At 59.1% G+C, this 112264-nt stretch carries 111 protein-coding genes, 2 tRNA genes and 1 pseudogene (1 of these 114 running past the window's edge); 60 read left to right on the forward strand and 54 right to left on the reverse strand.

Going from position 1 to position 112264, the window contains the following annotated elements; genetic code table 11:
* Positions 1–341 precede the first annotated feature (341 nt).
* From AAIH70_RS17235 to mepA, 6 genes are all read right to left on the reverse strand, one after another.
* Entirely contained in the window at positions 342–977 is a 636-nt protein-coding gene (locus AAIH70_RS17235; RefSeq protein WP_132276134.1) for a 2,3-bisphosphoglycerate-dependent phosphoglycerate mutase, read from the reverse strand.
* Positions 978–1014: 37 nt separating this feature from the next.
* The gene (gene dapB / locus AAIH70_RS17240; protein WP_132276136.1) at positions 1015–1851 is read right to left on the reverse strand and encodes a 4-hydroxy-tetrahydrodipicolinate reductase; all 837 of its coding nucleotides are present in this window, start codon (positions 1849–1851) and stop codon (positions 1015–1017) included.
* Between the two features lie 25 nt (positions 1852–1876).
* Positions 1877–3676, reverse strand: coding sequence for an ABC transporter ATP-binding protein (locus AAIH70_RS17245; RefSeq protein ID WP_132276138.1), 1800 nt, complete (start codon positions 3674–3676; stop codon positions 1877–1879).
* A 164-nt stretch (positions 3677–3840) separates the two neighbouring features.
* Complete coding sequence (locus tag AAIH70_RS17250; protein ID WP_132276140.1) at positions 3841–4863, reverse strand: glucokinase; 1023 nt, start codon at positions 4861–4863, stop codon at positions 3841–3843.
* Between the two features lie 8 nt (positions 4864–4871).
* The gene (locus tag AAIH70_RS17255; protein ID WP_132276142.1) at positions 4872–5252 is read right to left on the reverse strand and encodes a methylglyoxal synthase; all 381 of its coding nucleotides are present in this window, start codon (positions 5250–5252) and stop codon (positions 4872–4874) included.
* 125 nt (positions 5253–5377) lie between these two features.
* The gene (gene mepA / locus AAIH70_RS17260; RefSeq protein WP_132276144.1) at positions 5378–6418 is read right to left on the reverse strand and encodes a penicillin-insensitive murein endopeptidase; all 1041 of its coding nucleotides are present in this window, start codon (positions 6416–6418) and stop codon (positions 5378–5380) included.
* A 185-nt stretch (positions 6419–6603) separates the two neighbouring features.
* Between mepA and AAIH70_RS17265 the strand changes: the two genes are divergently transcribed.
* The 8 genes from AAIH70_RS17265 to pncB all read left to right on the forward strand — a co-directional run bounded on the left by AAIH70_RS17265 (position 6604) and on the right by pncB (position 15116).
* Complete coding sequence (locus AAIH70_RS17265) at positions 6604–8451, forward strand: extracellular solute-binding protein (protein WP_132276146.1); 1848 nt, start codon at positions 6604–6606, stop codon at positions 8449–8451.
* 130 nt (positions 8452–8581) lie between these two features.
* Positions 8582–9661 carry a microcin C ABC transporter permease YejB gene (locus AAIH70_RS17270; RefSeq protein WP_132276148.1) on the forward strand — a complete coding sequence of 360 codons (1080 nt, stop codon included), beginning with the start codon at positions 8582–8584 and terminating at the stop codon, positions 9659–9661.
* Positions 9661–10809, forward strand: coding sequence for an ABC transporter permease (locus AAIH70_RS17275; protein ID WP_430034991.1), 1149 nt, complete (start codon positions 9661–9663; stop codon positions 10807–10809). Before AAIH70_RS17270 ends, AAIH70_RS17275 begins: the two co-directional genes overlap by 1 nt.
* Before the next feature lie 64 nt (positions 10810–10873).
* Positions 10874–11134 carry a hypothetical protein gene (locus tag AAIH70_RS17280; protein ID WP_132276152.1) on the forward strand — a complete coding sequence of 87 codons (261 nt, stop codon included), beginning with the start codon at positions 10874–10876 and terminating at the stop codon, positions 11132–11134.
* A complete protein-coding gene (locus tag AAIH70_RS17285) occupies positions 11134–11607 on the forward strand; it encodes a type II toxin-antitoxin system VapC family toxin (RefSeq protein ID WP_132276154.1) in 474 nt (157 codons plus the stop codon). The genes AAIH70_RS17280 and AAIH70_RS17285 overlap by 1 nt, the downstream gene beginning before the upstream one ends.
* Positions 11604–13232, forward strand: a complete 1629-nt coding sequence (locus tag AAIH70_RS17290; protein WP_132276156.1) for an ABC transporter ATP-binding protein — start codon at positions 11604–11606, stop codon at positions 13230–13232. The genes AAIH70_RS17285 and AAIH70_RS17290 overlap by 4 nt, the downstream gene beginning before the upstream one ends.
* Positions 13233–13337: 105 nt before the next feature.
* On the forward strand, positions 13338–13640 hold the full coding sequence (locus AAIH70_RS17295; RefSeq protein WP_348639724.1) for a hypothetical protein: 303 nt from the start codon (positions 13338–13340) through the stop codon (positions 13638–13640).
* Between the two features lie 171 nt (positions 13641–13811).
* Positions 13812–15116, forward strand: coding sequence for a nicotinate phosphoribosyltransferase (gene pncB, locus AAIH70_RS17300; RefSeq protein ID WP_132276158.1), 1305 nt, complete (start codon positions 13812–13814; stop codon positions 15114–15116).
* A gap of 69 nt (positions 15117–15185) precedes the next feature.
* On the opposite strand, the gene AAIH70_RS17305 is transcribed toward pncB, so the two are convergent.
* Positions 15186–15581: a DUF1236 domain-containing protein gene (locus tag AAIH70_RS17305; protein WP_132276160.1), complete on the reverse strand. Its 396-nt coding sequence runs from the start codon at positions 15579–15581 to the stop codon at positions 15186–15188.
* Between the two features lie 263 nt (positions 15582–15844).
* Between AAIH70_RS17305 and AAIH70_RS17310 the strand changes: the two genes are divergently transcribed.
* Together AAIH70_RS17310 and AAIH70_RS17315 are read left to right on the forward strand one after the other, a co-directional pair.
* Positions 15845–16948: a PfkB family carbohydrate kinase gene (locus AAIH70_RS17310; protein ID WP_132276162.1), complete on the forward strand. Its 1104-nt coding sequence runs from the start codon at positions 15845–15847 to the stop codon at positions 16946–16948.
* Between the two features lie 11 nt (positions 16949–16959).
* Complete coding sequence (locus AAIH70_RS17315) at positions 16960–17886, forward strand: pseudouridine-5'-phosphate glycosidase (protein WP_132276164.1); 927 nt, start codon at positions 16960–16962, stop codon at positions 17884–17886.
* A 61-nt stretch (positions 17887–17947) separates the two neighbouring features.
* On the opposite strand, the gene AAIH70_RS17320 is transcribed toward AAIH70_RS17315, so the two are convergent.
* Entirely contained in the window at positions 17948–18886 is a 939-nt protein-coding gene (locus tag AAIH70_RS17320) for a nucleoside hydrolase (protein WP_132276166.1), read from the reverse strand.
* A gap of 204 nt (positions 18887–19090) precedes the next feature.
* Here AAIH70_RS17320 and AAIH70_RS17325 point away from each other — a divergent pair, with 204 nt between their 5' ends.
* Positions 19091–20086: an MDR family oxidoreductase gene (locus tag AAIH70_RS17325; RefSeq protein ID WP_132276168.1), complete on the forward strand. Its 996-nt coding sequence runs from the start codon at positions 19091–19093 to the stop codon at positions 20084–20086.
* A gap of 10 nt (positions 20087–20096) precedes the next feature.
* On the opposite strand, the gene AAIH70_RS17330 is transcribed toward AAIH70_RS17325, so the two are convergent.
* Together AAIH70_RS17330 and AAIH70_RS17335 are read right to left on the reverse strand one after the other, a co-directional pair.
* A complete protein-coding gene (locus tag AAIH70_RS17330; protein ID WP_132276170.1) occupies positions 20097–20336 on the reverse strand; it encodes a KTSC domain-containing protein in 240 nt (79 codons plus the stop codon).
* A 111-nt stretch (positions 20337–20447) separates the two neighbouring features.
* On the reverse strand, positions 20448–20768 hold the full coding sequence (locus tag AAIH70_RS17335; protein WP_132276172.1) for a hypothetical protein: 321 nt from the start codon (positions 20766–20768) through the stop codon (positions 20448–20450).
* Positions 20769–21026: 258 nt separating this feature from the next.
* Between AAIH70_RS17335 and AAIH70_RS17340 the strand changes: the two genes are divergently transcribed.
* On the forward strand, positions 21027–21230 hold the full coding sequence (locus AAIH70_RS17340; protein ID WP_132276174.1) for a hypothetical protein: 204 nt from the start codon (positions 21027–21029) through the stop codon (positions 21228–21230).
* A 72-nt stretch (positions 21231–21302) separates the two neighbouring features.
* The gene (locus AAIH70_RS17345; RefSeq protein WP_132276176.1) at positions 21303–21821 is read left to right on the forward strand and encodes a Dps family protein; all 519 of its coding nucleotides are present in this window, start codon (positions 21303–21305) and stop codon (positions 21819–21821) included.
* 364 nt (positions 21822–22185) lie between these two features.
* On the opposite strand, the gene AAIH70_RS17350 is transcribed toward AAIH70_RS17345, so the two are convergent.
* The gene (locus tag AAIH70_RS17350; protein ID WP_132276178.1) at positions 22186–22383 is read right to left on the reverse strand and encodes a hypothetical protein; all 198 of its coding nucleotides are present in this window, start codon (positions 22381–22383) and stop codon (positions 22186–22188) included.
* A gap of 380 nt (positions 22384–22763) precedes the next feature.
* Here AAIH70_RS17350 and AAIH70_RS17355 point away from each other — a divergent pair, with 380 nt between their 5' ends.
* On the forward strand, positions 22764–23159 hold the full coding sequence (locus AAIH70_RS17355; RefSeq protein ID WP_165932054.1) for a response regulator: 396 nt from the start codon (positions 22764–22766) through the stop codon (positions 23157–23159).
* Positions 23160–23168: 9 nt separating this feature from the next.
* Here the strand turns inward: AAIH70_RS17355 and glgB are convergent, their stop codons facing one another.
* The 4 genes from glgB to AAIH70_RS17375 all read right to left on the reverse strand — a co-directional run bounded on the left by glgB (position 23169) and on the right by AAIH70_RS17375 (position 32297).
* The gene (gene glgB, locus AAIH70_RS17360; protein WP_132276182.1) at positions 23169–25376 is read right to left on the reverse strand and encodes a 1,4-alpha-glucan branching protein GlgB; all 2208 of its coding nucleotides are present in this window, start codon (positions 25374–25376) and stop codon (positions 23169–23171) included.
* Positions 25373–28681 carry a maltose alpha-D-glucosyltransferase gene (gene treS / locus AAIH70_RS17365; protein ID WP_132276813.1) on the reverse strand — a complete coding sequence of 1103 codons (3309 nt, stop codon included), beginning with the start codon at positions 28679–28681 and terminating at the stop codon, positions 25373–25375. Before treS ends, glgB begins: the two co-directional genes overlap by 4 nt.
* 53 nt (positions 28682–28734) lie before the next feature.
* Positions 28735–31977, reverse strand: a complete 3243-nt coding sequence (locus tag AAIH70_RS17370) for an alpha-1,4-glucan--maltose-1-phosphate maltosyltransferase (protein ID WP_132276184.1) — start codon at positions 31975–31977, stop codon at positions 28735–28737.
* 98 nt (positions 31978–32075) lie between these two features.
* Positions 32076–32297 carry a DUF982 domain-containing protein gene (locus AAIH70_RS17375; RefSeq protein WP_132276186.1) on the reverse strand — a complete coding sequence of 74 codons (222 nt, stop codon included), beginning with the start codon at positions 32295–32297 and terminating at the stop codon, positions 32076–32078.
* Positions 32298–32540: 243 nt separating this feature from the next.
* Between AAIH70_RS17375 and AAIH70_RS17380 the strand changes: the two genes are divergently transcribed.
* The gene (locus AAIH70_RS17380; protein ID WP_132276188.1) at positions 32541–32795 is read left to right on the forward strand and encodes a DUF6074 family protein; all 255 of its coding nucleotides are present in this window, start codon (positions 32541–32543) and stop codon (positions 32793–32795) included.
* 181 nt (positions 32796–32976) lie between these two features.
* The gene (locus AAIH70_RS17385) at positions 32977–33237 is read left to right on the forward strand and encodes a hypothetical protein (RefSeq protein ID WP_132276190.1); all 261 of its coding nucleotides are present in this window, start codon (positions 32977–32979) and stop codon (positions 33235–33237) included.
* 105 nt (positions 33238–33342) lie between these two features.
* On the opposite strand, the gene AAIH70_RS17390 is transcribed toward AAIH70_RS17385, so the two are convergent.
* A tRNA-Ser gene (locus AAIH70_RS17390) sits at positions 33343–33432 on the reverse strand.
* 183 nt (positions 33433–33615) lie between these two features.
* Between AAIH70_RS17390 and AAIH70_RS17395 the strand changes: the two genes are divergently transcribed.
* The 9 genes from AAIH70_RS17395 (at position 33616) to deoA (ending at position 42281) form a co-directional block, all read left to right on the forward strand.
* A complete protein-coding gene (locus AAIH70_RS17395; protein ID WP_132276192.1) occupies positions 33616–33933 on the forward strand; it encodes a hypothetical protein in 318 nt (105 codons plus the stop codon).
* A gap of 225 nt (positions 33934–34158) precedes the next feature.
* Entirely contained in the window at positions 34159–35151 is a 993-nt protein-coding gene (locus AAIH70_RS17400; RefSeq protein WP_132276194.1) for a BMP family lipoprotein, read from the forward strand.
* A gap of 85 nt (positions 35152–35236) precedes the next feature.
* Complete coding sequence (locus tag AAIH70_RS17405; RefSeq protein ID WP_165932055.1) at positions 35237–36748, forward strand: ABC transporter ATP-binding protein; 1512 nt, start codon at positions 35237–35239, stop codon at positions 36746–36748.
* Between the two features lie 7 nt (positions 36749–36755).
* The gene (locus tag AAIH70_RS17410) at positions 36756–37874 is read left to right on the forward strand and encodes an ABC transporter permease (RefSeq protein WP_132276198.1); all 1119 of its coding nucleotides are present in this window, start codon (positions 36756–36758) and stop codon (positions 37872–37874) included.
* Positions 37875–37878: 4 nt separating this feature from the next.
* Positions 37879–38850 (forward strand): ABC transporter permease, encoded by a 972-nt coding sequence (locus AAIH70_RS17415; RefSeq protein ID WP_132276200.1) that lies wholly within the window; start codon positions 37879–37881, stop codon positions 38848–38850.
* Between the two features lies 1 nt (position 38851).
* Entirely contained in the window at positions 38852–39244 is a 393-nt protein-coding gene (locus tag AAIH70_RS17420) for a cytidine deaminase (RefSeq protein WP_132276202.1), read from the forward strand.
* A gap of 13 nt (positions 39245–39257) precedes the next feature.
* Positions 39258–40055, forward strand: a complete 798-nt coding sequence (locus AAIH70_RS17425; protein WP_132276204.1) for a purine-nucleoside phosphorylase — start codon at positions 39258–39260, stop codon at positions 40053–40055.
* Between the two features lie 138 nt (positions 40056–40193).
* Positions 40194–40964, forward strand: a complete 771-nt coding sequence (gene deoC, locus AAIH70_RS17430; protein ID WP_430035132.1) for a deoxyribose-phosphate aldolase — start codon at positions 40194–40196, stop codon at positions 40962–40964.
* A 6-nt stretch (positions 40965–40970) separates the two neighbouring features.
* Positions 40971–42281, forward strand: coding sequence for a thymidine phosphorylase (gene deoA / locus AAIH70_RS17435; protein ID WP_132276208.1), 1311 nt, complete (start codon positions 40971–40973; stop codon positions 42279–42281).
* Here the strand turns inward: deoA and AAIH70_RS17440 are convergent, their stop codons facing one another.
* From AAIH70_RS17440 to AAIH70_RS17470, 7 genes are all read right to left on the reverse strand, one after another.
* Positions 42282–42800, reverse strand: coding sequence for a TIGR02281 family clan AA aspartic protease (locus AAIH70_RS17440; RefSeq protein WP_430035001.1), 519 nt, complete (start codon positions 42798–42800; stop codon positions 42282–42284).
* A 120-nt stretch (positions 42801–42920) separates the two neighbouring features.
* Positions 42921–43550 carry a uracil phosphoribosyltransferase gene (gene upp / locus AAIH70_RS17445; protein ID WP_132276212.1) on the reverse strand — a complete coding sequence of 210 codons (630 nt, stop codon included), beginning with the start codon at positions 43548–43550 and terminating at the stop codon, positions 42921–42923.
* 66 nt (positions 43551–43616) lie between these two features.
* A complete protein-coding gene (locus AAIH70_RS17450) occupies positions 43617–44639 on the reverse strand; it encodes an adenosine deaminase (protein WP_132276214.1) in 1023 nt (340 codons plus the stop codon).
* Positions 44639–45859 (reverse strand): phosphopentomutase, encoded by a 1221-nt coding sequence (locus AAIH70_RS17455; protein ID WP_132276216.1) that lies wholly within the window; start codon positions 45857–45859, stop codon positions 44639–44641. The genes AAIH70_RS17450 and AAIH70_RS17455 overlap by 1 nt, the downstream gene beginning before the upstream one ends.
* A 124-nt stretch (positions 45860–45983) precedes the next feature.
* Positions 45984–46643 (reverse strand): TadE/TadG family type IV pilus assembly protein, encoded by a 660-nt coding sequence (locus AAIH70_RS17460; RefSeq protein WP_430035003.1) that lies wholly within the window; start codon positions 46641–46643, stop codon positions 45984–45986.
* Positions 46640–47266 carry a TadE/TadG family type IV pilus assembly protein gene (locus tag AAIH70_RS17465; protein WP_132276817.1) on the reverse strand — a complete coding sequence of 209 codons (627 nt, stop codon included), beginning with the start codon at positions 47264–47266 and terminating at the stop codon, positions 46640–46642. The genes AAIH70_RS17460 and AAIH70_RS17465 overlap by 4 nt, the downstream gene beginning before the upstream one ends.
* A gap of 208 nt (positions 47267–47474) precedes the next feature.
* The gene (locus AAIH70_RS17470) at positions 47475–47879 is read right to left on the reverse strand and encodes a pilus assembly protein N-terminal domain-containing protein (RefSeq protein WP_132276218.1); all 405 of its coding nucleotides are present in this window, start codon (positions 47877–47879) and stop codon (positions 47475–47477) included.
* A 395-nt stretch (positions 47880–48274) separates the two neighbouring features.
* On the opposite strand from AAIH70_RS17470, the gene AAIH70_RS17475 reads away from it, so the two are divergent.
* The 9 genes from AAIH70_RS17475 (at position 48275) to AAIH70_RS17515 (ending at position 57059) form a co-directional block, all read left to right on the forward strand.
* Positions 48275–48460, forward strand: coding sequence for a Flp family type IVb pilin (locus AAIH70_RS17475; protein WP_132276220.1), 186 nt, complete (start codon positions 48275–48277; stop codon positions 48458–48460).
* Between the two features lie 117 nt (positions 48461–48577).
* Complete coding sequence (locus tag AAIH70_RS17480) at positions 48578–49102, forward strand: A24 family peptidase (RefSeq protein WP_132276222.1); 525 nt, start codon at positions 48578–48580, stop codon at positions 49100–49102.
* A 118-nt stretch (positions 49103–49220) separates the two neighbouring features.
* Entirely contained in the window at positions 49221–50009 is a 789-nt protein-coding gene (cpaB, locus tag AAIH70_RS17485) for a Flp pilus assembly protein CpaB (RefSeq protein WP_132276224.1), read from the forward strand.
* Positions 50006–51481, forward strand: coding sequence for a type II and III secretion system protein family protein (locus AAIH70_RS17490; protein WP_132276226.1), 1476 nt, complete (start codon positions 50006–50008; stop codon positions 51479–51481). Before cpaB ends, AAIH70_RS17490 begins: the two co-directional genes overlap by 4 nt.
* 59 nt (positions 51482–51540) lie before the next feature.
* Positions 51541–52230 carry a CpaD family pilus assembly protein gene (locus AAIH70_RS17495; protein WP_132276228.1) on the forward strand — a complete coding sequence of 230 codons (690 nt, stop codon included), beginning with the start codon at positions 51541–51543 and terminating at the stop codon, positions 52228–52230.
* Positions 52231–52261: 31 nt separating this feature from the next.
* Positions 52262–53548: an AAA family ATPase gene (locus tag AAIH70_RS17500; protein WP_430035008.1), complete on the forward strand. Its 1287-nt coding sequence runs from the start codon at positions 52262–52264 to the stop codon at positions 53546–53548.
* Positions 53549–53580: 32 nt separating this feature from the next.
* On the forward strand, positions 53581–55059 hold the full coding sequence (locus AAIH70_RS17505) for a CpaF family protein (RefSeq protein WP_132276230.1): 1479 nt from the start codon (positions 53581–53583) through the stop codon (positions 55057–55059).
* 1 nt (position 55060) lies between these two features.
* Entirely contained in the window at positions 55061–56074 is a 1014-nt protein-coding gene (locus AAIH70_RS17510; RefSeq protein WP_132276232.1) for a type II secretion system F family protein, read from the forward strand.
* 10 nt (positions 56075–56084) lie between these two features.
* Positions 56085–57059 carry a type II secretion system F family protein gene (locus AAIH70_RS17515; protein ID WP_132276234.1) on the forward strand — a complete coding sequence of 325 codons (975 nt, stop codon included), beginning with the start codon at positions 56085–56087 and terminating at the stop codon, positions 57057–57059.
* Positions 57060–57169: 110 nt separating this feature from the next.
* On the opposite strand, the gene AAIH70_RS17520 is transcribed toward AAIH70_RS17515, so the two are convergent.
* On the reverse strand, positions 57170–58018 hold the full coding sequence (locus tag AAIH70_RS17520; RefSeq protein ID WP_132276236.1) for a tetratricopeptide repeat protein: 849 nt from the start codon (positions 58016–58018) through the stop codon (positions 57170–57172).
* Positions 58019–58145: 127 nt separating this feature from the next.
* Here AAIH70_RS17520 and AAIH70_RS17525 point away from each other — a divergent pair, with 127 nt between their 5' ends.
* From AAIH70_RS17525 to AAIH70_RS17540, 4 genes are all read left to right on the forward strand, one after another.
* Positions 58146–59543, forward strand: a complete 1398-nt coding sequence (locus tag AAIH70_RS17525) for a leucyl aminopeptidase family protein (protein ID WP_132276238.1) — start codon at positions 58146–58148, stop codon at positions 59541–59543.
* A gap of 93 nt (positions 59544–59636) precedes the next feature.
* Positions 59637–59987, forward strand: coding sequence for a MarR family transcriptional regulator (locus AAIH70_RS17530; protein ID WP_132276240.1), 351 nt, complete (start codon positions 59637–59639; stop codon positions 59985–59987).
* A gap of 18 nt (positions 59988–60005) precedes the next feature.
* Positions 60006–60854 (forward strand): NlpC/P60 family protein, encoded by an 849-nt coding sequence (locus AAIH70_RS17535; RefSeq protein WP_132276242.1) that lies wholly within the window; start codon positions 60006–60008, stop codon positions 60852–60854.
* A 101-nt stretch (positions 60855–60955) separates the two neighbouring features.
* Positions 60956–61306: a hypothetical protein gene (locus AAIH70_RS17540; RefSeq protein WP_132276244.1), complete on the forward strand. Its 351-nt coding sequence runs from the start codon at positions 60956–60958 to the stop codon at positions 61304–61306.
* A gap of 253 nt (positions 61307–61559) precedes the next feature.
* Here AAIH70_RS17540 and AAIH70_RS17545 read toward each other — a convergent pair.
* From AAIH70_RS17545 to xseA, 3 genes are all read right to left on the reverse strand, one after another.
* A tRNA-Leu gene (locus tag AAIH70_RS17545) sits at positions 61560–61646 on the reverse strand.
* Between the two features lie 89 nt (positions 61647–61735).
* Complete coding sequence (locus AAIH70_RS17550; protein ID WP_132276246.1) at positions 61736–62092, reverse strand: SelT/SelW/SelH family protein; 357 nt, start codon at positions 62090–62092, stop codon at positions 61736–61738.
* 27 nt (positions 62093–62119) lie between these two features.
* On the reverse strand, positions 62120–63733 hold the full coding sequence (xseA, locus tag AAIH70_RS17555; protein WP_132276248.1) for an exodeoxyribonuclease VII large subunit: 1614 nt from the start codon (positions 63731–63733) through the stop codon (positions 62120–62122).
* 248 nt (positions 63734–63981) lie between these two features.
* Here xseA and AAIH70_RS17560 point away from each other — a divergent pair, with 248 nt between their 5' ends.
* Entirely contained in the window at positions 63982–64209 is a 228-nt protein-coding gene (locus AAIH70_RS17560) for a hypothetical protein (protein ID WP_132276250.1), read from the forward strand.
* A gap of 101 nt (positions 64210–64310) precedes the next feature.
* Here the strand turns inward: AAIH70_RS17560 and AAIH70_RS17565 are convergent, their stop codons facing one another.
* Positions 64311–66137 (reverse strand): hypothetical protein, encoded by a 1827-nt coding sequence (locus AAIH70_RS17565; protein WP_245519223.1) that lies wholly within the window; start codon positions 66135–66137, stop codon positions 64311–64313.
* Positions 66138–66266: 129 nt separating this feature from the next.
* Here AAIH70_RS17565 and AAIH70_RS17570 point away from each other — a divergent pair, with 129 nt between their 5' ends.
* Positions 66267–67304, forward strand: a complete 1038-nt coding sequence (locus AAIH70_RS17570) for a glycosyltransferase (RefSeq protein WP_132276252.1) — start codon at positions 66267–66269, stop codon at positions 67302–67304.
* Positions 67301–67681, forward strand: a complete 381-nt coding sequence (locus AAIH70_RS17575) for a GtrA family protein (RefSeq protein WP_132276254.1) — start codon at positions 67301–67303, stop codon at positions 67679–67681. The genes AAIH70_RS17570 and AAIH70_RS17575 overlap by 4 nt, the downstream gene beginning before the upstream one ends.
* Before the next feature lie 7 nt (positions 67682–67688).
* Here AAIH70_RS17575 and AAIH70_RS17580 read toward each other — a convergent pair whose 3' ends face one another.
* Positions 67689–68675, reverse strand: coding sequence for a Gfo/Idh/MocA family protein (locus AAIH70_RS17580; RefSeq protein ID WP_132276256.1), 987 nt, complete (start codon positions 68673–68675; stop codon positions 67689–67691).
* 181 nt (positions 68676–68856) lie between these two features.
* Here AAIH70_RS17580 and AAIH70_RS17585 point away from each other — a divergent pair, with 181 nt between their 5' ends.
* The 3 genes from AAIH70_RS17585 (at position 68857) to AAIH70_RS17595 (ending at position 71942) form a co-directional block, all read left to right on the forward strand.
* Positions 68857–69801 carry an aldo/keto reductase gene (locus tag AAIH70_RS17585; RefSeq protein WP_132276258.1) on the forward strand — a complete coding sequence of 315 codons (945 nt, stop codon included), beginning with the start codon at positions 68857–68859 and terminating at the stop codon, positions 69799–69801.
* 120 nt (positions 69802–69921) lie between these two features.
* The gene (locus tag AAIH70_RS17590) at positions 69922–70881 is read left to right on the forward strand and encodes an aldo/keto reductase (RefSeq protein WP_132276260.1); all 960 of its coding nucleotides are present in this window, start codon (positions 69922–69924) and stop codon (positions 70879–70881) included.
* A 62-nt stretch (positions 70882–70943) separates the two neighbouring features.
* Positions 70944–71942, forward strand: a complete 999-nt coding sequence (locus AAIH70_RS17595) for an aldo/keto reductase (protein WP_132276262.1) — start codon at positions 70944–70946, stop codon at positions 71940–71942.
* Here the strand turns inward: AAIH70_RS17595 and AAIH70_RS17600 are convergent.
* Positions 71943–72560, reverse strand: a pseudogene (locus AAIH70_RS17600) (hypothetical protein). It abuts the gene before it with no gap.
* A 110-nt stretch (positions 72561–72670) separates the two neighbouring features.
* The gene (locus AAIH70_RS17605; protein WP_132276264.1) at positions 72671–73804 is read right to left on the reverse strand and encodes a TRAP transporter substrate-binding protein; all 1134 of its coding nucleotides are present in this window, start codon (positions 73802–73804) and stop codon (positions 72671–72673) included.
* 217 nt (positions 73805–74021) lie between these two features.
* On the opposite strand from AAIH70_RS17605, the gene mbfA reads away from it, so the two are divergent.
* The gene (gene mbfA / locus AAIH70_RS17610; protein WP_132276266.1) at positions 74022–75005 is read left to right on the forward strand and encodes an iron exporter MbfA; all 984 of its coding nucleotides are present in this window, start codon (positions 74022–74024) and stop codon (positions 75003–75005) included.
* A gap of 192 nt (positions 75006–75197) precedes the next feature.
* Here mbfA and AAIH70_RS17615 read toward each other — a convergent pair whose 3' ends face one another.
* Together AAIH70_RS17615 and AAIH70_RS17620 are read right to left on the reverse strand one after the other, a co-directional pair.
* Positions 75198–75812 (reverse strand): transglutaminase-like cysteine peptidase, encoded by a 615-nt coding sequence (locus AAIH70_RS17615; protein ID WP_165932056.1) that lies wholly within the window; start codon positions 75810–75812, stop codon positions 75198–75200.
* Between the two features lie 132 nt (positions 75813–75944).
* On the reverse strand, positions 75945–76745 hold the full coding sequence (locus tag AAIH70_RS17620) for an alpha/beta hydrolase (RefSeq protein ID WP_132276268.1): 801 nt from the start codon (positions 76743–76745) through the stop codon (positions 75945–75947).
* 211 nt (positions 76746–76956) lie between these two features.
* Here AAIH70_RS17620 and infC point away from each other — a divergent pair, with 211 nt between their 5' ends.
* The 6 genes from infC (at position 76957) to pheT (ending at position 82856) form a co-directional block, all read left to right on the forward strand.
* On the forward strand, positions 76957–77493 hold the full coding sequence (gene infC, locus AAIH70_RS17625; RefSeq protein WP_245519237.1) for a translation initiation factor IF-3: 537 nt from the start codon (positions 76957–76959) through the stop codon (positions 77491–77493).
* A gap of 211 nt (positions 77494–77704) precedes the next feature.
* Positions 77705–77908 (forward strand): 50S ribosomal protein L35, encoded by a 204-nt coding sequence (gene rpmI, locus AAIH70_RS17630; protein ID WP_046793986.1) that lies wholly within the window; start codon positions 77705–77707, stop codon positions 77906–77908.
* 40 nt (positions 77909–77948) lie between these two features.
* Entirely contained in the window at positions 77949–78353 is a 405-nt protein-coding gene (gene rplT / locus AAIH70_RS17635) for a 50S ribosomal protein L20 (protein WP_132276270.1), read from the forward strand.
* Positions 78354–78460: 107 nt separating this feature from the next.
* Entirely contained in the window at positions 78461–79285 is an 825-nt protein-coding gene (locus AAIH70_RS17640) for a serine/threonine protein phosphatase (RefSeq protein ID WP_245519224.1), read from the forward strand.
* A gap of 22 nt (positions 79286–79307) precedes the next feature.
* The gene (pheS, locus tag AAIH70_RS17645; RefSeq protein ID WP_132276272.1) at positions 79308–80390 is read left to right on the forward strand and encodes a phenylalanine--tRNA ligase subunit alpha; all 1083 of its coding nucleotides are present in this window, start codon (positions 79308–79310) and stop codon (positions 80388–80390) included.
* 30 nt (positions 80391–80420) lie between these two features.
* On the forward strand, positions 80421–82856 hold the full coding sequence (pheT, locus tag AAIH70_RS17650) for a phenylalanine--tRNA ligase subunit beta (RefSeq protein ID WP_132276274.1): 2436 nt from the start codon (positions 80421–80423) through the stop codon (positions 82854–82856).
* Between the two features lie 92 nt (positions 82857–82948).
* Here pheT and AAIH70_RS17655 read toward each other — a convergent pair whose 3' ends face one another.
* Positions 82949–83530: a J domain-containing protein gene (locus AAIH70_RS17655; RefSeq protein ID WP_132276276.1), complete on the reverse strand. Its 582-nt coding sequence runs from the start codon at positions 83528–83530 to the stop codon at positions 82949–82951.
* A 538-nt stretch (positions 83531–84068) separates the two neighbouring features.
* Here AAIH70_RS17655 and AAIH70_RS17660 point away from each other — a divergent pair.
* From AAIH70_RS17660 to AAIH70_RS17670, 3 genes are all read left to right on the forward strand, one after another.
* Entirely contained in the window at positions 84069–84686 is a 618-nt protein-coding gene (locus tag AAIH70_RS17660) for a TetR/AcrR family transcriptional regulator (RefSeq protein WP_245519225.1), read from the forward strand.
* A 29-nt stretch (positions 84687–84715) separates the two neighbouring features.
* Positions 84716–85954, forward strand: a complete 1239-nt coding sequence (locus AAIH70_RS17665) for an MFS transporter (protein WP_132276280.1) — start codon at positions 84716–84718, stop codon at positions 85952–85954.
* Between the two features lie 132 nt (positions 85955–86086).
* On the forward strand, positions 86087–87154 hold the full coding sequence (locus tag AAIH70_RS17670) for an alpha/beta hydrolase family protein (protein WP_132276282.1): 1068 nt from the start codon (positions 86087–86089) through the stop codon (positions 87152–87154).
* 29 nt (positions 87155–87183) lie between these two features.
* Here AAIH70_RS17670 and AAIH70_RS17675 read toward each other — a convergent pair whose 3' ends face one another.
* Positions 87184–87702, reverse strand: a complete 519-nt coding sequence (locus AAIH70_RS17675; protein WP_132276284.1) for a GNAT family N-acetyltransferase — start codon at positions 87700–87702, stop codon at positions 87184–87186.
* 27 nt (positions 87703–87729) lie between these two features.
* Entirely contained in the window at positions 87730–88305 is a 576-nt protein-coding gene (locus AAIH70_RS17680; RefSeq protein ID WP_132276286.1) for a helix-turn-helix domain-containing protein, read from the reverse strand.
* 248 nt (positions 88306–88553) lie between these two features.
* On the opposite strand from AAIH70_RS17680, the gene AAIH70_RS17685 reads away from it, so the two are divergent.
* Together AAIH70_RS17685 and lepA are read left to right on the forward strand one after the other, a co-directional pair.
* The gene (locus AAIH70_RS17685; protein ID WP_132276288.1) at positions 88554–89825 is read left to right on the forward strand and encodes an MFS transporter; all 1272 of its coding nucleotides are present in this window, start codon (positions 88554–88556) and stop codon (positions 89823–89825) included.
* 82 nt (positions 89826–89907) lie between these two features.
* The gene (gene lepA, locus AAIH70_RS17690) at positions 89908–91731 is read left to right on the forward strand and encodes a translation elongation factor 4 (protein ID WP_132276290.1); all 1824 of its coding nucleotides are present in this window, start codon (positions 89908–89910) and stop codon (positions 91729–91731) included.
* A 34-nt stretch (positions 91732–91765) separates the two neighbouring features.
* Here lepA and AAIH70_RS17695 read toward each other — a convergent pair whose 3' ends face one another.
* Positions 91766–92659 carry a DMT family transporter gene (locus AAIH70_RS17695; RefSeq protein ID WP_207908274.1) on the reverse strand — a complete coding sequence of 298 codons (894 nt, stop codon included), beginning with the start codon at positions 92657–92659 and terminating at the stop codon, positions 91766–91768.
* Between the two features lie 87 nt (positions 92660–92746).
* A complete protein-coding gene (locus tag AAIH70_RS17700; protein WP_132276292.1) occupies positions 92747–93772 on the reverse strand; it encodes a lactonase family protein in 1026 nt (341 codons plus the stop codon).
* A 171-nt stretch (positions 93773–93943) separates the two neighbouring features.
* On the opposite strand from AAIH70_RS17700, the gene AAIH70_RS17705 reads away from it, so the two are divergent.
* A complete protein-coding gene (locus AAIH70_RS17705; RefSeq protein ID WP_132276294.1) occupies positions 93944–94318 on the forward strand; it encodes a YegP family protein in 375 nt (124 codons plus the stop codon).
* Between the two features lie 201 nt (positions 94319–94519).
* Positions 94520–97687: a PAS domain S-box protein gene (locus AAIH70_RS17710; RefSeq protein WP_430035023.1), complete on the forward strand. Its 3168-nt coding sequence runs from the start codon at positions 94520–94522 to the stop codon at positions 97685–97687.
* A 133-nt stretch (positions 97688–97820) separates the two neighbouring features.
* Here AAIH70_RS17710 and AAIH70_RS17715 read toward each other — a convergent pair whose 3' ends face one another.
* Positions 97821–98954, reverse strand: coding sequence for a glycoside hydrolase family 25 protein (locus AAIH70_RS17715; protein ID WP_132276298.1), 1134 nt, complete (start codon positions 98952–98954; stop codon positions 97821–97823).
* A gap of 279 nt (positions 98955–99233) precedes the next feature.
* On the opposite strand from AAIH70_RS17715, the gene AAIH70_RS17720 reads away from it, so the two are divergent.
* A complete protein-coding gene (locus tag AAIH70_RS17720; RefSeq protein ID WP_245519226.1) occupies positions 99234–100523 on the forward strand; it encodes a sugar MFS transporter in 1290 nt (429 codons plus the stop codon).
* A gap of 84 nt (positions 100524–100607) precedes the next feature.
* Here the strand turns inward: AAIH70_RS17720 and AAIH70_RS17725 are convergent, their stop codons facing one another.
* The 3 genes from AAIH70_RS17725 to AAIH70_RS17735 all read right to left on the reverse strand — a co-directional run bounded on the left by AAIH70_RS17725 (position 100608) and on the right by AAIH70_RS17735 (position 102769).
* Positions 100608–101858 (reverse strand): aminopeptidase, encoded by a 1251-nt coding sequence (locus AAIH70_RS17725; protein WP_132276300.1) that lies wholly within the window; start codon positions 101856–101858, stop codon positions 100608–100610.
* Between the two features lie 66 nt (positions 101859–101924).
* Positions 101925–102401, reverse strand: coding sequence for a Cys-tRNA(Pro) deacylase (ybaK, locus tag AAIH70_RS17730; protein WP_132276302.1), 477 nt, complete (start codon positions 102399–102401; stop codon positions 101925–101927).
* A 14-nt stretch (positions 102402–102415) separates the two neighbouring features.
* Positions 102416–102769 carry an ArsC family reductase gene (locus AAIH70_RS17735; RefSeq protein WP_132276304.1) on the reverse strand — a complete coding sequence of 118 codons (354 nt, stop codon included), beginning with the start codon at positions 102767–102769 and terminating at the stop codon, positions 102416–102418.
* Positions 102770–102946: 177 nt separating this feature from the next.
* Here AAIH70_RS17735 and AAIH70_RS17740 point away from each other — a divergent pair, with 177 nt between their 5' ends.
* Positions 102947–103117, forward strand: coding sequence for a hypothetical protein (locus tag AAIH70_RS17740; RefSeq protein WP_165932058.1), 171 nt, complete (start codon positions 102947–102949; stop codon positions 103115–103117).
* A 202-nt stretch (positions 103118–103319) separates the two neighbouring features.
* On the opposite strand, the gene AAIH70_RS17745 is transcribed toward AAIH70_RS17740, so the two are convergent.
* From AAIH70_RS17745 to AAIH70_RS17800, 12 genes are all read right to left on the reverse strand, one after another.
* The gene (locus AAIH70_RS17745; protein WP_132276306.1) at positions 103320–103910 is read right to left on the reverse strand and encodes a YqaA family protein; all 591 of its coding nucleotides are present in this window, start codon (positions 103908–103910) and stop codon (positions 103320–103322) included.
* A gap of 151 nt (positions 103911–104061) precedes the next feature.
* Positions 104062–105078 (reverse strand): ABC transporter substrate-binding protein, encoded by a 1017-nt coding sequence (locus AAIH70_RS17750; protein ID WP_132276308.1) that lies wholly within the window; start codon positions 105076–105078, stop codon positions 104062–104064.
* A gap of 31 nt (positions 105079–105109) precedes the next feature.
* The gene (locus AAIH70_RS17755; protein ID WP_132276310.1) at positions 105110–105901 is read right to left on the reverse strand and encodes an ABC transporter ATP-binding protein; all 792 of its coding nucleotides are present in this window, start codon (positions 105899–105901) and stop codon (positions 105110–105112) included.
* Complete coding sequence (locus AAIH70_RS17760) at positions 105898–106716, reverse strand: ABC transporter permease (RefSeq protein ID WP_132276312.1); 819 nt, start codon at positions 106714–106716, stop codon at positions 105898–105900. The genes AAIH70_RS17755 and AAIH70_RS17760 overlap by 4 nt, the downstream gene beginning before the upstream one ends.
* Positions 106717–106758: 42 nt before the next feature.
* On the reverse strand, positions 106759–107367 hold the full coding sequence (locus AAIH70_RS17765) for a YkoF family thiamine/hydroxymethylpyrimidine-binding protein (protein ID WP_132276314.1): 609 nt from the start codon (positions 107365–107367) through the stop codon (positions 106759–106761).
* A 176-nt stretch (positions 107368–107543) separates the two neighbouring features.
* Positions 107544–107933, reverse strand: a complete 390-nt coding sequence (locus AAIH70_RS17770) for a type II toxin-antitoxin system VapC family toxin (protein WP_430035028.1) — start codon at positions 107931–107933, stop codon at positions 107544–107546.
* A complete protein-coding gene (locus AAIH70_RS17775; protein ID WP_132276318.1) occupies positions 107930–108226 on the reverse strand; it encodes an AbrB/MazE/SpoVT family DNA-binding domain-containing protein in 297 nt (98 codons plus the stop codon). The genes AAIH70_RS17770 and AAIH70_RS17775 overlap by 4 nt, the downstream gene beginning before the upstream one ends.
* Before the next feature lie 121 nt (positions 108227–108347).
* The gene (gene guaA / locus AAIH70_RS17780) at positions 108348–109925 is read right to left on the reverse strand and encodes a glutamine-hydrolyzing GMP synthase (protein ID WP_132276320.1); all 1578 of its coding nucleotides are present in this window, start codon (positions 109923–109925) and stop codon (positions 108348–108350) included.
* A gap of 83 nt (positions 109926–110008) precedes the next feature.
* Entirely contained in the window at positions 110009–110662 is a 654-nt protein-coding gene (locus tag AAIH70_RS17785; protein ID WP_245519227.1) for a 5'-methylthioadenosine/S-adenosylhomocysteine nucleosidase, read from the reverse strand.
* Positions 110659–111108, reverse strand: a complete 450-nt coding sequence (locus tag AAIH70_RS17790) for a PaaI family thioesterase (RefSeq protein WP_132276322.1) — start codon at positions 111106–111108, stop codon at positions 110659–110661. The genes AAIH70_RS17785 and AAIH70_RS17790 overlap by 4 nt, the downstream gene beginning before the upstream one ends.
* An 80-nt stretch (positions 111109–111188) precedes the next feature.
* On the reverse strand, positions 111189–111644 hold the full coding sequence (locus AAIH70_RS17795; protein WP_430035031.1) for a TspO/MBR family protein: 456 nt from the start codon (positions 111642–111644) through the stop codon (positions 111189–111191).
* Positions 111645–111681: 37 nt separating this feature from the next.
* Positions 111682–112264, reverse strand: the 3' portion of a protein-coding gene (locus tag AAIH70_RS17800; protein WP_132276326.1) for a DUF1513 domain-containing protein. It continues 503 nt past the right edge of the window; 583 of the gene's 1086 nt are visible here — the last part of the coding sequence; its start codon lies off the right edge, out of view; the stop codon is at positions 111682–111684.

A 112264-nucleotide genomic window follows, 5' to 3' on the forward strand; every position in this document is an offset into this window, starting at 1 on the left:
TCATGTCCTTAAATTCGGTGTTCGACCAGGGATATAGGCCGTTGTCGCCGCGTTGTCGCGGTACCTTTTCACAGCCTCGTGACAAACCCGCGGCACGGTCGATGAAACCTTTTCGACCCTTCGTACGTTTCCACAACGCAATAAGGAGACAGTACAATGGAAGAAGCAAGCATCATGATCGGCACCGTCATGGCAGTCTTTGCGGCCAGCGGCGTATTGTCGGCCTATTGGTATTCCCGTCACCAGGATTGATTGCCGATCTTTTTGGGAACATGTAATTTGAACAGGAAGGGCCGCGTCATCGACGCGGCCCTTCCTGCATTTCAATGCTTGCCGTTGGCTCAGTGCGCGCCGGACATATCGCCCAGAACCGCCTTGGAAGCGACGGTGGAATCGGCGTTGACCGTGTAGACGATCGGCACGCCGGTCGCGAGGTTGACGTCGAGGATCTGCTCCTTCGTCAGGCGGTCGAGAACCATGATCAGCGACCGCAGCGAATTGCCGTGGGCGGCTACCAGAACCTTCTCGCCTTTGAGAACGCGTGGCAAAATTTCCGTCAGGTAATAGGGCCAGACGCGGGCGCCGGTGTCACGCAGGCTTTCGCCACCCGGCGGCGGCACGTCGTAGGAACGGCGCCAGATATGGACCTGTTCCTCGCCCCACTTGGCGCGGGCATCGTCCTTGTTAAGGCCGGAGAGGTCGCCGTAATCGCGTTCGTTGAGCGCCTGGTTGCGGATCGTTTCGAGGCCGGACTGGCCAAGCTTTTCGAGCACGATCTTCAGCGTGTTCTGGGCGCGCTTCAGGTCGGAAGTGAAGGCGATGTCGAACTTAATGCCGGTTTCAGCCAGGGCCTTGCCACCGGCTTCGGCTTCCTCGATGCCAAGCGGGGTCAGGTCCGGATCGCGCCAGCCGGTGAACAGGTTCTTGAGATTCCAGTCGCTCTGCCCGTGGCGAACGAGGACGAGTGTACCGCTCATGTAGTGATTACCTCCAGTATGTGCCGATATTTATTTGTCAGTTCGAAAGCCCAAGCACGTCGAGCATGGAATAGAAACCCGGTTTCTTGTCGCGGGCCCAAAGTGCCGCAGCAACGCCGCCGCGCGCAAATATGCTTCGGTCTCTGGCGGTGTGCGACAGCGTCAGCATTTCTCCCTCGCCGGCGAAAAGGACCGAATGATCGCCAACGATGGAGCCGCCGCGCAGCGTCGCAAAGCCGATCTTGCCGGCTTCGCGCGCGCCGGTATGGCCATCGCGTACCCGTACCGAATTGCTGGCCAATGCGATGTCGCGGCCACGCGCGGCAAACTCGCCGAGCAGGAGGGCGGCGCCGGAAGGCGCATCAACCTTGTGCTTGTGGTGCATTTCAACGATTTCGATGTCCCAGCCGGCTGGTGGCAGGGCTTTCGCGGCCTGCTCCACGAGCACACCAAGAAGATTAACGCCGAGGCTGGTATTGGCGGATTTCACGACGCGCGCATGACGGCCGGCGGCAACGATCTTTTCGTTGTCGGCTTCGGAGCAACCCGTCGTGCCGACCACATGTACGATACGTGCCTGGGCGGCAAGACCGGCATATTCGACCGAGGTTGCCGGTGTGGTGAAATCCAGAACGCCATCGGCATGCAGGAAGGCCTGCAGCGGGTCGGTCGTCAGGGCAACGCCGAGAAAGCCGACGCCGGCGAGTTCGCCGGCATCCTTGCCGATGAACGGCGAGCCTTCGCGTCCGATGGCCGCGTGCAGGCGCACGCCTTCGGTTTCCTGAATGATGCGGATCAGCGATTGCCCCATTCTGCCGGCTGCACCCACGACCACGAGCTTCATGTCGGTTTCGGTCTTGGACGTTGCAGGCATTCAGGCAGGCTCCGTATTGATGCGGTCAGTCTTCGGTCGCAGGCGCTTCCACCGGAGCGCCCTGCAGATTGTTGAGGCGAGCGTAGAGGCCGTCAGGGCGCTTAGCAAGCTCCTCGTGCGAGCCCTGCTCGATCACATGGCCCTCGTTCATCACCACGATCTTGTCCGCCTTGACGACGGTCGAGAGGCGATGTGCGACGACGACCACGGTGCGGCCCTTCATGGCGACATCGAGTGCCTTCTGCACGGCAGCTTCCGACTCGTTGTCGAGGGCGGAGGTCGCTTCGTCGAGCAGCAGGATCGGTGCATTGCGAACAAGCGCGCGGGCAATCGACAGACGCTGGCGCTGCCCACCCGAAAGCGTGATGCCGTTTTCGCCGACCGGGGTGTCGTAACCCTTGGGTTGGGCGAGGATGAAGTCGTGCGCATGGGCAAGACGAGACGCTTCCTCGATCTCCGCATCGGTCGCTTCGGGGCGGCCATAGCGGATATTGTCGCGGATCGAGCCTTCGAAAAGATAAGGCTGCTGCGAAACATAGGCGAGCTGGCGGCGCAGCGAGGATTTGGTAACCGTTGAAATATCCTGTCCGTCGATCAGGATTGCCCCCTCGGTCGGGTCATAGAAGCGTGGGACAAGTGCAATGATCGTCGACTTGCCGGCGCCGGACGGGCCAACCAGAGCGGTGGTCTTTCCACCCTCGGCAACGATATCGACACCTTTGAGGATGGCTGCACCTTCGCCATAGGCAAAGCCGACGCCCTTCAATTCGATGCGGGCCTCGGTGACCACGAGATCAGCTGCATCCGGCACTTCGCGTTGCTGCGGCTGCAGGTCGAGCAGGGCGTAGATCATGCGAGCGTTGACGACGGCGCGTTCGATCTGCACCTGCAGCTTGGCGAGACGCCGGGCCGGATCGTAGGCCATCAGCAGGGCGGTGACGAAGGAGAAGAAGGCGCCAGGCGGTACGTTGTCGTAGATCGAGCGGAAAGCGGCATAGGCGAGAACGCTGGCAATCGCCAAGCCCGCGAAGGATTCCGTCAGCGGCGAGGTGCGCTCGGACAGGCGGGCGATGCGGTTCGAGCGCTTTTCTGCCGTCTCGATGATGCTTGCCACCTTGTTGTCGAGCTGCTGCTCCATCGTGAAGGCTTTTACGATCGCAATGCCCTGTATGGTTTCCTGCATGGCGCCCAGCACGTGGCTGTTGACCTCAATGGATTCCTTGGTGGCGGTGCGCAGCCGGCGCGACACGTAACGCAGCGCATAAATCAGCGGCGGTGCGACGGCAAAAACGATCAGCGACAACACCCAGTCCTTGCTGATCATGACGCCGATCAAGGCAATAAGCGTCAGGAAATCGCGGGCGGTCGAGGTAACCGTCAGGTTCAGGACATCGCGAATACCGGTGACGTTCTGGCTGATCTGGGCGGCCAGATGCGAGGAGCGTGCTTCACTGAAATAACCGACCGACAGGCTCATGAGGTGGGTGTAGAGGCGACGCTGGTATCGCGCGACAATGTTATTGCCGATCTTGGCCAGCGTAACCGCTTCGCCATAACTGGCAAAACCGCGCAGCACAAAGACGCCGAAGATGGCGCTGCAGATCAGGATGACGAGATCGGCGCGCTTGTTGGCAAAAGCCTCGTTGACGACGGCTTCCATGATCCATGCCGTGAAGGCGGTGCTGCCGGCAACCAGGATCAGACAGGTGATGGCAAAGGCGTAACCGCCAATATGGTCGCGGCCATTCTCGGCGATGACACGCTTCAGCGTGCCGGCGACAGTTGAGGAACTGACCTCGGATTTTCTGTTCTTGTGCGCTTTCAACAAGCCTTCCAATCACCAAAACTCTGACGCAAAAACGCCCTTGTCGGACGCGCGTCTTAACCAGTTGGTAGCGTTTTGGCTAGCCGAGCCAATAGATTCGGAGGCCTTGTTGCATTTGTGCAGGCCGGTCGGGCACAAAACAGAGTGCCCGACAGTGCCTGATATTATCGTTGCCAGCGGCGCTCGTCCATCGATACGCCATAGGCTGAAGGCCTGCGGGCAAAGCTCGCAAGGCCAGCCAGGGCTGCCTGCGGGTGGGTAACCACGAAGGTCGGGATGGTGGCGAGCAGTTCGGTGTGCGGCGCTTTGTCCTCGAAAGCGGCGCGGAATTCCGGTTTCCGCAGTGCCGCGATGATCTTTTGTGAAATGCCACCGGCCAGATAAACGCCGCCGCGCGCCATGAAGATCAACGCCATGTCGCCCGCAACGCGACCGAGATATGTACAGAACAGAGAAAGCGTTTCCACTGCCTGCGCATTGGAGCCGTCCAGGCCCGCGGCGGTAACGTCGGCGGGATCTTGTAACGCAGCTTCGATACCATCAGCCTTGCAGATCGCCTGATAGATGTTGACAACGCCGCGCCCACTGAGAATTTCTTCGGCCGACACGCGGCCTTCGATGCGCTTTAGGTGCGGGAAGATCGCAAAGTCGCGGTCCGAGCGCGGTCCGACATCGACATGGCCGCCTTCGCCGGGAACCGGGAACCACATGTCGCGGGCATGCAGCAGACCGGCAACGCCAAGACCTGTGCCGGGGCCAAGCACGACGCGTGACGCCACATGCGGTTCGCCTTCGGCCCCGAGTGTTTCGCGATTTTCCGGGCCGAGTTCGGAAGCGGCAAGCGCCTGTGCCTCGAAATCGTTGACGACGAGAACATCATCGAAGCCGAGATCGGAAATCATCTTTTTAGGGCGCACCACCCAGTCGCAATTGGTGAGATCAATCTCATCGCCATCGATCGGGCCGGCAACAGCCAGAATGGCCGACCGGGGTTTTACATCGCTGCCATCCAGCACGACCTTTTGAATGGCATCATCGATCGTATCGTAATCGGCCGTCTTCACGCTGACGAACGGCGTCGCTTCCGCTGTCGCATCGGCAAGGACGGAAAAGCGGGCATTGGTGCCGCCGATGTCGCCGAGGAGAATGGGAAAGGGGAGTGCGTCGGTCTTCATGCTGTCGGCCATAAGAAACGTCAGTCCTTCTGGAAATCGATAAATTTTTCGGCGGTCGCGCGGTTAAGCGCCATCGGGATGTCATAGACGGTCGCAAGCCGGGTCAGCGCCTTGACGTCGACATCATGGGGAAGCGCTGACAGCGGATCGATAAAGAAGATCAGCATGCTGACTTCGCCGGTCGCGATCATCGCGCCGATTTGCTGGTCACCGCCAAGCGGGCCGCTTTTCAGGCGGGTAACATCGAGGTTTGGAGCGGCATCCTGTACCCGGCCACCGGTCGTTCCGGTGGCCACGATCCTGAATCGCGCCAGCGATTCCTGATGGCTGCTGGCGAAATCCGCCATGTCGTCCTTTTTCAGGTCATGCGCGATCAGCGCAATGCATTGTCTGTCCGACATGGTGTCTCCTCGCCCGGGAATTTATAGGGCTTTTGCCTGCGATTTCCATAGCGCTTTCCGAGCTTTGGAAAGACGTCACAGATTTCTAGACTGGAGATCAGCTTCTTGCCAACAGGCTTCGTCGCCTAGTTGGCGGGGCGAGCGCGTGGCAGGGGTACGTCGGCCGGGGGCGCATTGACGATTGCGGCCGCACCACCATCCGGCTGGACTGCCGAGGGGCGGGGTGCGACGCGCGTATTGCCACTCGTGACCGCGGCAATCGCCGGGTCTGCAGGTGCGGAAAGCACGGCAGCGCAGGCCTTAGGCAGGTCCGACAGCATCACCTGGCGCGGCTTGACCGGTTTTTCGCTCGGATCCTTCTTCGGTTTGGCCCAGGGCTCCGGGGTGAACCACCATGCGAGCGATTTGTCGCAGCCGTCTCCGGCCGGTACCGATGTCTGCGGCCGGCAGTTCGCATCACCGGTCGGGCAGCGCATGCGGATGTGAAAGTGCTCGTCGTGACCGTATATCGGCCTGACCTTGCCCAGCAGCGAACGGCTGCCGGTCCAGGTCTCGCACAGCTTCTTCTTGATGGCGGGGTTGACGAAAATCCGCTCCACATCCGGATAGCTTGCCGCCTGCATGACCAGCTTGGCATGGGTAAACGTCCAGCGTCGTTGATCGACGGTCAGGAACTTGCTCTTGTCGAGCATCGAGGTGAAAGGCAGGGTTTCGCGCTCTGCCGCCGTCATGTGACGTTCCGGCATCGGCGTGAACCAGATGTCGGCATCGAGCCCGATCTGGTGAGAGGCATGACCGGTCAGCATCGGCCCGCCGCGTGGCTGCGAAATGTCGCCGATCAGGATGCCCGATCCCCATCCGAGACGTGCCGCATCCATGGAAAAGCGCTGCAGCAAAGCCACCAGTTGCGGCTGGCCCCAGCGGCGGTTGCGCGAAAGGCGCATGGCCTGCCATGTCGGTCCATCCTCAGGCATGGCGACAGCGCCCATCTGGCAGCCCTTGGCATAGGAGCCGATCGGGGTGGATGCCCCATCGGAGGGAAGTGCAACATTGCCGAACAGCTGTTTTGCAGGTGTTCCCTCCTGAGCGGTGACAGGCTCCGCAAGCGCTGCGCCTATCATTACTGCCGCCGTCAGAGCCCAAACACTCCGGGAAATCGCTGTCATGGTCATCCGTCGCAAATCACTCAGTTGATTTGGTTTTACCGTGAAACCGGATTTTGGTGAAATGGAGATGCAAGATGCCTGAATTTATCTCGGCGATAATACGCTTGTGAGGGGAGCGCTCCTGTTTTTCGCCCTGTTTTGCCCTATGCTTCGCTGCAACAGAGCAATGTAAGCAGAGGTTTCGAATGGCTTGGTCCCGGCAAAAGACAGGTTTGGCAATCGCGATAATGGCGGCGGTCGTGGCGGTGTCGGGTGTGCAGGCGCAGGATTCGGGGCAAGGGGCGAAATGGCGGCATGGCATGGCTGTCATCGGCGATCTGGAATTGCCCGCCGATTTCAAGCAACTTCCTTATGTCGATCTGGACGCCCCGAAGGCCGGCCAGTTGCGGCTGGCGGCGGAAGGCACATTCGACAATCTCAATCTGGTGATTGACCGCGGTTCGCCCGTTCTTGGCCTCGGCATGATCTATGATACGCTGATGAAGCGTTCGGAAAACGAGGTTTTTGGAACATACGGGCTTCTGGCCGAGGCTGTGTCCTATCCGGACGACATGTCATCGGCGACCTTTCGCCTGAGAACCGAGGCGAAATGGGCGGATGGCAAGCCGGTGACGCCGGACGACGTGATCTTCAGCATGGAAAAGCTCAAGGAATTGAGCGCCATGTATTCTGGCTATTATCGTCATGTCGCAAGCGTTGAAAAAACAGGTGATCGCGACGTCACTTTCCGTTTCGACGAAAAGGATAACAAGGAGCTGCCGTCGATCGTCGGCGATTTTCCGATCCTGCCCAAACACTTCTGGGAAGGACAGGATACGCAGGGCAAACAGCGCGATATTTCCAAGACGACACTCGATGCCGTCATGGGATCCGGCCCCTACAAGGTTGCCGCCATCCAGCCCGGAGCCTCGATCCGTTATGAACTCCGCGATGACTACTGGGGCAAGGACCTGCCGATCAATCTCGGCCAGAACAATTTTCGTACGATCAGCTACACCTACTTCGCCGATGCCGATGTGGAGTTCGAAGCGTTTAGGGCCGGCACGATCGATTACCGTCAGGAAAACAGCTCAAGCCGCTGGGCAACCCGCTACGATTTCGATGCCGTCAAAGATGGGCGGGTTAAACGCGAAGCACTGACCAATCCGTTCAAGGCGACCGGCGTGATGCAGGCAATGGCGCTGAACACAAGGCGGGAAATCTTCAAGGATGCCCGCGTTCGGGAAGCGCTCAACTATGCCTTCGATTTCGAGGATATGAACCGCAGCCTCGCTTATGGTGGACTAAAGCGCGTCGACAGTTTCTTCTGGGGGACCGAACTGGCGTCCTCGGGTCTGCCGCAGGGGCGCGAGCTCGAATTGCTGCTGGAACTGAAGGATAAGGTTCCGCCACGTGTTTTCGATACGCCCTATACCAATCCGGTCGGCGGTGATCCGGCAAAGGTGCGCGATAACCTGCGCAAAGCGGTCGGTCTGTTCAAGGAAGCGGGCTGGGAGCTGAAAGGCAATCGCATGGTCAATTCCAAGACCGGCCAGCCGATGAGTTTTGAAATTCTGCTGAACAGCGCTTCGATGGAGCGGTCGGTCAACCCGTTCGTTGCCAGCTTGAAAAAGATCGGTATCGACGCTCGCATCCGCACTGTCGATGGTTCGCAATATATCAACCGTACCCGCAGTTTCGACTATGATGTCATATGGTCGGTCTGGGCGCAGACAATGAATCCGGGCAACGAGCAGGTGGAATACTGGGGCTCGCAATCGGCCGAGCGGCAGGGGTCAAGAAACTATGTTGGGATTGCCGATCCGGCTGTCGATGCCTTGATCCGCAAGATCATTTTTGCTCCCAATCGTGACGAACAGGTCGCCGCAATCAAGGCGATGGACCGTGTTTTGCTCGCCAATCATTATGTCATGCCGCTGTTTTATGCGGGTGAGGCCAAGGTGGCTTACTGGAACCGCATCACGCATCCAGCCACCCTGCCTGAATATGGGATCGGTTTCCCCGACATCTGGTCGGAAAAGCAGACAAAGTGAACCGCCGCCGCCGGGGCTTGCTTCCCGCAAGCCCAACTGGTCCAAATGGCCCGATGATTCGCATGTACACCGCAATGCCGTGTTCACCAAAGTCTGGTGAAATGCACACAACGACGATCAGGGAGCGCTGATGGGCGCCTATATTTTCCGCCGCCTGCTTTTGATGATCCCGACGCTGATCGGCATCATGGCGGTCTCCTTCATCGTCATCCAGTTCGCACCCGGAGGTCCGGTCGAGCAGGTTATCGCGCAATTGCAGGGTTCGGATGCCGGCGATCGTCTCTCCGGCGGTGGCAACGATCTTGCCACGCAGGGCGGCGACGAAGGCCAGTATCGCGGCGCGCAGGGGCTTGATCCGGAATTCATCAAGAAGCTCGAGCAGCAGTTCGGTTTCGACAAGCCGCCGCTGACGCGTTTCCTCGACATGATGTGGAACTATGCGCGTTTCGATTTCGGCGAAAGTTTCTTCCGCAACACGCCCGTCATCGATCTCATCCTCGACAAGCTGCCGGTATCGCTGTCTCTGGGCGTCTGGATTCTGTTGTTTTCCTATATCATTTCCATCCCGCTCGGCATCCGCAAGGCCGTCACGGACGGATCGGCCTTCGACGTCTGGACCTCCGGCATCATCATCATCGGTTACGCGGTGCCCAGTTTTCTGTTCGGCATCCTGCTGATCGTCCTGTTTGCCGGCGGGTCGTTTTTCGACTGGTTCCCTTTGCGCGGCCTCGTATCCGACAATTTCGATGACCTGTCCTGGTGGGAAAAGATCATCGATTATTTCTGGCACCTGACATTGCCGCTGATCGCCTTGTCCTTGTCGGCATTCGCCACCACGACGCTGCTGACCAAAAATTCGTTCATCGACGAGATCAAGAAACAGTATGTGACGACGGCCCGCGCCAAGGGGCTGAACGAACGGCAGGTTCTGTATGGCCACGTTTTCCGCAATGCGATGCTGATCGTCATCGCCGGTTTTCCGGGTGCCTTCATCTCGGCTTTCTTCACCGGATCGCTTCTGATCGAGAACATCTTTTCGCTCGATGGCCTTGGCCGTCTCGGTTATCTCGCCATCATCAACCGCGATTACCCGATCGTGTTCGGCACGCTCTACATCTTCTCGCTGATGGGGCTGATCATCAGCCTCGTCTCCGACCTTATCTATACCTGGATTGACCCGCGTATCGATTTCGAGCGGAGGGACGTCTGATGGCCGACGCGTCCGTGACGACCGCTGCCGCACAGGCTTCCACACCGCCAAAAGGTTTCTGGTCACCCACCAGCCTGCGCCGCTGGCAGAATTTTCGCGCCAATGGCCGCGGTTTCTGGTCCTTCTGGATTTTTCTGGTGCTGTTCTTTGCCAGCCTGATGGCGGAATTCATCGCCAATGACCGGCCGATCATCGCCTCCTACAAGGGCGAGATCCTTTATCCGGTGCTGGTGGATTACCCGGAGGAAAAGTTCGGCGGCTTCCTGGCGACGACGGATTATCGCTCGGAGTTCATCACCCAGGAGATCGAAGCCAATGGCTGGATGATCTGGCCGCCGATCCGCTACTCCTACCAGACGGTCAATTCGCAGATTCCGCATTCGGCGCCGACCGAACCTTTCTGGCTGATGGACAAGGCAGATCGCTGCAGCGCCTATCCTCAAAAGGATGCCGATCCGAATTGTTCTTTCGGCAATCTCAACTGGCTTGGCACCGATGATCAGGCGCGCGATGTCGCCGCGAGGCTGATCTACGGGTTCCGTATTTCCGTGCTGTTCGGCCTGGCTCTGACCGCCGCCTCGGCTGTCATCGGCGTTCTGGCCGGTGCCGTGCAGGGCTATTTCGGTGGCTGGACCGATCTTCTGATGCAGCGTTTCATCGAGATCTGGTCGGCCATGCCGGTCTTCTACATCCTCTTGATCATCGCCGCGATCCTGCCGCCCGGCTTCTTCATCCTGCTCGGCATCATGCTTCTGTTTTCCTGGGTGAGTTTCGTCGGCGTGGTGCGTGCGGAATTTTTGCGCGCCCGCAATTTCGAATATGTGCGGGCAGCGCGTGCGCTCGGCGTCGGCAACTGGACGATCATGCATCGGCACCTTTTGCCGAATGCGATGGTGGCGACCCTTACCTTCCTGCCCTTCATCCTGTCCGGCTCGATCGCGACTCTGACCTCGCTCGATTTTCTCGGCGTCGGCATGCCGCCTGGCTCGCCGTCGCTCGGTGAAATGATCGCGCAGGGCAAGAACAACCTGCAGGCACCCTGGTTGGGGCTGACGGCGTTCATGACCATGTCGGTGATGATGTCGCTGCTGATTTTTGTCGGCGAGGCGGTGCGCGATGCCTTTGATCCGCGAAAGGCGTTCCGGTGAGCAGGGTTCGTCAAATGATCGGATCTGCGCTAACATGCCGGCAGAAATCACGGGGCAAGAAGCCATGAACAGGATCGTTCGAGAGCATTACCCGGTTGCCAATCTTCCCGAAGACTTGCGGGAAGGGCTGGATGCGGACGCCATGGTGCGCGTGGTGGTGGAGGTTGCGCCTGCACGGTTCGACGATATTTTGTCGAATAAGCCGCTCAAGCCGGAAGACATTATGGAAATCCGCCGCCGGTTATTTGCGGATGGCCGCCCGTCCGTGTCTGCCGAAGAAGCGGTTGCCCGTATTCGCGAGCTGCGCGACGAATGGGATTATTGATGGGTGGCGTAGGGCGCATCTATCTGGACACGAACCTCTTCATCACTGCGTTTGAAACGCAGAGTGGTGTGGTGGGAAAGGTTGCTTTGCTGCTGGGCGGTCCCGTTCATAAACCACAGCGATTCGTGACGAGTGAACTCACCTTGGCTGAATTGCTCGTATTGCCATATCGCAATGCGGACGCAGCATTGATCGATCTCTACGACAAACTGCTTTCCAACAGCCCTTGGCTCGATGTTCGGCAGGTGTACCGGGATATTATGCCGGGTGCCGCGCGGCTGCGAGCCGCAAACCTTGGCCTCAAACTCCCCGATGCCATTCATCTGGCCACCGCTGTCGATGCTGGTTGCACGTACTTCCTGACCTATGACCTTGGTATCGCGAAAGTGAAATTGCCATCGGACAGCACCTTGACGATCTTGCGTCCTGACGAAGCCACGCTCACCTCCCTTCTTGAAAGCCTTGCCGAATGACTGCACCGCTTCTCTCCGTAAAAGACCTGTCGGTGGCCTTCCATCAGGGCGGCAAGACCTCGCTGGCTGTCGATCGTGTCTCCTTCGATATCGCACCGGGTGAGGTGATGGCGCTTGTCGGTGAATCCGGCTCCGGCAAGTCGGTCACCGCCAATTCGGTTCTGCGGCTACTGCCTTATCCGGCGGCAAGCCACCCGTCCGGTGAAATCCTGTTCGACGGCAAGGACATGCTGAAGGCGAGCGATGGCGCGCTGCGAAAAGTGCGTGGTGACGACATCACCATGATCTTTCAGGAGCCGATGACCTCGCTCAATCCGCTGCATTCGATCGAGCGGCAGATCGGCGAAATTCTCGCCCTGCATCAGGGCATGAATGTTGCCTCGGCGCGTGTCCGTACGCTTGAGCTTCTGAACGAAGTTGGAATTCGCGAGCCGGAAAAACGCTTGAAAGCCTTTCCGCATGAGCTGTCGGGTGGCCAACGTCAGCGTGTGATGATCGCAATGGCGCTTGCCAACCGGCCAAAACTGCTGATCGCCGACGAGCCGACGACGGCGCTCGATGTCACCGTGCAAGCACAGATTCTTGAGCTGTTGAGCCGGTTGAAGGTCGATTACGGCATGTCGATCCTGTTCATCACCCATGATCTCGGGATTGTCCGCAAATTTGCAGACCGTGTCTGCGTGATGACCAAAGGCAAGATCGTCGAAGCGGGGACTGTCGAAGAGGTCTTCGAGGCGCCCAAGCACGAATATACCCGTCATCTTCTGGCATCGGAGCCGAGAGGCGAACCGCCATCGACCGATGCAAGCCGGCCTGTGGTGATCGAAGGCAAGGACGTCAAAGTCTGGTTTCCGGTCAAGGCCGGTTTCTTCCGCAAGGTGGTCGATCATGTGAAAGCGGTCGATGGTGTCGACCTGACGCTGAGGGCCGGCGAGACGCTTGGCGTCGTCGGCGAATCGGGTTCGGGCAAGACGACCCTAGGGCTTGCTCTTGCGCGGTTGATTTCCTCCAAGGGTCGTATCAGCTTTATCGGCAACCAGATCGACGGTCTGTCTTTCAAGGGCATGTTGCCTTATCGAGACCGGCTGCAGGTTGTGTTTCAGGATCCTTACGGCTCGCTCAGCCCACGCATGTCGGTGGGTGACATCATCGCCGAAGGCCTCAAAGTGCATGAAAAATCACTGTCATCGGCACAGCGTGATCAGCGCGTCGCTGCAGCGCTGGATGAAGTCGGTCTCGATCCGGCGACACGCTGGCGTTACCCGCACGAATTTTCCGGTGGCCAGCGCCAGCGTATCGCCATTGCCCGCGCCATGGTCCTCAAACCGCGTTTCGTCATGCTCGACGAGCCGACATCGGCGCTCGACATGACGGTGCAGGCGCAGGTGGTCGATCTGTTGCGCGACCTGCAGCAGAAGCACCAGCTGGCCTATCTGTTCATCAGCCACGACCTGAAAGTGGTGAAGGCGCTGGCCAACGAGATGATCGTCATGCGGCTCGGCAAGGTGATGGAATCAGGCCCCTCAGAACAGATTTTTCGCGCACCGCAGAATGAATATACGCGGGCACTGATGGCCGCCGCCTTCAAGATCGAGACGGCCGAAATCGGTGCGATCAGCCAGTAATCGCCGGTTCGGCCAGCGTGTCGTGCAGGAACATTCGCCGGCAATGCTGGTTCTTCTCCCATGAATGTCGCCGTTTTCCGGCGGCAGACCCAGAAGGAGGAGACGATGAACAGCCGTTTCGATCCCAAGGATGCACGACCGATCGATACCCTTCCGCCACGCTTTGGCACGCGTGACACGGTGAAGGAGATAGAGCAGCCTCTGACCACGACGGATGCCCGACAGGGCGCCAGGGGCACGCCGGTGCTGAAGGTGCTGCTTGCCGGCATCGTGCTGGCGCTGCTGGCCTGGGGTGGCGCCGAATGGTGGGGTGCGCAAACTGCTCCGCCGGCGGAACAGACGGCAACGCCGCCCGCTGGCCCCATGGAACCTGCCACTCCGGATGCAACGCCGTCCAGCACGCCGTAAAGCTTTTAGCTTCAATACAGATGCAGGACGCATCAATCGATTTGATGGTCCTGCATCTGGACTTTGCCGACTGTTTTGCCGATAAATTGCGCTTCGGGCGTGAAAACACGCTCTTACCTTAGGCAGGCAAGGGCGTTTCTCCTGATTTCAGGACACGCCGCAGGGGCAGGCATGACCAAGACCGATATCGCAACCCGGGTCTATAACCACGCCTTCAAGCTCGATCCCATCATACGCAGTCTGATCGATACCGATTTCTACAAGCTGCTGATGCTGCAGATGATCTGGAAACTGTATCCGCAGACGGATGCGACGTTTTCCCTCATCAACCGGACAACGCGTGTGCGGTTGGCGGATGAGATCGATGAGGGTGAGTTGCGCGACCAGCTGGATTATGCCCGGTCACTGCGTCTCTCCAAGAAGGAAATGATCTGGCTGGCGGGTAACACGTTCTATGGCCGCAAGCAGATCTTTGAACCGGAGTTTCTGACCTGGCTCGCCGCCTATCAGCTGCCGGAATACGAATTGTCGAAGCGCGATGGCCAATATGAACTGACGTTTCATGGCCGCTGGGTTGATACGACCATGTGGGAAATTCCCGCACTTGCGATCATCAACGAGCTGCGCTCGCGTGCTGCCATGCGCTCGCTCGGCTATTTCACCCTCGATGTCATCTATGCCCGTGCAAAGGCAAAAATGTGGGAAAAGGTGGAGCGCCTGCGTGAACTGCCAGGCCTGCGCATCTCCGATTTCGGCACCCGCCGCCGTCACAGTTTTTTATGGCAACGCTGGTGCGTCGAGGCGCTCAAGGAAGGCATAGGTCCGGGCTTTACCGGCACCAGCAACGTTCTGCTCGCTATGGATTCCGATCTCGAGGCTGTGGGTACCAATGCGCATGAATTGCCGATGGTGATGGCAGCGCTGGCGGATAGCGACGACGAACTGCGGACCGCCCCCTATAATATCATGAAGGACTGGAACCGGCTTTACGGCGGCAATCTGCTGATCGCGCTGCCCGACGCTTTCGGCACAGCCGCTTTCCTGCGCGATGCGCCGGAATGGGTGGCCGACTGGACCGGTTTCCGCCCCGACAGCGCGCCACCGATTGAGGGTGGTGAAAAGATAATTCAGTGGTGGCAGAAAATGGGGCGCGATCCGCGCCAGAAGCTGCTGATCTTCTCCGATGGTCTTGATGTCGATGCGATCATCGACACCTATCGTCATTTCGAAGGCCGCGTGCGCATGAGTTTTGGCTGGGGCACCAACCTCACCAATGATTTCATGGGCTGCGCACCGATAGCACTCGATGGTCTTAATCCGATCTCAGTGGTCTGCAAGGTCAGCGATGCGAATGGAAGGTCGGCGGTAAAGCTGTCCGACAATCCGCATAAGGCGACCGGTGATCCTTCGGAAATACAGCGTTACCTGAAAATTTTTGGTCAGGAAGACCGGGTTGAGCAGGCGGTTCTCGTCTGACACCTTTATTCACGACACCAGAAAGGCCCTGTGCAGTGCTGCACAGGGCCTTTCTGTTTGAACCATTTGTTACTGCACGACCTGAACGACCGTATGCGTACGGGGATCGACGATCACGCGCTGTTCGTTGACGATGGCATAACCATACCGTTCATTGCTCGGGACAGGCGCCAATATGACAGTCTCAGGGATGCGTTTGCCGACAACGACCTCCTGCTGCACCATCACAGGCGCCGGAGCAGGCTGCTGCTGCACATAGGTGACGACTTCCTGCGGCGGCGGGTCAATGGCTGTGCCGATAATCGCACCGGCAACGCCGCCGACCGCTGCACCAACAGGACCGCCGACGATGGCGCCAGTGACTGCGCCGCCTGCCGCACCGCTGGCGGTGCCTTCCTGGGCATAGGCGGCGGTGGCAAACACGGTGGCCAGAGCGGCCGCAGACGTCATGATGATCTTACGCATTGGTCTTCTCCTTTGGGTCTACCAATGGCGAAAGAACACGCCCGACGATTTTCCGTTCCGATTTTGCGATAACGAATGGTGAAGATTTGAAAAGATGGACCATCAGGAATGCCGTCAATTTCGGCACTAAGTTTCTGTTTCTACGAAATTAAAGATCTTTTCATACGGCATCACGTTTGAAGACCTTACACTCTGGAAATAAACACTTGTTTATTTTACAATCAGAAGTTATTTGATCCATAGGTTTTCGAGGAAGCACGCATATGGACGAACTTGCACCGCAGGAAGCGGCGGTTTTGGCGCTCATCAAAGCCAATCCGTTTGTTGGCCAGCAGGAAGTGGCGGATCAGATGGGTCTGGCCCGCTCCACCGTTGCAGCCCATATCGTCCAGCTTGTTCAGAAAGGCCACATTCTCGGTCGCGGTTATGTTCTGGCCAGCGGCCAGCGAGCCATATGCGTCGGTGGTGCCGTGCTCGACCGCAAATACAATGCCCGCGCGCCGCTGGTGATGGAAACCTCCAACCCCGTCGATAGCGGTCGTTCCTTTGGTGGTGTCGCCCGCAACGTCGCCGAAAATCTGGCGCGGCTGGGCACCGCCACCGGCTTCGTTTCCATGGTCGGTGATGATGAAACAGGCCGTGCTATCCTCCATGACTTGCAGGCTTGCGACATCGATATCAGCCAGGTCGTTCTGACAACCGAGCGGCCGACGGCGGAATATGCGGCGATCCTGGATCCTGCTGGCGATCTCGTGCTCGGCATTTCCGACATGAGCATTTTCGATCTCATCCAGCCGGCACAGATCGAAAAGGCCTGGCCGCATCTGGCCGCCGCCAGCTGGGTTTTTGCCGATTGCAACCTGCCGGCCGAAACGCTGTCTTTCCTGATCTCCAAGCGTCGCGATGCTCGTTTTCGCCTGGCGATCGATGCCGTCTCGACGCCGAAAGCCGCGCGCCTGCCGCGCGATCTGACGGGCATCGACCTGATCTTCATGAATATAGACGAGGCCAATGCCGTGCTGCGGCTCGACGAGGTGATCATCGATGCCGGTGAGGCTGCCTTGGCATTGCAGGCAGCCGGCGCCTCGGAAGCGGTCGTCACCATGGGAGCACGTGGTATCGCAGTCGCAGGTCGTGAGGGCCTGAAACTCTTTGCCGCAGTTGAAGCTCACCCGGTCGATATGACCGGTGCCGGCGACGCCATGATTGCCGGCACGCTGCATCGCCTGCTGCAGGGCGATGATCTTTATAATGCCGCCCGTACCGGCGCGCTTCTCGGAACACTCACCACGGAAAGCCCGGCCAGCGTTCATGCCGACCTGTCGGAACGCTTTCTCGCCGCCAACATGCATCGCCTCGATCGCTGAAAGGAATTTTCATGTCCCTCATCAAACCAAAGCTCAGCCAGGAAGTGGCCGATACGCTGGCATCCGGCGGTCCGGTCGTGGCGCTGGAATCCACCATCATCACCCATGGCATGCCGTTTCCGGACAACCTCGCAACCGCGTTCGGCGTTGAACAGGTGATCCGCGAAAACGGTGCGGTGCCGGCCACCATTGCCGTTGTCGATGGCGAGCTGCGCGTTGGTCTGGAGCCGGATGAACTGGAGGCGCTGGCCAAGGCTGAAGGTGTCGTCAAGGCATCGGGCCGTGACCTTGCCGTTGCCATGGTGCGTGGCCAGTCCGCCGGCACCACGGTTTCGGCCACCATGCTGATGGCCGATCTTGCCGGCATCGATATCTTTGCGACCGGCGGCGTCGGTGGCGTACATCGCGGTGCTGAACAGACGTTCGATATCTCCGCCGACCTGACCGAGCTTGGTCGCACGAAAACGGCCGTCGTTTGCGCCGGTGTGAAATCCATTCTCGATATCGCCAAGACGCTCGAATATCTGGAAACCCAGCGCGTGCCGGTCATCGCTTACGGCACGGAAGAGTTTCCGGCCTTCTTCACCCGCCAGAGCGGTTTCAAGGCGGATCACCGCCTCGATACGCCGGAAGAGATCGCCCACGCGATGTTTCTGCACCATCAGCTCGGCACCGGAACTGGTCTTCTGATCGCCAACCCGATCCCGGAAGCAGCGGCGCTGACGCATGATTTCATCGATGGCACGATTGCCGACGCCGTGAAGGAAGCCGATCAGCGCGGTATCGGCCGCAAGGAACTGACGCCCTTCCTGCTGGCCCGTATCAATGAACTTTCGGGCGGCGAAAGCCTGAAGGCAAACATCCAGCTGGTGGGCAACAATGCGGCACTGGCCGCCCGTATGGCGGTTGCCTATGCGCCATTGAAGGCCGGTCGCTGATCATTGGGCATCAAGGCATAAGGAAAGGGCCGCGCGATGCGGCCCTTTGCATTTCAAACATTCAACGCAGTGTCGAAATCCGCTCGGTCAGCAGCGCAAAAAAGCCATCGGCATCGACGCTGCCCATGAACAGCGCATTTTTCGGCCGCTTGGTCACGCCCCACCAGTCGGCAACGGTCATGCCCTTGGTCAGTTCGGATGCCGTTTCGACTTCGACATTGCACTGGCGGCCTGCATAAAGCTCCGGCTTCAGCAGGTAGGCGATGACGTTCGGGTCATGCAGCGGCCCGCCTTCGCTGCCATATTTCTCCACGTCGAAACGCTCGAAATATTCCAGCCAGCCGGCAACGGCTTCACCAACCGGCGTGCCGAAATCGCGGAAGGCGGCCACACGCGGCTTGGTGGTCAGCACCTTGTGGGTGACATCGAGCGGGATGATGACGACGGGCGCGCCGCAGCCGAACACGATCTTGGCAGCCTTCGGATCGACATAGATATTGAATTCGGCAGCCGGCGTGATGTTGCCGCCTTCGAACAGGCCGCCGCCCATGGACACGATGCGGCGGATGCGCCCGGCAATCTCGGGCGCTCTGGTCAGCGCGGTACCGAGATTGGTGAGAGGTCCCAACGTGCAGATCGTGACGGTGCCTTCCGGCTCCGCCTTCAACGTGTCGATGATGAAATCGACACCATGCTTTTCCTGCAAAGGCATGGTAGGATCGGGCAGGGTGGCGCCGTCGATGCCGGTCCAGCCATGCACATATTCGGCGGTGACCAGCGCACCTTCCATCGGCTTGTCGCAGCCGGCAAACACCTTGATGTCGCGGCGGCCGGCCAGTTCGCAGATCTTGCGGATGTTCTTTTCCGTCAGCGTCAGCGGCACATTGCCGGCGGCAGCGGTAATGCCGAGGATCTCCAGTTCCGGGCTGGCAAGTGCCAGCAGGATCGCCAGGGCATCGTCCTGGCCGGGATCGGTATCGATGATGATTTTTTCCGCCAAGGGACACTCCTCCAAAGCATGTGAAATGAAACGTTTCTCTGGGCTACGCGAAGCCACGGGCCGGCGCAAGTCTGCGATGTCGGACTTGCGCAAGCGCAAATTGCGACTTTAAGTCATGGCTGCGAAGAGAGCGGGCCATATATGCTTGATGGTGAAAGTCGTGATGCCATGTTCCCGCATCGCCAGCACAGGAAAGAGCGAAAAATGAGCGAAACCTTTACCGCCATGGTCATCGATACGCTTGACGGCAAGCCGAAAGGCGCATTCCGCCAGATGACGATTGCCGATCTTCCGGACCACGATGTGCTGGTCGAAGTCGCCTATTCGACGCTCAACTACAAGGATGGCCTCGCCGTGTCCGGCAAGGGCAGGATCGCCAGGCGCACACCACTGGTCGGTGGTATCGATCTTTGCGGCACGGTGGTGGAATCGCGTAGCCCCGAATGGAAGGCCGGCGATCGGGTCATGGTCAACGGCTGGGGCCTGTCGGAGACCGAGTTTGGCGGTTATGCGCGTTTCGCCAGACTGAAGCCGGAATGGCTGGTCCGCCTGCCCGACGTCTTTTCTGAGGCACAGGCCATGGCCATCGGCACGGCTGGCTATACCGCAGCCCTCTGCGTCGATGCGCTTGAAAAATGGGGCGTAATCAAGCCGGGTGAGGGTGAGGTTCTGGTCACGGGTGCGGCCGGTGGCGTCGGTTCGGTCGCCATCGCGCTGCTGGCTGCTGCGGGCTACACCGTAACGGCTTCCACCGGCCGTCCGGAAACCCATGATTACCTGCGCTCGCTCGGTGCCAGCGCCTTCATCGATCGTGCAGTGCTGCAGGAAAAAGGTGGGCCGCTGCAGAAGGAGCGTTGGACGGGTGGGGTCGATTCCGTCGGCTCCACGACGCTGGTCAACGCTCTCTCCCAGACCGTTCGTGGTGGTGCGATCGCCGCTTGCGGTCTTGCCGGCGGAGCGGACCTGCCGGGTACGGTCATTCCGCATATCCTGCGTTCGGTGGCGCTGATCGGCGTCGATTCGGTCATGGCGCCACAGAGCCAGCGTCAATCCGCATGGGCGCGTCTGGCGCGCGATCTCGATCGCACCAAACTCGACAGCATCACCCAGATGCAGCCGATGTCGAAACTGCCGGAACTGGCGCAAGATATCCTGGCCGGAAAGATTCGCGGCCGCGTTGTCATCGACGTCTCGAAGTAATCTTCTTCGCTCAGGCGGTGCGGGCGCTTTGCGAAGCGGCCGTGCCGTCGCGGCGCGGAAATACCTTGCGGATGTAAGTCATGTAGTAGCTGCCGGGGGACGTGGCGGTCAGAAGACCGCTGACGGTTTTGGTCGGCACTTGCGCCAATTCGCGCACGACGCCATCCTGAAACGTCACATCGAGATGTTGGCGATCGGGATCATAGGCGATTTCGGCGATCAGGCGGGATGAAACAGCAATCCGGTGCATGGCAGCCTCCTTGTTCTTCGGAGACAAGATGCCGGCCTTCAGTAAAATCAGTCCTCAGACAATCAGTCGCATTTGAGCGAAACCGTACAAAACCGGGACGACGGCCCGGCGTCAGAAGCGGGTGCGTGTGCCGTCGCTGGTGATCATGTGGAATTTCGAGCCGTCGGTCTTGATGTCGGCGCAGGCCGCTTGCTTGTTCTCGAACCGGATGCAGATCTTGCCGGTCGAGATCTTGTAGCCGCGCTTTGAGCCCTTGCGGTAGGTATAGCCGCTTTTGTCGGTGGTTGTTTCCTGAGAGGATTCATTCAGATGCGCGCGAATTTCCGCAGCGGTCGCATTACGAATACGGCCCTTGGTTTCTGCCGAAAGTGCCGGGGTCGCGCAGGCGATGAATGAGGCGAGTGTGGCCAGGTTCCGCAAGGTTCGGTGCATGGGTCTTCCTCGTTTCGATCGCCTGCAAAATACTAGGCCGGCCCGTCCGGTCAATGCGTTTGTCGTGCCCTTGCATCGTAGAGGTCGGTTTCGTCCTAATTTGGGTCCGATTGTTCAAGACGTGCCGTGGCTGACAAATATGCTGTGCCTCCCTGCAACGTGATCACCACGCAGCTTCGGCATCTTGTCGATCACGCGCGGCGATCCACATAAACGGTATGGCCTTGAGTTTGCACCTTGTAGCGAGGGAGAGCGTCGATGAATGCCAGGAATGATCTCGAAGACGGGTTGCGTGACGGCAAGGAAACCCTTCCCGAACCGCTCGATCTGCCGTTGTCGAAATCGCCGGTCCAGCCGCCCGTCCACCCGCATGGCCCTCACAAGACCGAAGCGGATATCGACGAAAGCCTGGAGGAAAGTTTTCCGGCCAGCGATCCGCCCGCCTCCGGCTACTCGAACTGAACGCCATGCAAAATCCTCCCCGGCCGGCAGGGCATCTGCGCCTGCGGACCAAACCCGAATGGATGATATCTTATGGACAACACGATCAAATCCCGCCGCGAAGCACCGTTGAGGACGCCGAGCGGCATTGCCGATGACGGCGTGCGCGATATTTCCGCGGGCATCACAAAGCTGCTTGCCGATGTTTTTGCAATTTATCTGAAGACCAAGAATTTCCATTGGCACATGTCGGGCGCCAATTTCCGCGATTACCATCTGCTTCTTGACGAGCATGGCGACCAGTTGTTTGCGATGACCGATCCGCTCGCCGAACGCGCCCGCAAGATCGGCGGTGGCACTTTGCGGTCGATCGGCGAGATTTCGCGTCTGCAACGTATTTCGGACAATGATGCGGACTTCGTGCATCCGCATGAAATGCTGGCCGAACTGCGGGATGACAACAGCTCTCTTGTCGCCAGCATGCGTGAGCTTCACGATGTCTGCGACGAGTACAACGATGTCGCCACCGCAAGCCTTCTGGAAAACTGGATCGATGAAAGCGAACGCCGCGTCTGGTTCCTGTTCGAAATCACCCGCAATACCAATCGCTGAGGCTGAACACAGAGCCGTCCTCTCCGGAGGGCGGCTTTTTGCTGCCCGCCCGGCATTCCGGCATGTAACAGCGTACCACAATACGCGTTTGAGCGGTCACGTTCTGCATGACCGTGATTACAGCTGTAGTCTTCCTATTATCATTTTTCTGGAGATTTTTCCCGTGAGTGTAGCAGGACTGGCCACGTCAGGTGCCGTCATCTGCAGGCGCGGCGCTTTACGATCCGTGCCGGCCCTGGCATTCAGCGGCCCATTTCGGTGAAAGCGTTCGCGCCGCCCCGCAATATCTCCGCGGCCAGCCGAGGCAATTCAAAACGTTGTTCGAATAAACGATGAATTTGAGAAGCCGGGCGTTGACCCGGCTTTAGTCTTCCGGCGCCGTCTGTCGACGCGACAGAAGAAAATCGCGATATTTTTCTCTGAGATCAGCGATGTCGATATCACCGGCAATCCAGCGCTCAACCCAGTTCACGAACAGCGGGTCATTTTCGATGGTCTGGCCGCTTTCTCGGGCTTTATCAAAGATGCGTTCAACAAGCGCCCGCCGGGCTTCAGGTGTCATGGGGCGGTGGCTCCTTGCGGCATGATCGGCATTTCGGTCCGACGAAGTTTGCGAATCGTCAGACGTATGTTGCGACTTCTAATCATATTTAGGTGCGGCGAGCACGGGTTGAAACATTCCGAAACGGAATAAACGCTAAGCCGTGCGAGCGGCGAAGCCGCTGAAATCTGCCAATCATGAATTCCCCCGATGCAAAGCAAAAAGGTAAACGATAGGCAATCGCGTTTTGTTCCTTGGCCGAAAAGAAAAATTCCGATGCGAGACATTCTATCGGTAGAAATGTCAGCTATCTGCCGGGCGCTTCCATTTGTCCGGCAAACGCTCTATTGCCGGCCCGCGCTTCGAACCTATCTTCGTTGCGAGCATGGAGGACCAAGGCCTTGGAATATCGTTTTCTGATCGTTGAAGACAGCTTGCTGGTCGCGATGGATATCGAGGATGCCGTGCATCGCAGCGGACATAAGGTCGTCGGCATCGCGCCGGACATGAAGGTGGCGCTGAACTACAGCCGTGACACCGATATCGCTTTTGTCGACGTACGCCTTGCCGATGGCGAGACGGGGCCGGAAATTGCCCGAACACTGGCCAATTCCGGTATCGTGGTGATCATGGTTACCGGCAATCCCGGCGTCGTCGTGCAGGGCGTTCCCGGTGTGGTCGGCGTTATGGCAAAGCCGCTGACCGATCAGGCCTCCCGAGACCTGATCCAGTTCGCTGTCGACCGCAAGAGCGGCCGTACTGGCACGCCGCCGGCGCGACTAAAGCTTTTTGCCTGAATGCCCGCCTCAGCTTGCTGACCATTTCAGATAGATCGTAGACAGCGGCGGCAGCGTGAGCGCGATGGACTGGGCGCGCCCGTGTGACGTTTCCTGATCTGTCCAAGCTTCGAGATTGCCGAGGTCGGACCCGCCATAAACGGCGGCATCCGTATTAAGCACTTCTGCCCAGCGGCCCTCCATCGGTACGCCGATCCGATAGCCATGGCGTGGCAGCGGTGTCAGGTTGGACACTGCCAGCACGATGGATGCGCCGTCACGCGATTTGCGCAGCATGGCGAGCACGGAGCTTTCCGCATCGTCAGACACCGCCCATTCAAAACCGGCAGGATCGAGATCGCCGAACTGCAATGCCGGTTCGGCCGAATAAAGCCGGTTGAGATCGCCGATCAGCCGCTGCATGCCGGCATGGTCTGGTCGGTCGAGCAGATCCCAGACTACCGAACCGTCGTGGTTCCATTCGCTTTCCTGAGCGATCTCGCATCCCATGAACAGCAGTTTTTTGCCGGGATGCGCCCACATGAACCCGAAATAGGCGCGCAGATTGGCAAGCTTCTGCCAATGATCACCCGGCATCTTGCCGAAAAGCGAACCTTTGCCATGCACCACTTCATCATGCGAAAGCGGCAGCATGAAGCGCTCCGAATAGGCGTAGATCATGCCGAAGGTGAGCATGCCGTGGTGGTATTTGCGGTAGACCGGATCGTCCTTCATGTAATGCAGCGTGTCGTGCATCCAGCCCATGTTCCATTTGAAATCGAAACCCAGGCCGCCTTCTTCCGGTGACTTGGTCACATCCGGCCATGCGGTTGATTCTTCCGCCACGGTGAAAGCATGCGGGCAACGTTCGTGGATGATGCTGTTGAGGTGTTTGAAGAACTCGACCGCCTCCCAGTTCTCACGCCCGCCATACTGGTTGGGGATCCATTCGCCCTCGTTGCGGCTGTAATCGCGGTAGAGCATCGAGGCGACGGCATCGACGCGCAGGGCATCGATATGGAAATGTTCCAGCCATTCCAGCGCCGAGGCGATGAGAAAACCTTTCACCTCGTTGCGACCGAGATTGTAGATCAGCGTATTCCAGTCCTTGTGAAAACCTTCGCGCGGGTCTTCGTGTTCGTAGAGCGCAGTACCGTCAAAACGCGCCAGCCCCCAGGCATCGGTGGGGAAATGCGCCGGCACCCAGTCGAGGATCACGCCAATGCCGGATGCATGGCAGCGATCGATGAAGTAGGCAAAATCCTCCGGTGTGCCGTAACGTCCGGTCGGGGCAAACAGGCCAAGCGGCTGGTAACCCCAAGAGCCGCCAAACGGATGCTCCATGATCGGCAACATCTCGATATGGGTAAAGCCGAGGCTTTTGACGTAAGGCACCAGCCGCTGGCTGAGTTCCACCCAATCGAGCGAGCGATTGCCTTCTTCGGCGATCCGCAGCCATGAGCCCAGATGCACTTCATAAACCGACATCGCACCTTCGCCGGCGCGGGCATCGTGGCGGCTCATCCACTCCTGATCCGTCCATGGGAAGGGACGTGACGAGGAGACGACGGAAGCGGTCGAAGGGGCTGCTTCAGAGGCGCGTGCAACGGGGTCTGCCTTCTGGGCCAGCACAGTGCCATGCGCATCGATGATTTCGAACTTGTAGCGCTCGCCCTGCGTCAGGCGTGGCACGAACAATTCCCAGACGCCGGCCTGCGGGCGTTGCCGCATCGGGTGGCGGCGGCCGTCCCAGGCATTGAAATCGCCGACCACCGAAACGCGTCTTGCATTTGGTGCCCAAACGGCGAAACGCACGCCGGCTGTCCCATCGATTTCCATCGGGATGGCACCGAGCGTGCGGCCGAGATCGTAATGCGTGCCTTGCGCAATCAGGTGCAGGTCGAGATCGCCCAGCAGCGGGCCGAAACAATATGGATCTTCGGTTTCCTGCACCGCATCCGGCCACTGGATGCGCAGGAGATAAGGTGCCGTCGAGCCGACCACGCCGGCAAACAGGCCACCGGCATGAATGTTGTCGAGACTGGCGAGGATGCGGCCGCTATCGCGCTCTATCACTTCCACCGAGACCGCGCCGGGCAACAGCGCCCGCACCACGGTCAGTTCGCCATACTGGTGACGGCCGAGAATGGAAAACGGATCACCATGTCGACCATCGACGAGAGCGTTCAGACCCTCCGTAACAGTGCCGATGATCAGGTCGGTACGCTCATATCTCATCGGGTCTTCTCCGCGCGGGATGTTGTGAGGAGCCGGTTGGCGATGGCCGAAAATCCGGCCAGCGGCAGCGGCAGCCAATGCGGCCGGCTGCGAACTTCGTAAGCGATTTCGTATGCTGCCTTTTCCAACAGGAAGAGGTCGAGGATCTTTTCACGCTGCGTCTGCGGCATGCGTAATTCGTTCGACCCATCCACTGCCGTCAGATAGGCACGCATGAAGGCGGGTTCCGCCATCTCCATGAACCGGCCGATCAGCTCGCCATGGCGGGCATCATCCACTTCGCTGACGATCTCGCGGTCGAGATCAGCCGATGCACCGAGATAGCTCAGCGATCGCAGGAAACCGGCAACATCGCGCAACGGGTTGCTCTTGGCGCGACGTTCCTCGAGGTCGCGGGTCGGTTCGCCCTCGAAGTCGATGATGTAAGCATCGCTTTCGGCGACCAGTATCTGGCCGAGATGGAAATCGCCGTGATTGCGGGTCATCAGCGTGCCGTCAATCGCTTCCGCCAGTTCGCCGGTCAGCTTCAGCAATTCCTTGCGGCGTTTGGACAGATCGGAGACTTCGATCGCAATCTCGCTCTCGAAATCGTCCAGGCCGGCCTCAAGAATGTCGAGACTGTCGCTGATCTGCTTGATTGTGGCGTCGCGCCAGCGGGCCATGTCCTTTTTGCTGGCGGTCACCGGCTTGAAGTCTCCATCATCGGTGGGCTGGGCCAGCGCCACATGCAACTCGCCGAGACGTTTGCCCACGGTCGCAACAAAATCGACCAGCGGCTGGAACTGCTCATCGGCGCCTTCGCCATCAAGCCCGGTCACCACGACCTGATCGATAACACGGCGCAGATTGGAGAGCATCCAGTTCCAGGCATCGCCCTGATTGCGGATTGCGCTCTGAACGATGATCAGCGTGAAGCGGTTGCCTTCCGGGTCGATACGCGCCACTTCACCCAGCAATTGCGCCGTATTGGCGTAACCGACATTGGTGAGATAACGCGTCATCTCCACTTCCGGGTGGATGCCCGGAAAGACATGGCGGATCAGTTTCAGCATGGCGAGATCGCCAAGGATCAGAGAACTGTTCGATTGTTCCGCCGAAAGCCAGTGGATCGGCAGGTCTTCTGCAAATGTCATGCTGTCGAGCTTGTCGGTACCGACAAATTCCAGGGTTCCGGTGCGGCCGGATATGGTTGCACGCTCACACAGGCCGCGGATCACGCCACGCCCCAGACCTTCTGCGGCAAAACCGTCGGTCAGGAAACCAACCCGGCGACCCTGTCGGATGCGGGCAAGCGCCAACTGATGCGCCAAAGCCGAGGGTTGGGCATCATCCCAGGCAACGGCAAGCGGCAGGAGGTAGGTATCCTTTTTGCCGTTCAGATCCACTTCCAGCTCGCCGAGCACGATATTGTCGGCATAGGCAACCGGTGTTGCCGTTACCAGTTGCGCGGAATTCAGGACCGCGCCCTTGGCACCGAACCAGCGGCGTTTGCCGAGATAGGACGGCAGAACGTCCTTCGACAGCGTGCCGGCTAGTCGCGGGGAATCGATCAGTTCCTGCAGGTCACGGCGCACCACCATGGTGACCATGTCCTGCATCTGCTCCGGCGGCTGCGTGCGCCAGACCGGCCCATCGGATTCCGGCGCCAGCTGGAACCAGAAGAAACCGTAGGGCTGCAATGTCAGCAGATAGGTCAGCTGGCCGATCGGTGGGAAGGGCGACATGCCGGACAGTTCGATCGGCACTCGGCCGTTAAATTCCGCAAGGTCGAGTTCCACAGCCTGTGGCAGCCGAGAAAGGTTGAAGACGCAGAGGATCGTCTCGCCCTGATATTCGCGCAGATAAGCGAGGATCTTTCGGTTGCCCGGCGATAGAAAGCGCTGTGAACCACGCCCAAATGCCGGGTGCTTGTTGCGCAAGGCCAGCATGCGTCGCGTCCAGTTCAGAAGCGAATGCGCGTCCGCCCCCTGCGCTTCAACATTCAGTGCCTCGTAACCGTAAAGCGGGTCCATGATCGGCGGCAGGACCAGCCTGGCCGGGTCGGCCTTGGAAAACCCGCCATTGCGGTCGGGCGACCATTGCATCGGCGTGCGCACGCCATCGCGGTCGCCAAGATAGATATTGTCGCCCATGCCGATCTCGTCGCCGTAATAGAGAACAGGCGTGCCAGGCATGGACAGAAGCAACCCGTTCATCAGCTCGACGCGGCGGCGGTCTCGCTCCATCAGCGGTGCCAAGCGTCGGCGAATGCCGAGATTGATGCGGGCGCGACGATCGGCGGCATAAGTGTTCCAGAGGTAGTCGCGCTCCTCGTCGGTCACCATTTCCAGCGTCAGTTCGTCGTGGTTTCTGAGAAAGATCGCCCATTGGCAGTTTTCCGGAATTTCCGGTGTCTGCCGCATGATGTCGGTGATCGGAAACCGGTCTTCCTTGGCAATCGCCATATACATGCGCGGCATCAGCGGAAAGTGGAACGCCATGTTGCATTCGTCGCCATCGCCAAAATAGTCGCGCGTATCCTCTGGCCACTGGTTAGCCTCAGCCAGCAGCATTTTGCCGGGATGGCTTTCGTCGAGTGCGGCACGGATGCGCTTCAGGATATCGTGGGTTTCCGGCAGGTTCTCGTTGTTGGTGCCTTCCCGCTCGATCAGGTAGGGAATGGCATCGAGCCGGAAACCGTCTATGCCGGTTTCCAGCCAGAACCGCATGATCACCAGCAGTTCCTTCATCACTTCCGGGTTGTCGAAATTGAGATCCGGCTGATGGGAATAGAAGCGGTGCCAGTAATAGGCGCCCGCAACCGGGTCCCATGTCCAGTTGGATTTTTCCGTATCGATGAAAATGATCCGGGTTTCCGGAAATTTCTGGTCGCTGTCGGACCACACGTAAAAATCACGCTCCGGCGAACCGGCCGGCGCATTGCGGGCACGCTGGAACCAGGGATGCTGGTCGGATGTGTGGTTGATGACCAGCTCGATGATCACCTTGATGCCACGCTCATGGGCGGCATCCACAAAGCTGCGAAAATCCTCCATCGTGCCGTAGTCGGGGCTGACACTGCTGTAATCGGCAATGTCGTAACCGTCGTCGCGGCGCGGCGAGGGGAAGAAGGGCAGGAGCCAGATCGCCGTCACACCGAGCGAGGCGATATGGTCGAGCTTTTCATGCAGGCCGGGAAAATCGCCGATGCCATCACCATTGCCATCAAAGAAGGATTTGATGTGCAGCTGGTAGATGACGGCGTCCTTGTACCACAAGGGATCCGACGACACGGCTTCGGCTTCCGGCTGTGTTTCGTTTTTCATTTTCGCCTGCGTGCGTGAGATATCCATTGTTTTTCTCCTCCCATCGTCCCGGTCTATCGCACCCGCCAGATGGCGAATGGGCGGTCAGGTTCCAGACGGATGTGCTGCCATTTGCCGGTCCAGCCAAAAGACTGGCCGGTGATCAGATCTTCCATGTCGAGCGTGCCGTGGTCCGGCCGAGAAAACGTCCAGAGCGGGATCTCGATATCGGCTTCCTGCGCGTGGTGCGGATCGAGGCTGATGGCCACCAGCACGACATTTTCATGCCCCTGGCTCGATTTTTCGAAGAACAGGATGTTGTCGTTATGGGCGCCTAAAAGCTGCAGGCCGAGATGTGAATGCAGCGCCGGATTTTCGCGGCGTATTCGATTTAGCAGCGTGATCTCGGGTTTGATATTGCCGGGGCGGTCATAATCCCAGGCGCGGATCTCGTATTTCTCCGAATCCGCATATTCCTTGCGCTTGGCATCCGGTCGGCCTTCGCACAGCTCGAAACCGTTATAGACGCCCCAGAGGCCGGACAGCGTTGCCGCAAGCGCTGCGCGGATCAGATAGGCCGGACGCGGCGCGTTCTGCAGAAAATCCGGGTTGATGTCGTGGGTGTTGACGAAGAAATGCGGACGGAAGAAATCCCTGGGCGCTTCCGTGGTGATCTCGCGCATGTATTCTTCGAGTTCCCACTTGGCGTTACGCCAGGTGAAATAGGTGTAGGATTGCGAGAAGCCGACCTTGGCCAGCCGGTACATCACTTTCGGCTTGGTGAAGGCTTCCGAGAGGAAGACGACATCCGGGTGGCGTGAACGGATATCGGCGATCAGCCATTCCCAGAACGGAAACGGTTTGGTGTGCGGGTTGTCTACGCGAAACAGTTTGACGCCGTGATCGACCCATGTCTGCACCACGTCGCGCAGTTCCGTCCAAAGAGACGGCACGGCTTCGCCGGCGTAGAAATCGACGTTGACGATGTCCTCGTATTTCTTCGGCGGGTTTTCGGCGTAACGGATCGTGCCGTCCGGCCGCCAGTCGAACCAGCCGGGATGGTCTGTCAGCCATGGATGATCGGGAGAAGCCTGAATGGCGAGGTCGAGCGCCAGTTCCAACCCATGCTCTGCCGCCGCATCCACCAGCCGGTCAAAGTCATCGAACGTGCCGAGCTGCGGATGGATGGCATCATGGCCGCCGTCTGCCGAGCCGATCGCATAAGGGCTGCCGGGATCATCCGGGCCGGGTGTCAGCGTGTTGTTCTTGCCCTTGCGGTTGGTCGAGCCGATCGGGTGGATCGGTGGGAAATAGAGAACGTCAAAGCCCATGGCGCGGATCGCCGGCAAACGGGCGATCACGTCATCGAACGTACCGTGACGGTTCGGATCGCCGCTCTGCGAGCGCGGAAAAATCTGGTACCAGCTAGCAAAGGCGGCGGCGGTGCGCTCGGCATCAACCGGGATGATTTTTGAGCGAACACGATGCGGTTTCTGGTCGGCTTCCGCCATCAATTCCGCGGTGCCGGGGTCGAGCAGGGTCTTGATGCGCTGTTCGTCCTGTTCTTCCGTCAGACGGTCGAACAAGACTTTCAGCTCTGTTTTCAAATCACCGGAGGCATTGTCGAAAGCGTCGAGCACCAGATTGATGCCCTCCTGGATTTCCAGCCGCAGATCCAGCCGGGCCTCGTGCTTCTTGGTGAACTCATAGCGAAAGATCTGGAACGGATTGCGCCAGGCCTCGATCGCATATTCGTGCCGGCCCATGCGCTTGAGTGGAAATTCGGCGCGCCAGCGATCGTTCAGCACCAGCGCCATCGGCACTTCGTTCCACTCGTTACTATCGGCGGTGCGCCACAGCAGCGCCGCAGATAGCGGGTCATGGCCATCCCCAAACACATCGGCCTCGACGATCACCGTTTCGCCGACCACGCGTTTGACCACGAAACGCCCGTCATCGACGGAAGGTGTGACCTTCTCGATTGCCAGCCGAGGCGACAAGGCGGCTTTTGCCACCGGCTCCACCGCTGCCGTCGGGATGATGGGATCGGAAACGCGGCCTTCGAAAATTCGAAGCTCGCCGGGCAGAAGCCTGAGGTCGTCGGTCAACGTTTCACCACGATCGGAGACGTCCGTCAGCGGCAGAAATGCGGAGGCTGCCTCGTTGATGGCATGCAAAGGAGGCGTCGCACTGCGGCGCAGATCGCGGTTGAAGAGGATCACGCGAACGCTGTCGGAGATGCGCAGATCGCCGCGGTCGCCTCGGACGATGGCTGCTGCCGGAGAATGGCTGCTGGCAATCAATCCAATCGGCTGTCGTTCGAAATCATCTGCGCTCGCCACTGCGTCATTTGCCGCGCGGATCGAGCCGGAAAGATCGAATGTCGGGCGATCGCGCAGGATGCGCAGGCCGCCGCCAGTGCCATGGGTCGGGTCGAGTGGCGTGACTGCGCCATATTCGAAACCCATCGGCACCATCAGTCCACCGCCGAGGGAAGCTGCCAATTTCAACGCACGTTCGGCACGGCGTTCCAATATTTCGGCGCTTTCGGTGCCATGCGCCACACGCTTGGAAAAGGGAGCTTCGGGAAAGGCGATCTCGCGACCGATGCCGCTTTGCGCCTCGTGTTCCTCTGCAAACCAGCCCTCCTGAAGGTTCCACCATGCCAGCGAAGAGAAGCTCCCATCGAACCCAACGTCAGTGAGCGCACGGCGTGTCTCGAAGGCTGTTCCCGGCGTCCAGGCCATAAAACGCAGATTTGCCTTGGCGCGTTTTACACTCGAGATCACCGACCGCCAGGCATCCGGCGACAAGGTTTCCAACTCCAGGCAGCGAAAACCGGAAAGCCCCAGTTCACTCAAGTGGATAAGCCGCTTTTGCCAGCCGGAAACAAAGCTATCGTCACCGCCGGCAATGGTCAGCCTTCGAGTTCCGCGAAGAAAAGGCGATTGGCGTGGATCGGTTGCAGACGTCTCCGCCCGTTCGGCATCCCGCGGCCGCCCCGGCACTATGTCCATCATCAGCGACAAGCCGTTGTCGCGTGCTGCACGGGCCAGCTTTCCGATCGCATCATCGATGCCATCTCCGAGATCCAGTTGGCGGTCGACGCGCTCATAATCATCGGTAACGAAGACGCTTGCGCCTTCTGCGCGGCGAAACAGCGGTGCCGTCAGAACACTGTCGAAACCGAGGGAGCGGGCATGTTCGAAAACCTCACGCCATGCTGAAATGCCCCGCAGGAGCAGGGGGTGCACGTAATAGATACGCGCGGGCTTCAGATCCGGCGCGGTTTCGGTGAAACGGGAATAGACGTTCATGGCAAATCCTGACGTGTCTACGGTGTTGGCGTAGCGCGTCGATCCCACGAGGACCGTCGCTTATCGGCATGCGAAATCGTCCTAGAGGGCATTGCCCATCAATGCAGATGCGCTTCCTCCAGCGCTTCGGCAAACAGCGTTTTGGCGTCCTCCGGATCGGCACGCTCATCGAGCGCTGCCAGACAGGCATGCCGGGCATCGACGAAACGTGGACCCTTTTGCCGCGGCCAATCATGATCGAGGAAGGACAAGGCCTCGAACGGGCCGGATATCTGCACGATGCCAACGGTAACCGCGCTGTTCCAGACAGGTTTCTGCATGGCATTCCTCCTCCAAAACAGAAAATTGGTGTTCCCGAGACAACCGCCTTGGGGCGCAGGTCAGGGGTTCACCAAACTTCACGTTGCAGGTCTAACGAGCGTCGACGTGATTTGTTTCCCGCGAAATTCGTTAAAATTGTCGCGATCGAGGCAGGCGAGGGCTGCTGTTCAATATTTGTGAAGGACTCGCGTCGATGCTGGCGGAAGTTCCTGGGCGATTCGCCCGCGTTGAGTGGAGACCGCATGACCCTCGTTCAATTTCCCGCCGACCGCCGTATGGCCGATATCCGCCGTTGCAGCGAAACCCTGACAGATCTGCATGGGGAGGAAGCCAACCGCTTCTGGCGTCAGGAAATGGCGGGCTTTGCCGCTCGTCTGAAAGCACAGGGTGTAACGGATGCGGAAATCTCGCATCAGGCGGCACTGTTCATGAATGCCGTACAGATGGAATTGCAGGCTGCTTTCGCGGAACAGGAAGAGGCTGGTGCTTGGGGTTGATGCCCGTTCTGCCGCTGGCTTTTTCGCTTCAGTAACATAAGGCCAACGGTGATTTTCCCGACGACCGCCCGTGCCGAACGCGGGCGGACAGCGCATAAAGTGCCGCTTTTGAATTGTTAACTTTTAACAATTAGCGTAAATAATCATTAAATTACGACCAATCGCCTGTCTGGAGCGACACATGCGTGATCTCAGCAGAGCAAAGCCCGCATCTCAGCCTGATGCCGATGGCACAAGGGCCGAGGATGATCGGCAACTGACGGATCTGCTTCTCCGCAACAAGGTCAGCATCAGACCGACGCCTGCCGAATCGGTTGGTGCAAAAAGCACGCAGCCGCTGGTGTCACGTATCGTGACCTGGCTCATTTTGTGTGTAGCCCTGCCGGTTTTCCTGCTGGCCTATTTTTCCTCACGCACCGACGAAGACGATTTTTACGCCTGAACGATAGCTTTTCGAAAGCCGACGGGAAGATTGGTCACCCTTGCGCACGCGTCTGTCGTTGACTGCGATGAGGCATGACGGAGCGGAATAATTCTGGAAAGGGGATGGCGGACAGGGTGGGATTCGAACCCACGGTACGCTTTCACGCACACACGCGTTCCAGGCGTGCGCCTTAAACCACTCGGCCACCTGTCCTTAAGAAAGGGCTGCTGGGGATGTCTCCGAAGCAGCGGTCGGCGCGATATATACCAATGATTTTTTTAGGATCAACCGAAATCTGACGGTTGGATGACGCTTTGTAAAACTCATGTCCGTTGCCAAGCCGCCAGCCGCCCGTTACGCTAGGATTTGCACAGTTTCTCAATCGCTTCGGCCGCCATGTCTCTTGTCTTTCATTTTCTCAGTCTGATCGCTTTGGCGGCCGCAATCGGCTCGGGCACGCTGGATTCCATCCAGTCGGTGGCAACGTCGTCGGTGGCACTGGCAAGTCTGGGGGATTTGTGGATCGCCGTCAGTCCCGGAACACTGGTTGCGGCGGAAGATGCGGTCGAGCGTTATATTCATCCAGAAGCCTGGCAGCAGGGCGCATCCTTCCTGCTGGCGCAGCCGGCATGTGCGGTTTTTCTGGTCCTGGCCCTGATCCTGTGGATCATCGGCTATCGGCGCCCGAAGCCGTTCGGGCGTTTTGCTGCCTGAGGCGGCAGGCCGGCAGATTTTTTGCGCGATATTGCTGCTGATTAAAAAACGTGTGTCAGATTTTGACCAGTTGAAAAATTTTCCGTGAAATTTCGCTGCGGGCATGCAAGGATAAGTCGCCGCAAGCCCAAAGAAAGGCACCGGTGCCGCAGAATGTTCGCCAGATTTTTCGGCCGGACTTGCGGGGGGAACCAAAAAGTCAAATTTAAGAAAACAGGGCGCACGATGACGAAAACCCTTCTCACCCTTATTGCGACGGCCATGCTGTCGAGCACTGCTCTTGCTGCCGAGATCAAGCCGGCTCTGGTTTACGGCACGGGCGGCAAGTTCGACAAATCCTTCAATGAAGCTGCCTATGCCGGCGCTGAAATGTACAAGAAGGAAACCGGCACCGAATATCGCGATTTCGAACCGACCAGCGATACGCAGGGCGAGCAGGCGATCCGCAACTTCGCCAGCAAGGGTTTTAGTCCGGTCGTCGCCGTCTCCTTCGCCTGGACATCGGCCATGGAAAAGGTTGCCGCCGAATACCCTGACACCAAGTTCGTGATCGTCGATTCCGTCGTTGATCTGCCGAACGTTCGCTCGGTCGTTTATAACGAAGCCGAAGGCTCCTACCTCGTTGGCCTGCTGGCGGGCATGGCTTCCAAGACCGGCAAGGTCGGTTTCGTTGGCGGCATGGATATTCCGCTGATCCGCAAGTTCGGCTGCGGTTACGCCCAGGGCGCCAAGTCGGTGAAGTCCGACATGCAGGTCTTCCAGAACATGGTCGGCACGACCGGTGCCGCATGGAATGACCCGGTTCGCGCCGGCGAACTCACCAAGAACCAGATCGACCAGGGCGCCGACGTTGTCTACGCGGCAGCCGGTGCATCCGGTCTCGGCGTTCTGCAGACGGCTGCCGACAACAAGAAGCTGTCGATCGGCGTCGATTCGAACCAGAACCACGTTCATCCCGGCTCTGTCCTGACCTCGATGGTCAAGCGCGTCGATCTTGCCGTTTACAACGCCTACAAGGATCTGGCCGCCGACAAGTTCACGCCCGGCGTTCAGGCGAACGGCATCAAGGACGGTGGCGTCGTTTACGCGGTCGACGACAACAACAAGGCGCTGATCACGCCCGAAATGAAGGCTGCTGCCGACAAGGCGACTGCCGACATCATTGCCGGCACCGTCAAGGTGCACGACTACATGACGGACAACAAGTGCCCGCTCTAATCTGATTGATGGGGCGCATGGCGGAGACGTCATGCGCCCAAATCGTATCCCGAATTTGCCAAGAATTCGCAAGGAGAGGCTGCGTTTGACCCCGCACCCCGCGATCGAACTGGCGGGCATCGACAAGAGTTTCGGTGCTGTACACGCCAACAAGAATATCAACCTGACCGTCGCCAAGGGCTCGATCCACGGCATTATCGGCGAAAACGGGGCCGGCAAGTCGACCCTGATGTCGATCCTCTACGGTTTTTATCAGGCCGACCGCGGCGAGATCCGCATCGACGGCAAGCCGGTGACGATCCGCGACAGCCAGACGGCCATCTCTTCCGGCATTGGCATGGTGCATCAGCATTTCATGCTGGTGGAAAATTTCACCGTGCTGGAAAACGTCATGCTTGGCGCCGAAGGCGGTCAATTGCTGGCCAAGGGTGTTGCCGGTGCGCGCAAGGAATTGAAGCGTCTGGAGACCGAATACGGGCTCGACGTCGATCCTGATGCCGTCATCGAGGAACTGCCGGTCGGCAAGCAGCAGCGTGTCGAAATTCTGAAGGCGCTCTATCGTGGCGCCGAAATCCTCATTCTCGACGAGCCGACCGGCGTGTTGACGCCGGCCGAGGCCGATCACCTGTTCCGCATCCTCAAGGTGCTGCGCGACCAGGGCAAGACCATCCTGCTCATCACCCACAAGCTGCGCGAGATCATGGCGATCACCGACGAGGTATCGGTCATGCGTCGCGGTGAAATGGTCGCCACCCGCAAGACGGCGGAAACCACCGTCGAGGAACTGGCCGAGCTGATGGTAGGCCGTCGTGTTCTGCTGCGCGTCGAAAAGGGCGAAGCCCAGCCCGGCAAAGTGCTGCTGTCGGTGAAAAACCTGACGGTCAAGGACAGCCGCGGCGTCACCATGGTCGACGACGTGTCATTCGATGTCCGTGAGGGCGAAATTCTTGGGATCGCCGGTGTGGCAGGCAATGGCCAGTCGGAACTGCTGGAAGCGATTGCCGGCATCCGCAAGCCAACCTCCGGTGAAATCCTCATCGATGGCCAGCCGGTTGCCGGCCTCGATCCGGCCCGTCTGCGTCAGATCGGTCTCGCGCATATCCCGGAAGATCGCCACCATATGGGTCTCGTCCTCAAGTTCGAGGAATACGAGAACTCGGTGCTCGGTTATCACCGCGAGCCGCGTTACGGCCGTGGCGCGCTTCTCGATCTCGATGCCATCCGCAAGGATGCCGAGGAAAAGATCGCCAAATATGATATCCGCCCGCCGAACCCGCGGCTGAAGACCGCCAATTTTTCCGGTGGTAACCAGCAGAAGATCGTCGTTGCCCGTGAAATCGAGCGCGATCCTAAAATGCTGATCATCGGCCAGCCGACCCGTGGCGTCGATATCGGCGCCATCGAATTTATTCATCGCCGTATCGTCGAGATGCGCGATGCGCAAAAGGCCGTGCTGCTGGTATCGGTCGAACTCGACGAAATCAGGTCCCTGTCGGATCGCATCATCGTGATGTTCGCCGGCAAGGTGGTTGGTGAAAAGACGCCGGATGCCGGCGAGCAGGCGCTTGGCCTGATGATGGCCGGCATCGCGGCATGAGGAACCTATGAGTACAGCGTCCGTCCCGCTCCCAAACTGGATCACCTACGGCGTTCTGCCGCTGCTGAACCTGCTGCTCGCTTTTTTCATTTCCGGCCTTGTCGTCTGGTCGATCGGCGAAAACCCGTTTCAGGCGCTCAGGCTGCTGATCGAAGGTGCGCTTGGGCGTGGTGAAGCGATCGGCTTCACCCTGTTCTATACGACGAGCTTCATCTTCACCGGCCTGTCCGTCGCTGTCGCTTTCCATGCCGGTCTGTTCAACATCGGCTCGGAAGGTCAGGCCTATGTCGGCGGTCTTGGTGCTGCCCTCGTGGCGCTGGCGCTCGATCATTACGTGCCGTGGTATGTGACGATGCCGTTCGCGGTCATTGGCGCTGCCCTGTTCGGTGCCGGCTGGGCCTTCATTCCGGCATGGCTGCAGGCCAAACGCGGCAGCCACGTGGTCATCACCACCATCATGTTCAATTTCATTGCCGCTGCGCTGATGGTTTACCTGCTGGTCAACGTCTTCATCGTGCCGGGCAAGATGGCGCCGGAAACCCGCACCTTTCTCCCCGGCGGACAGTTGCCGAAGCTGGACTGGCTGATGGCCTTGTTCGGCATGAAGCTCGGTCCGGCACCTTTCAATGTTTCCTTCATCATCGCGCTGGTGATGTGTTTCCTCGTCTGGTTGCTGATCTGGCGCAGCAAGCTGGGATATGAGATGCGCACGCTCGGCATCTCGCCGTCGGCGGCCGTTTATGCTGGTATTCCCTATTCGCGCACGGTCATCATCGCCATGCTGATTTCGGGTGGTCTTGCCGGCATGATGGCGCTCAATCCGGTCATGGGGGCGTCTGCCCGCCTGCAGGTGGAGTTCGTGGCCGGTGCCGGTTTCGTCGGCATCGCCGTGTCACTGATGGGTCGCAGCCATCCGCTCGGCATCATCTTTTCGGCCCTGCTGTTCGGCATTCTCTATCAGGGCGGCGCCGATCTCTCATTTGAAATGCCCAATATCACCCGTGAAATGATTGTCGTCATTCAGGGTCTCGTCATCCTGTTTGCCGGCGCGCTCGAATATATGCTCCGCCCGGCCATGGTGCGGATCTACCAGCAGTTTGCGGGCCAGAAATCGGGGGGGAAGTGAACCCATGGATTATTTCGACATCTTTGTCAGCATCCTCGGATCCACCATTCGTCTGTCGATCCCGCTGATCTTTACCGCACTTGCCGGTCTGTTTTCAGAACGTGCAGGCATTTTCGATATCGGTCTTGAAGGCAAGATGCTGGCTGCCGCCTTCGCGGCCGCCTGTCTCGCCTATCTCAGCGGCAGTGCCTGGATTGGTCTGCTCGGTGGTATCGGCATTTCGATCGTCTTTTCGCTCATCCACGGTTTTGCCTCGATCACCAATCGTGGCAACCAGATCGTCTCCGGCGTGGCGCTGAATTTCATCGCCGCGGGTCTGACCATCGTGCTCGGCCAGGCATGGTTCAGTCAGGGCGGCCGTACGCCCGGCCTCACGGGCGACGCGCGTTTCGCGCCGATCATCCTGCCGGGCGTGGATTTCATGCGAGAAGTACCGGTTATCGGGCCGCTTTATGCCAACGTCATCTCCGGCAACAACATTCTCACCTATCTGGCATTTGCCGCGGTGCCCTTGTCCTGGTGGATCCTTTATCGCACCCGTTTCGGCCTGCGCCTTCGTGCTGTTGGTGAAAACCCGGCGGCTGTCGATACGGCCGGTATCTCCGTTGCATGGCTTCGCTACCGCGCACTTCTGGTCACCGGCGTTCTCGGCGGCTTTGCCGGCGCCTATCTGGCGATCGCCCAATCGGCAGCCTTCATCAACAACATGTCCGCCGGCAAGGGCTATATCGCGCTTGCCGCGCTGATTTTCGCCAAGTGGAAGCCGGTGCCGGTGATGTTTGCCTGCCTTCTGTTCGGTTTTCTCGATGCGGTTGCAAACTTCATGCAGGGCAAGTCTATCCCGATGATCGGCGAGGTGCCTGTGCAGATCTTTCAGGCGCTGCCCTATGTTCTCACCTGCATTCTGCTGGCCGGTTTCATCGGCATCGCCCATCCGCCCAAGGCCGGTGGCGTGCCTTATGTGAAGGAGCGTTGATATGGCGCATGATCTGTTCGAAGCCGCCCGCGAAGCCATGGGCCGCGCTTACGCGCCCTATTCGAAATTCCCCGTTGGTGCGGCCATCCGCACCGATGACGGAAAGATCTTTGTCGGCGCGAATATCGAGAATCTGTCCTTTCCCCAAGGCTGGTGTGCGGAGCCGACAGCAATCGGCGCGATGATCATGGGCGGCGGAAGCCGCATCAGCGAGATCGCCGTGATTGCCGAAAAGCTGGCGCTTTGCCCGCCCTGCGGTGGTTGCCGTCAGAAGATCGCCGAGTTTGCCGGTCCGGAGACCCGCGTCTATCTCTGCGACGAGCAGGGCGTGCAGAAGACCATGACGATGGAGGAGCTTCTGCCTTTCTCCTTCAAGACCGACATTCTCGGTTAAGCAGGAGCAGGGCATGACGGCAGTCATCGATCTTCTCGTTGAACGGCTTGATGGTCTCGTGCCACGGCACGCCATCGTGCTTGGTTCGGGGCTTGGCCCCATCGTCAACGAGGTCACCGATCCGGTTCGCATCCCTTATGCGGAGCTGGAAGGTTTCCCGAAGGGTGGCGTGAGCGGCCATGCGGGTGAACTTGTGGCCGGTTATCTCGGCCGCGAACCGGTCATCATGCTGTCCGGCCGCACCCATTATTACGAACACGGCGATGCCAACGCCATGCGTGCGCCGATCGAAATCCTTGCCGGTCTTGGCGTGCAGTCGCTGATCCTCACCAATTCGGCAGGCTCGGTGCGCGAGGACATGCCGCCCGGTTCGGTCATGCAGATCACCGACCACATCAACTATTCCGGCATGAACCCGCTGATCGGCGAGGCAAGCGATCGGCGTTTTGTCGGGCTGACCAATGCCTATGACGCGGAACTGGCAACGGCCATGCGCAACGCTGCGATCCGCAGCGGTGTGCAATTGTTTTCCGGTGTCTACATGTGGTTTTCCGGGCCGAGCTTTGAAACACCGGCGGAAATCCGTATGGCGCGTGTTCTGGGCGCGGATGCTGTCGGCATGTCGACGGTGCCGGAAGTCATTCTGGCCCGTTATTTCGGCCTCAAGGTTGCCGCTGCTTCGGTCGTTACCAATTTTGCGGCCGGCATGACCGGTGCCGAGCTCAGCCATGACGAAACCAAGGATATGGCCCCGATCGGCGGTGCAAGGCTGGCGACGATCCTGTCGGAGATGTTTCGCCAGCCGGATTGATGATCCGGATAGTTTATTGATTTCAAATGCTTGATCCGAGATTTCTGCTGCGTCGCCACGGCCGGGTTGCCAGTTGCTGATTGGATGGTAAATATGACGTCCAAGCAGATTTCCGCCCTCAAACTCCGGAGTTTTCCCATGGAGCTGATGAGCCCACGCGAGGCGGCGTCTTTTGCCCTTTCGCTTCTCGACCTGACCAACCTGCGTGACGATTGCGATAATGCCGCTATCGAAAACCTGTGCCTGCGCGCGCAAACGCCTTATGGCCATAGCGCTGCCATCTGCATCTGGCCGCGTTTCGTCGCCCATGCCCGTGGTATTCTGGGCGAGGGCCATGCCGTGCGCATCGCCACCGTGGTGAACTTTCCATCCGGCGATCTGCCGGTAACCGAAGTCGTCAAGGAAACCGAACAGGCCGTGGCCGATGGCGCGGATGAGATCGATCTGGTCATTCCGTATCGCGCTTTCATCGCTGGCGATGAAACGGCCGTCACCACCATGGTTTCTGCGGTACGCGCCGCCTCCCCGAATTCTTGCCTGAAGGTCATTATCGAAACCGGTGAGTTGAAGGATCGCGCGCTGATCCGACGCGCTTCGGAACTGGCCATCGAAGCCGGTGCGGATTTCATCAAGACATCGACCGGCAAGGTCGCCGTGAATGCCACGCTTGAGGCGGCCGACATCATGCTGCAGGTCATCCGTGATTCCAAAAAACGTGTCGGTTTCAAGCCGGCTGGCGGTGTCGGCACGGTTGCCGATGCCGATCTTTACCTGCGTTCTGCTGAAACCATCATGGGCGCGAACTGGATCATGCCATCCACTTTCCGCTTCGGCGCCTCCAGCCTGCTGGACGACATTCTGGCGGTCCTGTCCGGCAATAGCACTGCTCGCGCATCCGGTGGTTACTGATCAGCCATGATCCCGCAGGAAGTCATCCGCCGCAAACGGGATGGTGAGGCGCTGTCAGGCGACGAGATCGCCGCGTTCATCCGTGCCATGAGCGAGGAGCGTATCTCCGAAGGTCAGGTGGCTGCCTTCGCCATGGCGGTCTATTTCCGCGGCATGACGCGGGAAGAGACCATTGCGATGACCCTTGCCATGCGTGACAGCGGCGATGTGCTTTCCTGGCATGATATCACCCGCCCGATCGCCGACAAGCACTCGACCGGCGGCGTCGGCGACAATGTTTCGCTGATGCTGGCGCCCATCGTTGCTGCTTGCGGCCTGGCCGTGCCGATGATTTCCGGCCGTGGCCTTGGCCATACGGGCGGCACGCTCGACAAGCTGGAAGCGATCCCCGGCTACAACATCATGCCCGACGAAGCGCTGTTTCGCCGGACGGTGGATCAAGTCGGCTGCGCCATCATCGGCCAGACATCGGATCTGGCACCGGCCGACCGGCGCCTTTATGCCATTCGCGACGTCACCGCCACGGTCGAATCCGTTCCGCTGATCACCGCCTCGATCCTGTCGAAGAAGCTCGCGGCAGGTCTTCAGACGCTGGTGATGGACGTAAAGGTCGGCAACGGCGCCTTCATGAGCAACCTGGCAGATGCCGAAATTCTGGCACGCTCGCTGGTGGATGTTGCCAATGGCGCGGGCGTGAAAACGTTGGCGCTGATCACCGACATGAACCAGCCTCTCGCCGATGCTGCCGGAAACGCGCTGGAAATCGTCAACTGCATCGATTTTCTGGCGGGCGCCAAGGCTGGGTCACGGCTGGAAACGGTCGTGCTGGCCTTTGCGGCGGAAATGCTGGTCCAGGCCGGTGTTACAAAAAGCCTCTCCGAAGGTCTGCAAACTGCGCGATCTGCGCTTGCAAGCGGCAATGCTGCGGAAACCTTTGGCCGCATGGTACATGCGCTGGGCGGCCCGGTGGATTTTGTAGAGCAGCCGCGAAAATATCTCACTGCTGCACCTGTGACGGTCGCCGTGCCTGCTCCGCGTGACGGTTATCTCGCCGCCTGCGAAACGCGCGCCCTCGGTATGGCGGTTGTGGAACTGGGGGGAGGGCGCCGCCGTGCATCCGATGCCATCGATCACCGTGTCGGTCTCGATGGTTTTCTGCCCCTTGGCACCAAGGTCACAAAAGGTGAACCGATCGCGGTCGTGCATGCCGCGACTGAAGATGAGGCCGCGCGTGTTGTCGCCGATGTAACGCGGCTCTTTACCATCACCGATGACGCGCCAGCCATAACACCGCCAGTGCTCACCCGGATCGACTGATCACTGCACCAGCGTCAGGCTGCCATTCTGGACCTGATAGGATCGGAGCTTGGTCAGAAAACTCATGCCGACCAGCGTGCCGCTCAATGCCTTGTCGCGCAATACCATTGCTTCCACGTTTCGCACGCGAACCGTGCCGATCTCGACGCGATCGATCATGATGCGCGCCGCCTCGGTCATGCCGTTGGCGGTGCTTGCCTTGTAGCGAAAATCGAGTCCGTTTGCCGTGAAGCCGAGCTGGCGCGCAGTGCTTTCATTGACAGCGATTGTCGAGGCACCGGTATCGACAAGCCCTTCGATGGATTTGCCGTTCATCTGGAAGTTACCGAGAAAATGACCGCGTCCATCCGCCTTCAGGTTGACGCGACCCTGAGGCAGTGCGGCTTTCTGAACCTTGGGCTGTGTGACCTTTTGCTCGGCTGGCGTGCTCGGAGATTGCTGCGACGGACTGAAAAAACGCGGAACCTGCGTTGCAGCCACAATGGCGACGGAAGCGAAAATGGCGGTGCGCAGCAGCATGTTTATCTCTGGAGCGATTAAATCCAGTCGTCACCATAGCGCGGAAAACAATAAAAAAGCGGCCCCCGAAAAGATCCGGAAGCCGCCAATCTTGGAATGCGGTTAAGAAACGCTGACCGCTTATTTGGTGCCGTACATACGGTCGCCGGCATCGCCGAGACCCGGTACGATATAGCCCTTTTCATTGAGATGGCTGTCGATCGATGCCGTGTAGATCTTCACGTCCGGATGCGCTTCCTGAAAGTTCCTGATGCCTTCAGGTGCGGCCAGTAGGCAGAGGAAGCGGATGTTCGTGGCACCGCGTTCCTTGAGTTTCTGGATCGCGGCAATTGCCGAATTGCCGGTGGCCAGCATCGGATCAACGACGATCATCAGACGTTCGTCCAGACCATCAGGCGCCTTGAAATAATACTCGACCGGCTGCAGCGTGTCGTGGTCGCGATAAAGACCGATATGTGAGACGCGCGCCGAGGGAACGAGTTCGAGCATGCCTTCGAGCAGGCCATTGCCGGCGCGCAGGATCGAAACGAAGACCAGTTTCTTGCCTTCGACGATCGGCGCCTGCATCTCTGTGATCGGCGTCTCGATGGTCTCGAGCGTCAGTTCCAGATCGCGGGTGACCTCGTAACACAGAAGCATGGAAATTTCGCGCAGCAACCGGCGGAAACCGGCCGTTGAAGTGTCCTTCTTGCGCATGATGGTGAGCTTGTGCTGGACGAGCGGATGGTCAATGACGGAGACGCCGTTCATGGGAATGCCTTCCGGGGATGTTGGTGTTTGCCCCTTTTGTCATGGACGGCGCGTGAATCCAAGCGTTCAGGCGTCTTTCACAGCTGCTTTCGCACCGCTTTGCACATATGCGTCGAAACGATCCAGCAGCACCTTGCGCGTATCGTCATCAATGAACGCGGCTTCCAGCGCAGTGCGCGTCATCACGTCGATATCCTCGCGTTCAAAACCCATTTCATCGGCGGCAATCCGGTATTCCCTGGCCAGCGACGTTGCGAAGAATGGCGGGTCGTCGGAGTTGAGGCACACTCGTACGCCGGCTTCTTTCAGGCGACGCAGAGGATGCGCCTGGAAATCGGGATAGATGTTAAGGGCGATATTCGATCCGGGGCAGACTTCCAGCACGATACCGGTTTCCGCCAATCGTTCCACCAGTGCCGCATCCTCGATGGCGCGAACCCCATGGCCGATCCGCGACGGCTTGATGATATCGAGCGCATCGGTAACGCTGAAGGCGCCGCAGACCTCGCCGGCATGGATGGTCAACCCAAATCCGGCATCACGGGCGATATCGAAGGCGCGGGCATAATCCGCGACCCGGCCCATTCGTTCCTCGCCTGCCATGTTGAAGCCGGTCACCAACGGGTTCTTGGCGCGCGCCGCATATTCGGCAGCGCCGATCACCCGGTCGACACCAAAATGGCGCTCACCGGTGACGATGATGCGCGCTTCAATACCCGTCTTTTCCTTCGCGGCAAAAATACCGTCGCAGATGCCGGCGAGATAGGCGTCGGCACCAAGACCGATGCGATCGCCGTGATCCGGTGAAACGATCAGCTCGCTATAGATGGTGTTGTGAGCGGCGAGTTCCGTCAGGTAGGTTTCCGTCAAAAGCGCGTAGTCGGCTTTGGTGCGGAAAAGCGAGGCAACGGCATCATAGCAGACGATGAACTCGGAAAAATCCGACCAGACATAGGATCCATCGCGCAGGATCTTGCTGACGTCGATCCCGTATTTCTGCGCCTGCCGCAGCGCCAGTTCAGGCGGCGTCGCACCTTCGATGTGGCAATGGATTTCGGCTTTCAGCATGCGTGCAGTGTCAATTGGCATTACAAGAAGCTCCGTCCGTGTTTTCCGGCTGCAATGCCCAGATGGGCAGCAATCGTTTCGCCGATATCGGCATAGGTGCTGCGGATACCGATATCGCGGGCACGGATGCCGGGGCCGAGCGCCATGACCGGCACCCGCTCGCGGGTGTGGTCTGTGCCGCGCCATGTCGGGTCGCAGCCGTGGTCGGCAGTCATGATCAGAAGATCACCCGGCTTCATTTTGGCGTGGACTTCCGGCAGGCGACGGTCGAACTCCTCCAAAGCCGCTGCATAACCGGCAACGTCACGGCGGTGCCCGTAAAGCATGTCGAAATCGACGAAATTGGTGAAGACGAGATCGCCGTCTTTCGCCTGATCGATCGCTTCCAGCGTCCTGTCCATCAGCGCCGTATTGCCATTGGCCTTGATCACCTGGCTCACGCCGCGATGCGCAAAGATGTCGCCGATCTTGCCAACGGCCAGAACCTTTCGTTCAGCGGCGATCAGGCGATCGAGCAATGTATCCTCCGGTGGCGGCACTGAAAAATCACGGCGATTGCCGGTACGCTCGAATGTCGATGGTGTTTCGCCAACGAATGGCCTTGCGATGACGCGGCCGATATTGAGCGGATCGACCAGCTTGCGCACGATCCTGCTCAGGTCCAGCAGCCGTTCCAGTCCAAAGTATTTTTCGTGCGCGGCGATCTGAAACACGGAATCGGTAGAGGTGTAGAAGATCGGTTTTCCAGAGCGGATATGCTCTTCGCCATGCTTCTGGATGATGTCGGTACCCGATGCATGGCAGTTGCCGAGAATGCCCGACAGCTTTGCCTCTTCGCAGAGCGCCTCGATCAGGTCTTCCGGAAAGGCATCGCCTTCGCCCGGAAAATAACCCCAGTCGAATTTGACAGGTGTGCCGGCAATTTCCCAGTGGCCAGATGGTGTGTCCTTGCCGCGTGACACTTCGTTGGCGGCACCATGCAGGCCAAAAACACGTTCGGGCACCGCCATGCCGGCCGGAAATTCGCCACTGGCTGCTTTGGCGATATGCAGCAGCCCGAGTGACGACATGTTGGGAAGTTTCAGCGGGCCTTCTCTCAGGCCGGCCCGATCGCCGGCTCCGGTCGCACAAAACTGCGCTATATGGCCGAGCGTATTGGAACCGTCGTCATTGTATTTTGCGGCATCCCTTGCGCCGCCAACGCCAAAGGAATCCAGAACGAAAAGGAAAGCACGCGCCAATCGATCCTCCGGCAGTTGTAGCGCCGGGTGCCTTCTTCGGCTGCCCGGTATGATCGTCGCTACATACAGCCTGACATGCAGGTTGGCAAAGGCGTGGGTGCGTGCCTTTAGCTTCAGTCCAGAATCAGCAATCGCTGCAGGTGATCTTGTCGCCTGTTCTCTGCTGGTAGAAAATCTCGCGGTTCATCGAGATTGCCCGGTTTTCTGGCGAGAAGGAGGTCGGCAGGAAAAGCATCAGCGGGTATGATGCCACCAACTCGGTTCGCACCAGAAAAGTTTCGGCAATCCGCATTTCCTTCGGCACGGTAACAGCAGAGCCGACTGCATAAGGTGCAGTTCCTGTCCGCTGCCACGACCATAAAGTCTTGGCATTGCCACTGGTGTCGATCTGCACGCCGGTGATCCTGATGTTCAGCGGATTTTTTGCGGTCGTGCTCAGACCATCGACGTCGTAGGGCGCGAAAATGCTTTTTGCGGCATTGGTCATCGTGGCGAGAAACGCCTTGTTGACGCTAGACTGCTGCGCCACCAGATCGCCCACCGTGCCAGTCGCTCTTGTCGCGCGCTTGGCGAAGCTGAAGCCGATCGTCAGTTCGAAGCAGCTGAAATAGGCGGCGAGCAAAATTGGTGCGAGAATGGCAAATTCGACACCACCGACCCCACGTCGGTCATTAAGATAGGCCCGAAAGCCAAGAAAAATGCCGCGCGAGTGATCTTCCGGCCTCTTTGAAGCAGAAAGCTTGGCGTCGTCACGTTCAACTGCTTCCGGCAAGGCGTCGCTCACGGGTAATCCTCGTTCTGGAATGTTGCAGTGGCGACAATCAGAAAGTCGCCGGTGCCGTCGGAAGATCGCACACTTGTCAGCATCGGGCGGACCAGATCGGTCAGAACAGGCCAGCGATAATAGGCACGCAGCATGTTGATGCTCTTGGCGCCACCAGGCGAATATCCAAAATCGGTAGTCTTCAGGTCTGCATATTGCGCAGAGGACTGCCGCGGTACCGCCGTAGGAATATCGGCAAAACTGCTGAATGATCGAAGATCAAGATAAAGCCGCTTCGGGGTAGCAATCTCTTCCGCTGAGCAGGACACCATGATCGAAATCTCGTCGCAAAATGCAGTTCGAAACGTTGTTTTGAAAACGGGATCGTTGGCGGTAGCGGATTTGATTTCGCCAGTCCTGACCTTTCTCGCCATCACCTCCACGCCATTTGAGATAACCTGCTCACCGATGAAGGCGATAAAGGTTTCCAGAATGGCGAAGACTATAAGGAAATAGGGGATGGCCAGAATTGCGAATTCGATCGCGGCGGCACCGTCTTGCGACCGTGCAAAACGACGCAACACCGGTCTTCTCGATTGGGCCTTGTCAGGACCTGGTTTTTCAGCGTTACGATCTGTGCACATGTCCATACGCAAAACATCATTCGGATGCGCGTGATGGTAAGGTTCTTGTGTTGAGATTTGGTTGCGGGTTTATGCACAGTTTAAACAATGTGTGCCGGCCTGAATCGCCACTGCAATTGACGCATTAGAGGACCGCGCGACCCGCAAAAATTGATAGCGCCAAAATGAGACATTCTAAAACCCGAATGTCCTATCTATCTTCTTTTGATCAGGGCTGGGCGCTATCCGCCTTGAGGTCTGCATGTTGTTCGCAATTGGGCGTGCACGAAAGAATAGAACGCTCTGTCTGGCGGAACACACGAACCGTGTTTCCCTCATCGATGGATACAAGAATACGTTCGTCGGCGATTGCATTGCCTTCCTTGTCGAGCAGGACAAGATTGGTGGTGCCGTAGCTGTGACCTGTCAGCACGATTGTCATTGGATCGGCGACGGTGGCGTCGGCTACTTTTGAATTTCCGACAATCACTTTAGCCACCGGCCTGTCGAGTTTCAGCACGCGGGCATGATTCATATGGACGCGCAAAAGGTCGCCTTCGTCGTCGGCGTGAACAATGGCTGTCGAAGACAGGGACAAGGCAATGGATAAAATAAGGGTAGTGATGTGCGACATGTTCCAAACCGCCTTTACGCGTGCGAGTTGGCGCAAGCATGATCCGGAATGGTGAATGGCCGGTTAATCCAGTGCCATATGAGGAACTATAGTATCACCGGATGCTTTATACAGGTGATTTTGACCCTGCTGCACTTACATGCAGTATTTCTGAAATAAAGGCTTTGATCGAAGACGCTGATTTTGAACAAATATAGAATGTCATAAATCGTGTGGTTGTTTCTGCTTTTTATTTGCCTGTTGTTTACCAAGCCGTTGGCATTCAAGAATTAATTCTCTGGTAACCGATTTCGTTAAGCGGATTGAAATCGGCATTCGCTAGGTTCTGCTCATCCGAACAGCGGACAACAGTTGTCGGTAGTGCTGAAGAACAACGTAGAATTTAGGAGAGAAGAATGTCGAAGATTTTTGCTCGTTTCATGAAGGACGAATCTGGTGCGACCGCCATCGAGTATGGCCTGATCGCAGCCCTGATTTCCGTCGCCCTGATCGCCGGCGCAACCACCCTCGGTGGCGTTCTGAACAACACGTTTGTCAACATCTCGACCAAGATGAACACAGCGTCCGGCACCTACAAGTAAGCCGTCGGCTTACACCTTTCAGGTGACATTGCCGCGGAGCCGCCTTATCGGGGCGGCTCCGTGCGTTTTAAGGATGCTGTTTGAATACCGGCATTCCGAGCTGATTTAGGAGGTTGCATGGCAGGCATAGCTGTTTCGTACCTGGTCCTCTGTATTCTGCCCGCCGGCTTGGCTCTTGCCGCGATCAGCGATCTTACGAGAATGACTATACCCAATGCTATTCCAGCGGTGATTCTGCTGTCATTTTTTATTTTTGCGCCGCTTGTCGGCCTCGAGTTGTCGGATATCGGCATGGGGATTGTCGCCGGTATTGTGGTGTTTGTAGTCTGCTTCTCGCTTTTTGCCGCCAATGTTATGGGCGGCGGCGATGCCAAATTGCTCACCGCCGTGGCATGTTGGTATGGCTTCAATCAACAGCTTTTGGTTTTTCTTGTTGCAACCGCTTTCCTTGGCGGCATCCTTACGATTGCCATCTTGATGATTCGCGCGCATTCGAACACCGTTCTGGCCATGGGGGTCGCGCTTCCACAGTCCTTGACGACGGCCAGCAAGATTCCTTACGGTATTGCGATCGCGGTAGCTGGTTTCATGACCTGCGAGTATGCACCTATCGTTGCAATGGCGATGCGCGCAGCCGGTTAACTTCAGTTTTACTTCGGAAACCGGACGTTAACCGAAATTGTAAGTCCCTTATTAACCATAATTATACCATTGGCGGCCATTCTCCCGAAAGACTTAAGTAGTCCTTCAGGAAGCCGCCATGAAACCCGCCCGTATAATCATCCTCACAGTTGCCGTTGTCGCGGCCGGATTGGCCGGCCTGCTGGCTATGCAAATGGGCGGTAGCACCGTTCAGGAAATCGTCCGCCAGGCGCCGACTGTCAACGTGCTCGTTTCGGCCGCCAATCTTCCGGTGGGCAGCAGGCTCAATGATGAAGCGCTGCGGTGGGTTGGATGGCCGGAGAGCGGTATCGTCCAGGGGCTGATTACGGATCGCGAACGTCCTCAAGCCATCAGTGAGCTGAACGGCGCCGTCGTTCGCCTGCCTTTGTTCGAAGGCGAACCGGTTCGCCCGGAAAAGGTGGCTGACTCCTCAAGCCGCATCATGTCCTCGCTCCTTCCCGCCGGCAAGCGTGCAGTCGCAACAGAAATCTCGGTCGCGACTGGCGCTGGTGGTTTCGTGCTTCCAAATGACCGGGTCGACGTGATCATGGTGCGCAAGGGGGACGACGGCACTTTCCGCACCGAGGACATCCTCAGCAATATCCGCGTTCTGGCCATCGACCAGCAGATTCAGGAAAATGAAGATGGTTCCAAGGCTGTGATCGGCACGACCGCGACGCTGGAACTCACGCCTGATCAAACCAAGGTCATTATCGTTGCCCAGCAGATGGCCAGCCGGCTGTCCCTTGTTCTGCGCTCTGTTGCCGATGCCCAGGAGCCGGACACGACTGTTCCGGATTATCTTCTCGCCGGTGGCGACAAGAGCCAGGTTCAGATCATCAAATCCGGACAGATCGTGACAGGTGCGCAGGCGGTACAACAATGAACAGGAACGCTCAGGTGGTTAGCTTCAAGAACAAACTCCGCACATCGGCTGCTGCGGGCCTGTCATTCTGCATCGCTTTTTCAGGTTTTCCGATCGGCGACGGCTTTCTGGACTTGGGCCCCGTTGCGGTTCAGGCCGCACAGGAAAGCATTGTTCGCATCAGCGAGGCCGGTACAGGCGTCCGCCGCCGTCTAAAGATTGGTCTCAACAAGGCCATCGTCGTGGATCTGCCGAGTGATGCCCATGACATCCTGGTTGCCGATCCGTCGATCGCCGACGCGGTTACCCGTACGTCGCGCCGCATCTATCTTTTTGGCAAAACCGTCGGCCAGACCAACATTTTCATCTTCGGCCCGAAAGGGGAGGAGGTCGTAAGCCTTGATCTGGAGATCGAACGCGATATCGCCGGTCTCGAACAGAACCTGCGCCGGTTCCTGCCGGATTCCAACATCAAGGTCGAGATCATCTCGGACAACATCGTCCTGAGCGGCAACGTTCGCACACCACAGGATTCGGCCAAGGCGGAACAGCTGGCCAAGATCTTCCTCAAGGGCGGCGAGGCCACGAGTCGCAAAGACGTGTCGGGCGATGAGGGCCGGCAGACGTCGCAGATTCAGAACATGATCGCTGTCGAAGGCGAAGATCAGGTGATGTTGAAGATCACCGTTGCCGAAATCCGACGTGAAGTAGTGAAGCAGCTCGGTTTTGACAATGCCTTCGCGCGTAGTGCTTCTGCATCCGGTTCAAACTTAAATGTTCTTCAAGCAATAACTGACGTAGGAGGGATTGAGGCGACCGCCGGCGGCAATATCGGCAAGTTCAGTATAGGGATGGTTCTGAGTGCGCTGGAGCAAGCAAACGCTATCAGAACCTTGGCAGAGCCAACACTTACGGCGATTTCGGGGCAGTCTGCTACGTTTAATTCCGGAGGTGAAATTCTTTATAGCACCGTAGGCCCCGATGGTGTCACGACGGTAACGCCTTACAAATACGGCATTGGACTTGCCTTCACGCCGACCGTCTTGTCATCCGGCCGTATCAGTTTGCGTATTCAGACCAGTGTTTCCGAGCCGCTGGAAGGCACGACAGGCGGAGCGGAATATCGCAAGCGCGACGCCGAAACGGTTGTTGAATTGCCATCGGGTGGATCCATGACGCTTGCCGGCCTGATCCGAGATGATTCCCAGCAAACTATGAGCGGTACGCCGGGTGCGTCCAAGATCCCGCTGCTGGGCGCCGCTTTTCGCAAAAAGACGTCGGACCGCAGAGAAACCGAACTGGTCATCATCGCGACGCCCTATCTGGTTCGTCCGGTTGCCCGCAACGATCTTTCCCGTCCGGATGACAACTTCAATCCGGCAAGCGATGCGGCAAGCGTTTTCCTCGGCCACGTGAACAAGATTTACGGCCGGCGTGAGAGTGCCGCGCCGAGTGAGCCGTATCACGGCAATGTCGGGTTTATCTACAAATGACGGCGAACCTCTTCACATCCATCATCCCGGCAGGCAGCCGACAAGAAAGATGCCGATCCATGACCAAGGCCAGAACACTCGCCCCCACAGCTTTCGCAGGCCGTCTTCCTGTCGTTGCCGCCGTGATCGGCCTGGCGGCGCTCGTCTCCGGCTGCGCCGACCGTGTTGTCACGGGGTCGATCCCGGATGATTACCGCACGCGGCATCCGATTGTTGTCGCCGAAGGTCAGAAGTCCATCGACATTCCCGTTGCCATGGGCGACCAGGGGCTGACGCGCGGACAAAGCGAAGTCATCGCCGGTTTCATTGATGAGTATCGGCGAGCCTCCACCGGCATCATCCAGATTCAGACGCCCAGAGGCTCGATCAATGACGGTGCGGCCGCATCGGCAGTCGGCGACGTCCGACGCCTGATGGTGCGCTTGGGTGTGCCGAAAAACAAGATATTGCATGTGACGTTTGCGGCAGGTCCTGGGGAACCTGCACCACTTCGGCTGACGTTTAACGCGGTCACGGCACAGACCAGTCCCTGCGGGGAGTGGCCAGCGGACATGACGCTGAACACGACCCAGAACGACAATTACTATAATTTTGGTTGCGCCAGCCAGCGCAACCTCGCCGCTCAGATCGCCAATCCGCATGATCTTCTCGGTCCGCGTCGCATGACGCCGCCGGACGCAGAACAGCGGGGCAAGGTCATGGAAAATTACCGCGGCGCTTACACGAAGCTTAGGGACATGGACAACTGATGAGGACGAGCGTCACGAGGGAGACCAAATCATGATCGGGTCCGTGGAATATCGCGTCAATCCTTCTTCCTCGCAGGCGGAAGACGACATCACGCGCGAATCTGAGCTGGAAAACATGCGGCCGCTGCCGCGCATTTCCGTACATGTCTTTTGTGAAAGCGATGGCCTGCACCGTGTCATGGAGCGCCTTGCCAATGACCGTCGCATGGCGAAGGTCAACCTGCGCATCACCAGTGGCAGCGTTGATGCAGCCGCGCAGATGTTTTCCTCCACCTCGACGCCCAACCTGATCATTCTGGAAACCCAGGCCGAGCCGCGCAACCTGCTGGCGGAACTGGCTCCGCTGGCTCAGGTCTGCGATCCGTCGACCCGTGTCATCCTGATCGGACGTTATAATGACATCGGCCTTTACCGGGATCTGATCCGCAACGGCATTTCCGAATACATGGTCGCGCCGGTCTCCATGGCGGATCTGCTCAGTGCCGTTTCGACGATCTTCGTCGATCCCGACGCTGAACCGCTGGGCAAATCGGTTGCCTTCATCGGTGCCAAGGGTGGGTCCGGCTCTTCGACCATTGCCCATAACTGCGCTTTCGGCATTTCGTCGCTTTTTTCGACCGAAACGATCCTCGCTGACCTCGATCTCGCTTATGGCACAGCCAATATCGACTTCGATCAGGACCCGGCCCAGGGTATTGCCGAGGCCGTGTTCGCGCCTGAGCGGCTGGACGAAGTGTTTCTCGATCGCCTGTTGACGAAATGCTCGCAGCACCTGTCGCTGCTGTCTGCCCCGTCTTTGCTTGATCGCGCCTATGATTTTGATGGCGGCGCCTTCCGCCCGATCATGGAAGTTCTGCAGCGCACGGCTCCCGTGGCCGTTCTCGACGTGCCGCATGCATGGTCTGAATGGACACGCTCGGTGCTTGCCGAAGTCGATGAGGTCGTCATCACGGCCGTGCCGGATCTCGCCAATCTGCGCAACACCAAGAACTTGCTGGATGCGCTGAAAAAGTTGCGGCCCAACGACCGTCCTCCGCATCTCGTCCTCAATCAGGTGGGCATGGTCAAGCGTCCGGAAATCGCGCCGGCGGATTTCGTGGAGCCGCTGGAAATGCAGCCGATCGCCATCATCCCGTTCGATGCCCAGCTGTTCGGCAATGCCGCCAATAGTGGTCGCATGATCGCGGAGGTCGATCCGAAATCGGCGGCAGCGGAAACCTTTTCGCAGATCTCGCACATCGTCACCGGACGGGCGGCAGTAAAACGCGCCAAGAAGGCCGGCCTCGGCAATGTGCTTGGCCGCTTCCGTCGCGGTTGATCTGTAACACGTCGTAAAGACTGGATCGTAGAATGTTTGGAAAACGCGGAAACGAAGGATTTGGCAAGGCGGGCATCAGCCCGCCTCCGGTTGCGCCGCCGCCAGTGCCGGAGCCGGCAGCCGTGCGCCCCAGCGTTCCCGAAGTTCTGGCCGAAGCCCCGTCTCCGACGATGACACGTCAGGCGAATACACCGCCACCGGCGGCTGCCCGCAAGCGGCCTACCCGGACAGAGGGCTATTACGACACCAAGAGCCAGGTCTTTTCCGCTCTTATCGATACGATCGACCTGTCGCAGCTGGCCAAGCTCGATGGTGAAAGCGCGCGCGAAGAAATCCGCGACATCGTCAACGACATCATCACCATCAAGAATTTCGCGATGTCGATCTCCGAGCAGGAAGAACTGCTCGAGGATATCTGCAACGACGTTCTCGGTTACGGCCCGCTCGAACCGCTTCTGGCACGAGACGACATTGCCGACATTATGGTCAACGGTTCCGGCCAGACTTTTATCGAAGTCGGCGGCAAGACGATCGAATCCGAGATCCGTTTCCGCGACAACCAGCAGCTTCTATCGATCTGCCAGCGTATCGTCAGCCAGGTCGGCCGTCGTGTCGATGAAAGTTCGCCAATCTGCGACGCCCGTCTGCCGGATGGTTCGCGTGTCAACGTCATCGCTCCGCCGCTCGCAATCGACGGTCCTGCGCTCACCATCCGTAAGTTCAAGAAGGACAAGCTCAAGCTCGATCAGCTGGTGAAATTCGGTTCGATCAGCCCGGAAGGCGCCACCGTCCTGCAGATCATCGGACGCGTCCGCTGCAATGTCGTCATTTCCGGCGGTACCGGCTCGGGCAAGACCACGCTTCTGAACTGCCTGACCGGCTTTATCGATACCGACGAACGCGTCATCACCTGCGAGGATACGGCTGAACTTCAGCTGCAGCAGCCGCATGTGGTGCGCCTCGAAACGCGCCCGCCAAATATCGAAGGCGAAGGCGAGGTCACGATGCGTGACCTCGTCAAGAACTGCCTGCGTATGCGCCCCGAACGCATCATCGTCGGTGAAGTGCGCGGACCGGAGGTTTTTGACCTTCTGCAGGCGATGAACACTGGTCACGATGGTTCGATGGGCACGATCCACGCCAACACCCCGCGCGAATGCCTCAGCCGTATGGAATCGATGATCGCCATGGGTGGTTTCACTCTGCCGGCCAAGACCGTGCGCGAAATCATTGCCGGCTCCATCGACGTGATTGTTCAGGCAGCGCGTCTGCGCGACGGTTCGCGCCGCATCACCCACATCACCGAAGTCATCGGCATGGAAGGTGATGTCATCATCACCCAGGATCTGATGCGCTACGAGATCGAAGGCGAAGATGCCAATGGTCGACTGGTCGGCCGGCATAAGTCGACCGGTATCGTCAAACCGCATTTCTGGGATCGTGCCCGCTATTTCAACGAGGATCGTCGTCTGGCAGCAGCGCTGGACGAGATGGAAAAGAAGTCGGCTTGATATGTTCGGTCTGGACCCCATTACGCTTGGTGTAATTCTTCTTGCTTCCATATCGGCAGGCGCCGTGGCTTACGGCGTTCTTTTCGGCCGTCTCGAAACAGAGAAAAAAACGGAAAGCCGTTTCAATCGCGTCAAGTCGGCTGAAACGGATATGGGCCGTGCCAAAGCCGCGCGCGATCGCGTGCAGGAAATGTCCAAGCGCCGCAAATCGGTGCAGGATTCGCTGAAAGAGCTGGAAAAGAAGCAACAGGAAGACTCCCGCCAGAAGGCCGACAAGAGCGTCAAGGGCAGGCTGGCGCAGTCGGGCGTGTCGCTCAGCCTTGGCGCGTTCTACATGATCAGCGTCGGCCTGGGGCTGTTCCTGACGCTGGCTCTCTTCGTTTTCGGCCTGCCTATCTATGCCGCACTCGGTGGTGGTTTCGTCGCCGGCGTCGGCCTGCCGCGCTGGGTGATAGGCTTCATTGTCAAACGCCGCCAGAACAAGTTCCTCGAAGAATTTCCCAATGCGCTCGATGTCATGGTTCGCTCCATCAAGTCGGGTCTACCACTCAATGATGCGATGCGACTGATCGCCAGCGATGGCCAGGAGCCAGTGAAGGGTGAGTTTCGCCGTGTCATCGAATCGCAGCAGGTGGGCTTGAGCATTCCCGAGGCCTGTACCCGCATGACGCAGACCATGCCGCTGTCCGAAGTCAACTTCTTCGCCATCGTTATCGCGCTGCAGAGCCAGGCCGGCGGCAATCTTTCCGAAGCCATCGGCAATCTGTCCAAAGTGCTGCGCGAACGTCGCAAGATGAAGGCCAAGGTCAGTGCCCTGTCGATGGAAGCAAAGGCATCCGCCGTCATCATCGGCGCATTGCCTTTTATCGTTGCAACGCTCGTTTCTCTTACATCACCGGCTTACATGGCGATCCTGTTCACCGATCCACGTGGCCATCTGATCATGCTCGGTTCCGGCATCTGGATGTCGATCGGCATTTTCGTCATGCGCAACATGATCAACTTCGACATATAGGGACGCGGTAATGGAACTTGCTAAAACCCTGACCGACCCGATGACCCTGATCGCGTTGCTGGTCGCCGTGGCGGTGTTTGCAACCTTCTATTCTCTCGCCGCACCCTATCTGGAGGGCGACAATCTCAACAAGCGCATGAAGGCGGTGTCGACGGAGCGGGAAATGATCCGCGCCCGGGAGCGCTCGCGCATGGCAAACGAGCAGTCGCGCGGCAGTCTGAGGTCGCAAAGCAATCAGCCGGTGCAGCAGATCGTTGAGCGTTTCAACCTTCGCAAGGCGCTGGTGGACGAAAATACCGTCAATCGTCTGCGCGCTGCAGGTCTGCGCACGCAAAACGCTCTGAACATGTTTTTGCTGGCGCGCTTCCTGCTGCCATTCGTATTTCTGGCACTTGCTGTGGTCTACATTTTCGTGCTCGGCAATATGGCGGATTACATCTTTCAGGCCAGGCTGGTAACAGCTCTGTTCGTCGGCGCCATCGGTTTCTACGTTCCCAACATCTACATCAAGAACAGGATCGGCAAGCGGCAGCACTCGATCAAGCGCGCCTGGCCCGATGCGCTCGACCTGATGCTGATCTGCGTGGAGTCCGGTATCTCCATCGAAGCGGCGATGCGTCGTGTTTCCGAGGAAATGGCAACCCAGTCGCCGGAACTGGCAGAGGAAATGGTTCTGACCACCGCGGAACTCTCCTTTCTGCCGGATCGTCGCGTGGCACTCGAAAACCTCGGCATCCGCACCCAGCTCGATATCGTCAAGGCCGTCACCACGGCGCTGATCCAAGCAGAACGTTACGGCACGCCGTTGTCGCAGGCATTGCGTGTTCTGGCGCAGGAAGGTCGTGATGAGCGCATGAACGCTGCCGAAAAGAAGGCAGCGGCTCTGCCGCCGAAACTGACCGTACCGATGATCCTGTTCTTCCTGCCCGTACTGATCGCCGTCATTCTCGGCCCGGCCATGATGCAGGTCTCCGACCGCTTCTGACGGTTGTGGCGAAAGCCTCGATCAAAGCGCTTAGAACGAAAAACGCCGGCCCGTGTGATGACGGAGCCGGCGTTTTTTGTCTTCAAGCAGAAAGGGAAGAGGGGAGGGGATCAGTTCGTCCGCAGCTTCGGCTTGCCATCCTTGTCGGCAAGCTTCGCCCAGGAATTTTGCTGCGAAAGCATGGAGCGCAGATAGGCGACATTGGCGTCCGCCTGGCTTTGCGAAAGCTCCTTGCGGGCAATGTCTTCGGCCTCGGAAAAACGGCCCTGAAGGCCAACCACCAGTGACAGGTTTTGCCGCACGCGGCTATCGGCAGTCGGCTGGCCGGAAGCGTCGCGCAGATAGCTTTCCGCCTTTTTCAGATCGCCGGACAGCACATAGGACATGCCGATATTGGAAACCACGCTCGGTTCGTTCGGCTGTGTGGCAAGTGCCTGCTGATATTTTGCCCGTGCTTCTTCCGAGCGGCCCAGCTGATCCAGTACCGCACCTTCGGCGGAGTAAAGACGCCAGTCGGGGCGGTCGGGCGTCTGGGCGCGGGCAAGCGTGCTGAGCGCCTGTTCCAGCTGGCCGGCGGCTGCCTGCGCCTTGCCGTAGGCGGCGAGTACGTCGCGGTCGGATGGGTGCGCGATGACAACCTGCTGCATCACCGCCAGAGACTGGGTGTTCTTGCCGGTCATGCGCAGGATATTGGCGTAGTTCAGGCCGGTATTGCGGTCCTTCGGGGTCTTTTCATACGCCGCGCCGATACGCTGTTCGGCGCTCGCCAGCTGCGTTGCATTCATGCCGTCGAAGGATTCGGAGCGCGCCGTGCTCTGGCTGGAGATCGAACCCGTTGTCAGACGATCCGCGTTGCGACCGGTGCTGTTGCAGCCGGCAACGGACAGCATGACGAGAACCAGCGCGGCCGTGTGGGCAAGGCGGCGCTTGTGGTCGGAAACGAAAAGGCAAGCAGGCATGGCGATGATCTCTCGACGAACCGGCGCCCCTGCGACTGAAAGGGTTACAAACATGGGTGGCGCAATCTTGCCTCAAGCAATAATCTGTTAACCCTAACAGACCGTTAAACTTCATTCGAAGGCTGCCATGTCCCCCTATCAATTTGTCGATCGCCCCTCTCCCTTCACCGCAAAATCCGCCACGTCCCGCCCCGTTTATGCGGTCACACCGGCTGATTTGGACACCGGCGTGCTACCGGCAGACGTGAGCGGGTGGGCAAAGGCGGCGGGGTTCAAGGCCGAATCAGGCGCATTGCTTCTGGTGCCCGGCGCATCGGGCGAATTGGCCTCGGCGCTGTTCGGCCTTGGCAGCGAGCCTGCCGATGCACCGTTTGCCGCCGGCAAGCTTGGCCGCTCGTTGCCGGCGGGGCAGTGGCACATCGAATCGACCGCTCTTACGGCAGAAAAGCTCGCCCTTGGCTTCGGCCTTGGAACTTACGCGTTCACGCGCTATCTGAAGGACAAGCCGCAGGAGGCAAAGCTTGTAGTTTCGGAGGATGCCGATGCGGCGGATCTCGACCGCCAGCTTGCCGCAGTCTTCCTTGCTCGCGACCTTATCAACACGCCGACCAACGACATGGGGCCGGAAAATCTGGAAGCGGCCTTCCGCGCGCTCGCAAAACATTATGGTGCCGAAGTCTCGTCCATTATCGGTGAAGATTTGCTCACCCAAAACTTTCCGCTGATCCACACCGTCGGTCGCGCCAGCGCGCAGGCGCCGCGTCTGCTGGACATGCGCTGGGGCCGCAAGGGTGCCAAAACCATCACGCTGGTCGGCAAGGGCGTCTGCTTCGATACGGGTGGCCTCGATATCAAGCCGGCCGCTTCCATGCTGCTGATGAAGAAGGATATGGGCGGTGCGGCCAATGTTCTGGCGCTGGCGCTGATGATCATGGATGCCGGCCTCGACGTCGATCTGCGCGTGCTGGTGCCGGCGGTCGAAAATTCGATCTCCGCCAACGCTTTCCGCCCGAGCGATATCTATCGCAGCCGCAAGGGTATCACCGTGCAGATCGACAATACCGATGCCGAAGGGCGTCTGGTTCTGGCCGATGCGCTGGCCTATGCCGATGAGGATGCTCCCGACCTGATGATCGACATGGCGACGCTGACGGGGGCGGCCCGTGTGGCGCTCGGCCCTGATCTGCCGCCGTTCTTCACCGATGATGAAGCGTTGGCTTCTGCACTCTATGCTGCAAGCGATAAGGCCGATGACCCGATGTGGCGCCTGCCGCTCTTCAAGGGCTACGAGAAGGATATCCGCTCGCGCGCCGCCGAAATCACCAATGCGCCGGGTGGCGGCATGGCGGGTGCCATCACCGCCGCGCTCTTCCTCAAGCATTTTGTCTCCAATGCCAAAAGCTGGGTGCATTTCGATATCTACGGCTGGTGCCCGGCTGAGCGTCCGCATGCGCCGATTGGCGGTGAGGCACAGGCCATTCGCGCCTTGTACACGCACATTCGTGAAATCGCCGCAAAGGCCTGATCGAGGAGGATTGGCGATAAACCATATGAACGGGCGCGCTCTTGCGCCCGTTTTCATTTGCGCGGAAAATGGTGTCCTTAAGTTGGAGTAGGCATGCCTGTAGAAATGACGGCCAGTGAGGCGCTGGGCCTGTGGCAGAAGGTGACGCTCGAACAGGTGCGCCGCGACGAGCCGGACCTGACGCTGCGTCAACTGTCGATCCTGCTGCATGTCTACATGGTGCCGCCACCGCATACCGTGCGCGGACTTGCGGCAACGCTCAGCGTTACCAAGCCGGTCATCACCCGCGCGCTCGATACGATGGGGGCGATGGCATTGATCGACCGGGTCCGCGACGAGCGCGATCGCCGCAATGTCGTCATCAAGCGCACGCTGGCCGGTGCACTCTATCTTGAAAAATTCGGCGATCTCGTCATCGACGAGGGCCGCAAGCTCACTCCCTGATTTGACCCCTGAGGCAGCATGACCAACACCCTCGATCGTCGTCTCCACGCATTCCGTCCCGACCTCGCCGATGAAGCCCTGCGGGGCCAAGTGGAGGCGCAACGTTTCACGGCTGGCGAACCCGCGCAGGTTACCGTGCCGGTAGCGGCGTTACGTCCCGCGCCCGATCTTGCCCGCGGCATTGATACAGAGCTTCTGATCGGTGAAACGGTGCGGGTTTTCGATCGTGCCGATGGTTGGGCCTGGGTTCAGGCGGACGAGGATGGTTATGTCGGATATCTTCCCGAAGCCCACATCGGCCCGGTTGATGAGGCGACCCATCTTGTCGTCGTGCCGCGCAGTTTCATCTATCCCGAGCCGGAACTGCGCAAGCCGCATGTCGGCGTGCTGTCCATGGGCAGCCGTATCAAGATCGTCGGCGAGGCGGAAACCCGCGGCAACCACTATCACGTCGTGGACAATGGTACGGCGGTCATGTCCGGCCATGTCCGCCCGGTCTCGGAGGTTCTGGAGGATTACGTGTCCGTTGCCACGCGTTTCATCGAGACACCTTATCTCTGGGGCGGCCGTTCCGGCATAGGTATCGACTGCTCCGGCCTCACCCAGCTTGCTCTTATGATGATCGGCCAAAAGTTTCCGCGTGATACCGATATGCAGGCCAAGGTGGGAACCGAGATTACGCGCGAGGAACTGCGTCGCGGCGATCTGGTTTTCTGGAAAGGCCATGTTGGTATCATGGAGGATGTGGAAACGCTTCTGCATGCCAATGGCCACACGATGACGGTGGCGCGCGAAAATCTCGAGGCGGCGGTCAAGCGGATCGGCTGGCTTTATGAACAGCCCACCGGTTATCGGCGGATCCTCTGATCGTTCGCGCTCGAGGCGCAGAGATCACGCGAACGTGGCGGCCGTGCTATGGCATCGGCCGCAATGCATCCTTATCTGTAGGGGCGGATACGGAGACTGATATGTTCAAAGGTGCCTGGATATTGCCGCTTGTGATGGTGCTGGTTCTTTTGCCGGCGCTTGCCCTCGCGCAGGATCGCGCTCCCACGTTCAAGGATCTGCCGGGCGTCGTGCCGGAGCAGAGCCGGGTAACGGCGGATAATGGTGATGCCGACGGCAACAATACCCGGTGCGAGTCGGGCATCGGTTACGTGCGCAATTATCGTGGCTGGCGTAACGACACCTTCGGTCGTGATTTTCCGACCCAGGTCTATCGCTGCGAAAGCAACGGCTTCACCTATACCGGTACAGACCTGCCGCCGAACCGGCCTTGGGTGCCGGGCATCAACCCGCATTTCCTGCCTGAAAACTGATTGTTTTGGATGAGCCGCGAGCCGTCAAAAATTAGAGCTGCGTAGGCGTCCACCGCGCCAGTTGGCTATGTCCTGTGCTGCAATTTTCCCAGGAATCCAAAGGATCCTAGGCGAGGGAAAATTCGGTAATTTTCAGGAGGAATGTAAGTCAGAGAGTTGCATGAAACTTCATGCGAAGCTGACCAAAACGCTTGTTTGCGTCTCGCATAGTCACCGGCCAATTGGCCGATAACTCTCTGATCTTAAATAGGAATGGTGCCCAGAAGAGGACTCGAACCTCCACACCCTTTCGGGTACCAGCACCTGAAGCTGGCGCGTCTACCAATTCCGCCATCTGGGCAACGAGGAGCGATGTACGGGGGCAGGCGGGGGAAGTCAACAGCGTTTTTGAACTTTCTGTGTCAGTCGCAAAAAAATTTGTGCGATGCGTCAGCCAGGGTTTTGAGAAGGCTCTTTTGGCTCCGGGTTTTCCCCATTTGCGGCCCGGTCGGTGTGGCCAAGATCGCGGTCCGGCCAGATCCTGTCCCGCAAGCGCTGCTTCAGTTCTTTTGGTCCGGGAAAGCCGCCGTCGCGCTTTCGTTCCCAGATCAGTTCGTCATTGCAGCGAATCTCGAAATTGCCGCCGGTGCCGGGAATGAGCGCCACTTCGCCGATATCCTGCCCAAAGGTTTGCAGCAGCTCCTGCGCCATCCAGCCGGCGCGCAGCAGCCAGTTGCACTGGGTGCAGTAGAGAATGGTGATGCGCGGGCGGGTGAGGGCGGTTTGGGTGTTTGTCGTGTCAGGCATGTCGAAACTCCTCGCCGACGGCGTCGATCAGAACAGGCTGCCCTGCTTGGGGGGCGTGGATGCTTTCTCGTCGGACGCTGCAGGCCTGGGGGCATGACGTTTTTTCGGCGCGGCCGCGCTCGCATCCACTGGCCCATCCTCGCCGGTCACGGCGGCAATACGGCCATCGGCAAATTCAACCGAAATCGCCTGTCCGGAGGAAATGCCAGCAGCGCGCGTCAGCGGTGCGTCGTCGTCGCCGCGGATCACCGCATAACCACGTTTCAGCACGTTCTTGTAGGATAGCGATTGCAGCACGCGGTCCTGCGCGGCAATCGAAGAATGCCGGCGCGCCATGGCGTGGCTGACGGCAGAATCGGCGCGCTGTGAAAGTGTCGTCACCCGCTGGCCTTCGCGCTGCAGCTGGCCGTTCAGGCGTGCGGGCAGGGATGCCAGCGATGCGGATGCTTTCGCTATGCGGCCATGTTCCTTCAGCAGTCGCCTTTCCAGCGTATTGTCAGCTCGCAAGACCTGTTCGGCGATATGGCGGCGCTGCGTTGCGATGCGGTTGGTCAGAATATCCAGCCGCAGTCCGGCGCTTGCCTGCTCGAATGTGCGGCGCTTGGCGATCGCGGTGCGTTCCAGCCCGCGCCCAAGTCCCGAAGCGGCTTCGTCGAAGCGACGGCGCGGCAGCGCCAGCAACTGGTCGAGTGAAGGCAGCGCTCGCATCAGCGAGCGCAGGAACTGGCGGCGATTGTCCATCTGGCGCGAGGCACTGCCGCGCAGCCGTGCAGCAAGGCCCGCCAACTGCGCTTCGAGATCAGCCTTGACCGGTACGGCCATTTCGGCAGCCCCTGTCGGCGTCGGTGCGCGCATGTCGGCGGCGTAATCGATCAGCGTCCAGTCGGTCTCGTGGCCGACGGCCGAAATCAGCGGAATACCGCTTTCGGCTGCCGCACGCACCACGGCCTCGTCGTTGAAACTCCACAGATCCTCCAGGCTGCCACCACCGCGCGCCACGATCAGCACGTCCGGGCGCAGTATCGGGCCACCGGGTTCGATCGCATTGAAACCGCGGATGGCGTTCGCCACCTCGTCGCCGGAGCCTTCGCCCTGCACCTTCACCGGCCAGACGATCACATGCACCGGAAAACGATCGGTGATGCGGTGGAGAATGTCGCGGATGACGGCGCCGGTCGGCGAGGTCACGACGCCGATCACCTGCGGCATGTAGGGCAGGGGGCGTTTGCGCGCCTGATCGAACAGTCCCTCGGCGCCGAGCTTGCGCTTGCGCTCCTCCAAAAGCGCCATCAGCGCGCCGGCGCCGGCCGGTTCCATTGCCTCGATAACGATCTGGTATTTGGACGAGCCGGGAAAAGTGGTGATCTTGCCGGTGGCGATCACTTCCATGCCCTCTTCGGGACGGAACTTTATCCGCGAAAACGAACCTTTCCAGATCACCGCATCGATACGCGCCCGGTCGTCCTTCAAGGAGAAATAGGCGTGGCCGGAAGAATGTGGGCCGCGATAGCCGGAAATTTCGCCGCGCACTCGCACATGGTCGAAAGCCGTCTCCACTGTCCGCTTGATGGAGCCGGACAGTTCGGAGACCGAAAACTCGGTCAGGTTGGAAGGCGAATCGGTTGCGGACATTCTGTTCATGCCGCGAAATTAGTGGGTTTTTAGCGCAAATCAAATCACCGGGCGATGACAGGGCGCAGTATTGGCCAGATGCATAGGGCCAAGTTTATGCCTGCGGGATGTGGATTGCTTCGAAATTGAAACATGCCGTTCAGCAACGGTTAAACCTAGTTTCAATCGACGAGAAATCGGATGGTGTCTCGGTAATCTTTCTTAGCAAGTTCGCCCTAGGCTTGCAGGCATAAAAAGAAAGTAACAGGAGATTATCAGTGCTGTTTCTTACCGCTGTCACTCTGGGCCTCACTGCCGCGATGCTGCGATCGGCCTTCTCCATAGCGCTCGTTGCTGTGCTCATCATTGGCGCATTTGGCGCTGCCGCGTTGACCGGGCCTGTGTCCTTCATTGATCTCGCCGTGGTTCTCGGCGGCTACAATATCGGCATTTTTGGCCTTGTTGCCGGCATGCTGGTGTTTTCCCGCCGCACCGCGGAAGCCTGATCGCCGCAACCCTCCGCTATCGAGGGGACGGGCTTGATTGTCGTCCAAACAAAAAAAGACCCGAAAACCGTCCGCGGTTTTCGGGTCTTTTTGTTTGTTGATCATTGACCGTTGAAGCGGAAGAACTTGAAGCCGTTCGGATCAGGAGATGGCAGCGGTTCGAGATATGCCGGCACATTGCCACCCGCCAGCGCCGCATAAAGGCCGTCCGGTTTCATGGCGATGAGGTTTTCTGTCTGCGGGTCGTTCTTGCAGAAGGCCAGATAGGATGCACCGGCACCGCGGAAAAATGCTTCGGCTTCGGAAGGCGTGGCCAAGCCGATATGCAGTTCTGTCAGCATGCCGCCCTGATTGCGGTGATAGGGAGCGGCGATCGCCCGGTGATGGGTAAAGCGCAGGATTTCCGCACCGCTGTTGGAAGGCGAGACGACAAGACCCGGAGGCAGAGCTGCCAGTGCCTGCCATTCGGCTGGGCTACCGCATTCGCCAAGCTCCGCGCTCGGTGTTCCGGATTTCGAAACGGCGGTGAGATCGAACGAATTGCGCACGCCCTCCTGCGCCACGATGCCGAAAAATCCCCAGATGACCGGCACGGATGCCAGCACCCCGAGAATATAGGCAAGGCCGGTATTCATGTTTTCCGGTTCCTTGGCCGCGTGCTGCCTCAGCCCGGTAATCACCACTGCCAGCGGCAGGATGCTCAATGCATTGGCGAAGAAGGAGGAACGCAGCTGGATCAGCGCCACGCCCCAGGCGGTGGCGATCAGCGCCAGCATGATCAGGTGAAACTCGGTTCGTTCACCACGGATGATCTCGAAACCGCAGACAGCGAGGGCGAACAGGCCGACGGCATAAAAATAGCCGACCATGTAGGGTTCCTTGCGCATCTCGCCGAAAATGGACTGTGCTTCGGTAACGCTGTTCAGCCAAAGCTTGACGAGCATCGGGTCAAGATTGGCGAGCGGGCTGCCGAGGCATTCCGGTGCGATCAGCTTTGTTGCAAGAAGAACCACGATACCGAGCACCAGCATTGCGCCGAACCGTAATCCCACACCGCTGCGGGCCGGCAGCAGGCTGCAAAGGAAGAGCCCGGCACCGCCGAGCGCAGTCGGCGCCTGGAAACCGAGGGAAAGGTTGTCGCAGGTCACCGTCGAATAAAGCTGCGGTGGCACAGTGGCGAGAAACGCAGCTGTGATCGACAGGGCCAGTGAAAGACCGAACGCGCGGGCCGCGTGGCGAAAACTGTTGCCGTGCCAGACCCATTGCAGGGTCACGCAAAGGCAGGCAATCGCAACCATCGGAACGGTTTCGGCACCGATCGCAATGGCGAGCGCCGCGGCAACACCCGCGATCGCATAGCTTCGCGTCTGATGGAGAGGATCGACCAGCATCGCGGCGATCGTCATGATCAGAACCAATTGAACATTGTGGTGGTCGATCGAGCCGGGATGAAAACGGATCGATGTGTAGACGTAAATCGAGGCAAGCCCGAGCGCGATATGGACGGTCGCACCGGTGCCGACGCGGCGGGCGGCGATGCCGACTGCGACGAGAAGCAAAACGGCCGTCGACACCGGCCAGATGGCAAGGGCAATGGCCTCGGCCTGCGGGTCTGCAACGAACAGTGAAAAGAAGCGGATCATCGCGCCGATCGGCAGGTCGATGAAGCGCGACCAGTGCATCAATGTTCCGCCATCGAGACCCAGCCGATACTGGTGCGTATCGAACCAGCCCTGACCGGAAAACCAGTCGCGGATTTCCACCAGCCGCATGATGTCGTCATTGTCCTGGCCGACATAATCCGTGGCATTCGGCAGCTTCGTCACCAGAATGGCGATGACCACGGCAAGGCAATAAAATACGAGCGGTCGCAACACGGTCGTTCGCGCCGGCTGTCCCATCAGGTCGCCGCCGTTTTTGCTCGCCATTAAAGTCGTCATCGTCGTCCCGCATGTTTTTAACTGGACGAAACCTAGATTTAACCTTCTCAAGAAATAGTAAAATCTCCGCAGTCGGAGCGTCTTTCCGATGATTTACCGGTGTATCGAGTGGAAATCATGGACGAAACCATCAGCAGTGACCTCGAGATCGCTGTCCTCCTGCCGTGCTACAATGAAGCAACCACCATCGCGTCAGTCGTGCGCGGGTTTCGCGAAACCCTGCCGAACGCGAGAATCTACGTCTACGACAACAATTCCACCGATGGTACGGCATTGCAGGCCATGCTCGCCGGCGCCCATGTCATGCGTGAACGCCGCCAGGGCAAGGGTTATGTCGTGCGCCGCATGTTCGCCGATATCGAAGCCGATATCTACATCATGGCCGATGGCGACGGCACCTATGCGCCGGCGGATTCCGAAGAGCTCATCCGCACGATGCTGAGCGAACGCGCCGACATGGTGGTCGGCACACGCCGTGGCGTGCATGACGATGCCGGCCGTCAGGGGCATGCCGCCGGCAACCGTCTCTTCAATATCCTCTATCGCTCGATGTTCGGTCGCGATTTCACCGATATCTTTTCCGGTTACCGGGTGTTTTCGCGCCGTTTCGTCAAAAGCTTTCCGGCCGTTTCAGGTGGTTTCGAGATCGAGACGGAAATGTCCGTGCATGCCTCGCGCCTGAAACTGCCGGTCACCGAACTGGAATTGGATTACGGCCGCCGCCCGGAAGGCTCGCATTCCAAACTTTCGACCTATCGTGACGGCGCAAAAATCCTCTGGATGTTTGCCATGCTGATGAAGGAAACCCGCCCCTTCGCCTTTTTCGGCGCCATCAGTGCCGCGATTTTTGCGGTCAGCCTCGCCTTCATGGCGCCTGTGCTTGCAGAATATTTCGAGACTGGTCTCGTCAGCCGCATGCCCACATGGATGCTCTCCATGTCGCTTCTCATGGTATCGCTGCTGATCTTTACCGCCGGCCTGATCCTCGATTCCGTCTCGCGTGGCCGGGCCGAGCAGTTGCGCATCCATTACATGGGCCTAAATGCGCGTCCTCCACGTTTCTATCGCGATGCGCCGTCCTTCGTGAAAGTACCGGAAGAGGTTGTGAAGGCCGAACCCAAGCGGCGTGGTCGCCCGGGTGCCTCTGCGGCATGAAGCGTTTTCTGCGTTTCATGGCGGTCGGCGGCATCGGCTTCGTGGTCGATGCCGGCGTGACACTTGGGCTTCTCGCGACGGGCCTTTTCGGCCCGTTCACGGCGCGCGCCATTGCGATCGTGCTGGCGCTTGCCTGTACCTGGTTCTGCAACCGCAATTTCACCTTCGGCAAATCCGGTCACCACGTGGTGCGCGAAGGCGTGCTTTATGGTTCGGTCGGCATCACCTCGTCGCTGCTCAATTACGCGATCTATTCCGGTCTGCTGATCAGCTTCGAGATGCTTCGGCCAATTTTTGCGCTGATCCTCGCATCCGCTTCGGCCACGCTTTACAGCTATTTCGGTTACGCCCGCTTCGTCTTTCGCCGCCGTCATTGAGCTCTGGTCAGACCGTCTCCCAGCCATCCTTGTCGCTGGCCCGGTAGATCGCGTCGATGAAACGTTGGTTCCGCAGCGAGTTTTCCAGCGTCACCACTTCGGTCTTTTGCCCTGATGCAGCACTGGCAAAGGCTTCGGCCTGCCGTTTATATTGGCGGCTGTCCTGAAAACGGAAGATCTGCGAGACATCGTGTTTCTGGTTGGTGAGTTCGATTTCTTCCGCGCCCCATCGGTCGGCATTGAACGGTGATTTCACCTCGATGAAACCTTCCGTGCCGTGAAACACCATCACCTGCCGGTTGGCCATCTGGGTGGCGACATAAAAGGACATGTCGAACGAGCCGAAATCGGCCTTCACGCTGGAATAGATGTCGGTGCCGAATTCCGGGTCGCGTTCGGTGGTCGCCTGAACCTTGAGCGGTTCCTTGCCCGTCGCCATGCGGGTCGCCATCGCCGGGTAAACGCCGATATCCGGCAGACCGCCGCCGCCGAGTTCAGGGATATTGCGCATATTGCCCGGGTCGCGGTTGAAATAGGTGAAGGCTCCCTGCACGTGTTTCAACGTGCCGATCGCACCTTCCGACAGAAGCGCCCGCACCTTATGCCAGACCGGCGCATAGGCGATCATGAAGGCCTCGCAGATCAGCACCTTGTTGGCATCGCGCGCCGCAATCAGCCGTTTAATCTCGTCTGCCTTCAATGCGATCGGCTTTTCGCAGAGAACATGTTTCCCTGCTTCGGCCGCTTTGATCGTCCATTCCACATGCTGGCTGGTCGGCAGCGGAATATAGACGGCATCAATGACATCGGATGCCAGCATCTCCTCATAGGAGCCGAATGCATGCGGCACGGAAAACCTGTCGGCCATCGTACGCGCTCGTGCACGGTCACGGCTGGCGATCGCAGTGACCACGCAGTTTTCCGCGTCCTGAATGGCAGGCACGACCGCAGTCTGGCCTATCTTGGCGGTGGACAGAATTCCGAAACGCAGCATTGCTCTCTCCTCTTCAGATGCGGAGCGCAGATTAGGGTGACAATTCCCGCGCTTCAATGTCGCTTTGCCGCATTTCCGAAAAAGCCTGCCCCACTCAAACTATTTGATGGCATCCCATTGATGTTGGAGTAACCTGCCGTTCCCACCGTAAATCCCACCACCCGAAAATCTGGAGAATGTCATGGAGTTGCGTAAACTCGGCCGCACGGGCCTTTCCGTTTCACCCGTTGTGTTCGGCGGTAACGTCTTTGGCTGGACGGCCGACGAAAAGACCTCCTTCGATCTGCTCGACCGCTTTTTTGAAGCCGGCTTCAACACGATCGATACGGCGGATGTCTATTCGAAATGGGTGGATGGCCATTCCGGCGGCGAAAGCGAAACGGTCATCGGCAAATGGCTGAAGCGCGGCACGGTCGCACGCGACAAGGCGATCATCGTCACCAAGGTCGGCCACCCATCCATGGATGACCGCAAGCTGAAGGCGAGCTGGATTGCCGAGGCTGTCGACAAGTCGTTGGCTCGCCTGCAGACGGATTATATCGATCTCTACCTGTCGCATTTCCCCGACGACAGCACGCCGCATGAAGAAACGTTGAGCGCCTTCCAGAAATTGAAGGATGCCGGCAAAGTCCGTTCCATCGGCTGCTCCAATTTCAGCGCCGAACAGTTGAAGGCCTCGCTCGAGGCAGCGGAAAAGAATGGCCTGCCGCGTTACGATGTGCTGCAGCCGGAATACAATCTCTATACCCGCGAAAAATTCGAGGGCGCGTTGGCCGATCTCTGCATTGCCGAAGACATCGGCGTGATCAGCTATTATGCGCTCGCCGCCGGCTTCCTGACGGGCAAATACCGCAAGCCGGAAGACGCGCAAGGCAAGGCGCGTGGCTATCGCATTCCTGATTACATCAACGACAAGGGTCTGAAAATTCTGGCCGCACTCGACCAGGTGTCGGCGGAGACCGGTGCCAGCCTCGCCGCGATCGCCATCGCCTGGGCCGGTAGCCGGCCGGGTATCACCGCGCCGATTGCCAGTGCCACCAGCCTGAACCAGCTCGATGCCATTATCGCCGCTGGTAGGCTTGAACTGACCGATGCACAGATGAAACTGCTCAACGAAGCCGGCTGACGGTTTGGTGCGGCACGTTTTCGTGAAGGATGGCGCGGTTTGACGCCCGCGCCTTGCCTCCTACATGAATAGCTCTCGGCGCTCGCCGATTTTTTCACGTTACCGATATTGGAGACCATCATGGACAACCGCTCGCTCGGCCGCACCGGACTTTCCATCTCGCCCGTCGTTTTCGGCGGCAACGTGTTTGGCTGGACGGCTGACGAGAAAACCTCGTTCGAGTTGCTCGACAAGTTTTTCGATGCGGGGTTCAACACTGTCGATACCGCCGATTGCTACTCCGGCTGGGTGCCGGGCAATGAAGGCGGTGAATCCGAGACCATCATCGGCAAGTGGCTGAAGCAGTCCGGTCGTTCGCGTGACAAGGCGATCGTCATCACCAAGGTCGGCTCCACGCCGCAGGGTTCCGCCATGGAAGGCGGCCTTGGCCGGGCGCGGGTGATCGAAAAGGTGGAAGACTCTTTGCGCCGTCTGCAGGCCGATTATATCGATCTCTACCTTTCCCATTGGCCGGACCCGAAAACGCCACATGAGGAAACGCTGTCCGCCTTCGCTACGCTGAAGGAACAGGGGAAAATCCGCGCCATCGGCTGCTCGAATTTTGACGCTGCCCAGTTGCAGGCATCATTCGATGCGGCCGAAAAAGCCGGCCTGCCACGTTATGATGTGCTGGAGCCGGAATATAATCTCTATGACCGCGCCGGTTTCGATGGTGCCCTTGCCGATCTCTGCAAGGCGAAGGATATCGGTGTCATCACCTATTTCAGCCTCGCTTCCGGCTTTCTGACCGGCAAATACAAAAGCAAGGCCGAGGCAGAGACCAACCCGAACCGCGGCGGAATGGTTGCACGATATTTCGACGAGCGCGGCACCCGCATCTTGTCCGCGCTCGATGAAGTGGCGGCCGAAACCCATTCGCAGCCGGCGTCCGTAGCGCTTGCCTGGATCGCCCAGCGCCCCGGCGTCACCGCACCGATCGCCAGCGCCACCAGCGCCCGCCAGCTGGAAACCATGATCGCCGCCGGCAATCTGAAACTGTCGGGCCAGCAGATGCAACAGCTGAACGACGCCAGCGCCTGATCACGATCGATGACAACCGGACGGGCTACGAAGGTCCGTCCTTGCAATTCCGGAGAATTTTCATGCACACGCGCAAACTCGGCAAAGATCTCACCGTATCGGCCATCGGCCTTGGCTGCATGGGCATGAGCCACGCCTATGGCGGTCAGGACGAGGCGACCTCGATCAAAACCCTGCACCGCGCCGTCGAGCTCGGCGTGAATTTTTTCGATACGGCGGAAGTCTATGGTCCCTTCGTCAACGAGGAACTGGTCGGCAAGGCGCTGAAACCGCATCGAGACAAGGTGGTGATCGCGACAAAGTTCGGTTTCACAATCGATCAGGACAAGCGCGATGCCAGCGCCATGTCCGGCCTCGACAGCCGCCCCGAACATGTCCGCGAGGTTGCCGAAGCTTCGCTGAAGCGGCTCGGCATCGAGGTGATCGACCTGTTCTACCAGCACCGCGTCGATCCGAATGTGCCGATCGAGGATACGGTCGGTGCCATGGCGGATCTGGTGAAGGAAGGCAAGGTGCGGGCACTCGGCCTCTCCGAAGCAAGCAGCGATATCATGCGTCGTGCCCACGCAGTGCATCCGATCTCGGCGCTGCAATCCGAATATTCGCTCTGGACGCGCGATCCGGAAGGCGACATCCTCGATACCTGCCGCGAACTCGGCATCGGTTTCGTGCCCTTCAGCCCGCTCGGCCGCGGGTTCCTGACTGGCAAGATCAAGAGCACGGCAGAGATGTCGGACGGTGACATGCGCCGTGGCCTGCCAAGGTTCGAAGCGGAAAATCTGGAAGCCAATCTGGCGCTGGTGCGGTTGGTTGAACAGATGGCGGAGACCAAGGGCATCACCGCCGCCCAGCTTGCGCTCGCCTGGGTTCTCGCCAAGGGCGATTTCATCGTGCCGATTCCGGGTGCGCGAAAAATCCCCAATCTGGAGCAGAATGCAGCGGCTGCCGACGTGGTGCTCAGCGCTGACGAGGTGCAAAAACTCGACGACATGCTGGCACCGGAAAAGATTGCCGGTGCACGTTATGCCGCACAGGCCATGGCTTGGACGCCGAAAAAATAGCTATCGCCGTAGTTCAGCAAACCCCTCATACCACTCGGAATGGTCAGCTTCATGGTTGGCCATTCCGGCCTTGGTCAGCACGCCGCGTGGGGCGACATAACTCATGATCCGACGCACTGGGCGTTCGTGCCACTGGATGTTGAAGGCCCATAGCTTTGGAAAGAAACACAGCGATGCATAGGGCAGGTGGTCATGGATCCACCATGCCATCCTCTGCCAGTCACCTTCCCGGTCATGATTGTCGATCAGCCACGGCACGACGACACAGGCCGTCGCGCCAATAAAACCGTCTGCATCACGCCGGTCCCAGATATGGTCGGCGGCGGTGGCTGCATTGGTGGAACAGTTGAGATTGTTGCGGTTGCCGAATTCGTTGACCTCAGGCGAGCGGTAACCGGAGCGGATATGCAGGCGTCCGAACGTGGCCTGCAGCGGCTCCAGCAGTTCATCGCACAGATGTTTTCCGGCCTCGACGGCAAGGTCGGGATCTTCAGGAATGTTGGGAATGCGATAAAAATCGGCGATCTCTTAATGCAGGAAATCGCGCAGGAAAAAGCTCTTCGACAGCCGCATCCGGCCAAGCTCTTCCAGCCCCTTCATAGAATTCGGCTTGCGCATGATGGCCCCCGGCTGGCGTCGCTGGACGGCAGCGTAAGGCGGTTACCGGCAATAGAAAAGGCCCGGAACGCTGGCGCATCCGGGCCTCGACTTGTTGGGGCGGAAATCCGTCAGAGCTTGCCGTTGCGCTGCTGGATCATCATGAACGTGTCATAACTGTATTCGGCGATTTGCGCCCAGAGATAACCGTCGCGCTTGAACGCCTGCTGGCTGTCAAAGATTTTCTTGAAGGCAGGGTTTTTTGCCGAGATTTCAGCGTAGGTTTCCTGTGCCGCCTTGTAGCTGGCGTCGAGAATGTCCTGGCTGAACGGTTTCAGCACTGCACCTTCGGCAACAAGCTGTTTCAATGCCTTGGCATTGTGCGCATCGTATTTCGCCAGCATGTTCATGTTGGCATTGGCGCAGGCATCCTTGAGCATGCGCTGGTAGGCTTTCGGCAGGCCATTGAACTTGTTGAGGTTGAAGAAGGCGTGAACCGTCGGGCCGCCTTCCCACCATGCCGGGTAATAGTAATATTTGGCGACCTTCACGAAACCGAGCTTCTGGTCGTCATAGGGGCCGACAAATTCGGTGGCGTCGATCGTGCCCTTTTCGAGTGCGGCATAGACATCGCCGCCGGCGATCTGCTGCGGGGTGACGCCGAGCTTGCTCATCACCTGACCGGTCAGGCCGGCAATGCGCATTTTCAGACCCTTGAGGTCGTCGATCGTCTTGATTTCCTTGCGAAACCAGCCGCCCATCTGGGCACCGGTATTGCCGGCCGGCAGGGCATAAAGGCCGTGGCCGGAGAGGAATTCGTTGAGCAGATCGTTACCACCGCCAACTGCGAACCAGGAATTTGTCAGGCGCGCATTGAGGCCGAAGGGGATGGCCGTGCCAAGCGCGAATGTCGGGTCCTTGCCGACGTAGTAGTAGGAGCAGGTATGCGCCATCTCGACCGTGCCGGCGGCCACCGCATCGGCAGCCTGCAGGGCAGGCACGATTTCACCGGCGGCATAGGCGTCGATCCGGAACTTGCCGTCAGACGCTTCATTCACACTGGCGGCGATCTCGGTCGCGGCGCCGTAAATGATGTCGAGGCTTTTCGGGAAGGACGAGGTCAGGCGCCAGGTTACCTGTGGGCTTTCCTGGGCAATCGCAGGCGCTGCCAAGGTCGCTGCGGCCACCGCACCTGTGCCGGCGGCACCGGCCTTGCGGAAAAACGAGCGGCGGTTGAGGGGCGGGTTGTCGGTCGAATTCGTCATGGTTTCGCATATCCTCCAAATGCTGATGCGCGCCATAATGGTTTGTTGCGCGCCATGCAAGTTTGGCATTTGCGAACTTTCGCAAAGCCTGAAGTTTTGTTTCCGAAAGTTGCGTCAAAGCCGCTGTTTGGGTTTTTCCGTCACTGGTTACCTGAAGATGGTTGCTTTTTGGTTTTGTCGGTTTAGAATTAGAATAATTCTAAACAAAGGTTTTTCGATGTTCGGCCGACTGTCATTCTCACGCAAGCGCAGCTTCAACTCCCTGAGCGAAGAGGAAATCCTCGCGCTCGCCATCGCCTCGGAAGAGGAGGATGCACGCATCTATCTGAGTTACGCCGATAGCCTGAGGGACAATGCGCCCGCCTCGGCAAAAGTGTTCGAGGATATGGCCGAGGTCGAGCAGGCGCATCGGAACATGTTGATTTCCCAGTTCCGTCAGCGGTTTGGCGAGCGCATTCCGTTGATCCGGCGCGAGCATGTCAGTGGGTTTTACGAGCGACAGCCCGACTGGCTGATCAAGAATTTGGCCCTGGAAAAGATCAGGGATCAGGCGGAAGCGATGGAGGCCCAAGCCTTTCGTTTTTACACCGAGGCGACCAAGCGCGTCACCGATGCCTCGACACGGCAATTGCTGGGCGATCTGGCTTTGGCCGAACAGGGCCATGGCGATATCGCCGCCATGCTGGAGGAAAAGCATGCGCCGGACGATGTGAAGTCGACCGAGGACGAAAATGCTCACCGGCAATTCGTGCTGACCTATGTGCAGCCGGGTTTGGCCGGGCTTATGGATGGATCGGTCTCGACACTGGCGCCGATCTTTGCCGCCGCCTTTGCCACCGGCGATACATGGTCCACCTTCCTGATCGGCCTGTCGGCTTCGGTCGGTGCCGGCATTTCCATGGGTTTTACAGAAGCGGCGCATGACGATGGAAAGATTTCCGGGCGCGGTTCACCGCTCAAGCGTGGCCTTGCATCGGGCATCATGACGGCGATCGGCGGCCTCGGTCATACGCTGCCATATCTCATCCCGGACTTCTGGACGGCAACTGCGATCGCCGCCATCGTTGTTTTCCTGGAGCTCTGGGCGATCGCCTTCATCCAGAACCGCTATATGGAAACGCCGTTTTTGCGTGCCGTGTTTCAGGTCGTGTTGGGTGGCTCGCTGGTTCTGGCGGCGGGCATTCTGATCGGGAGTGGGTGAGGCGCGGTCGGGCGAAGCCCGAGCAATCGATCCAGTGGATCGATTGCAGCGCCGAACGCCCTGAGCCAAAGCGAAGGGCCGGGATAGGGTGCATCATATAAAATGTAAAGCCACACCTGTCAGTCGTCCATAACGAGAGGCCCGCCGCGGATAACCGGGCGGGCCTTGTTCGTCTCAACTGAGGTGCAGATTTTACCGCAGTGCGCCAACCACCACATCGCGGCCGTCTTCGATTGTCACCCAGCGGCCGGTATCGAACGATGCCTGGCGCTTGAGGAACGTGTAGTCGGTGTCCGACCAGAGCTTTACGTCCGAGTTGAGGTTGTCGAGGATGAAGTCACCCTTGGATGTACGCACCGTCAGCACCGCATGGCCTTCGCCATCGGGCTTGCGCACCACGGTGATCAGCAGGTCGGAAAGGGCGAAGCCGCGCTCGGAAAGTTCCTTGCGCTTCTGCAGCGCATAGTCTTCGCAGTCGCCGGCATCGACCGGATATTCCCAATATTCCTCACGGCCATAAACCTGCATGTCGGTGCGGGCCATGATGCGGTCGTTGACGGAAGAATTGACGTCGTGAATGGCGTTCCAGCCGTAGTCGGTCACCTTGGGTGCGGGCGCCGGGCGGGTGCGGACCGTGCATTCGTCTTCATGACGCTGGCAGAATTCGTAATGACCGATAGGCTGTGACGTGACCGAACCCGTAACCATGCTGGCCAGGGTTTTCGGAGCCGGAATGGCGGAAGTTGCCGATGCGAACGTGACCCCGAGGATCACGGCCAGAAACCGTACCTTCACTGCAAACGTCATATGCCCGTCCTTCAAATTCTTAACGAAAGGTTAAGAGCCTGACGGGCGCAGAGTCAATTATTACCAATCCGTAAACATGTAACTATCGGCGTTTATGGTTAAGATCGATGCATTTCAGTATCAGCTTATTTTTCAGCCCTCATTTATCATATTCGCCAATGTGGAGCGCAGCTTGTGCAGGTCCTGCGGGCGGGACAGGCGATGGTCGCCGTCGCGGATAAGGGTAAGGACGACGTCGTCGGCGGGCAGGAATTCGATGAGTTTCAAGACGTGCTGATAGGGCACGTCGGCATCCTTCATGCCCTGCAGGATGTGCACCGGGCAGCCGGTCTCTGTGATGCCGGTCAAAACGCGGTTTTTGGCACCGTCCTCCATGAGGGCACGGGTAAAGATGTTCGGCTCGGGGCTGTATTCGGAAAATTCCTCGAAATAGCCGCGTTCGGACAGCGACTGGCGTTCCTTGTCCGTCAGCGCCGGCTCGATCAGGTCATGGGTGAAGTCCGGGGCAGGGGCTATCAGAACCAGGCCGTCGACCTTGGGGCCTTTGCCGCGGCGTGCCAGTTCCTGCACCATGCGCAATGCAATCCAGCCGCCCATCGAGGAGCCGACGAGGATGACGTGTTCTGGCGTGATGTGATCGACCACGGCAATCGATTCCTCCAGCCAGCGGGAAATCGTGCCGTCGTTGAAGTTGCCGCCGGATTGGCCATGGCCGGAATAATCCAGCCGCAGTGCAGCGATACCGTGTTCGGCGGCCACCGCATCCATTTCCATGGCCTTGGTACCGCTCATGTCGGAACGATAGCCGCCAAGCCACACGAGGGTCGGAGCATCCGCGCGCGCAGCTGGCCGGTGCGCATAGGCGATCTCGCGGGCGCCGTCGTCTGCGCCGACCGTCAGGCGACCTGTCTGTTCCTGTGCCGTGGCGACCATTGCTTGCTCCTTGTATTATTCCTATCTGTATTGTGCGGCGCTTATAGCCGCGTCGCCATAAAACATATAGATGACGTGCCAACGGCAGGTGATCTTTCCGGCGCAGTATGCTATTGACTTCGCCGCGTCGATGACGACATTGGCCCGCAATTGCAAATGCGACGCTAATGCTCGCCACCGCAAACTTGAAAAAATTCAGGAGTACACGACCATTCGCAGACCTTTCAAAGCCGATGCCCCCGTCAAGGAGGGCCCGCGCTCCAACCGGGAAATCCGTGTTCCCAGGGTCCAGCTTATCGATGCCGAAGGCCAGAATCTCGGTGACATCCCCACTGACCAGGCCCTCAAGATGGCCGAGGAAGCAGGGCTCGACCTCGTAGAGATCTCGCCCAACAACGACCCGCCGGTTTGCAAGATCCTTGATCTTGGCAAGCTGAAATACGCCAACCAGAAGAAGGCGGCGGAAGCGCGCAAGAAACAGAAGATCGTCGAGATCAAAGAAATCAAGATGCGCCCGAACATCGACACCCATGACTATGAGGTGAAGATGAAGGCAATCCTGCGTTTCTTCGAAGACGGCGACAAGGTTCGTGTGACGCTGCGTTTCCGTGGTCGCGAAATGGCGCACCAGGAACTCGGCATGAAGCTGCTGCTTCAGGTCAAGGAAGAAACGGCGGAGATCGCCAAGGTGGAAGCCGAGCCCAAGCTCGAAGGCCGCCAGATGATGATGGTGCTGGCGCCCCGTTAAGGCGCCTCCACTCCACTTTCGCCGAGACTGGCCGCTATCCGGCGCGCCATAGCCCGCCAATGCGGGCTTTTCGGCAGTTTCACCCATTGCGCTTTTGATCGGACTATGGTTATAAGCGCGCGTCCGAACGGTCCGGCAGGGCATGCCGTGGCCGTTGTTAATGCTTGAACCAGCCTCGTCTGCTGGTTTGATACAAAACTGGAGTAGCAAAATGCCCAAGATGAAGACGAAATCCGCTGCCAAGAAGCGGTTCAAGGTTACGGCGACCGGTAAGGTCGTTGCCGCCGCTGCTGGCAAGCGCCACGGCATGATCAAGCGTTCCAACAAGTTCATCCGCGATGCTCGCGGCACGATGATCCTCGCTGAGCCGGATGGCAAGAAGGTTATCAAGAACTACCTGCCGAACGGTCTTTAAGACTAATCGACACCTGGAACAGTTTTAAGGAGATCATGACATGGCACGCGTAAAACGTGGCGTAACTTCCCGCGCCAAGCACACCAAGACACTCAAGGCAGCCAAGGGCTTCTACGGCCGCCGCAAGAATACGATCCGCGCCGCAAAGGCTGCTGTTGATCGTTCGCGTCAGTTCGCTACCCGCGACCGTAAGGTCAAGAAGCGTAATTTCCGCGCTCTGTGGATCCAGCGTATCAACGCTGCTGTCCGCGAATCCGGCCTGACCTACGGCCGCTTCATCGACGGCCTCAACAAGGCTGGCATCGAAGTTGACCGCAAGGTTCTGTCCGACATGGCTATCCATGAGCCGGAAGCATTCGGTGCTCTGGTTGCTGCCTCGAAGAAGGCTCTGGACTACCTCAAGGACGCCGGCACCAAGAACGAATTTGAAAGCGCAGTTAAGTAAGCGCTGGACTTTTTCTGAACCAAAAAGACCCGCGCGGCGTTGCTGCGCGGGTTTTTGTTTTTCCGGGCCATGGCCGGATTTGGACACAGGTGTTGAGGAGCGCCCAAGTGCCGGATGACGTCATTGATATGGGAAGCGAGCCGCAACTGCCCGTCGAAGACATTGCGCCGCTGCTGGCGGCGCTTGTATCGGATCGCGAGCGGGTGCAATCCATTTCGCTTTCCTGTGGTACGGTATGGATCAAACGCCACGGCAATAAAGGGCGGCGCGCGGCTATTGCTTTGCAGACAGCACTTGCCCGGTTGTTTCGGCTCCCTTTCATGCGCCCGTCACCGGCTGAGACCGGAGAAGGCATGGTCGCGCGCGATTTGCGTCGCATGACCAGATTTGCCGACAGCAATATTCCGACTGCATCCATCCTCTATGCATCCGGCAGTGCCATCGTAATGAGTGATGTCGCGCCGACGGTGCAGGACAGGCTGTGGCATTTGCGAACCGGCAATCCGGCGGCGCATGATGATCTTCTGGTGTTCTGTTGTGCCGAGCTTGGCCGGCTGCATGCCTTGGGGCTATGCCATGGCAGGCCGTTTCCGCGCGACATGTTCGAGAAAGACCGGCGCATCGGTTACATCGATTTCGAGGAAGAGCCGGAGGTGGTGATGCCGCTCGCCACCGCGCAGGCGCGTGATCTCTGGTTGTTTTTCCTGCAGCTCAGCGACCGCGCGATCGAACGTTCGCAGGTGCAGGATCGTGCCTATTCGGCCTGGGCTGCCACCGCGCCGCCGGCCGCAATTGCCGAACTGCGCGCCATGACGCGCTTCCTGGCGCGCTTTTTATGGCTTGCCCGGTTGATTGGCCGGATTCACATGGGTAGAGATTTGCGACAATTCATCTTGGCCACATCTTATCTGGCAACGATACATCAAGGCTGACACGGCCGAAAAGCAGGACATCATGACCGAACTCGAAACATTGAAGAGCGCGCTTCTGGCGGAGATCGCCGGTGCGGGCGATGAAGCGGCCATCGAAGCCGTGCGTGTGTCTGCGCTTGGCAAGAAGGGTTCGGTTTCCGAACTGCTGAAGACGCTCGGCTCGATGACGCCGGAAGAGCGCCAGAATCGCGGCGCCGCCATCAACGCGCTGAAGACCGAGATCACCGATGCGATCACCGAGCGCAAGACGCTGCTCAAGGACGCAGCGATCGATGCACGCCTGAAGGCGGAGACGCTGGATGTGTCACTGCCGGTGCGCTCCTCCCCGGCAGAGCGTGGCCGTATCCACCCGATCAGCCAGATCACCGACGAGATCACCGCCATCTTCGCCGACATGGGCTTCTCCATCGCCGAAGGGCCGGATGTCGAAACCGACTATTACAATTTCACCGCCCTGAATTTCCCCGAGGGTCATCCGGCCCGTGAAATGCACGACACCTTCTTCTTCCAGCCGGACGAAAAGGGCGAGCGCAAGGTTTTGCGCACCCATACGTCGCCTGTGCAGGTGCGCACCATGGAAGCGCAGGAGCCGCCGATCCGCATCGTCATTCCCGGCAAGACCTATCGCCAGGATAGCGACGCCACGCATTCGCCGATGTTCCATCAGGTCGAAGGCCTCGTCATCGACAAGAAGGCGCATGTCGGCAACCTGCGCTGGGTTCTGGAAGAATTCTGCAAGACCTTCTTCGAGGTGGACAGCGTCGTCATGCGTTTCCGCCCGTCTTTCTTCCCGTTCACCGAGCCGTCCTTCGAAGTGGACATCCAGTGCGACCGTTCCGGCCCGATCGTGAAGTTCGGCGAGGGCACCGACTGGATGGAAATCCTCGGCTGCGGCATGGTTCATCCGAACGTGCTGCGCTCCGGTGGTCTCGATCCGGACGAGTATCAGGGTTTTGCCTGGGGCATGGGTCTCGATCGTATCGCCATGCTGAAATACGGCATGCCGGACCTGCGCGACTTCTTCAACGCCGACGTGCGCTGGATGAACCATTACGGTTTCCGCCCGCTCGACATGCCGACCCTGTTCGGCGGCCTCAGCCAGTAATTTGAGCGCGTAAGCGAAGGATCAAACACAATGAAATTCACGCTTTCCTGGCTCAAGGATCATCTTGAGACCGACGCCACCCTCGATCAGATCTGCGAGCGCCTGACGGCGATCGGTCTCGAAGTCGAGGATGTCGATGACAAGGCGGCCTACAAGCCCTTCGTCATCGCCAAGGTTCTGTCGGCGGAAAAACACCCTGAAGCCGACCGCCTCAAGGTTCTGTCGGTCGATGCCGGTCCTGACGTCAATGGCGGCAAGCCGCTGCAGATCGTCTGTGGCGCGCCGAATGCCCGCGCCGGTCTGGTCGGTGCGCTCGCGCGTCCGGGTGATTACGTTCCGGGCATCGATGTGACGCTGTCGGTCGGAAAAATCCGCGGTGTCGAAAGCCACGGTATGATGTGCTCGGAAAAAGAGCTCAACATGTCAGAAGACCATAACGGCATTATCGATCTGCCGCAGGATGCGCCGATCGGCACGTCTTTCGCGACCTATGCCGGTCTCGACGATCCGATGATCGAGATCAACCTGACGCCGAACCGCCCGGACTGCACGTCGATCTACGGCATTGCCCGCGATCTCGCAGCCTCCGGTCTCGGCACGCTGAAAGTGCCGGCTGCCCCGGCGCTGAAGCTCGAAGGCGAAACTTCGGTCGGCCTCACCATCGATCTCGATGACGAAAAGCTCTGCCCCGGCTTCGGCCTGCGCCTCGTGCGCGGCGTCAAGAACGGCCCGAGCCCTGCCTGGATGCAAACTCGCCTGAAGGCCATCGGCCTTCGCCCGATCAACGCGCTGGTCGATATCACCAATTACATGACCTTCGACCAGGGCCGCCCGATGCACGTCTTCGATGCTGCCAAGGTGAAGGGGAACCTCGTTGTCCGTCGCGCCAAGGAAGGCGAAACGGTGCTGGCGCTCGATACCCGCGAATACAAGCTTGGCCCCAACAACGTCGTCATCGCCGATGACAATGGCGTCGAATCGATCGGCGGCATCATGGGCGGCGAACATTCCGGCTGTGACGAAAACACCGTCGATGTGCTGATCGAATCGGCGCTGTGGGATCCGATCAACATCGCCAAGTCCGGCCGCACGCTCGGCATCATCACCGATGCGCGTTACCGCTTCGAGCGCGGCGTTGACCCGGAATACATGGTTCCCGGCCTCGACCGCACCACGCAGCTGGTTCTGGAACTATGCGGCGGCACACCGGCCAACGAAAAGATCGTCGGCTACAAGGGGTATGAGGCCAAGACGGTCGATTTCCCCTATTCCGAAGTCAAGCGCCTGACCGGCCTCGACATCTCCACGGACGAAAGCCGTGACATCCTTACCCGCCTCGGCTTCACGGTCGAAGGTTCGGGCGAGCGTGTATCGGTCAAAATTCCGTCCTGGCGTCCCGATGTCGATGGCAAGGCCGATCTTGTCGAAGAAGTCATGCGCATCCACGGCGTCGACCAGATCAAGCCGGAACCGCTGGAAAAGCTGTCCGCCATCAATGGCCGTATCCTGACCACGCTGCAGGTGCGCACCCGCACCGCCAAGCGCGCGCTCGCCTCGCGCGGCATGCTGGAAGCCGTCACCTGGTCCTTCATTCCGGAAGCCCAGGCAAAGCTGTTCGGCGGCGGTTCTCCGTCGCTGAAGCTGGCCAACCCGATTGCGGCCGACATGTCGGACATGCGCCCGTCGCTTCTGCCGGGTCTGCTGACCGCTGCCCAGCGCAATGCCGACAAGGGTTTTGGCGATGTGGCGATCTTTGAGGTCTCTGGCACCTATGAGACCGACACGCCGGAAGGCCAGCGCCGTGTTGCCGGCGGCATCCGTCGTGGCACCGCCTCCATCAACGGCGCCGGTCGCATGTGGTCGAATGCGGTGAAGGGCGGCGGCAAGCCGGTCGACGTCTACGACGCCAAGGCCGATGCGCTTGCCGTGATCGAGGCCTGCGGTCTGCCGATGGCCAATGTCCAGATCGAGCAGGGTGGTCCCGCTTGGTACCATCCGGGCCGTTCCGGCACGATCAAGATGGGTCCAAAGATCATTCTCGGCACGTTCGGCGAATTCCATCCGAAGACGCTGGATGCGCTCGATGTATCCGGTGCTCTGTGCGGTTTCGAGATCTATCTCGATGCCATGGCCGAGCCGAAGAAAAAAGCGACCCGCACCAAGCCGGGCCTCGAGCTTTCGCCCTTCCAGGTGGTCAAGCGCGACTTTGCCTTCGTCGTCGGTTCGGAGATCGAAGCCGGTGCCATCATCAAGGCAGCGACCAGTGCCGATCGCAAGCTGATCACCGGCGTCAACGTATTTGACGTGTTTGCCGGTGCATCGCTGGGTGAGCACAAGAAGTCGGTTGCCATCGAAGTGTTGATCCAGCCGGTCGACAAGACCTTGACGGACGAGGATTTCGACGCGCTGACGAAGAAGATCGTCGCCAATGTCGAAAAGACCACCGGCGGCATTTTGCGCGCCTGATCGCGCAACTTGTGATCCAATGAAGAAAGCCCGCCGTTGATGAAACGGCGGGCTTTGCTGTTTGATCGTAATTGAAGCCGGATCGCCAGCCGTTATTCGGCCGCGTTCTGAACGACCTCCACCATTTCGTAGGAATACCCCTCAAGCATCGTATAGGCGCGCTCGATCGCTTCGATCTGCGCTTCCGACTTGGTGATGGCTTCACCGATCGTATCGGTGCGGGCGCGGAACATGCGGCCGAGAATGTCGGCTTCCGGACGGCGGCCGATGCGGTCCAGGTGGTTGCGGATGCGGCCGCGGTGGCGTTCCATTTCGAGGATGTGAAAACGGGCGCTGACGATCTGGTCGGTCAGCTTGCGGCGCATGGCGGCAACCGGATCGAAACTGCCCGGCTCGCGGTCGTCGAGAATGAGTTCGTTCATCAGTGTTTCGAGAACGAGAACGCTCTCAAGGTCCTTGGTGTCGGCCAGGGCCGGATCGTAACCGGTGTCGTCGTAAACCTTGCGGCGGACCGGATCGATCAGCAATTCGTAGGAATTCGTCAATTTGCTGAATGTCTCCACATCGCCACCTGCATCCGGATGTGAGGTCTTGGCCTGTTTGCGGTAAGCGCCCTTGATCGCGGCGCCGTCGGCATCACGGGTAACTCCAAGAATGTCGTAAGGGTCGATCATTAATTCACATCTCTGGTCGCGACGTAATCAAAGTCCTAATATAAAGCTGTGGGTTGCCCCCTAGCGTAACCGCTCGCCTTTCCGTCAAGCAGGCAGGCTGGGCGATTCTGTGGCGCAGACCGCACAAAACATGGCTGTGGTAGCTAAAGAACGTTAAAAAAAGTCCAGCACGCTGGCGCGACTTCGGATTGATCTTCAAAATGATCGCAAATCGGCAGTTCAAAAGGTAGAAATACTAAATAGAACCTGTGCGAATGCAACCTTTTCGCGTGTATTGGGCAAAAGCACACGAGAACAAATGCGGCGCTATACCATCTGCTGCGGAAATTCGGACGGTTGCTGCCGGCATCGTTGTTAGCTGACGGCGTCCTGCCCTTCGATCCCTGTCCATGATCGCCTCCATTGTTTTGAGGCAGGTGGCATCAATCCAAGCCATGGCCGCGCGACGTGTTTTGAATTTTTTCGATAGAGCCGGTTGACCGTGACAGGCATCGGGCCTATTTGGGAATGATCATTTCCTAATATGGATTCTTCAATCATGGCTGTCTCAGATCCAGTTGCTGCGCCCCGCGCAGCAGGCCGCCCGCGGGAATTCGACATGAATGCCGCGCTCGATCAGGCGATCGTCGTGTTCACCGAACGCGGTTATCACGGCACATCGATTGGCGATCTCAGTCTTGCCATGGGCGTCACGGCCGGCAGCCTCTACAAGGCCTTCGCCGACAAGAAGGCGATCTTTCTCGCCGCCTTCGATCGTTACAAGCTGGTGAAAAACGGTTTGCGTGACGCAGCGATCGCACCGGGCAGAGACGGGCGCGAGCGCATCCGCCTGCTGTTGCATTTTTATGCGGATGGCTCCCATGGCGAGGCCGGTCGCCGCGGCTGCCTTGTCGTTGGCGCCGCAGTCGAACTCGCGCTGTTTGATGCCGAAGCCGATGCCCGTGTCGCCCGCTCGCAGGCGGGGTTCGAAACGCTGTTCGAACGACTGGTTCGTGAGGGCCAGGCGGACGGGTCCATCGGCACCCATATCGATCCGCAGGTCACCGCACATCTTCTTTACGCCGTCATCCAGGGCATGCGTGTCATCGGCAAGGGCGGGCAGGATTTCGCCCGCGCCACGGCAACCGCCGAAGCTGCCCTGAAAATTCTCGACTGACTTATACCTCCAGCCTCCCAGGAGTTTTTATGACCCTCCAAGCCGCCGAAGATACGGCATTTTCCGACACACCAGCCGAACCACGCGAAAAGCCCATTGGCATTTCTGCCGGCATGACTTTTCTGATGGCCGCAGCTGCCGGTCTCATCTGTGCCAACATCTATTATGCCCAGCCGCTCGCCGGGCCGATCGCCGCTTCCATCGGTCTGCCGGCCGAGGCAACCGGCCTCATCGTCACGCTCACCCAGATCGGTTATGGCCTAGGCCTTCTGTTCATCGTTCCGCTTGGCGATCTCGTCGAAAACCGTCGGCTGATCATCACCATGCTGGCCATCGTCACGCTGGCGCTGCTTGCTGCTGCCATTTCCTCCACACCGTCACCCTTCCTCGCCGCTTCGCTGATGATCGGCCTCGGTTCGGTCGCGGTGCAGATGATCGTGCCTTTTGCGGCAAGCCTTGCACCGGAGGAAAGCCGTGGCCGCGTCGTCGGCAATGTGGTCTCGGGCCTGATGCTCGGCATCATGCTGGCGCGGCCGGTCTCCAGTTTCATCGCCGAATTTTCCTCGTGGCATGCGGTGTTTTATGTCTCTGCCGCCGTCATGGTCGTGCTTGGCTTCGTGCTGGCGATAAAACTGCCGACCCGCCGGCCTGAAACCAGCCTCAACTATCTGTCGCTGCTCGGATCTATGGCCTCTCTGGTCATCACCCAGCCGGTGCTGCGCCGTCGCGCTGCCTACCAGTTCGGCCAGTTTGCCAGCTTCAGCCTGTTCTGGACGGTGACGCCGCTTCTGCTGGCCGGCCCGGCTTTTGGGCTCAGCCAGGCCGGTATCGCGCTGTTTGCGCTCGCCGGTGTCGCCGGTGCCATCGCCTCGCCGATTGCCGGCCGTCTGGCCGACCGTGATCTCAGCCGCCCGGCAACAGCCCTTGGTATTGTGGCACTGGTGGTTGGTTACCTCATCACGCACATTGCGCCCGAAGGCTCCATGCTGGCGCTCGGCCTGCTGACGCTTGCGGCCATCCTGATCGATTTCGGCGTCTCCACCACGCTGGTCATCAGCCAGCGCGCCATCTACGGCCTCAGTGCCAGCCTGCGCAGCCGCTTGAATGGCCTGTTCATGGCGGCCTTCTTCGTCGGCGGCGCGCTTGGTTCAGCCATCGGCGCCTGGGCCTATGCCACCGGCGGCTGGTCACTGGCATCGTCGATCGGTATTGCCCTGCCGATTGCAGCTTTCCTGTATTTCCTGACGGAAAAGCGCCGCGCTGCCTGATCTGGCAAATGATCCTGCTGGAGGCCAGATCGGCCTCCAGAAAATAAAAAAAGACCTCGATCACGTTCGAGGTCGAATGCCTGCCATTCGGCTCTCATGCTTGCCCTCGTTCTCCAACCGAATGAGGTCGCCATGAAACCGATAGCACTTCTTTTCTCTCTGTCGCTTATGAGTGTCGCCACAGGACTGCAGGCCGCCGAGCCCGTTGGCGTGCGGAAGATCAGCGTGGTTACGCAGGATTATCCGAGGCCGCTGGCGGTCACGGTCTGGTATCCGTCCAAGGGCGATGGACAGAAGGCCGAGCACGATTACGACCGGATTTTTGAACCCGGTTCCGCAGAAGACAATGCCACCATCCGTGACGGACGCTTTCCGCTGGTCCTGCTGTCCCACGGTTCCGGTTCCCGTGCGCAAGGCATGGGATGGATTGCCGTCAAGCTGGCAGAGGCGGGTTACATCGTTGCCGGTCCCAATCATCCCGGCACGACCAGCGGCGATTCCACCCCATCAGCAACGCCAAAAATCTGGGATCGGACCGGGGATATTTCCGTACTGATCTCGGCCCTTGCCACGGATCGTCGCTGGCAATCGTCCATCGACACAAGCCGTATCGGCATTCTCGGCTTTTCCCTTGGCGGTTCCACGGCCATGGAACTTGCCGGCGCCCGCGCTGATCTTGGAGCCTATCGGCGTTATTGCGAAAAGAGCCCGCAGATGATGGATTGCACATGGTTTGCCGGAGGGCGTGGTTATGCCGGCGGCGAAAGGGTCGATGTCGAGCCGCTTGATCTTGCAACCATCGACAAGGCCCGTTTCGAACAGCAGAACCGTGACCCGCGTATCACGTCTGTGATCTCGGTTGATCCGGGTCTCGCCACGACGTTTCAGAAGGGCAGCCTTGAAGCCATCGATGTGCCGGTCACCCTGATCAATCTCGGAGCACCGGGCAACGTGCCCCTGGCGGTTCTGTCCGATCAACTGGCAAAGGATATTCCGGGCGCGATCTACCAGCAGGTGAAAGGCGCGGATCACTTCAGCTTCCTGCCTGTCTGCAAGCAAGGTGCCGCGGATTTTCTGAAGTCAGTGGGCGAGCTGGATCCGATCTGCGAGGAAACCGCCCGACCCCGCGCCGAAATCCATGCAGAACTGAGCCGGCTCATTATCGACGCTTTCGAGCGTGACCTGAAGCCCGGCAACTGAAGACATGGCGGGAGGCGAAAACCTCCTGCTTATCCGATCCGCTTGTAAAACAGTGTCGTGCCGCAATATCCGCCCTGCGGCCACAGCGCATAATCGGGAATGACGCCAACCCGTTCCCAGCCGAAGCGGGGATAGATAGTCTCCGCCTCACTGCCGGTCGCCGTGTCCAGCACCAGCAGCGTGCGGCCGCGGCGGGCGGCTTCCTCTTCCACTGCTGCCATCAGTTTTCGCGACAGGCCAAGCCCGCGGGCCGAGCGGTGCACCAGCAGTTTCATCAGGTCACCGCGATGCGGCTGGTTCGGTTTCGAGGCCAGCCCCACCTGCACTGTTCCGACGATCCGCCCCTCATGTTCGGCAACCGCGAGAATGATTGCGCCTGCAGCCACCGCATCGGCGATCTCGTGCCAATAGGCCACGGCGTCATTGGGCGAAAACGGCAGCATGAACCCCACAGAAGCGCCGCCATTGATGCAGTCGGACAGGATTTCGCAAAGATCGGCAATGGCAGCGCGGGCGGCGTCGGCATCAAGTATGTGGATATCGGTCATCGAAAAACCTCGGATGGTGAAACGGATTTAACGGCCGCGATCGAGGATCACGGCATAACGGGCAGGCTTGTCGGATGGATTGTGGAATTCGAAAGCGTCGCCGATATCCATGAACAGGCAATCGCCCGGTTCCAGCCGGATCGTTTCCGCGGCAAATACCATGTCCAGCAGGCCGTCGAACAGCCAGACATGCTGCGTCATCACCCGGCTCTCTTCACGCGGCGGAAAGGCAACGCGTGCGCCGGCCGGAAACTCCACCTCGACGATATCCACGCGCGAGCCCGTGCCTGCCGGCGAAACCGAGCGGCGCAGATAACCCGTATGCGGATCGCGCCAGAGGCGCTGGCCGTCGCGTCGGGATAAAGGCGAGGGAGCAGCCTCGTCGCGGGCGAAAAAGGCGGATAGCGAAAGGCCCAATCCCTCGCACAGTCGGGCCAGAAGCGCTGCCGTCGGGCTGGCTTCTCCACGCTCGATGCGTGAGATCATCGCCCTGCTGACGCCTGATCGTGTCGCGAGTTCGTCGAGCGTCAGGCCTGCAGCACTGCGCAGCACCTTTGCGCGTTCGCCGACCTCTCCCTCAAATTGCTGATCGCGTGATTCCATGATCAGAGATTATTATTCGCAGATCGTGGAATCAAGCGACAAAATGCCCAGCGGAATGTTTCGAAATCAGCGCCTGCAATGCCGCTCTCCGGATAGCTTTCCGTCACAAGCCTGCGCTAATGTTTTCGCAATCGCGAAGCGCTTTCCAGAATGTCCGGTTCCCCAAAGGGGCGGATACAGACGAGTTCAATCGAGATTCTCCTGACGCACTGCCAATGCCTTCGCCTGCCTTGAGGATGACCCCAAGCATGACATCCACCGCAACACCGCACGTTACCGCCTCGCCCTTTTCCATCGCCAGCATCGTCATCTCTATGACGATAGCCGCGATCGGCAGCGGTATCATGGCCACCTATGTCCCCTTCGTGCTGACGCGGGAGGGCGCCACATGGGCGGCAAGGCTTGCGGTTCCGGCGCTTGCCTTCGGTGGCCTGCTCGGCTGCGTGCTGGCGGGGCCGCTGATCCGCCGGGTCGGCCATGCACGGCTGTTTGCCTGCTCGATGTCGATGGTCATCATTGGCGCCGTGCTGGTGGCGGCGGACCTGCCGCCCGTCTGGTGGATCCTTGCACGCGCCATTTATGGCGCCGCCTCCAACGTCAATTTCATCATCGCCCAGAGCTGGCTCAACCATGCGGCCTCCAATGAATGGCGCGGCCGGGCCATGTCATTTTTCTACATGTGCTTCATTCTCGGCCTCGGTTTTGGCGCATGGCTGTTTGGCCAGGTGCCGGCAGAGGGCAATCTGGCGCCGCTGATCGTCGTGTTCGTCACGGCACTCGCCATCATTCCGATCGGCCTCACGCGCCTGCCCAATCCGCCGGCGCCGGCCAGCGTCAGCGTCAACGTGAAGATGGCATGGCGCATTTCGCCGGTCGGTCTCATCGGTGTGCTGGCCTCGGGCGGCCTCTCCATGGTGGTTCAGGGGTTCACGCCGATCTATGCGACGCTCAACGGTGTCACACAGGGAGAGGTGGCGCTGCTTATGCTGGTCATGCAGACGGGACTTCTGTTCATCCAGTATCCGCTCGGCCTCGTCTCCGACCGCATCGACCGCCGCGTCATCCTGCTGTTTACCTGCGGCCTGATCGTCGTGTCCGGCGTTGCGGCACTGATGGTGTCCTTCTCCACCTTCATTCTGTTGATGATCGTATTCCTCGTCTTCGGCGGCGCGGTGGAAACCGTCTATTCGGTTGCCAATGCCCATGCCAACGATCGCGCCGATCCGGGTGATTTCGTGCCGCTCTCCTCCACGCTTCTGGTCGCATGGTCGACGGCCGCCACCATCGTGCCGCTCGGCATCACCTTTCTCGCCCCCGTTCTCGGCCAGCAGACGTTCATTTATGCCATCATTCTCGTGGCTTCCGCCTACGGGCTTTATGTCATATGGCGCCTCAAGGAACGTGACGCCGTCCCCATGGACGAGCGCGAAAACTTTGGCATGAAAACCGCGCAGATGCCGAATGCCTCGATCATCACCGATCCGGAAGGTGGCATTACCCCGGAAACCAAGCTGCCTTGACGCCGAAAGCGCGCCACATACTCAACGAAAGGTTATCATCCCCCCTTTGCGGCGGGGATTGTCACTGCTATATGCGCGAGCCATGAGCACCAATTCCCGCACGCCGCTTGACCATATCCGCAACTTCTCGATCGTGGCCCATATCGACCACGGCAAGTCGACGCTGGCCGACCGTCTGATCCAGACGACCGGCGGCCTTGCCGAACGAGACATGTCCGAGCAGGTCCTCGATTCAATGGATATCGAGCGCGAGCGCGGCATCACCATCAAGGCCCAGACCGTCCGCCTGCATTACAAGGCGAATAACGGCGAGACCTATGTGCTGAACCTCATCGACACGCCCGGCCACGTCGACTTCGCTTACGAAGTCTCGCGTTCGCTGTCGGCGTGTGAAGGTTCGCTGCTGGTCGTCGATGCCTCTCAGGGTGTCGAAGCCCAGACGCTCGCCAATGTCTATCAGGCGATCGACAACGACCACGAGATCGTCACTGTTCTGAATAAGATCGATCTGCCGGCGGCCGAACCCGACCGCATCAAGGAACAGATCGAGGAAGTCATCGGCATCGATGCTTCGCAGGCGGTGCTGATCTCGGCAAAAACCGGCCTCGGCATTCCGGATGTCCTCGAAGCCATCGTCCACCAGCTGCCGGCGCCCAAGAGCGAGGCCGGCGACAAGGGGCCGCTCAAAGCCCTGCTGGTCGATAGCTGGTACGATACCTATCTCGGCGTCATGGTTCTGGTGCGCATTCTCGATGGCGTGCTGACCAAGGGCCAGACCATCCGCATGATGGGCACGGACGCAAAATATCAGGTCGAACGCGTCGGTGTTCTCACGCCGAAGATGTTGGCCGTCGACAGCCTCGGTCCGGGCGAAATCGGTTTCTTCACCGGCTCGATCAAGGAAGTCGCCGATACCCGCGTCGGTGATACCATTACCGAAGACAAGAAGCCCACCGCGAAAGCGCTGCCGGGCTTCAAGCCGGCCCAGCCGGTGGTGTTCTGTGGTCTCTTCCCGGTCGATGCCGCGGATTTCGAAGACCTGCGCGCCGCCATGGGCAAGCTGCGTCTCAACGACGCCTCTTTCTCCTTCGAAATGGAAAGTTCCGCCGCTCTCGGATTCGGTTTCCGCTGCGGCTTCCTTGGCCTGCTGCATCTGGAAATCATCCAGGAGCGTCTGGAGCGCGAGTTCAACCTCGATCTGATCGCAACGGCGCCTTCGGTTGTCTATCAGCTGACCATGACCGACGGTTCGGAACGCGAGCTGCACAACCCGGCCGACATGCCGGATGTCGTGCGCATTTCCGAAATCCGCGAGCCTTGGATCAAGGCCACCATCCTGACGCCCGACGATTACCTCGGCGGCATTCTCAAGCTCTGCCAGGATCGTCGCGGCATCCAGACCGAACTTACATATGTCGGCAAGCGCGCCATGCTCACCTATGAGCTGCCGCTCAACGAAGTCGTGTTCGATTTCTACGACCGCCTGAAGTCGATCTCCAAGGGTTACGCCTCGTTCGATTACCATCTCGACGGTTATCGCGAAGGCAACCTCGTGAAAATGTCGATCATGGTCAATGGCGAGCCTGTTGATGCGCTGTCCATGCTGGTGCACCGCACGGCTGCCGAAAAGCGCGGTCGCGACATGTGCGAAAAGCTGAAGGACCTGATCCCGCGGCACATGTTCAAGATCCCGATCCAGGCAGCGATCGGTGGCAACGTCATTGCCCGCGAAACCATCTCGGCAATGCGCAAGGACGTGACGGCCAAGTGCTACGGTGGCGACGCCACCCGCAAGCGCAAGCTGCTGGACAAGCAGAAGGAAGGCAAGAAGCGCATGCGTCAGTTCGGCAAGGTGGACATTCCGCAGGAAGCATTCATCGCCGCCCTGAAGATGAGCGACGACTAAAACATTTGAGGCGGGCCATTTGAGCCCGCCTTTTTCATTGGCGAGCCCGTCTGCGCTCCGTCATCACCACCTGATAGTTCGACAGAACGATGATGGCGGCACCCAGCAGCACCCAGAGGTCGATCGCCTCCGCATAGGCGTAATAACCGACCAGCGCCGCCAGCGGCACGCGCAGAAAATCGACCGGCATCACCACCGAGGCTTCCAGCCGCTTCAGCGCCTGCGCCAGGCAATAATGCGCTGTCAGCCCGCCAATGCCCGACAGGAACATCCACGGCACGGAAACCATCTGCACCGGCTGCCAGTCGGTCAGCGATGCTACAAAACCAAGCGGCAGCTGGATCAGGATCATCCACACGACGATCGTGCCGGGCGAGCAATGCCGGGTCAGTTCCTTCACCACGATCAGCGCAATGGCAAAACCGGCGGCGGCGATCAGCACCAGCCCGGCTGCGGGATCGATCATCGCCGCACCCGGCCGCACGATCACCAGCACGCCGATAAAGCCACCGATGGTGGCAAGGATCCGCGGCGTGGTCAGCTTTTCCTTCAGAAAGATCCAGGCAAAAAATGCCACCCAGATCGGCATGGTGAATTCCAGCGCGAACACCGAGGCGAGCGGCAGGAAAACGATGCCGACCGTCCAGAGATATTGTGCGGTAAAATGCACGACATTGCGCAAGAAGTGCAGTTTCAGCATCTTCATCTGCCGCACTTCGGGAAACAGTTTTCGCGCCAGAAGAAGGATCACCAGAAGCCCGACCAGCGCGCGGAAAAACATCACCTGCTGGATCGACATCGTCGCTGCCATTTCGCGGGAGCCGACCGACATGCCGATGAAGGACGCCATGCTGCCGCCCATCCACATCAGCCCGCGGCCAAACTCCGCCCGTCCTCCCGCTGACGCGGTGAGACTATTGTCTGTCATGAAATTCTAAACCTCCAACCCGATGTGTCAGGTATGGGCCTTTTGGTCGGCTGAAGTCCACCGACATTATGTCGCTTCGTCCATGGTTCAGTCGAACGCGACGATCTCCACCCAGTTCGGCTGCCGGCCGGTGGCGTGCGAGGAAATTACCGTCAGCGAACCAGTGTTGGGATCGATCGCATGGATGGTCATCCGGTGCGAAAGCTCGCCGACGGCCACAAGGAAACGGCCTGTCGGATCGATGGTGAAACCGCGCGGCTGTTTCTCCGTCGCAAAACTTTCACCGGCACGCAGCTGGCCTGTCGCGGCGTCGAAATGCAGAAGTTTCAACGTGCTGGAGGTTCGCTCCGAGGCGTAGATGAAACGGCCATCTGGCGTGACATGAATATCGGCGCTGGCGCTTACCCCTTCAAATCCCTCCGGCAGAATGCCGGCCGCGGCCAGCTTCTGCCAGAAGCCGCTTGCAGCGTCATAGCCGAAGGAAAGGACTTCGGCGCTGTGCTCGGTGATGGCGAAGGTGAACCGACCATCCGGCGAAAAGACGAAATGCCGCGGCCCGGATTTTGGCGCAAATGCAATCCTTTCCGGATCAGCTGCCGCAAGGATGCCGGTCTCTGCGTCGAAGCGGAATGCCAGAACCTGATCGGAGCCGAGATTGCTGGCGAATACGAGCCTGTTGTCCGGGGAGGGGAGAATGGCATGCGCATTCAGGCCGGTCTCCACCACCTGTATCGGGTCACCCGCCACGCCATCGGCCCCGATCGGATTGACCGAAATGACACTGCCGCCATAGGAGGCGGAAAACAGGAAGCGGCCGCGTCTGTCGGTGGAAAGATAGGCCATGCTGTCGGCAAGCGCCGCCCGGCCGATCTGCCGCAAATGTCCGGTCTCGGCATCGATCGCGAAGGTGAGCACGGTAAAAGGTGCGGCTCGAATGCCGGCATAGAGCAATTTCCGGTCGGGACTGATGGTGAGCGGCGTTGCATTGCCGATAGCCGTAATGCCGTCGAAGGGCACCGTCTGGATCGGCTCGACCTGACCGTTGTCATCGAGGCGAAAGACGCTGATATCGTTGCTTTCGGCATTGCCGACATAGATGAAATTTCGCTTCACTTGAGCCTCCTCCAGGTCATTTCTGAAACGCAAATGTTTCCTGCCTTTCGGCATAAAGCATCGCCGCGATGCTTCACTTGACTTAACCCCGCCTTCATTACAACTTGCTGGAACATGGCGATGATTGCCATGTAAAGCTGGGTTGATGCCAGTTCTATGGGGAGTTGCCGCATGCACAGGTTCAAGATCGTCAAGGCTGCCAACGAGCAGTTCCGCGTCCAGTTCGTCTATAATGCAGAAGTCATGGTCTGGTCGGAAAACTATGCGTCCAAGGCCAGTGCCAAGAACTGCATCGAATCGATCAAGAAGAACGCACCGGGCGCCGCGACCGTCGATCTCACCAAGGAAGAGACCGGCACCGGTTATCGTTTCGAGATCGTTGAGAGCAAGAATGGCGAACATTTCGTACGCTTCAAGGCCGCCAATGGCGAGGCCATGGTTCGCTCGGAACTCTATGCGTCCAAGGCCAGCGCGAAGTATTGCATCGAATCGGTGAAGAAGAACGCGCCGGGCGCGGAAACGGTGGACGAAACCGTCTCGGCCTGAGCCGCCGATCATTGCCAATTTTGCTGACGGATTGTCATTGGCCGCCTGCAACCAGCGGGCGGCTTATGTGTGATGTGTTCGCTTTTCAGAATATAAAAATCTGATAAAAAGTTATAAATGCAATAAATTCAAATGTTTACGCTACCTTAGAGGGTGAGCGGTAAGTTGGCTGTAGTTTCAACAGCTCTGTGTATGCCGCCCATGCCGCAGCCCGTCGCCGATTATCTGAACCTTTCAACAGAGGTTCGCGCCCTCAATCAGATCTTCGCCACGGTGAAGTATGATGCCAATGGTAAGATAACCGCTGCCAACCCGCATTTCCTGCGTATGCTGGGCTATGATCTCACCGAGCTTCTGGGCAATAGTGACACGCTTTTTCTGTCGAAGGCCGTCGAACGTAGTCGTCAGATAGACCTCTGGGAAAGTCTTCGCCGCGGCGAGCAGCGTGAATTGACTTCGCTTTGGATTGCAAAGCTTGGGACCGAGCTTTGGCTGCAGTCGCGTTATGTGCCGATTCAGGGCGAAGACGGTGCCGTCGGCGAAATCCTGCAGATCGTCACCGACGTCACCCAGCAGAAGGCGCGTGAAGCAGATGAGCGCGGTCAGATCGCCGCCATCAACGCCGCACAGGCAGTCGTTCATTTTTCGCTCGATGGTTTCGTCCTCGACGCCAACAGCCAGTTCCTCGAGGCGACGGGGTATGCGCTGTACGAGATCGTCGGCTGCCACCATTCGATTTTCGTGCACGACCCTGACAATGTCGAATATCGCGAGTTCTGGCGTTCGCTCGGCCGCGGCGACCACCGGGCCGGCGAATTCCGTCGCCGACGCAGGGATGGCGAGGACGTCTGGCTTCAGGCACTTTACAGCCCGATATTCGATCCGGCAGGACGGCCGATGAAAGTGGTCAAATACGCCACCGACATTACCCGCCAGAAACTGCGTCAGGCCGATTACGAGTGGCAGATCAACGCCATCCACAAATCGAACAGCGTCATAACCTTCGATATGCATGGCACCATTCTTGATGCCAACGAACAGTTTCTGGAAGCCGTCGGTTATGCGCTGGAGGAAATCCAGGGCCGGCACCACAAGATGTTCGTGGAGCGCTCGCATGCCCACGGCACCGAATATGCCACCTTCTGGAACGACCTGCGCAAGGGGCGTCACCGTTCGGGCCTGTTCAAGCGTTTCGCCAAGGATGGCGCGGAAATCTGGCTGCAGGCCACCTATAACCCGATTTTCGATGCCAATGGCAAAGCCGTCAAGGTCGTCAAATACGCTTCTGTCGTGACCGATGAGCGCCTGGTCCAGGCCGAGCATGAAGGCCAGATCGCAGCCATTCACAACGCCCAGTGTGTCGTTTCCTTCGAACTCGACGGCACCATTATCGAGGCCAACGAAAATTTCCTGGGCGCCACCGGCTACAAGTTTGCGGATGTGCGCGGCCGCCATCATCGCATGTTCGTCGAGCCGGATGAGGCCGAGAGCGAGGAATATCGGAATTTCTGGGCTGATCTCGCCAAGGGCAATTTCCGCGCCGGCGAATACAAGCGCATCGGCAAGAACGGCCACGAGATCTGGCTGCAAGCCACCTACAATCCGATCAAGGACCTGAATGGCCACCCGTTCAAGGTGGTCAAATATGCGACCGACGTTACCGAAGCAAAACTGCGCCAGGCCGATTATCAGGGCCAGATCGAGGCGATCCACAAATCCCAGGGCGTTGCGGTGTTCGATCTCGATGGCACGGTCATCGATCTCAACCCGAATTTCCTGCACATGCTCGGTTATGAGCTTGATGAGATAAGAGGTCGCCACCATTCGGTTCTGATCGCACGCGATGAAGCCGCCAGCGCCGACTATGTGGGCTTCTGGGACACGCTGCGCTCCGGCAGTTACCATTCCGGCATGTACAAGCGTGTCGGCAAGGATGGCCGCGAGATCTGGATCCAGGCCAGCTACAATCCCATTTTCGATCTCAATGGTCGGCCGACCAAGGTCATCAAATATGCGACCGATGTCAGTTCCAATGTCGAGCTGGCAGCCGCCTTCGATGATGCCCGCCGTCAGGCCCAGCACGATTCCGCGACATCCTTGCCTAACCGCGTAAAACTGTCCTCCTTCATGGAGAACTGCCTTGCGGGTCCGGCCGGCAGCATGGTCGTTTTCTATCTCGATCTCGACCGCTTCAAGCCGATCAACGATACCTACGGCCATCATGTCGGGGACCGTGTATTGGGAGAGGTTGCCGACCGCATGCGCCGCGCTCTGCGCGACGATCAGATCGCCGCACGTGTCGGCGGCGACGAGTTCGTTATCGCGGCACCCGGCATGCCGACAGAAGCGATCGAACGTTTCTGCACGCATATTCACGACATCGTCACGGCACCGATCCGCCATGAAGGCGTCGAACTGTCGGTCGGTGTCTCGATCGGTGTGACGATGTCGCCTGCCGATGGCACGACACCGGACGAACTGTTGCGGGCGGCCGATGCCGCGCTCTACAAGTCCAAGGAAAATGGGCGCGGCCAGTACAGTTTCTTCTCGACCGACATGAACTGCAAGGTCGCCGTTCAGCGGCAGATGACCGAGGGCATGCGCAACAGCCTTGCGGCTGGTGAATTCTATCTGGAATATCAGCCACGGTTCGATGCGCGCCGCCGCCATATCCGCAGTGCAGAGGCACTGGTGCGCTGGGCGCATCCGGAACGCGGCCGCATCAACCCCGCCGAATTCATTCCGCTGGCCGAACAGAACGGATTGATCGTGCCGCTTGGCGACTGGATCATGCGCACAGCCTGCCAAACGGCAATGAACTGGTGCGGTATCGGCGTTTCCGTCAACGTCTCGCCGGTGCAGTTCCGGGATGCCGATTTCGTTCAGAAGGTCCGCGATTGCCTGGCGGAAACCGGTCTCGAGCCAGCGCTGCTGGAGCTGGAGATCACCGAAGGTGTGCTTCTCGAAGATGCAGAGCGTGCTATCGCTCTCCTCAAGGAGCTGAAACAGGTTGGCGTAACGCTTGCCATGGACGATTTCGGAACCGGCTATTCATCGCTCAGCTATCTGCGCAACTACCCGTTCGACGTCATCAAGATCGATCGCAGCTTCATTTCCGACCTGGATCGCAAGGAAAGCGCCCGCCCGATCGTGCAGGCTATCCTTGGTCTTGGCCGCGCGCTTGGCATTTCCGTCACCGCGGAAGGTGTCGAAACCAACGAACAATTGGCAATCCTGACGGCGGACCAATGTACGGAAGTGCAGGGTTTTCTGCTGGCGCGTCCGCTGAGGGCAGAGCAGGTGGCCGAACTTCTGCAGGAAATGCCGGAGTTGGCCCTCCGCAACCAGCCAACAAGGCTGGCAGGCTAACGATCCATCGAACAGCGGTTTGGCACGGTTCGTGTCGGATCGGCCGAAACCGCATGAAGACAAAAAGAAAGAGGCGCCTTGCTGTATCGCAGGCGCCTCGTTTGCATTTGATGTTGTCGATTTTCAGAAGGGACTAACGGCTGGCCATGGTGCCCGAACCCCGCTGCCGGTTCAGCCAGTTGTGCCATTGCCCCTCATTGCCGTTGAAGACGTTGAGGTCGATCTTGCCGGTGACGCCATGCGACAGGCCCGAGCCGGAATACTGCCAGAACGCCCATTTGCGGTCGGGATAAACGACGGATGGATGCTGGGCGACGGCGCGCAGCCAGAACGGATAGTTCTGGAATTCTCCGCGCAGATTGTCCTTGTAGAAGTCAGGCGCGGTATAGATCACCGGACGCTGGCCATAATGACGTTCGAGCTTGTCCATGAAGACCTGCATCTTTTCGATGACGCGGGCTTTTGAAAGCCGCATCTTGCAGGCGGATTCGCCGTTATATTCGACATCGATCACCGGCGGCAGCGCATCCGGCTCGCGCGGAACGTTGCGGATGAACCAGTCGGCCTGCTCGCCGGCGGTGCGGCACCAGTAGAAGAAATGATAGGCGCCACGGCGTATGCCGGCTTCCTTGGCGCGTCGCCAGTTGGTCCGGAACATCGGGTCCAGATGGTCGCCGCCGTCGGTCGCCTTGATATAGGCGAAGTTGGCGCCCTGGCTTCGCAGTTTCGGCCAGTCGATCTCACCCTGCCAGCGCGAAACGTCGACGCCGTGAACGGCATAATGGCGTGGCTGTACCCGGCCGAAATTGATCGGCTTGGCATCACGGAACTGGCGGCTGTAGATGCGTGAGCGGGCAGTGGCGCTCATCGTGCCGGATGATAGCGCGGCGGTTTCCATCATGCCCGACGGCCGCTGCACAGGAAGCGGGGTGGATGGCATGCCGACCATGGTCGCGGAAGCCGGAAGAGGGGGCGTGCGGGATGCGGTCATCGCGTCCATCGGCGCGGCAGACATCGATGCATGGTCGCTCGGTGTCGGGCCTGCCCAAGACAGAACTTCCTGATGCTGCTGCGAATTCGCCGGCGCTGCGGCCATGGACGGGCCGCCGACACTGGCGGCCGGAACAGGCGCCGGTGTCTGCTGGACGGAACTCGTCACCTCACGCGAAGGACGAGAGGGTACCAGCGCGTCCGGTGTCATGCTCGAAGAGCACCCACTCAAGAGCAGGGTGGTGATGAAAAATGCCGGCTTGATTGCTTTATGCATCGGTGTCCGTACGCATTACCTGTCCGGTGATTTACGACCAGCCGGAACCATTGGAGACAGTGCTAACGGAAGATTACCGAAAAAGACTGAATGCAATCTTTACGAATGGCCGGTTCGGTTGTTCAAAATTTAGGTGCATTGCAACCGAAATTGACGGAGATCGCTTTCAAAACTGTGCAGGTGCAGCATATAGGAATCCTATAGAGACATTTTGTCTCGCAGCGCAGCACGCAACACGGTGTTTCTGGCTGCCTGAATGTGTTTGAAAGGTTTTGCCAAGTGGCTGGTTATACAGGTAACGGCGCTGATCTCGGGGGAGCCCGCTCCCCCGGCGTTTCGAGCACCGAAAACTACGGTTTCGCTCTCGTCGCTTTGACGTCCCTGTTCTTCATGTGGGGTTTCATCACCTGCCTGAACGACATTCTCATCCCGCATCTGAAAAGCGTCTTCTCGCTGAACTACACGCAGTCGATGCTGATTCAGCTGTGCTTCTTCGGCGCATATTTCATCGTTTCGCTGCCGGCCGGCGCGCTGGTCAAGCGCATCAGCTATAAATGGGGCATCGTCGTCGGTCTGGTCATCGCCGCCATCGGCTGCGCGCTGTTCATCCCGGCCGCCAGCTACCGCGTCTATGGGCTTTTCCTCGGTACGCTGTTCGTGCTTGCTGCGGGCGTCACCGTTCTGCAGGTTGCTGCCAACCCTTACGTCACGGTTCTCGGCAAGCCTGAAACGGCCGCCAGCCGCCTGACATTGACACAGGCCTTCAACTCGCTCGGCACCACGCTTGCCCCGCTGTTCGGCGCAGTGCTGATCCTGTCGGCAGCAACCGCCGGCATGGAGAATGCCACGCCGGAGCAGATCGAGGCCCTGCGTGTCACCGAGGCCAATGCCGTCCAGTTTCCCTACATGATCCTGGCTGCCGCCTTCCTCATTCTGGCTGCGATCTTTGCAGCCCTGAAGCTGCCGCAAGTTCAGGAAGACGAAACGGTAGAAGCCGGTGCCCATGTCGAAGGTTCGGCTTGGGGTTATCGCCATCTCGTTCTCGGTGCCGTCGGTCTGTTCGTGTATGTCGGCGCCGAAGTCTCGATCGGCAGCTTCCTCGTGAACTTCCTCGCCGAGCCGACGATTGGAAACATCCCGGAAACCGAAGCCGCTCACTACGTTGCCTATTTCTGGGGCGGCGCCATGATCGGTCGTTTCATCGGTGCGTTCGCGATGCGCTACATCGACGACGGCAAGGCTCTGGCTTTCAATGCTGCCGCGGTCATCGTCCTGCTGGCCGTGACTATCGTGTCGACCGGTTCGGTTGCCATGTGGGCGGTTTTGGCCATCGGCCTGTTCAACTCGATCATGTTCCCGACGATCTTCTCCTTGGCGCTGCACGGTCTTGGCCGTCACACCAGCCAGGGTTCGGGCATCCTGTGCCTCGCTATCGTCGGCGGTGCCATCCTGCCGCTCGTGCAGGGCGCGCTTGCCGATACGATCGGCATCCAGCTGGCCTTCGTCATGCCGATCATCTGCTACGTCTACATCGCCTATTATGGCCTCAAGGGCCACAAGCCGGCCTGATCGGTACTGCCTGATGGAATGAAATCAAAAGGGCCGGTCTGCGCAAACAGACCGGCCCTTTTTCCGTTCAGCACTGCTATGAGGTCAGGCCCATTCGCCCTTGCGCATGACCGGTGTGGTCGAACCATCGGCGCGGACACCGTCGATATCCACCTTGTCCGAACCGATCATCCAGTCGATATGGATCAGGCTGGAATTGCCACCCTTGGCCGCGATCTGCTCCTGGCTGAGCGATGCGCCGTCAAGGAAACATTTCGAATAGCACTGGCCGAGGGCGATGTGGCAGGAGGCGTTTTCGTCGAACAGCGTGTTGTAGAACAGGATGCCGCTCGCCGAAATCGGTGAGGAATGCGGCACCAGTGCCACCTCGCCAAGACGGCGCGCACCCTCGTCGGTGTCCAGCACCTTATTGAGCACTTCCTCGCCCTTGGTGGCCTTTGCCTCGACGATGCGGCCGCCCTCGAACTTCACCTGAATGCCGTCGATCAGCGTGCCCTGATGCGACAGCGGCTTGGTGCTCGACACGTAGCCTTCCACCTTCAGCGCATGCGGGGTGGTGAACACTTCTTCGGTCGGGATGTTCGGATTGCAGGTGATGCCGTTCTTGGCGGTGGATTCGCCACCATGCCATTCATGATCGTCGGCCAGCCCGATGGTCACATCCGTTCCCGGGCCGGTGAAGCGCAGAGCGGCAAAACGCTCGCCGTTCAGCCAGTTCGAGCGCTTGCGCAGGTTTCCATTATGTTCGACCCAGGCTGCGACCGGATCATCGAGATCGACGCGCGAGGCGGCAAAGATCGCGTCGGCAAGCTTTTTGATGGCGTCCTGTTCGCCAAGCTCAGGAAACACCTGTTTTGCCCAGGCGGGGTTGGGATAGGAGATGATGTTCCAGTTGATGTCGAAATTGGAGATCTTTTCGAGCGCTGGTTTGTAGGCCATCGAATTGGCCTTGTTGGCGCGTGCCACCTTGGATGCGTCCTGACCCGCCAGCAGCATCGGATTGTCGCCGGCAATCGCCAGGCGCGCGGCATTGCCGGCAAAAGCCTTGGCCATGCCTTCGTACAGCCAGCCGGAAGCCTTGTCGAAACTGGCATCCTGTGCATGGCGATAGCGCGACAGCGTGGTGTCCTCGTCGGAGTAGAAAGTGGTGACGAGGCCGGCACCGGCCATATAGGCGTGGCGGGTGATCAGCCGCACCAGAGGAATGGCGGCAAGCGGAGCCGTCATCACCAGATCCTGGCCGGCTTCAAGCCTCAAGCCCACCTTGATCGCCACTTCGGCGAGCTTTTCCAGTTTTTTGGGATCGATCGTGACGATATCGGAATGGATGTTCATGGAGATGCCTGCCCGTTTTCAAAAACAATGCGACAGACATAGTCCTCTCGATCGGGAATTTGAAGCTCAGTCGGCCACAAGCGGCGCGGCAATCGCCTCCAGCACCCGTTGCGCTTGCTTCGGATCCAGCCGCACCTGCAAACCGCGCTGGCCACCGTTCATATAGACGCGGGCCTCGTCCATGGAGATGATCTCAATGGCTGTCGGCACCTGTTTTTTCTGGCCGAACGGGCTGATGCCGCCGACATGATAGCCCGTCAGGCGCTCGGCATCGGCCGGTTTCATCATATGGGCCGACTTGCCGCCAAAAGCCGCCGCCAGCTTCTTCATCGACACTTCTCGGTCGGATGGCACGATCACGCAGACCGGCTTGCCATCCAGTTCGGCCATCAGCGTTTTCAGCACCCGATGCGGTTCCTCGCCGATTGCCTCAGCCGCCTGCAGGCCGATGCGTTCGGCATTCGGATCGTAGTCATAGGTGGCAGTCTCGAAGCTGACACCGGCTTTGGTCAGCATCTGAGTGGCGCGCGTGGTCTTCGACATGACCCATGCCTTCCTTATTTGTCGCCGAACGCCTCGGCATAGATTTCCGGCTTGAAGCCGACCAGCAGCGTGCCGTCCTTTTCCAGAACCGGGCGCTTGATCATCGACGGCTGGTCGAGCATCAGGCCGATCGCCTTTTCACGTGTCATGTCCGCCTTGGCATCATCCGGCAACTTCCTGAACGTGGTACCGGCACGGTTCAGCACCGTTTCCCACCCTGCCTTGTCCGTCCAGGTTTCAAGATGAGCCAGATCAATGCCGGACGCCTTGTAGTCATGGAAAGTGTAATCGATGCCATGGTCATCCAGCCAGGTGCGCGCCTTTTTCATCGTGTCGCAGTTCTTGATGCCGAAAATCGTGACGCTCATCTGATGTGGCTCCATGACGTTAATGAAAAATTCCGCCGTTGGACATGCCTCCAAATGCGGCATGGGACAAGCGGAAATACAGGCAGGCAGCGTTGTTTTGCATGGCTCCCATCTGACCTTGTGCATTGAATGCAAAGCGGCTCAGGAGCATATTCTAATCAACAAAAGGAGATGCACATGTCCACGAACCTCAAGAACATGCGCGGTGGTTTTATTGGCCGTGCGATCGCTGTTTTCGGTGCTGCAAGCGCCGCTTCCGCCGCAGTTGAAGGTGGCCGCAAGCCGCAGGCCCGTGACCTCGTCACGCTCGGTATCGACCCGAAGGCTTTTGACCGCGTACAGCTCTAATCGAGCTTTGATGATCTGACTGCCCCGGATCGAACAGGGGCAGTCCGGGGCTACAGCCATGCCGGATGTGCGGTGCTGGCCCAGACAAGTCGTCCCGAGACGACACAAAATTCTCTTCATCGCAGCGACTGGCCGCGCTCTTATCTCTTCGATATGAGTGGCGGCATAACTGTGTCTGAAAATGTTTCCGCGGGCCGAAAGGTCAGTGCGTCAGAAACTTGTAGGCGACATAACCGACCAGCAGAACGGCGGCGCCTGCAGCGGTGATCAGGCCAAGACGGTGTTCGATGAAATGGCGTATGCCTTCGCCGTAACGCCGCAGCAACCATGCCAGCAGGTAGAACCGCGCACCGCGGGCAACGATCGCCGACGCAGTGAACAGCCAGATATTCACATGCGCTGCCCCCGCCAGAATGGTGACCACCTTGATCGGCGGCAGATGCGCCAGGCCCGATGTGACCAGAAACAGAAGCACCATTTCGAAGGAAATGCCGGAGCGCAGTTCCTCGAACGTATCCATCTTGCCATAGAAGCGCAGGATCGGTTCGGCAATTGCGTCGAAGGCGTAATAACCGATCCACCATCCTGCAATGCCACCCAGAACAGAGGCAACGGTTGCGATCAGGGCGTAACGCCATGCGCGCTGTGGCCGTGCGAGTGTCATCGGCAGGAAAAGAACGTCAGCAGGCACCAGGAAGATGGAGCTTTCAACGAAGGCGATGATGGCGAGCCATGTGGACGCTGCCTTGCGGGCGCTGAGCGCCATCGTCCAGTCGTAGAGTCTGCGAAGCATGCAACTGTTCCCGATCTGTCGTACACCGACGTCTATCGACGCGGGATAAGCTTGTAAACTTGCTGCAGTGCAAAAGTGGCCATTCTCTGACCGTATGTCAGCGAATGCCTGAGGGGTGGCAGGCATTCGCAGAGGCTCGACGGAGGTTGTTTTAACCGCCGAGAGCCTCATTGGTGTAATAGCGCGCCAGATCCGGCTTCGTCGCAAGCACCTTGCCATCGCCGTCCTTGAGGATTTTCGCGTCGAACAGATAGGTGCCGATCGCCTCCATCTTGGCCGGTTCCATCTTTCCGATCACGCCGCTTGTCGTGCGCAGGTAATGCCCCTCGATCAGAGCCTGAAGAGAGGCGCGGATCAGCGCGCGGTTTGTCAGCGCATCCTTGTTGGCTGAGATCAGCAGGTCGGTTGCCTCGTCCGGGTTTTCGACGGCAAAGGCATAGCCTTTTTGCGTTGCCTGCAGAAAAGCCTTGGCCAAATCCGGCTTGGCGTCGAGAAATTTTCGGCTGGAGCCGAGTAGAGCCGTATGTTCATCCGGCACGCCGTAATCGGCATATCGGAAAGCCTTCTGCTTCAAACCTTCCAGCTCGGCCTGCACGCCTTCCCAGGTATAGACTTCCAGCGTGAAATCCACCGAGCCATTGGCCAGCGCCTGATAGGCGGATGTGCCAAGCGTCACCGTCTCGAATTCGCCCTTGCCGCCATCATGGCGGATCATTGCGCTCAGTAGCGCGTTTTCCCAGGCACTCCCAAAGCCGCCATAGGTCTTGCCGTCGAGATCTTTTGGGCTCTTGATGTCGTCACGATCGGCCTTGAAGACCACGCGGCCGGTCTCGTGCTGCACTATGGCGTAAGTGCCGATCAGGTCCGCACCGGCCGAATGCTGGGTAAACAGGCCGATGGAACCGATCACACCGAAATCGGCGACATGATTGGCCACCAGCGTTCCGGCCGATGTGTCGGTATAGGGCAGGATTTCGACATCGAGGCCTGCGTCTCGATAAAAACCTTTGTCGCGGGCGACGAACAGGCCGATATGGTTGGTATTCGGCGTCCAGTCGAGCGCCACCTTGACGGTCTGATTGTCTGCTCGAGCGGGCAAGCCCAGCATCGGCGTGAGGGCAAGACCGGCAGCCGAGGCGAGGGCGGTGCGGCGGGTGAGCATGATCATGGTGTTCAATCCTCCTGAAACGCGTGAATTCCTATTCGGCGGCATGTTCTCGATCCGGAATGCCGTTGCGATGGTCGGGCTTAAGAAGCGTGTCGAGAATATCCGCCTCAATCGCGGCTGCCCGCGCCAGCGTGTCGGCATCGCGCCCGCGCGGACGCGGCAGGTCGATTACGATCTCGCGGATAACTTTTGCCGGGCGTGGTGACAGCACATAGATGCGGTCGGAAAGATGGACCGCCTCGCGCACGTCGTGCGTCACCAGCATCGCCGTCCAGCGGTGCTTTTGCCACATCTCCTCCAGCCAGCGTTGCATGCCGGCGCGTGTCAGTGCATCGAGCGCGCCAAACGGTTCGTCCAGCAAAAGCATCGGTTTGTCCTGCACGACGGTGCGCAAGAGTGCCGCGCGCTGGCGCATGCCGCCGGAAAGTTCGGCCGGATAATTCTGCTCGAAACCGTCAAGCCCGAATTCGCCAAACAGTGGTGTGACGCGGGCACGCGCATCCCGTCGGCGCATGCCCTGTACTTCAAGTCCCAGCGTCGTGTTGTCGATGATCTTTCGCCACGGCATCAATGCGTCGCGTTGCGGCATGAATGCGAAGGGGCGGCCTGCCTCGGTCAGCGGCTTGCCATCGAACGCGATTGCGCCGGCCTCAGCGGTGATGGCGGCAGTCAGCAGACGAAACAGCGTGGATTTGCCCGAACCTGAAGGCCCGAGGATAGAGACGAACTCTCCGGGCTGCACAGTCATGGAAATTTTTTCGAGCACCGGCAGGTCGCCGTAGCGGTAACTGATCCCGTCGAGTTTGAGGCGTGGCGGCGTCACAGGTTTCTGCCTCCATCTTGCGGCCGGCGTGTCCACGGCATGGCCAGCCGTTCCGCCAGAACCGCCAGCCCGAACAGGCAGAGTGTGAGGGCGGCACTGACCAGCACGGCGGCCAGCACGAGGTCGGGCCGAAAATTGTTCTTGGCGTTCAGCATGTAGATGCCGAGCCCCTTGGCTGCCCCTGCATATTCGGCAAAGATCGCGCCGACGACGGCATAGGTGATCGAAATCCGCAGGCCCGCAAAAAAGAAGGGCAGGGCGGACGGCAGGCGGGCCAGCCCAAAAAGTTTCCAGCGTGGCGCGCCCATCGAACTCAGTAGCTGTTCGAGTTCCGGCTCGGTTGCCTCATAACCTTTGGAAAGCGCCACCAGCATGGGAAAAAAGGTGACCAGCGCCACCAGCAGGATTTTTGGCAGCAGCCCGAAGCCGAACCACAGAACAACCAGCGGCGCGATGGCGACCAGCGGCAGTGTCTGGCTGATGATGAAAACGGGAAACAGCGCCCGTTTCAGACGTGGCACGAAGTCGACGATGACCGACAGAAGAAAGGCGGCGATGACCGATAGCGCAAAACCGGTCAGTGTGGCGTGCAGCGTCGGAAGGGTATTGTCGAAAAGCGCCTGCCGGTATTCGTAGGCCTGCGCCACAACGCGCGAAGGCGCCGGCAGAGTTGTCGGCGAAACCCCGGAAAATCGGGTGTAGCCTTCCCAGATCAGCACCAGACTTGCCACTGCAAAAAGCGCCGGCAGAAAGTTACCGATATGCGAAAGCAGGGAGGCGAGATATCGCCCGTTGCGGGTTTGCGAAAACGACATGATTTGAGCCTCGGGCCAGCCGAAAAGACGCGTGAAAAAGGTTCAGCGCTTGGAAGGGCTGTTGGCGGAAACCGTCAGGTCGATCGTCACATGGCCGGCCGGTGGGCCAAAGCGCACCAGTGCTTCATGCACGGTGGAGAAAACCGCGCCGGTATCGCCACGCAGTTTTGTGCAGAAATTCTTGGATTTCTCGAACGTGCCGGAGTTTTTGACGAAATCGATGCAGCCATAGATCTCGTCCATATGGCCGTCGATGCCGAGCGTATAAAGCGAGAATTGCGCGGCCGCTTCCTGGCCGATGACAGGTGCGCCCGCTACAGCCGCATGGGCTTTCGCCTTGCGTTCATCGAGCGGCGCCCAAGGACCTAGAAATTCGGGCACCTGGCACATCGGGTCATCCGGCTCACCCGGGCATCCGCGCGAGATCGTTGCATGCAGGGTGCAATGTTTGCCGCTTTTCGCTGCCGCAGCAAAGAGATCGCGCATGGCGGCGAACACGATATCGGGCGTGCCGACGAGCAGCGTGGAAATGTCGTCCGTCTCGATCCGCAGCTTTTCGCGATAGGGATCGAGCGCGGAAAGCGCATTGGTGATGACGCCGACAAAATCGTCGGTCATGGGATACAAAGAAATCTGCGCGCCGGAAAACATCGCTCTACCTCGCTCCGCTGGCATTATCCAGATCAGCTTGAGGGTCCATGATCATGGCGACCAAATCTCAGCCCCGGCATTACGGAGCACCCCTGTGATGGCGCGTTCTTAGACCGATGCCGGATGGCTGGCAAGGTGGGACTGTCAGATTGTTGCCGGCATAGGGTTGGGACGGATCAGCCTTCGATTACGTTTTCGAAGCCGGCCTTCTGCGCCAATTTGACGAACTTGCGGTCAAAGGTGGCAAAACCTTCGCAGTGGCGGGCTTTCAGGAGATGAAGGGCGTCGGCAAAATCCATGCCTTGCCCGAAGAGGTCGAGTGCATGGGCTACGATATGGCGTTCTTCCACCGTTACCGTCGGCAGTCCCGCGAAATCGCTGATTGCCTTGCGTCGCGCCGCGCGCTCCAAGCGGAAGCTACTTTTAAGCACCCATTCGGTTTCCAGCAACACAGTGATCGGGACAAAGACCTCCCTCCTATTGATGATCTGGCGAGAGCGTTGTGACTGTCGGCTTTCATCGCCGGTGAGGTATCGGATAACGAGATTGGTGTCGATGGCGATCATGCGTCGGGATCGACGCTCTTCAGGAAACTGCGACGAGCCTCTTCCAGGACACCCTCGTCCATCTCCTTCAGTGTCTTGGGTTTGCCCTTGTATTTAAGCATGCCGAAAACATCAGCCGGATTTGTTGGCGGAAAAACCTGCTCCCCGGCACGTTTCAGATGCACGCCATCCGGGGTCTCCTCGACGACCAGCCGCGTACCCGCATTCCAGTTCTGCCGTTCGCTCACACCGCTTGGCAGGGCGATTTGCCCGTCCGGGGAAACGGTCGTCGTCAGCTTTTCCTGATGATCCATCACGCAGCCTGCCTGTTGCGATGGTGTGAGGATAGAGCCGAAGGATTTCGCAATCAAGCCAAACGAAAAAGGGAGAGCTTTCGCCCTCCCTTGCAATCGCGGTCAGAACGGATTTCTCCGCTTATTCCCACTCGATCGTGCCCGGTGGCTTGCTGGTCACATCGTAAACGACGCGGTTGATGCCGCGGACCTCGTTGATGATGCGGGTCGCGGCGCGGCCGAGGAAGTTCATGTCGTAGGGATAGAAATCCGCGGTCATGCCGTCGACCGAGGTGACGGCACGCAGCGCGCAGACAAACTCGTAGGTGCGATAGTCACCCATGACGCCAACGGTCTGTACCGGCAGCAGCACGGCAAAAGCCTGCCAGATCGTGTCGTAGAGACCTGCCTTGCGGATTTCGTCGAGATAGATCGCATCCGCCTTGCGCAGAATGTCGAGCTTCTCCTTGGTAACGCCACCCGGGCAACGGATGGCAAGGCCCGGACCCGGGAAGGGGTGGCGGCCAATGAACGATTCCGGCATGCCGAGTTCGCGGCCGAGCGCGCGGACTTCGTCCTTGAACAGTTCGCGCAGCGGCTCCACCAGCTTCATGTTCATGCGGTCAGGAAGACCGCCGACATTGTGATGGCTCTTGATGGTGACCGAAGGGCCACCGGAGAAGGAGACGCTTTCGATGACGTCCGGGTAAAGCGTGCCCTGTGCGAGGAAACGCGGTTCGCCCTTGCCGTCGGCAGCGATCTTTGCGGCTTCCGCTTCGAACACTTCGATGAACAGGCGACCAATCGTCTTGCGCTTGACTTCCGGGTCGCTTTCGCCGGCAAGCTGGGTCAGGAACAGGTCGGATGCATCAACAGCCACGAGCGGGATGTTGTAATGGTCGCGGAACATGCCGACGACCTGTTCGGTCTCGCCCTGACGCATCAGGCCGTGGTCGACATAGATGCAGGTCAGCTGGTCGCCGATCGCCTCATGGATGAGGATGGCGGCAACAGAGCTGTCGACGCCGCCGGACAGGCCGCAGATGACGCGTTCATTGCCGACCTGATCCTTGATCTTGCGGATCATTTCGGCGCGGTAGGCAGCCATGGTCCAGTCGGACTTCAGGCCGACGATCTTGTGCACGAAGTTGGATAGAAGCTTGGCGCCATCCGGGGTGTGCACCACTTCCGGGTGGAACATCGTCGTGTAGTAGTGGCGGCTTTCGTCGGCTGCGATGGCGAACGGAGCGTTCTCCGAGGTCGCGATGACCTCAAAACCTTCCGGCAGCTTTGTCACGCGGTCGCCGTGGCTCATCCACACCGGGTAACGGCCGCCCTGTTCCCAGAAACCGTCAAACAGCGGGCTGGCTTTCTTCACTTCCACATCGGCGCGGCCGAATTCGGCGGCGTGGCCACCTTCGACAACACCACCGAGCTGGGTGCAGAGTGTCTGCTGGCCGTAGCAGATGCCGAGGATCGGCACGCCGCTGTCGAATACCGCCTGCGGAGCGCGCGGGCTGCCTTCGGTGGTGACCGAAGCCGGGCCGCCGGAGAAGATCACGCCCTTGGGCGCAAGCTTGTCGAAAGCCTCTGCGGCGCTCTGGAAGGGATGGATTTCGCAGTAGACGCCTGCTTCACGCACGCGGCGCGCAATCAGCTGCGTCACCTGGCTGCCGAAATCGATGATGAGGATGCTGTCGGGATGAGCTATCTGGGTCATGTCGAGCCTTTAGAGAAACTTGGCATTTCTGGCAACCGGACAAACGGGAAAAACCGCTGGCGCATAGCGGATTTTCACTCAGGTCATAGCGAAAGTTCGCCAGCTTCCAGCGCTTTCGTCAGCCGGTCGACGGCATCGGCCAGCTTTTCGTCGATCACATGCAGATACTCGGTCCAGTCGCCGACGTGTTTCAGGTCTTCTTTTCCGTCAGAAATGCCGCGCAGACCGATCAGCGGTACGTCGAATAGCTGGCAGCAGCGCATCACCGCAAACGTCTCCATATCGACCATATCTGCGGCGACGAGATCATAGGCGTTGCCGGAAACGATATTGCCACCGGTGGAAAGCGATGCCTGTGGAATGCCGGGAATGGTCAGCGGCAGCGGCAGGATCGCCGGATGATCGAGAAACGGTGTTGCGCCTTTCTCGAAACCGAGCGGCGACGCATCCATGTCGCGATAGGCGACGGAGGAGACCTGATAGACACCGGTCTGCTCGAGATTGCGCGAACCGGCCGAACCGAGCGACACGACGAGATCCGGCAGGCCGCCAACGGTTTCCAGCAGCGTGAGCTCGCGCGAAAGAACGGCGGCGGCTTCCACCGGCCCGACACCGGTCATCAGCGGGGTGATGCGGCTTTTGAGGTGCTGTCCATATTCGGCATCCACCGCCATCACGAACAGCACCGATTTTCCGGCAATCCTTTTGGTCGGCGCAATCGACATTGAAGCGTTCATTCGACCAGATCCTGACGGCCGCGGATCACCATCATGCTGCCGCTCATCGAGGCGATCAGTTTTGCCGGGCCGTCGCCCAGCGCATAGGCGCGGCCGTCGGCGACGATGATGGTGGAACCCGGCTTGGTGATTTCGCCGCGAAACAGAAACCGTTCGCCGCGCCCCGGCGACATCAGGTTGATCTTGAACTCGATGGTGAGGATCGAGGCTTCCGGCTCGATCAGCGTATAGGCGGCATAACCGCAGGCGGAATCCAGACCCGCGGCAATCACGCCGGCATGCAGAAAGCCGTGCTGCTGCGTGAGTTTTGGATCGAACGGCATCTCGATCTCGACGCTTGCCCGTTCGACCCGTGTCAATTCGGCGCCCAGCATGGCCATGGCCTGCTGGCTGGCAAAGCTTTTCTCGATACGTGTCTGAAAATCGCCGGGGTCGATCACCGTCATGTCTGCTCCTGTTGGTCGTAGCAAGGTTTGCACGAGGCGACCCGGCATCGCAAGCGGCGGCTTGTCCCACGCGGCATAGATCAGCGATTTAACAGGACGATGGCAAGGTTCAGATGGGTGGCGAAAGACACCCAGACGGCATAGGGCACGAACAGCAGGGCCGCCTTGCGGTTTGCATTCCAGCTCATGGCGATGAACAGCAGGATGAAAAACAGCATCGGCAGGATGATGGCCAGACCCAGCGGTGGATTCTGCATGCCGAAAAAGGCGGGTGACCAGCAGATGTTGAGAATGCCCTGCAGGCCGAACACGATCAGCCGGTTGCGATTGTTCTCATCGAACCATGTTTCGGCGAGTGCCGTGCCGATCATCACGTAAAGTGCAGCCCAGACCGGTCCAAAAATCCAGTTCGGCGGGTTGAGCGGCGGCTTTTCCAGCGCCTGATACCACTCACCCGGCATGTTGGCGATGCCGCTCAGAACGCCGATGGCAACGCATGCTGCAACAAATAAAATATAGGTTGTCAGTTTTCGCATAGGCCTGACATAGGGCTGCCAAAAGCGAGAGTAAAGCTTATTTTAGCGAAATGATATGTTGATCCCAGGCAACATCGTTGCGGGTGCCGTTGAAGCGCCCGTCATAGCTGGAAACGGCAATGCCGGAGGGGGCGGGGGCAACACCTGCCGCCTCGCGAACGATCTCTTCGCGCAGAACCGCTCCGGTCCTCGCATCCAGTGTCACCGCCGCTCCGCCAACGGGTGAGGTGAGGCCCACCAGCCCCTCGCGGCGGTTGACGGCGATGGCGCCGACATAATTGCCAAGGCGGATCGTGGTTTCCTCCGGCAGGTCGAGGAGGGCGATGTCCTCGCCCCTGGAGATCCAGCCGGCCAGCGGCGGCAGTTCGTTGCGTGCACCCTCCCACTGGCAGGCGAACCAGATGCGGCCATTGTCGGCGATATCGAGATGGCGGGTGGAAAGCTGGGAAAGCGACGGCGGCAGCGTGTGTTTCTGGATCAGTGCGCCGCTGCGGGCATCGAGCAGAACCAGCGACGGCTCCATATGGTCGAGATTGAGTTTGGTGCGCCCGAAATCCGGGTGGGTTTCGATGCCGCCATTGGCGATCACCAGTATCGACCCGTCGTCGGACACGGTCATG

Source organism: Neorhizobium sp. BT27B, from assembly GCF_050455485.1.
GTDB lineage: Bacteria > Pseudomonadota > Alphaproteobacteria > Rhizobiales > Rhizobiaceae > Neorhizobium.

What these genes read in the sequence shown, in the direction of transcription:
- AAIH70_RS17565 (WP_245519223.1), bottom strand. Translation starts at nt 66,137, where the DNA reads ATGGCGAGCAAAAACGGCGGCGACCTGATGGGACAGCCGGCGCGAACG.
- AAIH70_RS17425 (WP_132276204.1), top strand. Translation starts at nt 39,258, where the DNA reads ATGACGGCAGTCATCGATCTTCTCGTTGAACGGCTTGATGGTCTCGTG.
- AAIH70_RS17415 (WP_132276200.1), top strand. Translation starts at nt 37,879, where the DNA reads ATGGATTATTTCGACATCTTTGTCAGCATCCTCGGATCCACCATTCGT.
- AAIH70_RS17760 (WP_132276312.1), bottom strand. Translation starts at nt 106,716, where the DNA reads ATGTCGTTTTCGCAAACCCGCAACGGGCGATATCTCGCCTCCCTGCTT.
- pheT (WP_132276274.1), top strand. Translation starts at nt 80,421, where the DNA reads ATGAAATTCACGCTTTCCTGGCTCAAGGATCATCTTGAGACCGACGCC.
- AAIH70_RS17520 (WP_132276236.1), bottom strand. Translation starts at nt 58,018, where the DNA reads ATGCCTGCTTGCCTTTTCGTTTCCGACCACAAGCGCCGCCTTGCCCAC.
- AAIH70_RS17615 (WP_165932056.1), bottom strand. Translation starts at nt 75,812, where the DNA reads ATGACGTTTGCAGTGAAGGTACGGTTTCTGGCCGTGATCCTCGGGGTC.
- pncB (WP_132276158.1), top strand. Translation starts at nt 13,812, where the DNA reads ATGACCAAGACCGATATCGCAACCCGGGTCTATAACCACGCCTTCAAG.
- AAIH70_RS17540 (WP_132276244.1), top strand. Translation starts at nt 60,956, where the DNA reads ATGTTCAAAGGTGCCTGGATATTGCCGCTTGTGATGGTGCTGGTTCTT.
- AAIH70_RS17510 (WP_132276232.1), top strand. Translation starts at nt 55,061, where the DNA reads ATGTTCGGTCTGGACCCCATTACGCTTGGTGTAATTCTTCTTGCTTCC.
- treS (WP_132276813.1), bottom strand. Translation starts at nt 28,681, where the DNA reads ATGAAAAACGAAACACAGCCGGAAGCCGAAGCCGTGTCGTCGGATCCC.
- AAIH70_RS17530 (WP_132276240.1), top strand. Translation starts at nt 59,637, where the DNA reads ATGCCTGTAGAAATGACGGCCAGTGAGGCGCTGGGCCTGTGGCAGAAG.
- AAIH70_RS17280 (WP_132276152.1), top strand. Translation starts at nt 10,874, where the DNA reads ATGAACAGGATCGTTCGAGAGCATTACCCGGTTGCCAATCTTCCCGAA.
- AAIH70_RS17395 (WP_132276192.1), top strand. Translation starts at nt 33,616, where the DNA reads ATGTCTCTTGTCTTTCATTTTCTCAGTCTGATCGCTTTGGCGGCCGCA.
- AAIH70_RS17265 (WP_132276146.1), top strand. Translation starts at nt 6,604, where the DNA reads ATGGCTTGGTCCCGGCAAAAGACAGGTTTGGCAATCGCGATAATGGCG.
- AAIH70_RS17590 (WP_132276260.1), top strand. Translation starts at nt 69,922, where the DNA reads ATGGACAACCGCTCGCTCGGCCGCACCGGACTTTCCATCTCGCCCGTC.
- AAIH70_RS17315 (WP_132276164.1), top strand. Translation starts at nt 16,960, where the DNA reads ATGTCCCTCATCAAACCAAAGCTCAGCCAGGAAGTGGCCGATACGCTG.
- AAIH70_RS17490 (WP_132276226.1), top strand. Translation starts at nt 50,006, where the DNA reads ATGAACAGGAACGCTCAGGTGGTTAGCTTCAAGAACAAACTCCGCACA.
- AAIH70_RS17255 (WP_132276142.1), bottom strand. Translation starts at nt 5,252, where the DNA reads ATGTCGGACAGACAATGCATTGCGCTGATCGCGCATGACCTGAAAAAG.
- AAIH70_RS17525 (WP_132276238.1), top strand. Translation starts at nt 58,146, where the DNA reads ATGTCCCCCTATCAATTTGTCGATCGCCCCTCTCCCTTCACCGCAAAA.
- AAIH70_RS17765 (WP_132276314.1), bottom strand. Translation starts at nt 107,367, where the DNA reads ATGTTTTCCGGCGCGCAGATTTCTTTGTATCCCATGACCGACGATTTT.
- AAIH70_RS17550 (WP_132276246.1), bottom strand. Translation starts at nt 62,092, where the DNA reads ATGCCTGACACGACAAACACCCAAACCGCCCTCACCCGCCCGCGCATC.
- AAIH70_RS17675 (WP_132276284.1), bottom strand. Translation starts at nt 87,702, where the DNA reads ATGACCGATATCCACATACTTGATGCCGACGCCGCCCGCGCTGCCATT.
- AAIH70_RS17235 (WP_132276134.1), bottom strand. Translation starts at nt 977, where the DNA reads ATGAGCGGTACACTCGTCCTCGTTCGCCACGGGCAGAGCGACTGGAAT.
- AAIH70_RS17500 (WP_430035008.1), top strand. Translation starts at nt 52,262, where the DNA reads ATGATCGGGTCCGTGGAATATCGCGTCAATCCTTCTTCCTCGCAGGCG.
- AAIH70_RS17685 (WP_132276288.1), top strand. Translation starts at nt 88,554, where the DNA reads ATGACATCCACCGCAACACCGCACGTTACCGCCTCGCCCTTTTCCATC.
- AAIH70_RS17715 (WP_132276298.1), bottom strand. Translation starts at nt 98,954, where the DNA reads ATGCATAAAGCAATCAAGCCGGCATTTTTCATCACCACCCTGCTCTTG.
- rplT (WP_132276270.1), top strand. Translation starts at nt 77,949, where the DNA reads ATGGCACGCGTAAAACGTGGCGTAACTTCCCGCGCCAAGCACACCAAG.
- AAIH70_RS17770 (WP_430035028.1), bottom strand. Translation starts at nt 107,933, where the DNA reads ATGATCGCCATCGACACCAATCTCGTTATCCGATACCTCACCGGCGAT.
- AAIH70_RS17305 (WP_132276160.1), bottom strand. Translation starts at nt 15,581, where the DNA reads ATGCGTAAGATCATCATGACGTCTGCGGCCGCTCTGGCCACCGTGTTT.
- mbfA (WP_132276266.1), top strand. Translation starts at nt 74,022, where the DNA reads ATGTTCGGCCGACTGTCATTCTCACGCAAGCGCAGCTTCAACTCCCTG.
- AAIH70_RS17480 (WP_132276222.1), top strand. Translation starts at nt 48,578, where the DNA reads ATGGCAGGCATAGCTGTTTCGTACCTGGTCCTCTGTATTCTGCCCGCC.
- xseA (WP_132276248.1), bottom strand. Translation starts at nt 63,733, where the DNA reads ATGAACAGAATGTCCGCAACCGATTCGCCTTCCAACCTGACCGAGTTT.
- cpaB (WP_132276224.1), top strand. Translation starts at nt 49,221, where the DNA reads ATGAAACCCGCCCGTATAATCATCCTCACAGTTGCCGTTGTCGCGGCC.
- AAIH70_RS17620 (WP_132276268.1), bottom strand. Translation starts at nt 76,745, where the DNA reads ATGGTCGCCACGGCACAGGAACAGACAGGTCGCCTGACGGTCGGCGCA.
- deoA (WP_132276208.1), top strand. Translation starts at nt 40,971, where the DNA reads ATGATCCCGCAGGAAGTCATCCGCCGCAAACGGGATGGTGAGGCGCTG.
- AAIH70_RS17535 (WP_132276242.1), top strand. Translation starts at nt 60,006, where the DNA reads ATGACCAACACCCTCGATCGTCGTCTCCACGCATTCCGTCCCGACCTC.
- AAIH70_RS17705 (WP_132276294.1), top strand. Translation starts at nt 93,944, where the DNA reads ATGCACAGGTTCAAGATCGTCAAGGCTGCCAACGAGCAGTTCCGCGTC.
- AAIH70_RS17735 (WP_132276304.1), bottom strand. Translation starts at nt 102,769, where the DNA reads ATGAGCGTCACGATTTTCGGCATCAAGAACTGCGACACGATGAAAAAG.
- AAIH70_RS17585 (WP_132276258.1), top strand. Translation starts at nt 68,857, where the DNA reads ATGGAGTTGCGTAAACTCGGCCGCACGGGCCTTTCCGTTTCACCCGTT.
- AAIH70_RS17410 (WP_132276198.1), top strand. Translation starts at nt 36,756, where the DNA reads ATGAGTACAGCGTCCGTCCCGCTCCCAAACTGGATCACCTACGGCGTT.
- AAIH70_RS17725 (WP_132276300.1), bottom strand. Translation starts at nt 101,858, where the DNA reads ATGAACATCCATTCCGATATCGTCACGATCGATCCCAAAAAACTGGAA.
- AAIH70_RS17795 (WP_430035031.1), bottom strand. Translation starts at nt 111,644, where the DNA reads ATGCGAAAACTGACAACCTATATTTTATTTGTTGCAGCATGCGTTGCC.
- AAIH70_RS17505 (WP_132276230.1), top strand. Translation starts at nt 53,581, where the DNA reads ATGTTTGGAAAACGCGGAAACGAAGGATTTGGCAAGGCGGGCATCAGC.
- AAIH70_RS17790 (WP_132276322.1), bottom strand. Translation starts at nt 111,108, where the DNA reads ATGACGGTGATCGACCCCGGCGATTTTCAGACACGTATCGAGAAAAGC.
- AAIH70_RS17575 (WP_132276254.1), top strand. Translation starts at nt 67,301, where the DNA reads ATGAAGCGTTTTCTGCGTTTCATGGCGGTCGGCGGCATCGGCTTCGTG.
- AAIH70_RS17270 (WP_132276148.1), top strand. Translation starts at nt 8,582, where the DNA reads ATGGGCGCCTATATTTTCCGCCGCCTGCTTTTGATGATCCCGACGCTG.
- deoC (WP_430035132.1), top strand. Translation starts at nt 40,194, where the DNA reads ATGGAGCTGATGAGCCCACGCGAGGCGGCGTCTTTTGCCCTTTCGCTT.
- AAIH70_RS17400 (WP_132276194.1), top strand. Translation starts at nt 34,159, where the DNA reads ATGACGAAAACCCTTCTCACCCTTATTGCGACGGCCATGCTGTCGAGC.
- AAIH70_RS17740 (WP_165932058.1), top strand. Translation starts at nt 102,947, where the DNA reads ATGTCCACGAACCTCAAGAACATGCGCGGTGGTTTTATTGGCCGTGCG.
- AAIH70_RS17380 (WP_132276188.1), top strand. Translation starts at nt 32,541, where the DNA reads ATGACCCTCGTTCAATTTCCCGCCGACCGCCGTATGGCCGATATCCGC.
- AAIH70_RS17375 (WP_132276186.1), bottom strand. Translation starts at nt 32,297, where the DNA reads ATGCAGAAACCTGTCTGGAACAGCGCGGTTACCGTTGGCATCGTGCAG.
- AAIH70_RS17785 (WP_245519227.1), bottom strand. Translation starts at nt 110,662, where the DNA reads ATGAACGCTTCAATGTCGATTGCGCCGACCAAAAGGATTGCCGGAAAA.
- AAIH70_RS17710 (WP_430035023.1), top strand. Translation starts at nt 94,520, where the DNA reads ATGCCGCAGCCCGTCGCCGATTATCTGAACCTTTCAACAGAGGTTCGC.
- guaA (WP_132276320.1), bottom strand. Translation starts at nt 109,925, where the DNA reads ATGACCCAGATAGCTCATCCCGACAGCATCCTCATCATCGATTTCGGC.
- upp (WP_132276212.1), bottom strand. Translation starts at nt 43,550, where the DNA reads ATGAACGGCGTCTCCGTCATTGACCATCCGCTCGTCCAGCACAAGCTC.
- AAIH70_RS17275 (WP_430034991.1), top strand. Translation starts at nt 9,661, where the DNA reads ATGGCCGACGCGTCCGTGACGACCGCTGCCGCACAGGCTTCCACACCG.
- AAIH70_RS17350 (WP_132276178.1), bottom strand. Translation starts at nt 22,383, where the DNA reads ATGACACCTGAAGCCCGGCGGGCGCTTGTTGAACGCATCTTTGATAAA.
- pheS (WP_132276272.1), top strand. Translation starts at nt 79,308, where the DNA reads ATGACCGAACTCGAAACATTGAAGAGCGCGCTTCTGGCGGAGATCGCC.
- AAIH70_RS17695 (WP_207908274.1), bottom strand. Translation starts at nt 92,659, where the DNA reads ATGACAGACAATAGTCTCACCGCGTCAGCGGGAGGACGGGCGGAGTTT.
- AAIH70_RS17345 (WP_132276176.1), top strand. Translation starts at nt 21,303, where the DNA reads ATGGACAACACGATCAAATCCCGCCGCGAAGCACCGTTGAGGACGCCG.
- AAIH70_RS17335 (WP_132276172.1), bottom strand. Translation starts at nt 20,768, where the DNA reads ATGCACCGAACCTTGCGGAACCTGGCCACACTCGCCTCATTCATCGCC.
- AAIH70_RS17325 (WP_132276168.1), top strand. Translation starts at nt 19,091, where the DNA reads ATGAGCGAAACCTTTACCGCCATGGTCATCGATACGCTTGACGGCAAG.
- AAIH70_RS17665 (WP_132276280.1), top strand. Translation starts at nt 84,716, where the DNA reads ATGACCCTCCAAGCCGCCGAAGATACGGCATTTTCCGACACACCAGCC.
- AAIH70_RS17285 (WP_132276154.1), top strand. Translation starts at nt 11,134, where the DNA reads ATGGGTGGCGTAGGGCGCATCTATCTGGACACGAACCTCTTCATCACT.
- AAIH70_RS17370 (WP_132276184.1), bottom strand. Translation starts at nt 31,977, where the DNA reads ATGAACGTCTATTCCCGTTTCACCGAAACCGCGCCGGATCTGAAGCCC.
- AAIH70_RS17385 (WP_132276190.1), top strand. Translation starts at nt 32,977, where the DNA reads ATGCGTGATCTCAGCAGAGCAAAGCCCGCATCTCAGCCTGATGCCGAT.
- AAIH70_RS17680 (WP_132276286.1), bottom strand. Translation starts at nt 88,305, where the DNA reads ATGGAATCACGCGATCAGCAATTTGAGGGAGAGGTCGGCGAACGCGCA.
- AAIH70_RS17570 (WP_132276252.1), top strand. Translation starts at nt 66,267, where the DNA reads ATGGACGAAACCATCAGCAGTGACCTCGAGATCGCTGTCCTCCTGCCG.
- AAIH70_RS17420 (WP_132276202.1), top strand. Translation starts at nt 38,852, where the DNA reads ATGGCGCATGATCTGTTCGAAGCCGCCCGCGAAGCCATGGGCCGCGCT.
- rpmI (WP_046793986.1), top strand. Translation starts at nt 77,705, where the DNA reads ATGCCCAAGATGAAGACGAAATCCGCTGCCAAGAAGCGGTTCAAGGTT.
- AAIH70_RS17310 (WP_132276162.1), top strand. Translation starts at nt 15,845, where the DNA reads ATGGACGAACTTGCACCGCAGGAAGCGGCGGTTTTGGCGCTCATCAAA.
- lepA (WP_132276290.1), top strand. Translation starts at nt 89,908, where the DNA reads ATGAGCACCAATTCCCGCACGCCGCTTGACCATATCCGCAACTTCTCG.
- dapB (WP_132276136.1), bottom strand. Translation starts at nt 1,851, where the DNA reads ATGCCTGCAACGTCCAAGACCGAAACCGACATGAAGCTCGTGGTCGTG.
- AAIH70_RS17775 (WP_132276318.1), bottom strand. Translation starts at nt 108,226, where the DNA reads ATGGATCATCAGGAAAAGCTGACGACGACCGTTTCCCCGGACGGGCAA.
- AAIH70_RS17495 (WP_132276228.1), top strand. Translation starts at nt 51,541, where the DNA reads ATGACCAAGGCCAGAACACTCGCCCCCACAGCTTTCGCAGGCCGTCTT.
- AAIH70_RS17465 (WP_132276817.1), bottom strand. Translation starts at nt 47,266, where the DNA reads ATGTGCACAGATCGTAACGCTGAAAAACCAGGTCCTGACAAGGCCCAA.
- ybaK (WP_132276302.1), bottom strand. Translation starts at nt 102,401, where the DNA reads ATGTCGAAGACCACGCGCGCCACTCAGATGCTGACCAAAGCCGGTGTC.
- AAIH70_RS17340 (WP_132276174.1), top strand. Translation starts at nt 21,027, where the DNA reads ATGAATGCCAGGAATGATCTCGAAGACGGGTTGCGTGACGGCAAGGAA.
- AAIH70_RS17605 (WP_132276264.1), bottom strand. Translation starts at nt 73,804, where the DNA reads ATGACGAATTCGACCGACAACCCGCCCCTCAACCGCCGCTCGTTTTTC.
- AAIH70_RS17750 (WP_132276308.1), bottom strand. Translation starts at nt 105,078, where the DNA reads ATGATCATGCTCACCCGCCGCACCGCCCTCGCCTCGGCTGCCGGTCTT.
- AAIH70_RS17475 (WP_132276220.1), top strand. Translation starts at nt 48,275, where the DNA reads ATGTCGAAGATTTTTGCTCGTTTCATGAAGGACGAATCTGGTGCGACC.
- AAIH70_RS17515 (WP_132276234.1), top strand. Translation starts at nt 56,085, where the DNA reads ATGGAACTTGCTAAAACCCTGACCGACCCGATGACCCTGATCGCGTTG.
- AAIH70_RS17440 (WP_430035001.1), bottom strand. Translation starts at nt 42,800, where the DNA reads ATGCTGCTGCGCACCGCCATTTTCGCTTCCGTCGCCATTGTGGCTGCA.
- AAIH70_RS17595 (WP_132276262.1), top strand. Translation starts at nt 70,944, where the DNA reads ATGCACACGCGCAAACTCGGCAAAGATCTCACCGTATCGGCCATCGGC.
- AAIH70_RS17470 (WP_132276218.1), bottom strand. Translation starts at nt 47,879, where the DNA reads ATGTCGCACATCACTACCCTTATTTTATCCATTGCCTTGTCCCTGTCT.
- AAIH70_RS17660 (WP_245519225.1), top strand. Translation starts at nt 84,069, where the DNA reads ATGGCTGTCTCAGATCCAGTTGCTGCGCCCCGCGCAGCAGGCCGCCCG.
- glgB (WP_132276182.1), bottom strand. Translation starts at nt 25,376, where the DNA reads ATGAGATATGAGCGTACCGACCTGATCATCGGCACTGTTACGGAGGGT.
- AAIH70_RS17330 (WP_132276170.1), bottom strand. Translation starts at nt 20,336, where the DNA reads ATGCACCGGATTGCTGTTTCATCCCGCCTGATCGCCGAAATCGCCTAT.
- AAIH70_RS17580 (WP_132276256.1), bottom strand. Translation starts at nt 68,675, where the DNA reads ATGCTGCGTTTCGGAATTCTGTCCACCGCCAAGATAGGCCAGACTGCG.
- mepA (WP_132276144.1), bottom strand. Translation starts at nt 6,418, where the DNA reads ATGACAGCGATTTCCCGGAGTGTTTGGGCTCTGACGGCGGCAGTAATG.
- AAIH70_RS17670 (WP_132276282.1), top strand. Translation starts at nt 86,087, where the DNA reads ATGAAACCGATAGCACTTCTTTTCTCTCTGTCGCTTATGAGTGTCGCC.
- AAIH70_RS17290 (WP_132276156.1), top strand. Translation starts at nt 11,604, where the DNA reads ATGACTGCACCGCTTCTCTCCGTAAAAGACCTGTCGGTGGCCTTCCAT.
- AAIH70_RS17450 (WP_132276214.1), bottom strand. Translation starts at nt 44,639, where the DNA reads ATGCCAATTGACACTGCACGCATGCTGAAAGCCGAAATCCATTGCCAC.
- AAIH70_RS17745 (WP_132276306.1), bottom strand. Translation starts at nt 103,910, where the DNA reads ATGCTTCGCAGACTCTACGACTGGACGATGGCGCTCAGCGCCCGCAAG.
- AAIH70_RS17655 (WP_132276276.1), bottom strand. Translation starts at nt 83,530, where the DNA reads ATGATCGACCCTTACGACATTCTTGGAGTTACCCGTGATGCCGACGGC.
- AAIH70_RS17250 (WP_132276140.1), bottom strand. Translation starts at nt 4,863, where the DNA reads ATGGCCGACAGCATGAAGACCGACGCACTCCCCTTTCCCATTCTCCTC.
- AAIH70_RS17295 (WP_348639724.1), top strand. Translation starts at nt 13,338, where the DNA reads ATGAACAGCCGTTTCGATCCCAAGGATGCACGACCGATCGATACCCTT.